The following is a 114,877-nucleotide window of genomic DNA, read 5'->3' as shown; positions in this document are numbered from 1 at the left end:
GCCGGGTAAGCCGTCATGCCGCCCGGCAAAAAAAACGGAGCAATGCGCTCCGTTTTTTTATGCCTGTCAGTTGGTGGCCGGGTATTCCTGAATCGTCACCTGCAGCGTCAGCTTCTTATCGTTACGCATGACTTCAACCGGGATGATAGAGCCAGGACGGATCTCCGCAACCTGATCCATGGTCTCCAGCGCCGATACCGCTGGTATGCCGTTGACCGACACGATGACATCATTAACCTGAATTCCCGCGTTAGCCGCCGGGCCGCCAGGCGACACTTCGTTGACCACGATGCCCTGAATCTGATCGATACCGCCGCCCTGCGAATGCATAGGCGCAATTTCACGACCGCCAATACCAATATAACCGCGGATCACACGGCCATCGCGGATCAGCTTATCCATGATCTTGGTCGCCAGCTGGAATGGAATGGCGAACCCAATCCCTTCCGGCGTCTCACCGTCATTGCTTTTATCGAACGAGAGGGTATTGATACCCATCAGTTCGCCCAGCGAGTTGACCAGCGCACCGCCGGAGTTACCGTGGTTGATGGACGCATCGGTTTGCAGGAAGTTCTGCCGTCCCGACGGGTTGAGGCCAATGCGACCGGTGGCGCTGATAATCCCCTGCGTGATCGTCTGGCCCAGGTTATAAGGGTTACCGATAGCCAGCACGACGTCGCCAATATGAGGGGTTCGTTTACGGTTAATAGGAATAACCGGTAAACCGCCCGTGGCGTTGATCTTCAAAACAGCCAGGTCGGTCAGGCTATCCGAGCCCACCAGCAGGGCCTCAAACACGCGGCCATCCTGCAGGGCAACGATGATCTGGTCGGCATCGTTAATCACGTGTTTGTTGGTAATGATGTAGCCGCGCTCGTCCATAATTACCCCGGAGCCGAGAGTGCGGATCTCCAGCTGGTTATGGGCTGAGCTATTGAGGCCACGGTTATAAACGTTAACCACGGCAGGCGCGGCACGGCGAACGGCCTGGTTGTAGGTCGCAGGCGTTTCATCCGCACTGTCGAACTGAGGCACCGACAGCTTATTGAACTGGCGTAAAGACGGCATGACGACCAGCAGCAGGCCGGCAACAATCAAACCGATGACAATTGAACGAAAGAGCTTTAAAAGCATGATGCGCGTGTCGTTAATAAAGGAACGATTTGCAGCATAACATGAGTTATCCGGACATCACACGCAGCGGTGATGTCCGGAATCGCAAATGCTTAGCGCAACAGAATATAGATAGACTCGTTGCCGCGCATAACCTGCAGGGCAATGACCGCCGGTTTGCTTTCCAGCACCTTGCGCAGTTCTGCGATGGATTGCACGCGATTGCGGTTCACGCCGATGATCACATCATCCTGATGCAATCCGGCCTGCGCGGCAGGGCTGCTCTTCTCGACGGTATCGACGCTAATCCCTTTCGTCCCGTCTTTCAGCTGCCCATCGCTCAGCGTTGCCCCTTGCAGCGCCGGGGCGATAAGCTCCGCGCTGGCAGAGGATGAGGTGCTCTTATCAAGCGTCACTTCGACATCCAGCGGCTTACCATCACGAATCAGGCCTAACTTCACTTTGGCACCCGGTTCGGTGGTGGCAATACGCGAGCGCAGTTCCGCAAAGCTGCTCAGCGGTTTATCGTTCAGGCTGACAATCACATCGCCCGACTTCACGCCAGCTTTTGCCGAGCCGGAGTTTGGCAGCACTTCACTGACAAACGCACCGCGCTGCACATTGATGTTGAACGCTTTCGCGATGTCAGCGCTCATCTCCATCCCTTTGATGCCCAACAGCCCGCGTTTGACCTCACCGAACTGAATGAGCTGCTGCGCCAGCGTTTTGGCCATATTGCTGGGGATAGCAAAACCGATGCCGATACTGCCGCCGCCCGGCGCCAGGATAGCGGTGTTAATCCCAATCAGCTCGCCGTTGAGATTGAGCAATGCCCCGCCGGAGTTCCCGCGGTTAATTGAGGCGTCGGTCTGGATAAAGTTTTCCAGGCCTTCCAGATTCAGACCGCTGCGACCCAGCGCCGAGATTATCCCGGAGGTAGCGGTTTGCCCTAAACCAAACGGATTCCCCACGGCGACGGCAAAATCACCAACACGCAGTTTATCGGAGTCCGCAATGGCAATTTGAGTCAGATTGCTCGGGTTTTGCACCTGCAGCAGTGCGATGTCGCTCTGGTCATCGCCGCCAATCAGTTTGGCCTCAAACTCACGCCCATCGTTGAGCTGTACGCTGATTTTATCGGCCTGACTGATAACATGATTGTTGGTCAGAATATAACCTTTGGCCGCATCAATAATGACGCCAGAACCCAGACCTTCAAAAGGCTGCGCCTGCTGGTCGGGCGACTCATCGCCAAAATATTTTTTCAGTTCTTCAGGTACGCGTTGATTTTGTAATGCCGTGCCTTCTACCTGCACGCTCACTACCGCAGGCAGAACTTTTTCCAGCATTGGCGCAAGGCTTGGAATTGCCGCCTGGCCGGGTACCTGGGAAGGCAGGGCGGCAGATGCAGGGAAGGACGCCGAGAGAGATAACCCGACACTTAACGCTATAGCGCTCAACAGCTGGTTTTTTTTCTTCATCGATGCTGACTCTCGTAACCTGGAATAAAGGAAAAACGGCCCTAAAACACGTTGATGTTATTGAATTTTAAACCGCTGAACAATGAAGTGCTTAATCAATAATAGCTGGGGTCATGAAGAAAGGACGGGCGCAATAGCAGCGCCCGTAAAATAAATTCAGGTTGTGCGATTAATCGCGTTTTGCACCGCCGCGCAGCAGGCCAGACGCGCCATCTGAATAGTCGCGTGGCATCTGAACAGGGGCCTGATCGTTACCGGCTTCAGAGTCGGCCAGACGGTTACGGAATGGATTGGATTCCGCGGTCATTTCTGGCAGCAGGCTGCTGGAGCTTTTTGCCATATGTTGATAGAGCTGACGATAGTCGGTCGCCATGTTGTCCAGCAGCTCGGCGCTACGGGCAAAGTGGCTGACCAGCTCTTCACGATACTCTTCCAGTTCGGCTTTGTTCTTTTCCAGTTCGTACTGCAGTGACTGCTGCTGACGCAATTTGCGATTACCGAAACGCATGGCCACAGCACCAATGACGATGCCGACGACTAAACCGATTAGCGCATATTCCCAGGTCATGAACTTCTCCCGTTGTCTTGTTGTTCCGTAGGGTGTTGGCTCGGCTCCTGCCTGTGCCTGATATTGCCACTATAACCGCTATTTCCGCAGAAGTGGAATCCTGACGTATCATCGCGTAGTGTAGAACGGCCTTTTTTTCATCAGTCACGTCTGCTGGTGAGTATTATTTGAAGGAATAACAATACGTTTATGCAAAACCTGTCCCCTGCATCGCGATACCAACTTGCCCTAAATGAGGGTACACATCAGCCGGATGACGTTCAGCGTGAAGCGGTGAATCGTCTGGATACGATTTATCAGGAGCTCACGGCAAAACCTGCAGAGGGTGAACAGAGCGGTGGGTTGAAGGCGGCTCTGGGGCGGTTGCTCGGAAAAAAAGAGCCACAGACTCATGCGCCGGTGCGCGGTTTGTATATGTGGGGCGGCGTCGGGCGCGGGAAAACCTGGCTGATGGACCTCTTTTATCTGAGCCTGCCGGGTACCCGTAAGCAGCGTCTGCATTTCCACCGCTTTATGCTGCGGGTTCACGAAGAGCTGACGGCACTGCAGGGCAAAAGCGATCCGCTGGAGATTGTGGCCGACAGGTTCAAGGCGGAAACGGACGTACTCTGTTTTGACGAGTTTTTTGTCTCCGATATTACCGACGCCATGCTGCTGGGTGGCCTGATGAAAGCGCTGTTCGCGCGCGGGATAACGCTGGTGGCGACCTCGAATATCCCGCCGGATGAGCTTTACCGCAATGGCCTGCAGCGCGCGCGTTTCCTGCCCGCTATTGATGCCATCAAACAGCACTGCGACATCATGAATGTTGATGCCGGGGTGGATTACCGCCTGCGTACCTTAACTCAGGCGCATCTGTGGCTCTCTCCCTTAAACGATGAGACCACGCAGCAGATGGATAAACTGTGGCTGGCGCTGGCGGGGGCAAAACGGGCTCATGCCCCTGAGCTCGAGATTAACCATCGCCCGCTGCAAACCCTGGGTGTCGAAAATCAAACCCTGGCCGTCTCCTTTGCAACGCTCTGTGTGGATGCCCGCAGCCAGCATGACTACATCGCGCTCTCGCGCCTGTTCCATACCGTGATGCTGCTCAACGTGCCGGTCATGACGCCGCTGATGGAAAGCGAAGCGCGCCGCTTCATTGCGCTGGTCGATGAGTTCTATGAGCGTCACGTGAAGCTTGTGGTCAGCGCCGAGGTACCTTTATATGAGGTGTATAAAGGCGAGCGGCTGAAGTTTGAGTTCCAGCGCTGTCTGTCGCGCCTGCAGGAGATGCAAAGCGAGGAGTATCTTAAGCTTCAGCATATGCCATAAATGCGACCTTCTCCCTGTGGGAGAGGGGCTGGGGGTGAGGGCGGCAGACCGCAAAAACCTTACCCCCGAAAAACCCGCCTCGAATCACATTTAAGGGTCGATCTTTGACCTCAACTTCTCTATAATCTTGCGACCCCACGTTACGAGAAGGTTTTTTTCCCGAAACTTTCTATGTGTCGGCATTAGCTATTCGAAGGGGTAGGTTTGCCGGACTTTGTCGTGTGAACCTCAACTGACTAAACGTTTGGGTGTTCACCAACGTGTAACTTATTATTTGGGTAAGCTTTTAATGAAAACTTTTACAGCTAAACCAGAAACCGTACAGCGCGACTGGTATGTTGTTGACGCGACCGGTAAAACTCTGGGCCGTCTGGCTACTGAACTGGCTCGTCGCCTGCGCGGTAAGCATAAAGCGGAATACACTCCGCACGTTGATACGGGTGATTACATCATCGTTCTGAACGCAGATAAAGTTGCTGTAACCGGCAACAAGCGTACAGACAAAATGTACTACCATCACACTGGCCACATCGGTGGTATCAAAGAAGCGACCTTTGAAGAGATGATTGCTCGCCGTCCTGAGCGTGTGATTGAAATCGCGGTTAAAGGCATGCTGCCAAAAGGCCCGCTGGGTCGTGCTATGTTCCGTAAACTGAAAGTTTACGCAGGTAACGAGCACAACCACGCGGCACAGCAACCGCAAGTTCTTGACATCTAATCGGGATTATAGGCAATGGCTGAAAATCAATACTACGGCACTGGTCGCCGCAAAAGTTCCGCAGCTCGCGTGTTCATCAAACCGGGCAGTGGTAAAATCGTAATCAACCAACGTTCTCTGGAACAGTACTTCGGTCGTGAAACTGCCCGCATGGTAGTTCGCCAGCCGCTGGAACTGGTTGATATGGTAGAAAAACTGGATCTGTACATCACCGTTAAAGGTGGTGGTATCTCCGGTCAGGCAGGTGCGATCCGTCACGGTATCACCCGCGCTCTGATGGAGTACGACGAATCCCTGCGTTCTGAACTGCGTAAAGCTGGCTTCGTTACTCGTGACGCTCGTCAGGTTGAACGTAAGAAAGTGGGTCTGCGTAAAGCACGTCGTCGTCCACAGTTCTCCAAACGTTAATCCTTTTCTGCTTACGCAGAAACGATTGGCGAAAAACCCGCTTCGGCGGGTTTTTTTTTATGGATAATGTGCAGGTTATCCACAGCATCACTGCATATATCTTCTCTTTTTCCACATTTCCAGAATCCCCTCACCACAAAGCCATCAAAATCTGGTAAACTATCATCCAATTTTCTGCCCAAATATCGGTGAATACTCGTTTTTTGTTCGATTCTTGAACAATGTGTTTTCTCTGGGATGGGCGATACAACATCTGGCTGGCCCTGTTTGGGCTGGTAGCAGTAAAAATTCTGAATATACCTGGAGGTTTTCATGGCTGTCGCTGCCAACAAACGTTCGGTAATGACGCTGTTTTCTGGTCCTACTGACATTTATAGCCATCAGGTTCGTATCGTGCTGGCCGAGAAGGGTGTCAGTTTTGAGATCGAGCATGTGGAAAAGGATAACCCGCCTCAGGATCTGATCGATCTCAACCCGAGCCAAAGCGTACCGACGCTGGTGGATCGCGAGCTGACCCTGTGGGAATCCCGTATCATTATGGAATATCTGGATGAGCGTTTCCCGCATCCACCACTGATGCCTGTTTACCCTGTTGCACGTGGTGAAAGCCGCCTGTACATGCAGCGTATCGAAAAAGACTGGTACACGCTGATGAACGTTATCGTCAACGGTTCCTCTTCTGAAGCAGACGCTGCACGTAAGCAACTGCGTGAAGAGCTGCTGGCGATTGCCCCTGTGTTTGGTCAGAAACCATTCTTCCTGAGCGATGAGTTCAGCCTGGTAGATTGCTACCTGGCGCCGTTGCTCTGGCGTCTGCCAACCCTGGGCGTAGAGTTCAGCGGTCCGGGCGCGAAAGAGCTGAAGGGCTACATGACTCGCGTATTTGAACGCGATTCTTTCCTGGCATCTTTAACTGAACCGGAACGTGAAATGCGTCTCGGCCGAGGCTAATGACTGTGGAAATGTCACAACTTACCCCACGCCGTCCGTATCTGCTGCGCGCCTTCTATGAATGGCTGCTGGATAACCAGCTCACGCCGCACCTGGTTGTGGATGTGACGTTGCCGGGCGTGCAGGTTCCTATGGAATATGCACGTGACGGGCAGATCGTACTGAACATCGCGCCGCGCGCGGTGGGTAACCTTGAACTGGCCAACGACGAAGTGCGCTTTAACGCGCGTTTCGGCGGTGTGCCGCGTCAGGTTTCTGTACCGCTGGCTGCGGTGCTGGCGATTTATGCGCGTGAAAACGGTGCAGGCACCATGTTTGAGCCGGAAGCGGCTTATGACGAGGATGTTGTCGGCCTCAATGACGAAAACGGCGCTTCGGAAAACGAAAGCGAAACGCTGATGTCGGTCATTGAGGGTGACAAGCCCGATCACAATGACGATCCTGATGACGATCCGCCGCCGCGCGGAGGCCGTCCGGCACTGCGCGTTGTGAAGTAGTAAAAGCATTTTTATCGACTATCCAGTTAGTTATTCAGACTAGCTGGATTTTTTATGTCTTTTTATGTCAAAACGTTTAATAAAGTAAATTATATACATCCCTTCTTTTTTGCCTGTCCCCACCGATCGGATAATTTCAAGCTATATCTCCGCTGAATATAATATGTCGTTTTAAAGCTATATACACTCTTATAAATAAATATCGCTTATTGATAACGTTATTCTAAATACATAAATTAATTTTTCTAAATTGCTTGTATTTATAAAGATTATATTATCTACGCATGCTCTCAAGCATGACGATAAACAGTATGGGATAAATTTATTTATCCCTGCTGTATTTAATATTGCAATTACTCATATGTTAAGGAATAACAAGTGAAAAAGGTTTTACTCGCTACTGCGCTCTCTCTCTGTGTGACATCCGCTTTTGCGGCTAACCCGACTGCCGTTCTGAAAGTCAAAGGTACGCTGACTAATTCAGCCTGTACGCCTCAGTTAAGCAACGGCGGAACGGTTGACTACGGCACAATTAGTTTGGGTGGTTTAAGCTCAACGGCAGTTAACCAGCTGGGCCAGAAAGACATCGATCTGACTATTACCTGCACCGCAGCAACAAAAGTGTCCTGGAATATGATTGACGATCGCGCTGATTCTAACGCGAAACTCACCGTTGAGAATGGCGTGTTTGGTGGTGGTTCTAATTCGTCTGAAAGCCAGACTTACGGTGTAGGTAAAACAACAGGTGCAACACCAGTGAACATCGGAACTTACTCGCTGTTCGTTAAAACTGACAGCGTGATGGCTGACGGCGCTAAAGTTGACCCAATTTACCAGCAGAATGCTACGGGTAACTGGTCGAAGAGCACCAACGGTACAACTCAGGGCGATAACTATCGTGATTTCACCGTTGCAACTGTTGGCACCCTGGCTCCACTGGCGTTCCAGACCGCAACCTTCCCACTGGTGACCTCTCTGGCGATCCAGGATACCACCACGCTGGCGATCACTGATGACACCCAGCTTGATGGTCAGGTGACTATCAGCCTGCGTTATCTGTAAGACTTTTAATCGAGTAAACGTAATTTAATTAACCGGAGAGTAAATGCGCTGCATTTACTCTCTTTTTAACGGCGCGATAAACATGGACTGTTCTGTTGTTGCTTTCAAGGAGATATTATTATGCATTGTTTAAAATCTACTTTATTTAACACGCTGATTACTGCCGCGTTATTATCTGCCAGTGTTGCTGTACATGCAGAAGGCATGGTGCCTGAAACCAGTCTGTTAATCATTGATGAAGCGACGCACAGTGGAACGATTAACGTCAAGAATACCGATTCGCATCCTTCACTTTTATATACAAATGTCGTTGACCTGCCGGACGATACCGGTCTTAAGCTTATTGCAACGCAGCCGGTAGTACGTCTTGAGCCAGGTCAGACGCAGCAGCTGCGCTTTATTCTTCAGAACAAACAGCCATTGGATGTAGAGCATTATAAACGCGTCACATTCGACGGTATTCCGCCTAAAAACGATGATAAAAAAATAAAGATTGGCATTAACATTCGCCAGGATATCCCCGTGCTTATTCGTCCGGCATCCCTGGGTGTGGTCACTGATGCCTGGAAGTTCCTGAAGTGGTCCTCAAACGGCACATCCGTCACCGTAAACAATCCCAGCAAATATGTGGTCCGTCTTGGGCAGAACGTGATGCTGCTGCCTTCAGGGGTGAGTGCCTCTCTGTCCAAAACCTACATTCTTCCTGGCGAAACGCTAACGGCTGATATGAGTAAGAAAGTCAGTGGTGACAGCAGCGTTAAGTTTTTCCCGGCCAGCCGCTATGGCGTTGAGGTCCCGAGCTTTACGTCGGAATTAAATTAATAAAATAGGGATATGACGGTGAGTAAACAAAGCCGCCTTGCACTTTGTGTCCGCGCCATTCTTTGCCGCACATTACCTCTGGTGTTACTTGATTCAACATCCGTACTGGCGAGGGAGGTCACCTTCGACACGGGGATAATGCAAACGCTGGGGTTGAATAAAGATCTCAACCATTACTTCGCAGAAGCACCGCGCTTTTTACCCGGAACCCACTCCGTTTCGGTGAAGGTCAACGGGAAAGAACGAGGAATGGCTGCAGTTCGTTTCAACAAAGACGGCATGCTTTGCTTTGATAACGATCTCATGGAGTTTGCTGGGCTGATGCCTGTGTCAATAAAGTCCGGTGAGGAGTGTCATGATATTCGGGATAACTATCCTAAAGCCGTCATCAACGCCTTGCCTAACCAGGAGGCCGTTGAACTCTATCTGCCAGCTGAAGCGGTGAACAGTCTGTCGTCGGATATCAAAAACTTCCAGCATGGCGGAACGGCGGCGCTGCTGAACTATTCATTGTTCAGCACCCATAACGACTATGGTGACAATGACAGCAGCCGCTACTCTCAGGCCAGCCTGGAAGCCGGATTCAACACGATGGACTGGGCATTGCGCAGCCGTTATATCCTGACGGATGACGACGGTAGCCGAAATGCCGAAAGCATTTACACCTATGCAGAGCATGTCTTTACCGCGCAAAAAATGACGATGCAGGTGGGTGAAATCAACGCCATGTCTAACGTGTTGAGCGGGGTGCCGATTACCGGCGTTCAGTTTATGCCGACCAGCGGTCTGGCGAGAGCAAGCTCTGGCGTGAGCGTTTCCGGTATTGCCCAGTCTTCCCAGGCACGTGTCGAAATCCGCCAGAACGGTCAACTGGTCTTCAGTACCCTTGTGCCAGCCGGCCCCTTCACGCTGGATGACGTGCCCGTGGTTCGCAACAATGTGGGTCTGGACGTCTCGGTGGTGGAATCCGACGGCGCAACTAACCGTTTCATCGTCCCGGCGTCTCAGGTAAGGGCGCGCAACCTTTCACGCCCGCAGGGTCTAACCCTTTCTGTAGGTCAGGTGCGCAGCATCGACAGCGACTATAACGATCCGCTGGTGATGAACATCTCTGACGGCTGGCGTGTCTCTCCGTGGATGAATCTCCTGGCTTCAGGTGCCGCTGCGGAAAACTATCAGGCGGCAGGCGGCAGGACAGAGTTCCTGGTAAGCGATGACTGGACCCTTTCAACGGGGGCGGCAGTCAGCAATGCGAGCTTTGGTGACAGCAGCAGCGGGGTAAAAACCGAGCTGCAAAGTGATTACATCCTGAACGAGTACGTCGGTCTTTCAGGCAGTGCGACGCATTACAGCGGAGAGTACCGCGAACTGGCTGATGCGATGGATGATGATTATCAGGGATACGACAACACCTATTCCGGCAACGTTCGCTTCTCCTCCCCTCTGGCGGGGGTGTTTAGCGCAGGGTTCAACTACAACCAGACCAGCGGTGACGGCGAAGATTCACGTTACCTCTTGCTGTCATGGGGCAAGACCTTTACGTACGCGTCAGTATCCATGAACTGGCAAAGTGCGGTCGGTAATGTCGATGACGATCAGGACAATGAGATGTTCTACGTCAACGTGAGCATCCCGCTCGGCGGCAGTCAGTCCATCAGTACCTATATGCGTAAACAGGGTGATAGCACCTCCTATGGCGCGTCTAACAGCGGCTCGCTGGGAGACAATACGAACTATTACATCTCAGCCGATCGCGATCAGGATTCGAAAGACAACAGCTTCAACGGCAACATCAACACTAACCTGCGCTATACGCAACTGAGCGTGGGGGGCGGAACCAGTGGGGATAATCAGCGGAACTACAATGCGACATTGTCGGGTGGCGTGGCCATGCATAAAGAGGGTGTGACTTTCTCGCCGTATACGATTCAGGACACCTTCGCGATTGCCAGACTGAGCGAGAAGAAGAGCGGCGTTGAAATCTCCACTCCGCAAGGTACCGTCTGGACCGATCCATGGGGCCAGGCCGTGGTACCTTCACTCAACGAATGGCATAACTCCCGCATAGAAATTGATGCTAATAAGCTGCCGCAGAGTATGACGCTGGCTAACGGCACGAAATATATTGCCGCAGGCCATGCCTCGGTCAGCGAGATTGATTTCAAAGTACTTAACAGCCGCCGCGTCATGCTAAGCGTTAAGCAGGCTGACGGTCAGCCCCTGAGTAAAGGGATCTCGATTGTTGATGAGAAAGGTAACTATATCGTGACCACGGTTGATGATGGCCACGTCTTTATTAACGATGCCGATCAGCTGAGCGCGCTCTACGCGCTAGACGGTGACAATAACCGACTGTGTAAGATTGATTACACCCTGGCTGATAAGCGTGACGAAAATGCCTTCTATGAAGAAGTGAACGGAGTCTGCCGATGAACAGTCGACACTTATCGGGCTTAGTGGCCTTGCTGATGCTCGGCGTGACAGGAATAACCCATGCTGAAGAGTGCCAGCTCAGTCTCTCACAGCCGGTGGTGGATTATCATGAGATGCGCCGGGATACGATCGAAACGACGCAGCAGGACTGGCATAAAATGGCCGATCGTGACATCACGGTAAATGTTTTTTGCCCTCAGTCTCAGCAGATGGCGGTGATACTGCGCGGTACAGCGGGAGATAAGGGGCGGTTTCTTTTTGGGCAGTCCGGCGGTGTCGCAGTCAAAATTGACAACATGACCGTCGATGGCAAAAGTTACACCGTGGGTAAAACGGTCGATCAGCTGAATTTTACGCCGGAAAACGGTACACCGACGCCGTTCTATCTGCGTAATAACGAGGCGGTGATTGCGCTTGAGAATAACCAGGTCCCTTCCGGCCAGCAGATGAGTTTCAACGTAACGCTCTCACCGGTTCTCAACGAAAGCGCGTTCAGCCATCTGACAGATCAAACTACGCTGGAAAGTGATTTGACCTGGAGCTTATTGACGAAGTAACCCTTCTTTTTGCGGCACCACAGAAAAGCGGAGCTGCAGGGGGAAAATCAAAGGCGGTTAACCGCATAAAAAAAGCCGGATGGTATTTGCCATCCGGCTTATTTCTTACACTTCCAGGTAGTTCAGAATACCGTCAGCGGCTTTACGGCCTTCGGCAATCGCGGTAACGACCAGGTCGGAACCGCGAACGATATCACCGCCAGCAAAGATTTTCGGGTTGCTGGTCTGGAACGCGTTTTCGTTGCCTTCCGGCGCAATAACACGACCCTGAGAGTCCAGCTCTACGCTGTGCTTCGCCAGCCACTCCATGCTGTGAGGACGGAAACCGAACGCCATTACTACGGCATCGGCCGGGATCACATGCTCGGAACCTGCCACGATCTCTGCGCGACGACGACCTTTCGCATCCGGCGCACCCATCTCAGTGCGCGCCATTTTCACGCCGCTCACTTTGCCGTTGGCATTCACTTCAATACCCAGAGGCTGGATGTTGAACTGGAATTCCACGCCCTCTTCACGCGCGTTTTTCACTTCGCGTTTAGAGCCCGGCATGTTCTCTTCGTCACGACGATAGGCGCAGATCACGTGTGCCGCATTCTGGCGAATGGAGGTACGCACGCAGTCCATCGCGGTATCACCCCCGCCCAGCACCACCACGCGTTTGCCTTCCATGCTGACATACGGCTCATCGGCGGTTTCGCCATAGCCCATGATCTGTTTGGTATTGGCAATCAGGAACGGCAGTGCGTCGAATACGCCCGGCGCATCTTCGTTCTCCAGACCACCGCGCATGGACTGATAGGTTCCCACGCCCAGGAAGACGGCGTCGTAATCCTTCAGCAGGTCGTCGAGCTGCACGTCGCGACCGACTTCCACGTTCAGTTTGAACTCAATGCCCATACCGGTGAAGATTTCACGGCGACGGGTCATGACCTCTTTTTCCAGCTTGAAGGCCGGAATACCGAAGGTCAGCAGACCGCCGATTTCCGGATGGCGGTCAAAGACCACGGCCTTCACGCCGTTACGGGTCAGAACGTCCGCACAGGCCAGGCCCGCCGGGCCCGCACCGATGATCGCCACACGCTTGTCGGTTTGCTTCACGCCGGTCATATCCGGACGCCAGCCCATTTCGAAGGCTTTATCGTTGATATAGCGTTCGATATTACCGATGGTCACCGCGCCAAATTCGTCGTTCAGCGTACAGGAACCTTCGCACAGACGGTCCTGAGGACACACGCGGCCGCACACTTCCGGCAGGGTGTTTGTCTGGTGAGACAGCTCGGCAGCTTCAAAAATACGTCCTTCGTTGGCCAGTTTCAGCCAGTTCGGGATGTAGTTATGGACCGGACATTTCCATTCGCAGTAAGGGTTACCGCAGGACAGGCAGCGGTCTGCCTGTGCTTTGGCCTGGCCTTCTGAAAACGGCTCATAGATTTCTACAAATTCAATTTTACGGATCTTCAGCGGTTTTTTTGGCGGATCAACACGCTGCAGGTCGATAAACTGGTATACGTTCTGGCTCATCTGAATTCCTTACTGCGCCTGCACACGCAGCTCTGCTGCGCTACGACTACGGTGACCCAACAGGGCTTTAACATCGCTGGACTTCGGTTTAACCAGCGCGAATTTCGCAGAGAACGCCGGCCAGTTGGCCAGGATCTCTTCGCCGCGCGAAGAACCGGTATGCTGCACGTGTTCGGTAATCAAACCGCGCAGGTGTTCTTCGTGGATAGCCAGCGTTTCAACGTCCAGCACTTCCACCAGTTCAGGGTTCACGCGTTTGCGGAACTCACCGTCTTCATCCAGGACGTAAGCAAAACCGCCCGTCATGCCTGCGCCAAAGTTCACGCCGGTTTTACCCAGGACGCACACAATCCCGCCCGTCATGTATTCACAACCGTTATCACCGATACCTTCAACCACGGTGATGGCACCGGAGTTACGTACGGCAAAACGTTCACCTGCACGACCCGCTGCAAACAGACGACCGCCGGTCGCGCCGTACAGACAGGTGTTACCGATGATGCTGGCATCGCAGCTACGGAAGGCTGAACCGACCGGCGGACGCACTGCCAGCAGACCACCCGCCATGCCTTTACCGACATAGTCGTTGGCATCACCAGTCAGATACAGTTCAACGCCGCCGGCGTTCCACACGCCGAAGCTCTGACCCGCGGTACCGCTGAAGTGCGCGGTAATCGGGTCGGCCGCCAGGCCCTGGTCACCGTGCGTTTGCGCGATGTAACCGGAAAGCGATGCACCGACAGAACGATCAGTGTTGCGAATATCAAACCAGAACGTTTTGCTCTGCTTGTCATCCACGTACGGCTTCGCTTGCTGCAGCAGCTGCGCGTTCAGCACGCCATTGTCGAACGGCGGGTTGTTCTCGGTGCAGTAGACCGCTTTGCCAGGATGTGGCTCGGCAGTTTCCAGCAACTTAGACAGCTCCAGCTTCTGCTGTTTGGCTGTGAAACCTTCCAGCTCTTTGAGCAGGTCGGTACGGCCAATCAGATCCACCAGGCGTTTCACGCCCAGCTGTGCCATCAGCTCACGGGTTTCGCGGGCGATGAAATCAAAGTAGTTCGTCACTTTGAACGGCAGGCCGTGGTAATGGTTCTTACGCAGCTTCTCGTCCTGGGTTGCAACACCGGTTGCACAGTTGTTCAGGTGGCAAATACGCAGGTATTTACAGCCGAGCGCGACCATAGGGCCCGTGCCGAAACCAAAGCTTTCCGCACCCAGAATCGCCGCCTTGATAATGTCGAGGCCGGTTTTCAGGCCGCCATCCACCTGCAGACGGATCTTATGACGCAGACCGTTAGCCACCAGCGCCTGCTGGGTTTCCACCAGGCCAAGCTCCCACGGACAGCCCGCGTATTTCACGGAGGAGAGTGGGCTTGCCCCGGTACCACCGTCATAACCGGCGATGGTGATCAGGTCCGCATAGGCTTTTGCCACACCGGTCGCGATGGTGCCAACGCCCGGTTCGGAAACCAGCTTCACGGATATCATCGCTTTCGGGTTGACCTGTTTCAGGTCGAAAATCAGCTGCGCCAGATCCTCGATAGAGTAAATATCGTGATGCGGTGGCGGAGAAATCAGCGTCACACCCGGTACGGAGTAGCGTAATTTGGCGATATACGGCGTGACTTTATCACCCGGTAACTGGCCGCCTTCGCCCGGTTTTGCACCCTGAGCGACTTTAATCTGAATCACGTCGGCGTTAACCAGATACGCTGGCGTGACGCCAAAGCGACCGGATGCAACCTGCTTGATACGTGAGACTTTGTTGGTGCCATAACGGGCAGGGTCTTCACCACCTTCACCGGAGTTTGAATTGCCGCCGATGCTGTTCATTGCTTCAGCCAGCGCTTCGTGAGCTTCCGGGCTGAGCGCACCGATGGACATTGCCGCGGTGTCAAAGCGTTTAAACAGTTCAGTGGCAGGCTCAACGTCGTCAATGCTGACGGCTTCATCACCCGGGTTCAGCGCCAGCAGGTCGCGCAGCGTCGCCGCCGGACGGCTGTTCACCAGTTCAGCATACTGCTGGTAATCGCTGTACTCGCCGCTCTGAACGGCCTGTTGCAGCGTACGCACCACGTCCGGGTTATAAGCGTGATATTCACCGCCGTGGACATACTTCAGCAGACCACCTTGATCCAGCGGCTTACGTGCCAGCCAGGCGCGTTTCGACAGGTTCATCAGATCCTGCTGGAAGTCAGCGAATCCGGCACCGCCGATACGGCTGATAACGCCCTGGAAGCAAAGTGTCGCCACGTCGTCATGCAGACCGACCGCTTCAAACAGCTTCGAGCAGCGGTAGGAGGCGATGGTCGAGATGCCCATTTTGGACATGATTTTGTACAGGCCTTTGTTGATGCCGTTACGGTAGTTCAGCATCACCGTGCGGTAATCTTTGTCGATAGCACGGGTATCCACGAGACGCGCCAGCGTTTCGTAGGCCAGGTACGGGTAAATAGCCGTCGCACCAAAGCCTAACAGCACGGCAAAGTGGTGCGGATCGCGGGCGCTGGCGGTTTCAACAATGATGTTGGCGTCGCAGCGCAGGCTCTTATCGACCAGACGCGTCTGGATAGCACCTACCGCCATGGGGGCCGGTACCGGCAGACGGTTTTTCGCAATATTGCGGTCAGAAAGCACCAGCAGAACGGTACCGTTACGCACCATCTGTTCCGCTTTGTCACACAGCGCATTCACCGTCTCTTCGAGGGTCGCTTCGGTCACGTCGAAAGTGATATCGAGCGTGTCGGCGCGGTAGTGATCCTCTTTCAGGGTGGTGAGCTGTTTGAAATCAGAGTACAGCAGGATCGGCGATTTAAAGGTCAGGCGGTGCGCCTGGCCTTCAGCTTCGCAGAAGACGTTCATCTCGCGACCAATGCTGGTGGCCAGTGACATCACGTGTGCTTCACGTAGCGGATCGATTGGCGGGTTGGTCACCTGCGCAAACTGCTGACGGAAGTAGTCATAAATGATGCGTGGCTGGCTGGAGAGCACGGCAAACGGGGTATCGTCACCCATGGAGCCGACCGCTTCCTGGCCATTTTCACCGAGTACGCGGATCACGGAATCCAGCTCTTCGGCGCTGTAGTTAAACTGTTTCTGGAAGCTGGCGAGCGTATCGTCGTCCAGCTCACGACTGCCCACTTCTTCATCCGGCAGATCTTCGAATGGCACCAGGCGACGAACGTTTTTCTCCATCCACTCTTTGTACGGATGGCGGCTCTTAAGATCGTTATCGGTTTCAGCAGAGTGCAGAATGCGCCCACCGCGGGTGTCGATAACCATCAGCTCGCCCGGGCCAACGCGGCCTTTCTCAACCACTTCGTCAGGCTGGTAATCCCAGATACCGACTTCAGAGGCGCAGGTGATGAGCTTATCTTTGGTGATGACGTAGCGTGCCGGACGCAGACCGTTACGGTCCAGGTTACAGGCAGCAAAGCGACCGTCGGACATAACGATGCCCGCCGGGCCATCCCACGGCTCCATGTGCATGGAGTTAAAGTCGAAGAACGCGCGCAGCTCTGGATCCATATCCGGGTTGTTTTGCCATGCCGGTGGCACGAGCAGACGCATGGCGCGCACGATATCCATACCGCCTGCCAGCAGCAGCTCCAGCATGTTATCCATGGAGCTGGAGTCAGAGCCGGTTTCGTTAACGAACGGCGCGGCATCGTGCAGGTCAGGGATCAGTGGCGTCTGGAACTTATAGGTACGAGCACGCGCCCACTGGCGGTTACCGGTAATGGTATTGATCTCGCCGTTGTGCGCCAGGTAGCGGAACGGCTGCGCCAGCGGCCAGCGAGGGACGGTGTTGGTGGAGAAGCGCTGGTGGAAGAGGCAGATGGCCGATTCCAGACGCAGGTCCGCCAGGTCCAGGTAGAAGCGCGGCAGGTCAGCCGGCATACACAGACCTTTATAGATGTTCACCAGGTTAGAGAGGCTACAGACGTAGAACTCCTTGTCGTCCTGGAGACGTTTTTCAATGCGACGACGGGCGATAAACAGACGGCGTTCCATATCACGCGGACGCCAGCCCGCAGGGGCATTAACAAAAATCTGTTCAATTCGAGGCAGCGAGGAGAGGGCGATTTCGCCGAGTACCCCTTCGTTGGTTGGCACATCGCGCCAGCCAACAATAGACAGGGTTTCACGTTGAAGTTCTTCTTCGACGATGCGGCGTGAGGCGGCAGCTTTTTCAGGATCCTGATTCAGGAACAGCATACCGACAGCGTAGTTTTTGGCTAAACGCCAGCCGCGCTCTTCCGCAACGATACGGAAGAAACGATCCGGTTTTTGCAGCAGCAGACCGCAACCGTCGCCGGTTTTACCATCAGCAAGGATGGCACCACGGTGCTGCATGCGGGCCAGTGCGTGAATAGCAGTACGCACTACCTTGTGGCTAGGTTCGCCTTCTATGTGGGCGATCAGGCCGAAACCACAGTTATCCTTCTCAAGGGATTTATCGTACAACATATCAGTGAACCTCCCCAGGCTCGTCGGGCTTCCCACTGAACCGTGGCGCACAGGCACAGAAAGAGCATGGCGACGGGGTTTGCGTTTCATACGCGTACCTCGCATTCGCCCTCTTTTTCATCCTTTCGCGCAGGTAAACAAGTTTGAGGACTTGCTTCAGAGGGAATCTCAATTACTGCATAAATATGATGAGCAGGCTGCTCATCCAGAAAGCTTCCAGCGGATTTCCAACTTATCGGGAATTGGTACACAGGTCAAATGGCAATCTTATTTATACAAAAATGTGCTAAAGAGCTCTTAACCATTTGTATATAAAAGAAATTCAACTCTATTTACAACGTTTGTAAGCTGTGGTGAGACGCAGCGGAGTGTGATCTGACTCACTATATGAAAGCGGTATTATCGATGTAGCGTGCTGAATAGCCGTTTTTTAGCAGAATAATTCTCTACGATGAAATGCAAACCCGCATAAAGTCACTGTTTTTCAGTGCTGACGCTATAAGTGAAAAAAACAATCAGAACATAAGGAAAAGTAATCACAACTGGCGTGAATGAAATTGCAGTAATCCTGAGTATTTATTCATAGAGATAAAGGCCGTCCAGGGCGATTGATCCAGGTCATCGCCGACAGAGGCTAAAAATGGCAGGCTTGTCCCCTTTCTTTGGGACGGTCTATCAGATTATGCAGTTACAGAAATTAGTCAATATGTTTGGTGGGGATCTTTTGCAGCGTTATGGGCAAAAGGTTCACAAGCTGACGCTGCATGGCGGTTTTAGCTGCCCGAACCGTGACGGGACGATCGGGCGCGGGGGCTGTACTTTCTGTAATGTGGCGTCTTTTGCTGACGAAGCGCAGCAGCATCGTTCTATCATCGAACAGCTGTCCCATCAGGCGAGTCTGGTCAACCGTGCGAAACAGTATCTGGCCTATTTCCAGGCCTACACCAGCACATGGGCGGAAGTACAGGTCTTGCGCTCCATGTATCAGCAGGCGGTAAGTCAGGCCAGTATCGTAGGGCTGTGTGTGGGCACCCGCCCGGACTGCGTGCCGGAAGCGGTACTGGACCTGCTCAGCGAGTACAAGGAACAAGGGTATGAGATCTGGCTGGAGCTGGGCCTGCAAAGTGCGCACGACAAAACTCTGCACCGCATCAACCGTGGACATGATTTCGCCTGTTACCAGCGCACCACACGTCTCGCGCGTGAGCGTGGGCTGAAGGTGTGCTCACACCTGATTGTCGGCCTGCCAGGCGAAGGGCAGCAGCACGGTCTTGAGACACTGGAAAAGGTGATCGAGACCGGTGTGGACGGAATTAAGCTGCATCCACTGCACATCGTGAAGGGCAGTATCATGGCCAAAGCCTGGGAAGCCGGGCGCTTAACCGGTATTGAGCTTGATGCGTATACGATGACGGCGGGGGAGATGATTCGGCACACCCCGCCGGAGATTGTCTACCACCGCATCTCCGCCAGCGCCCGCCGTCCAACGCTTCTTGCACCGCTCTGGTGTGAGAACCGCTGGACGGGGATGGTGGAAATCGACCGTTATCTGCAAGAGCACGGCGTACAGGGATCGGCGCTTGGTCGCCCCTGGGTTCCCCGCTTACCGGCGACGACCGCCTAACAGGCTCCCCAGCATGCCGCGTACAATCTGATTCGTGACCTGACGCGCTGCACTTTTCGCCATGGTCTGCACGACGCCATCGCGTTTGCCGCCGCGTGGTCCGGTTGTACCAAACAGGATATCCTTAAGCCCGCTCAGGATGCCGTCGTCAACGGCAACAGACTGGCCTTTGGCGGCAGGCGCGTCCTGGGATTCGGTGGTGGCCTGTACCCCTTTTTGCAGCATCTCGAATGCCGACTCGCGATCCACGTCGTCCTCATACTTACCATACAGCGGGGAGCGGTTAATCAGGCCGTTGCGTTCATCGTCCGTCACGGGCCCCATCCGGGAGCAAGGGGCAATCACCATTGCGCGCTCCACAACGGACGGGCTGCCTTTTGCATCCAGGAAAGAGATAAGCGCTTCACCGGTGCCCAACGCCTGGATGGCCGCTTCGGTATCAAATGCCGGGTTCGCTCGCATGGTTTGCGCGGCGGCTTTGACGGCCTTCTGATCTTTCGGTGTAAAGGCGCGCAGGGCATGCTGTACGCGGTTGCCAAGCTGTCCCAGCACGTTGTCAGGAATATCGGACGGGTTTTGCGAAACAAACCAGACGCCGACGCCTTTTGAGCGGATCAGGCGGATCACCTGTTCAATCTTATCCAGCAGAACCTGTGGCGCATCGTTAAACAGCAGGTGCGCTTCGTCGAAGAAGAAGACCAGCTTGGGTTTGTCGAGATCGCCGGCTTCAGGTAACTGCTCGTACAGTTCAGAGAGCATCCACAGCAGGCTGGCGGCGTAGAGCTTCGGCATCTGGTAAAGCTTCTCTGAGCTCAGAATATTGATGATGCCTTTCCCGTTGCTGTCGGTGCGCATCCAGTCCTTGATATCCAGCATCGGCTCGCCAAAGAAATGTTCGGCACCCTGTTGCTCCAGGGTCAGTAACCCGCGCTGGATGGCACCGACTGAGGCGCTGCTGATATTACCGTACTGGTTCTGGAACGATTTGGCGTTATCACCGATGTACTGGGTAATGGCCCGCAGATCTTTGAAATCAAGCAGCAGCAGACCCTGGTCGTCGGCAATACGGAAGATGATGTTCAGTACACCGGACTGCACGTCGTTGAGGTTGAGCAGACGAGCCAGCAGCAGCGGACCGAGATCGGAGACGGTTGCACGTACCGGGTGACCTTTCTCACCAAAGATATCCCATAACACGACCGGATTGTTGTGCGGTGTCCAGTCCGTGATGCCGATATTTTTGAGTCGGTCGAGCAGTTTTTCGGACGGAGTGCCTTCCTGAGCAACACCGGTTAAATCGCCTTTTACATCGGCCATAAAGACCGGTACGCCGATCTCTGAAAGCGACTCTGCCAGTTTCTGCAGGGTCACGGTTTTCCCCGTCCCGGTGGCCCCGGTGATGAGACCGTGACGGTTGGCCATCGCGGGCAGTAAAAACAGCTCTTTGTCCAGCGTGCGGGCAATTAACAATGGTGTACTCATAATGCGCTTCCTCTCTTAGTCCTCGGTCGAGTATAGGCAACCTGACGGCAAAATGGCTGAGTAAATTGCTGACTTTGCGGCGCATTATCCAGCGCGGACTATGCTTTTGCATACGGTTCACAAAATTTTGGAAAACTATGTCCAGATTCTTCTTTAACGATCGCAAACAGCTGGTCAATGACGCCATCGAAGGCATACTGATTTCGGCACCACACGCTAATCTCGTCAAACTTGATATCGACCCGGCCATTCGGGTGGTGGCGCGCAGCGACTGGGATAAAAGCCGGGTGGCGGTTATTTCAGGCGGTGGCTCTGGTCACGAACCTGCACACGCCGGGTTTGTCGGCAAAGGGATGCTCACGGCAGCGGTGTGCGGTGATCTTTTTGCTTCGCCGAGCGTTGATGCGGTGCTGAACGCTATTGTGGCGGTAACGGGCGATCGGGGTTGTCTGCTGATCGTGAAAAATTACACCGGCGACCGGCTTAATTTCGGCCTGGCGGCAGAAAAAGCCAAGCGTTATGGCCTGAAGGTCGAGATGGTCATTGTCGCCGATGATATTGCCCTGCCGGATAACAAGCAGCCGCGCGGTATCGCCGGTACGGCACTGGTTCATAAAATCGCGGGCTATGCGGCAGAGCACGGCAAATCACTGACCGAGGTGCGCGATATCGCGCAACAGGCTTGCGATAATCTCTGGAGCCTGGGCGTGGCAATGCAAACCTGTAACCTGCCGGGCAGTGATGATGAAGAGGGGCGGATCAGGCAGGGGCACGTGGAGCTGGGGCTCGGGATCCACGGCGAGCCTGGTGCCTCGGTTGTCGATACGCAAAACAGCAAAGCCATTATCGACACGCTGGTCGAGCCGCTCAAAGCGCAGGCCGGTAACGGGCGTTTTGCGGTGCTTATCAATAACCTCGGCGGCGTGTCGGCGCTGGAGATGGCGTTGCTCACCAAAGAGCTGGCCCACTCGGCGCTGAAAGAGAATATCGCTTATCTGATTGGTCCGGCACCGCTGGTGAGTGCCCTGGATATGAAAGGCTTTTCGCTGACGTTGCTGAAGCTTAACGATCTGTTCGAAAAAGCTCTCCATGAAGAGGTGGAGACGTTGGGCTGGCAGAAGCCGGTGGCGTTTGCGCCGCTGCGCGTGCAGGAACATAGCGCGATCCATGACCGCGTGGAATATACCGCCTCGGACAATCCACGGGTCGCAGAGATCGTCTCCACGGTCACGCAGACGCTGATCCAGCTGGAAAACCGCCTCAATGCGCTGGATGCCAAAGTGGGTGATGGCGATACGGGCTCTACCTTTGCGCAAGGGGCGCGGGATATTGCGCAGCGTCTGGAGAAGAAACAGCTTCCGCTAAATGATGTGTCGACGCTGTTGCTGCTGGTTGGCGAGCGGCTGGCAACGGTTATGGGGGGCTCAAGCGGTGTGCTGATGTCGATCTTCTTTACCGCTGCCGGGCAGACGTTGCACGACGGTCAGCCGTTGCCGGAAGCGCTCTTAAGCGGGCTGGCGCAGATGAAGCAGTATGGTGGGGCAGATCTTGGCGATCGCACCTTGATCGATGCCCTGCAACCGGCGCTGGAGGCATTGCAGAAAGGCGACCTTCAGGCTGCTGCGCAGGCTGCGAACGCGGGCGCTGAGGCGACAGCGAATATGGTGAAAGCGGGTGCCGGACGTTCGTCGTATGTCAACAAAGAGAACCTGGAGGGTGTGACCGACCCGGGGGCCGTGGCGGTGGCAGAGGTGTTCAAGGCAATGACCGCAGCAAAACGGTAGCGTTTTGAGTATTCCACCCTCTCCCGACGGGAGAGGGTGGAGATGCGTGCAATCAGGCCGCACGCACCCCGCGCGTTCACATCAAAAATCCGCTTTCAACACCACGCGATAACGGGCTTTACCGTCACGCACATGCTGGATAGCTTCGTTGATTTTAGACATCGGATACAGTTCGGTGGTGGGCGCCACTTTAGTGCGTCCGGCAAACTTCATCAGTTTGCGCAATTCGAACGGCGTACCGGTTGCGGAACCGGAGACGCTGCGATCCCCCCCGATCAGCGTAAACGCAGGCACCGGCAGCGGCTTCATCACCGCACCGACGGTGTGGAAGTTACCGCCGTGGGCCAGCGCTTCAAAGTACGGTTGCCAGTCGAGATCGACGTTAACGGTATTGATGATCAGATCAAACTGACCTGCCAGCGATTTGAGCGCTTGCGGATCGCGGCTGTTGACTACCTTATCCGCCCCCATCGCCAGCACTTCTTTCTCTTTGGCCGGGTTCGAGCTAAACGCCGTGACTTCACAGCCCATCGCGTGCAGCAGTTTAATTGCGATATGGCCCAGACCACCAATCCCGATGACACCCACACGGCTGGTGGCGGTGACATGATGCATCAGCAGCGGTTTGAATACGGTGATACCGCCGCACAGCAGCGGACCGGCAGATTCGATATCAATGCTGTCCGGCAGGGGAATAACCCATTGCCAGTCGGCACGCAGTTTATCGGCGAAACCGCCTTTGTTCAGAATGGTAGGGACTGCGCCTTCGAGGCAGTTGATTTGGTTACCGCTGATACAGGCATCGCAGTGACCACAGCTGCGCGCCGTCCAGCCAATACCCACGCGCTGGCCGACCTTCAGCCCTTTGTCCTGTGCGGCGCTACCGAGCGCCACAACGCGGCCAATGACTTCGTGGCCCGCAATCAGTGGATACTGTGAGAAGCCCCATTCATTGTCGATCATGGAGAGATCGGAGTGGCAGATCCCGCAGTAATCAACCTGCACTTCGACGTCTTCTGCTTTTAGGTCGCCCGCATCGTATTCGTACAGCTCAAGTTCTGCACCCGCCTGCGGTGCGGCGTAGCTTTTTATCTTCGACATCGTGTTTCCCCCGTTATGGTGTGAACTGAGAGTGTAGAGCATTCAGTTTACAGTCGCTTAACAGAAGAGGGCAGGAATGCCCTTTACAGAGTTTTCAGCATCCTGACTTCGCAATCGACGTGGCCGGTACAGCCCAGCGGCGCATCAATATGCGTAAAGCCCAGATGTTCATACAGGCCAATGGCCTCTTTGAGGAAGGCGGTTGTTTCCAGGTAACAGCGTTTAAAACCCTGAAAACGCGCATGTTCAAGGGCGATAAGCGCCAGCTTTTTCGCCAGCCCTTGCCCGCGTACCGACGGCAGAAAATACATTTTTTGCAGTTCGCAGATATCCGGCTCGCTGCAGCTTAAAGGCGCCACGCCACCGCCGCCCACCACCTGACCGTTCTGCTCAATAACCCAATAGGCGTAGCCCGGCTGGCTGTACAGCTGAAACAGCTCATCCAGATTCGGGTCGGCAACGGTATAGCCTTTGTCGGCGGTCAGGCCATACTCAGCGGAAACCGTTCGGATAACGGCGGCAATAGCCGGGTTGTCCTGCTCAGTGATCCGACGCATCGTCGTCGCGACGGGGGTAATCACGCTCATAGTCTTACTCATTACAAAAATTGACACACAACTGCTGTTAATAGCACCGCAGTAAAGGGAGCGCAAGCGAGGAGTTTTCAGGAAGGATACCCCTTACGCCCTGAAGCGTAAGGGGTAAAAGCATTACAGGGCTGCAATAACCGCCTGCTGCTCGATCAGTTTGGTCTTAGCATCGGCGAAGGCAACCAGACGCTCACGCTCTTTCGCGATAACCGCTTCCGGCGCGCGGGCAACAAAGCCTTCGTTCGCCAGTTTGCTTTCGATTTTGCCAATTTCCACATCGACCTTAGCCACTTCTTTTGCCAGACGAGCCAGCTCAGCGTCTTTGTCGATAAGACCTGCCATCGGGATCAGCAGCTCGGCGCCGTCGATGATTTTGGTCACGGATACCGGACCTTTGTCATCCGCAGGCAGCACGGTGATGCTTTCCAGACGCGCCATGGTTTTCAGGAAGGTGTTGTTCTCGGTGACACGGCGAACAGCAGCCTCACTGCAACCGCGCAGCAGCAGCTCCAGAGGTTTACCCGGGGCGATGTTCATTTCGGCACGGATATTACGTACCGCCACGATCGCCTGTTTCAGCCATTCGGTATCGGCTGACGCCGCTTCATCGACCTTCGCTGCATCGAATTCCGGGAACGGCTGCAGCATGATGGTGTCGGCGTTGATGCCGGCAATCACTTTCACACGCTGCCAGATGGTTTCGGTGATGAATGGAATAATCGGGTGCGCCAGACGCAGCAGACCTTCGAGAACGGTAATCAGCGTGTTGCGCGTACCGCGCAGTTCCGCTTCAGAACCGCCGTTCATTACCGGTTTTGCCAGCTCCAGGTACCAGTCACAGAACTGGTTCCAGGTGAATTCATACAGAATGCCCGCCGCGATATCGAAGCGGTAGCTGTCCAGCGCTTCGCGGAAGGCTTTCACCGTCTGGTTGAACTCTGCCAGGATCCAGCGATCGGCCAGAGACAGGGTCATCTCGCCGCCGTTGAAGCCGCAATCCTGATCTTCCGTGTTCATCAACACGAAGCGGCTGGCGTTCCACAGCTTGTTACAGAAGTTACGGTAACCTTCCAGACGCTTCATGTCCCAGTTGATGTCACGACCGGTTGAAGCCAGTGCCGCCAAAGTGAAACGCAGGGCGTCAGTACCGTGAGGTTCGATCCCATTCGGGAACTGTTTCTCAGTACGCTTGCGGATCTTCTCTGCCAGCTGCGGTTGCATCATGTTGCCGGTACGTTTTTCCAGCAGCTCTTCGAGGGAGATACCGTCAACCATGTCCAGTGGGTCGATAACGTTACCCTTGGACTTGGACATCTTCTGGCCTTCGTCGTCACGAATCAGACCGGTCATGTAGACGGTATGGAACGGAACCTGTGGCTTGCCGTTTTCATCTTTGATGAAGTGCATGGTCATCATGATCATGCGGGCGATCCAGAAGAAGATGATGTCGAAGCCGGACACCATCACGCTGGTTGGGTGGAACTGACGCAGCGCGTCGGTGTTCTCCGGCCAGCCCAGCGTGGAGAAGGTCCACAATGCGGAGGAGAACCAGGTGTCCAGTACGTCTTCGTCCTGACGCAGGGCGACATCGGCACTCAGGTTGTTTTCCTGACGAACTTCATCTTCGCTGCGGCCAACATAGACGTTGCCTTCACGGTCGTACCAGGCCGGGATACGGTGGCCCCACCACAGCTGACGGGAGATACACCAGTCCTGAATATCACGCATCCAGGAGAAGTACATGTTTTCATACTGCTTCGGCACGAACTGGATGTCGCCGTTCTCGACCGCTTCAACAGCCGGTTTCGCCAGCACGTCGGCGCGCACGTACCACTGGTCGGTCAGCATTGGCTCGATAACAACACCACCACGGTCACCGTACGGCACGGTCAGATCGTGAGGTTTGATCTCTTCCAGAAGGCCGAGTGCATCCACTGCAGCGACAATCGCTTTACGCGCGGCAAAACGTTCCATTTTCTGGAATTCAGCCGGAATGTCGCTGGAGTAAACGTCGGATTCGTTACCTTTGGTGTCATACACTTCCGCGCTTTCACGGATATCACCGTCGAACGTCAGAATGTTGATCATTGGCAGGGCGTGACGACGACCCACTTCGTAGTCGTTGAAGTCGTGTGCCGGGGTGATTTTCACACAGCCGGTGCCTTTTTCCATGTCGGCGTGTTCATCGCCCACAACGGGAATGCGGCGGTTAACCAGCGGCAGCACCACGAATTTGCCAATCAGATCTTTATAACGCGGATCTTCCGGGTTAACGGCCACGCCGGTATCGCCCAGCAGGGTTTCCGGACGGGTGGTCGCTACCACCAGGTAATCTTTACCATCTGCCGTTTTAGCGCCGTCGGCCAGTGGATAGCGGATATGCCACATGGAGCCTTTAGACTCACGGTTTTCCACTTCCAGGTCGGAGATAGCGGTGCGCAGTTTAGGGTCCCAGTTTACCAGGCGCTTGCCACGGTAAATCAGATCTTCTTTGTACAGACGGACAAACACTTCTTTAACGGCGTTGGAAAGACCTTCGTCCATGGTGAAGCGCTCGCGCTCCCAGTCCACGGAGTTGCCAAGACGGCGCATCTGACGGGTGATGGTACCGCCGGATTCTGCTTTCCACTGCCAGATTTTATCGATGAACGCGTCGCGACCGTAGTCGTGGCGGGTTTTACCTTCTTCAGCGGCAATTTTACGCTCAACCACCATCTGGGTCGCGATACCCGCGTGGTCAGTCCCCGCCTGCCACAGGGTGTTTTTGCCCTGCATGCGCTGGTAGCGGATCATGGTATCCATGATGGTCTGCTGGAAGGCATGACCCATATGCAAACTGCCGGTGACGTTCGGCGGTGGGATCATGATGCAGAAGGACTCTTTGCTTTCATCGCCGTTAGGCTTGAAATAGCCCTGCTGTTCCCAGTGCTCGTAAAGCGGCTGTTCGATATCGCGTGGGTTATATGTCTTTTCCATTATTTCCAGGTTGCCGTATTCAGGTTAAAACCAGCCAGGCGGTACGCTTTATAGCGTTCGCGCGCCAGTTGTTTCAAAGATTCTTCGTAAGGGACAAAGTCTACCACTTCTGTGAAAGCGGTGGCAAAATCTGCAAAATCTATCCGCAGGCTAATCAGAATATCGCGCGCGCTGCTGTTGCGCTTTTGCGGCCAGGCAATCTCTACCGGTGCGCCGCCACGAGGGCCTTCGCCAGACAGATTATGCGGAACAAAACTCTCCGGCGGGCGTGCCCAGAGTGCTTCGTCAAGGCGGATGGCCTGCTGCTCATCTTCGCAGGCAATCAAAACGCGTTTACCTGCGCGCCAACGTTCTGCGGCAATTTCACACACCAGCTGTTCAACTGCGCTGAGGCCGTCCTGATGGGTGTCGTTGTCCAGAAGGTAGAACGTTGCATTCTTCATATATGGGGCTTCTTGTTGTGGATTTAAATGCAAGGCCGGGCTGACCCGGCCTACAAACGGCATCTTTCCGTAGGCCCGGTAAGCGTAGCGCTACCGGGCATCTGACGGCAATTACTCTTCGCCGTTAAAACCCGCACGATTGAGCAGGAACTGCGACAGTAACGCGACCGGACGACCGGTTGCGCCTTTGGCCTTACCGGAACGCCAGGCGGTACCTGCGATATCCAGATGCGCCCAGTTGTACTTACGGGTAAAGCGCGCCAGGAAGCAGCCCGCAGTAATTGCCCCGCCAGGACGACCGCCGATGTTCGCCATATCGGCGAAATTAGACTCCAGCTGTTCCTGGTACTCGTCACCCAGCGGCAGACGCCATGCGCGGTCACCGGCCTGTTCGGACGCGCCAATCAGCTCGTGCGCCAGAGGATTGTGGTTCGACATCAGCCCGGTGATGTGATGACCCAGCGCAATCACACAGGCACCGGTCAGCGTGGCCACGTCAATGACCGCTTCAGGCTCGAAGCGCTCAACGTAGGTCAGCACGTCGCACAGCACCAGACGGCCTTCGGCGTCGGTGTTCAGCACTTCAACGGTCTGGCCGGACATGGTCGTCAGAACGTCACCCGGACGGTACGCACGACCGCCAGGCATGTTTTCACAGCCCGCCAGCACGCCAATGACGTTTATCGGCAGCTGAAGTTCCGCCACCATACGCATCACGCCATACACTGCTGCTGCACCACACATGTCGTACTTCATCTCGTCCATGCCTTCGGCAGGCTTGATGGAGATACCGCCGGAATCGAAGGTCAGACCCTTACCAACCAGCACAATCGGACGCGCATCTTCAGACGGGTTACCTTTGTACTCGATAACCGACATCAGCGACTCATTCTGGGAGCCGTTGCCGACTGCCAGATAGGAGTGCATTCCCAGCTCTTTCATCTGCTGTTCGCCGATGACGCGGGTGATGACATTCTTACTGTAGGCGTCAGCCAGCTGACGTGCCTGAGAGGCCAGATAGGCTGCGTTACAGATGTTAGGCGGCATATTGCCCAGATCTTTTGCGGCTTTAATCCCGGCAGCAATCGCCAGACCGTGCTGGATAGCGCGTTCACCGCTGGTCAGCTCGCGACGGGTCGGTACGTTAAAGACCATCTTACGCAGCGGACGACGTGGCTCGCTTTTGTTGGTTTTCAGCTGGTCGAAGCTGTACAGGCTCTCTTTTGCCGTTTCGACCGCCTGACGCACTTTCCAGTAGGTGTTACGGCCTTTGACGTGCAGCTCGGTCAGGAAGCAAACGGCTTCCATTGAGCCGGTATCATTCAGCGTATTAATCGTTTTCTGAATAACCTGCTTATACTGACGTTCATCCAGCTCGCGCTCTTTACCGCAGCCAATCAGCAGAATACGTTCGGACAGTACGTTTGGAACATGGTGCAGTAACAGCGTCTGCCCAGGTTTGCCTTCCAGTTCGCCACGGCGCAGCAGGGCGCTGATGTAGCCATCACTGATCTTATCGAGTTGCTCGGCGATCGGGGAGAGTCGGCGTGGTTCAAAGACGCCCACAACGATGCAGGCACTCCGCTGTTTCTCCGGGCTACCGCTTTTTACACTGAACTCCATGCACTACGCTCCTGAATCTTAAAGACAACAGCGGCTGCTACAGATAGAATTGAAACCTTTCGTAACTCATGTCCGCTGTTGTGGTGACTTCGTGTTAATCTTACGTTACTACGGTTTCGACACGTCAGAAAAAGTCCTGAAGCGTGAATCCGCCGGATGTTTTAATCTTAGCGATGATTTCGACGACTCAAGAGAATAAATGACGTTTAAGCCATGAAACAAGCGATTTTCCAGCAAAGAGACGGGTTTTTACGGGCGTATTTAAAGTGATAATCATAAGATATCTGGTGCGGGAGACGCTCAAAAGCCAGCTGGCGATCCTCTTCATCCTGCTGCTGATTTTTTTCTGTCAGAAGCTGGTCAGGATCCTCGGTGCGGCCGTTGACGGCGAAATTCCTACGAATCTGGTGCTTTCCCTGCTTGGTTTAGGGATCCCGGAAATGGCGCAGCTTATCCTGCCGCTAAGTCTTTTCCTCGGTCTGCTCATGACGCTCGGCAAGCTTTATACCGAGAGTGAAATCACCGTGATGCACGCCTGCGGCTTGAGTAAAGCCGTACTGGTGAAAGCCGCTATGGTTCTGGCGCTTTTCACAGGTATCGTTGCGGCGGTGAATGTGATGTGGGCGGGCCCAACGTCTTCCCGTCACCAGGATGAAGTGCTGGCAGAAGCCAAAGCAAACCCGGGTATGGCCGCACTGGCGCAGGGCCAGTTCCAGCAGGCGACGGACGGGAATTCTGTTCTATTTATCGAAAGCGTGGATGGTAGCCGCTTTAACGATGTGTTCCTTGCTCAGCTCCGCACCAAAGGGAATGCCCGTCCTTCCGTCGTGGTGGCCGATTCGGGTCAACTGTCACAGCGTAAAGATGGCTCTCAGGTAGTGACGCTGAATAAAGGCACGCGCTTCGAAGGCACTGCGATGCTGCGCGATTTCCGCATCACCGATTTCCAGAACTACCAGGCCATTATTGGTCACCAGACCGTGGCGCTCGATCCAAGTGATACCGAGCAAATGGATATGCGTACCCTGTTCAATACGGACAACAACCGTGCGCGTGCCGAACTGCACTGGCGTATCACGCTAGTATTCGCCGTATTTATGATGGCTCTGATGGTCGTTCCGCTGAGTGTGGTTAACCCACGTCAGGGACGCGTGCTGTCAATGTTGCCAGCCATGCTGCTGTACCTGGTGTTCTTCCTGTTGCAGACCTCAATTAAGTCTAACGGTGGTAAGGGTAAAATTGACCCGTTCGTCTGGACCTGGGTAGTCAATGGTCTGTATCTGCTGCTGGCGGTGGGACTCAACCTGTGGGATACGGTGCCTGTGCGCCGCATTCGTGCCCGCTTCTCGCGTAAAGGAGCCCTCTAATGCAGGCGTTTGGCGTTCTTGACCGCTATATCGGTAAAACTATTTTTTCCACCATCATGATGACGTTGTTCATGCTGGTGTCGCTCTCCGGCATTATCAAATTTGTCGATCAGTTGAAAAAAGCCGGGCAGGGGAGCTATGACGCGCTGGGTGCGGGCATGTATACCCTGCTCAGCGTGCCAAAAGATGTGCAGATCTTCTTCCCGATGGCGGCCCTGCTGGGTGCGTTGTTGGGCTTAGGGATGCTGGCACAGCGCAGTGAACTGGTTGTTATGCAGGCTTCGGGCTTCACCCGTATGCAGGTTGCGCTGTCGGTGATGAAAACCGCGATCCCGCTGGTGCTGTTGACCATGGCAATTGGCGAGTGGGTGGCACCGCAGGGTGAGCAGATGGCGCGTAACTATCGTGCGCAGGCGATGTACGGTGGCTCATTGCTCTCAACGCAGCAAGGGTTGTGGGCAAAAGATGGTGACAGCTTCGTCTATATCGAACGTGTGAAGGGCGATGACGAACTGGGAGGCGTGAGTATTTACACCTTCAATGACGATCGTCGTTTGCTCTCCGTGCGTCACGCCTCTTCGGCCAAGTTTGACGCCGAGCATAAGCAGTGGCGGTTGTCGCAGGTGGATGAGTCAGACCTGACCGATCCAAAACAGATCTCCGGCTCTCAGACGGTGTCGGGCATGTGGAAAACCAAACTCACGCCGGACAAACTCGGCGTGGTGGCGCTGGATCCTGACGCTCTCTCCATCAGTGGTTTGCACAACTACGTGAAATACCTGAAGTCGAGCGGACAGGACGCCGGACGTTATCAGCTCAACATGTGGAGCAAAATCTTCCAGCCGTTGTCCGTGGCGGTGATGATGCTGATGGCCCTGTCGTTTATCTTTGGCCCGTTGCGTAGCGTGCCGATGGGCGTGCGCGTGGTGACCGGGATCAGCTTCGGCTTTGTATTCTACGTTCTCGATCAGATCTTCGGCCCGCTGACGCTGGTTTATGGCATTCCGCCTGTTATCGGCGCGCTGCTGCCGAGCGCCAGCTTCTTCCTGATCAGCCTCTGGCTGATGCTGAAACGCTCCTGACAGACCTCTCCTCGCTTCCGGAGAACCGGAAGCGAGGCTAATCTCCTGTTTCACCCCGCACTTTTTCTCACAACCTTCAACGCCCCGCCGCGAATTTGAGTATTATTGAGCGATAAAGTCGTGAAGGGATCCTCTATGAAGCAAATTCGAATGCTGGCCCAGTACTACGTCGATCTGATGATGAAGCTTGGGCTGGTGCGTTTCTCCATGCTGCTGGCACTGGCGCTGGTCGTTCTGGCCATTGTCGTGCAGATGGCCGTAACCATGGTTCTGCACGGTCAGGTCGAGAGTATCGACGTGATCCGCTCTATCTTCTTTGGCTTGCTGATTACACCCTGGGCGGTCTATTTCCTCTCCGTGGTGGTTGAACAACTGGAGGAGTCCCGTCAGCGCCTGTCAAAACTGGTCGATAAACTGGAAGAGATGCGCGATCGCGATCTGAAGCTCAACGTTCAGCTAAAGGATAATATCGCCCAACTGAACCAGGAGATTTCGGATCGTGAGAAGGCGGAGGCTGAGCGCCAGGCGACGCTGGAGCAGCTGAAAATCGAAATGAAAGAGCGCGAGGTGACGCAGATCCAGCTTGAGCAGCAATCCTCTTTCCTGCGCTCGTTCCTTGATGCATCGCCGGATCTGGTTTTCTACCGTAATGAAGATAAAGAGTTTTCCGGCTGTAACCGGGCGATGGAACTGCTGACCGGGAAGAGCGAGAAGCAGCTGATTCACCTGAAGCCGCAGGACGTATACTCCGAAGAGGCGGCCGCCAAAGTGATGGAGACGGACGAAAAAGTGTTCCGTCATAACGTCTCACTGACCTATGAACAGTGGCTGGATTACCCCGACGGGCGCAAAGCCTGCTTTGAGATCCGTAAGGTGCCGTACTACGACCGCGTGGGGAAACGCCACGGTCTGATGGGGTTTGGCCGTGATATCACCGAACGTAAGCGCTATCAGGATGCCCTTGAACGTGCCAGCCGCGATAAAACCACCTTCATCTCCACCATCAGCCATGAACTGCGTACGCCGCTTAACGGAATTGTCGGCCTGAGCCGCATTCTGCTGGACACCGATCTCACCGCAGAACAGGAAAAATACCTCAAAACCATCCATGTCTCAGCGGTCACGCTGGGGAATATCTTCAACGATATTATCGATATGGATAAGATGGAACGCCGCAAAGTGCAGCTTGATAACCAGCCGGTTGATTTCACCGGTTTCCTGGCCGATCTGGAAAACCTGTCGGGTTTGCAGGCGCAACAGAAGGGGCTGAGCTTTGTCATGGATCCCACGCTGCCGCTGCCGCACAAGGTGGTTACCGACGGCACGCGTCTGCGCCAGATCCTGTGGAACCTTATCAGCAATGCGGTCAAATTTACCCAGAAGGGGCAGGTCTCGGTACGTATTCGCTATGACCAGGGCGACATGCTGCACTTTGAGGTGGAAGATTCCGGCATTGGGATTCCGCAGGAAGAGCAGGACAAAATCTTTGCGATGTACTATCAGGTGAAGGACAGCAACGGCGGCAAGCCCGCGACCGGCACAGGAATTGGTCTGGCGGTGTCTAAACGCCTTGCGAAGAGCATGGGCGGTGATATTACCGTCGCCAGCCATCCGGGCAAAGGCTCAACCTTCACGTTGACGGTGCACGCGCCGGCGGTGGCGGAAGAGGTGGAAGATACCTTCGAAAACGACGATATGCCGCTGCCTGCGCTGCATGTCCTGCTGGTGGAAGATATTGAGCTTAACGTAATTGTCGCACGCTCTGTCCTGGAAAAACTGGGCAACAGCGTGGATGTGGCGATGACCGGTAAAGCCGCGCTGGAGATGTTTAAGCCGGGTGAATATGATCTCGTTCTGCTGGATATTCAGTTGCCGGACATGACCGGGCTGGATATTTCCCGTGAACTGACGAGCCAGTACGCTGCCGACGAACTGCCGCCGCTGGTGGCGTTGACGGCGAACGTGCTGAAAGATAAAAAAGAGTACCTCGATGCCGGTATGGATGATGTACTTAGCAAGCCGCTGGCGGTGCCTGCCCTGACCGCCATGATCAAGAAGTTCTGGGATACCCATGATGAAGAGGAGAACACCATGACGTCTGTGGATAGCGCGAAAGCCCAAACGATACTCGATACCGCGATGCTGGAGCAGTACATCGATCTGGTTGGTCCAAAACTGATTACCGACGGTCTGGCAGTATTTGAAAAAATGATGCCGGGCTATCTGAGCGTGCTGGAGTCAAATCTGACAGCGCGGGATCAGAAAGGCATTGTGGAAGAAGGGCATAAAATCAAAGGTGCGGCCGGCTCGGTCGGCTTACGTCACCTGCAGCAGCTGGGACAACAGATTCAGTCACCTGATTTACCTGCCTGGGAAGATAACGTAGGTGATTGGGTTGAAGAGATGAAACAAGAATGGCAGAACGATGTGGCGGTGCTTAAAGCCTGGGTGGACGCCAGAAAAAAATGACCCCGGCTTAACCGGGGTGCGCGAATACTGCGCCAACACCAGGGAAATTGTGGCTGCGCCTGTTTTTTTGTGTTGTTTTCGTATGGACGCCGCCTGAAAATTTAGGCCGCACGCAAATAAGATAGCAAATCTTAAATGGTTTGTTACAGGAATCAGTGAAATGTGTGAAGCATAGCGTTTTAATCAAAATTAATTATGTGCTTCAGCGAGTTGCAGAGAAGGATCGTCATGATGAAAAAGATTGGTGTCGTACTGAGCGGATGTGGCGTTTACGATGGTTCTGAGATACACGAAGCCGTCATCACATTGCTGGCCCTGGCAAGAGAGGGGGCTGAAGTCATTTGCTTCGCGCCAGACAAAAATCAGGCTGATGTCATTAATCATCTGACCGGGGAGCCGATGGCGGAAACTCGTAACGTCCTGATTGAAGCCGCGCGTATTGCGCGTGGCGAAATTCATCCTCTGATTCAGGCGGACGCGGCAGAGCTTGATGCGTTAATTGTGCCGGGCGGGTTTGGGGCGGCTAAAAACCTCAGCACGTTTGCCACGCAAGGCGCCGGGTGTCAGGTTGATCCGCATTTAAAAGCGTTATCACAGGCCATGCATGCGGCGGGTAAACCGCAGGGCTTTATCTGCATCGCTCCGGCCATGCTTCCGACAATTTTTGATTTCCCGCTGCGCCTGACCATCGGGACCGATATTGATACAGCGGAAATCATCGAGGAGATGGGAGGCGAGCACATCCCTTGTCCGGTGGATGACATTGTGGTGGATGAAGACAATAAAATCGTCACCACACCTGCGTATATGCTGGCGCAGACTATCGCGGAAGCCGCTTCAGGCATTGAAAAGCTGGTGGCCAGAGTGCTGGTGCTGACTGAATGAGGCGTCAATTCGCCGCAGGCGCCTGGGTAAAACGTATTCTTTGGCGTACCGTGCTGGTGCTGGCGGTGTTCTGGGGCGGCGGACTGGCATTATTCAGCATTCTGCCGGTTCCGTTTTCTGCCGTGATGGTTGAGCGTCAGCTGAGCGCGTGGTTCACCGGTGACTTCAGCTATGTTGCCCACTCTGACTGGGTGAGCACAGATGAAATCTCCGCGTGGATGGGGCTGGCGGTGATAGCGGCGGAGGATCAGAAATTCCCGGAGCACTGGGGGTTTGACGTGGCGGCAATCGAGAAAGCGCTTGCCCATAACGAACGCCATGAAAACCGCGTGCGCGGCGCATCGACGCTGTCACAACAGACGGCCAAAAACCTTTTTTTGTGGGATGGCCGCAGCTGGGTGCGAAAAGGGCTGGAAGCCGGATTGACCCTGGGGATGGAAACGGTCTGGAGCAAGAAACGTATTCTGACGGTCTATCTGAACATTGCCGAGTTTGGTGATGGCGTGTTTGGTGTCGAAGCCGCCTCGCAGCGATATTTCAATAAACCTGCCAGCCGGCTGAGCCTCTCTGAAGCTGCGCTGTTGGCCGCGGTCTTGCCTAACCCAATTCGCTTTAAGGCCAATGCACCCTCAGGCTATGTGCGAAACCGACAGGCGTGGATCATGCGCCAGATGCGGCAGCTGGGAGGGGAAGGGTTTATGGCGAGAAATAAATTGATGTAAGGCGGGTAAGCGTAGCGCTACCCGCCATGAAAGAGGCGTTAGTCTTCGTCAAACCCGGCGTTAAACAGCGCAATCACCGCCGCCAGCGCTTCCTCTTCCTGTGGACCGGTAGCTTCTACTTCAATCTGGCGGCCTTTGGCGGAGTCCAGCATCAGCAGCGCAATCACGCTGTTCGCTTCCGCCTCGGTACCTTCATCGTTACGCAGCAGAACTTCTGCATCGAAACCCTGCATCAACTCAAACAGTTTCATCGCCGGACGTGCATGCATGCCCAGCTTATTGGTGATCTCAACGGTTTGTTTTACGGTCATGTTTTACGTTTTTCCAGCGTGCGATGTCGGGACTGAACGTTCTTTCCGCGTGAGCGGAAATAGTCGGCCAGCTGTTCGGCGATATAGACCGAACGATGTTTACCGCCGGTACAGCCAATCGCCACGGTCAGGTAGCTACGATTGTTTGTCTCCAGCATAGGTAACCATAGCTCAAGGTAGCTTCGCGTCTGGTAGATAAAATTGTGAACTTCTGTGTGTCTGTCGAGGAAGGCCGCGACGGGCTTATCGAGACCGGTCATTGGACGCAGCTTCGGATCCCAGTGCGGGTTCGGCAGGAAGCGCACGTCGAAAACATAATCCGCATCGATAGGAATACCGTGCTTAAAGCCGAATGACTCGAACACCATCGTCAGTTCACGCTCGCGTTTGCCCAGTAAACGGGTACGCAGCATTTCCGCCAGCTCATGCACGGACATTTCGGATGTATCGACAATCAGGTCAGCACGGGAACGCAGCGGTTCCAGCAGATCGCTCTCTTCGTCGATAGCACTTTCCAGTGAGAGGTTCTTGCTGGAAAGCGGGTGCAAACGACGGGTATCGCTGTAGCGACGGATCAGAGTATTGCGGTCTGCATCGAGGAACAGCAGCTGAGGCGAGAATGAATCAGGCAGGTTGCTCATTGCCTGTTCAAAAATTTCTGGCGATTCAGGCATGTTACGAACGTCGATACTGACGGCGGCAGAGATTTGCCTCTCCGCAAGTGTGCGTGCCAGGTCTGGCAACAGCACGACCGGCAGGTTATCTACGCAGTAAAACCCCATGTCTTCCAGCGCGCGCAGGGCCACGGATTTCCCGGACCCTGAACGGCCACTGACAATCATCAGCACCATGTTCCGTTTCTCCTCAGGACAACAGATGTGAAGGCCATCTCCTGGTTATGCATCATCCTGATTGCCTTCTGCTTCAGTGATAATTTGATATAGCTCTTCATCACTTTGGGCTGCGCGCAGTCGACGGCAAATGGTTTTATCGGCCAGGCGTTTTGCGACCAGCGAAAGCGTATGCAAATGGGTTTTCGTCTGGTCGGCAGGCACCAGCAGCGCGAAGAGGAGATCGACGGGCTGATTATCGATGGCATCGAAGGCGATAGGCGTCTCCAGCTGCACAAACACACCGACGGCACGCAGGGTGTCCTCTTCCAGTTTGCCGTGCGGGATCGCGATGCCGTTGCCGATGCCGGTACTGCCCATTTTTTCACGGGTCAGGATCGCTTCGAACACGACCTGCGGCGGCAGGCCCAGCTGTTTTGCGGCCAGTTCACTGATGATCTCCAGCGCACGTTTTTTGCTCTGGCAGTGAACAGCACTGCGCGTACATTCCTGGTTAAGGACATTGCTCAGTTGAAGAGCGGAATCGTTGTTCATCATAATTTCACCTAAGCGCTAACTGTACAAACGGCCTGTTGTGTTTCACAACAGGCCTTCCTGCACCCGTTAACTGCCCGGACAATTAGTGTTGTTTCAGTTTGTCTTTATGTTTATTGAGCTGTCGTGCAAGCTTATCAATCAAGCCGTCGATAGCAGCGTACATGTCTTGCCCTTCCGCACTGGCATGGAGCTCACCCCCGTTGACATGCAGGGTCGCATCCGAGATATGAGTCACTTTCTCCACTTTCAATACAACATAGACCTGGTTGATCCTTTCGAAATACTGCTCGAGTTTCGCGAATTTAGCATTCACAAAATCACGTAAAGCCTCAGTAATCTCGACGTTATGTCCTGTGATATTGAGCTGCATAGTGTCTTCCTTATCGGTTGTGTCAGACCAGCTGTTTACGCTGGTTAGACGGCGGAATGGATAAAGACTCTCGATACTTCGCAACAGTTCGGCGTGCCACCATAATACCCTGGTCGGACAGTATGGTGGTTAACTTACTGTCGCTCAGTGGCTTCGCGGGGTTCTCCGCGGCGATCAACTTCTTCACCAGGGCGCGAATGGCCGTTGACGACGCTTCACCGCCGCCCTCGGTATTCACATGGCTGGAGAAGAAATACTTAAGCTCAAAAATACCGCGTGGACTGTGCAGATACTTCTGCGTGGTCACGCGGGAAATGGTTGATTCATGCATCTCGACGGCCTGGGCGATATCCGCCAGCACCATCGGTTTCATATACTCTTCGCCCTGCTCAAAGAACGCCTGCTGCTGTTCGACAATACAGCGGCTTACGCGGAGCAGCGTATCATTTCGGCTCTCCAGACTTTTGATCAACCATCGCGCTTCCTGCAAATTGCTACGAATGTATTGATTATCGGAGTCGTTACGCACGCTGGTGCACATGGAGGCATACTGCTGGTTGATTTGCAGGCGAGGAATGCTGTCTGAGTTCAGTTCAACGACCCAGCGGTCATTGTGTTTTCTGACCAGCACATCCGGGATGACGTACTCGGGTTCGCTGGTCTGAATGGACTGACCGGGGCGCGGATCGAGGGACTGAATCAGATTGACCGCCTCTTTCAGCACCTCTTCTTTCAGGCGCGTGACGCGCATCAGGCTGCGGAAATCGTGATTGGCCAGAAGATCCAGATGGTCGCTGATGATCAAGCGGGCTTCATCAAGCCATGGTGTCTCTTTGCTGAACTGAGAAAGCTGGATAAGCAGGCAGTCGCGCAGATCTTTTGCGGCCACCCCAACCGGATCGAAACGCTGAATGCGCTTCAGAACGGCTTCTATCTCCTCGAGTTCAATCTCTTCGTCACCCATGCTTTCCAGAATTTCGTCCAGCGTGACGGTCAGATAACCAGTGTCATCCACGGCATCGACAATGGATGTCGCTATCGCGCGGTCAGTATCGGAGAAGGGGGTAAGTTCCACCTGCCACATCAGGTAATCCTGCAGTGACTGGGTAGTTTCACCCTGATAAACCGGTAGCTCATCGTCCTGGTAGTCTGCACGCGTACCGGAAGGGGTTCCGGCGGTGTAGATTTCATCCCAGCTGGCATCCAGCGGAAGCTCGTCCGGCATCTCTTTTTGTTCGAGCGCATCGGCGGTGTCGAGTGCTTCAGTATCCTGCGACTGCTGGGTATCTACCTCTTCATGAAGATCGGCTTGCTCCAGCAACGGATTGCTATCCAGCGCTTGCTGGAGCTCCTGCTGGAGTTCTAAGGTGGACAGTTGCAACAGGCGAATCGCCTGCTGTAGCTGCGGCGTCATCGCCAGTTGTTGGCTGAGCCGTAATTGCAAACCTTGCTTCATGTTCAGAGCATTTTTCTCCGGTTCGGCGTTACATTACCTCTACCCTATCAGAGTCTGAAGTCTTCCCCAAGGTAGACACGCTTAACATGATCATCTTCGAGGATCTGCTGCGGCGTACCGTGGGCGATCAGATTGCCCTGGCTCACGATGTATGCGCGTTCGCACACGGCCAGCGTTTCACGGACGTTATGGTCAGTGATCAGTACGCCAAGCCCGCTGTCGCGCAGATGCTCAATGATACGTTTAATGTCGATAACGGAGATGGGGTCAACGCCTGCAAACGGTTCATCCAGAAGGATAAATTTCGGGTTTGCAGCCAGCGCACGCGCAATCTCAACGCGACGGCGTTCACCGCCGGACAGCGCCTGACCGAGGCTGTCGCGCAGATGTTCGATATGGAACTCTTCCATCAGCTCGTTAGCCCGGTCCTGACGCTGTTCGCTGGTCAGATCGTCACGAATTTGCAGGACGGCCATCAGGTTATCAAAGACGCTCAGGCGGCGGAAAATGGAGGCTTCCTGCGGCAGATAGCCGATACCGCGACGCGCACGCGCATGCAGCGGCAGAAGACTGATATCTTCATCATCAATGACGATGTTGCCCGCATCGCGCGACACAATGCCAACGACCATGTAGAAGGTTGTGGTCTTGCCCGCACCGTTAGGGCCAAGCAGGCCTACAATTTCGCCGGAGTTGACGGTCAGACTGACATCTTCTACGACACGGCGGCCCTTATATGCCTTCGCGAGATTTTTTGCAGTTAATGTTGCCATAACGAATTAGTTACTCTTCTTCTGTGCCGGGGCCTGACCCTTACCTTTGTCCTGCAGCTGCGACGGAACCAGCACGGTGGTTACGCGTTTGCCTTTCTCGCTGGAGGCCTGCATTTTTTGCTCTTTCACCAGATAGGTGATCTGGTCGCCGGTGATGTTGCTGTCCAGCTGTTCCAGATAAGCGTTACCGGTCAGGATGACCAGGTCCTTCGCCAGCTCATAGTGCATATGTGTGGCGCGGCCTTTCACGGGTTTGCCGTTATCCTGCATCTGGTAGAAGGTTGCCGGGTTGCCATAGCCATCAATGATCTCTTTGCCTTGCTCGCCACCGGGACGGGTGACGACCACTTTGTCGGCGTTGATTTTAATGGTGCCCTGGGTCATGACGACGTTACCGGTAAAGGTAACGACATTGCCTTGCATATCAAGCGACTGCGTGTCGGACTCGATATGGATAGGCTGGTCAGTATCGCCCGTTACAGCAAGCGCGGGAAGACTGGTCGCCAGCATCGCACTGGCGATAATTACTTTAAGGCTGAGTTTGTTTGTTTTGAATTTCATAGGAGGTTCTAACCTTTTCAATCAGCTCGGCGTTTTTGCTGCGTAAGTTCCCGCGCATTCTTAAACCGCTGGAATTAAATGTTGTGCCATACAGTGTGACCAGATCCTGCGACGTCACGTCCTGGGTCACGAGGTTGATCTGTGCATTATCCGTCGTGATTTTGCGCAGTTGTGAGTCAGCGGTCAGGGCGTTGACTTCAACGTGGCCATACAGATAAAGCATACGGTCATTCGTCAGTTTTGCCCGGTCAGATTTAATCGACCACGTCGGCACTTTGTCTTTATCAAACGTGGTCATGACAGGCTGGGTAAACCACGAAATACCGTCATCTGAAAAATATTCAACATGCTGGGCAATCAGGCGATAGTTCAGCGCACCTTCCGGGCTGTAGACCACGGTGTCACTGTGATCGCTTTTATAGGTTGGCTCGCTCGTATTGACCACTTCCGTCTGCGTATCGTCGCGATCGGCAAGGTTCACGCCAATCAATACCAGTGCGACAAGCGAAAGCAGAATGATAACCCAACGTCTGGTTTTACTCATATCGATTGCCCTTTGGCCTCATCAAGCTTGCCCTGCGCCAGCAAAAGCAGATCGCAGACTTCACGTACGGCACCACGGCCACCGTTGATATGGGTGACATAGTCAGCGCGCGGGATCAGCAGCGGATGCGCATCGGCCACGGCGATACTCAGACCGACTTCAGCCATCACCGGCCAGTCAATCAGATCGTCCCCGACATAGGCCACGTTTTCCGGCGCGACGGCCAGTTTACCCAGTAAATCGTTGAACGCCGCCATCTTATCGGACTGACCCTGATACAGATGGGTAATGCCTAACGTTTCACAACGGTCTTCTACCAGTTTAGCTTTCCGACCGGTGATGATGGCAACGTCGATGCCTGATGTGAGCGCACAACGAATACCGTAGCCATCGCGAACGTTAAACGCTTTCAACTCTTCACCATTATTGCCCATGTAAATCAGGCCATCAGAGAGTACCCCATCCACATCCAGGATGAGCAGGCGAATGTTTTCCGCCTTTGTCATCATATGGGTACTGACCGGACCATAACAGGTTGCAAGGGATGCACCCGCATTACTCATTGTCTTATCCTTCATTACACTACGCCTGCGCGCAGCAGATCATGCATATGTACCACACCCAGCAACTGGTCGCCATCGGCAACCATCACTGAGGTGATATGACGGGACTGCATCAGGTTCAGCACATCCACCGCCAGCGTACCCGGACGAACACGGATACCGCCGGACGTCATCACATCAGCGATGCCCAGCGTGCGAACATCAACACCCATGTCGAACACGCGGCGCAGGTCGCCATCGGTGAAGATCCCCTGGATCTTCATCAGGTCGTCGCACACAACCGTCATACCCAGATTCTTGCGGGTGATCTCCAGCAGCGCATCGCGCAGGGAGGCCTCTTTACTGACGTGAGGGATCTCATCGCCAGTGTGCATAATATCGTTAACCCGAAGCAGAAGCTTACGCCCGAGCGCGCCGCCTGGGTGGGAAAGCGCGAAATCTTCCGGGGTAAAACCGCGGGCTTCCAGCAACGCAACGGCAAGCGCATCGCCCATGACCAGCGCAGCGGTCGTACTGGACGTTGGAGCAAGACCCAGCGGGCAGGCTTCTTTAGGCACTTTCACGCACAGATGAATATCTGCCGCGCGCGCCATGCTACTTTCCGGGCGGCTGGTCATGCAAATAAGCGGAACCCGCAGCCGCTTCAGCACGGGGATCAGCGCCAGGATCTCATTAGACTCACCGGAGTTCGACAGTGCGATGACGATATCCTGCGGCGTTACCATGCCCAGATCGCCGTGCGCGGCTTCCCCCGGGTGTACAAAGAAGGAAGAGGTTCCGGTGCTGGCAAACGTTGCCGCCATTTTGCGCCCAATGTGACCGGACTTGCCCATGCCCATCACCACGACTTTACCGGCACAGTAGAACATCTTCTCACATGCCAGACTAAAATCCTGATTAATGTACTGATCTAACTGCGCCAGACCTTCACGTTCAATCTCCAGAACCTCTTTGCCTGCTTTCTGAAAGTCAAAACCCGGCTGCAATTCTATTTGCGACATAATGCGTTTCCGTTTACCCAGAGAGAAGAGGCGAAAGCCAGTACAGCATCGCCATCCATACGATAAATCCACCCGTCAGCAGCGCCCCTGCGCCTTTGCCGATCTGTCGTTGCCGCCGCCAGCAGAGCAGGGCAAAAATGACGCTGACCAGCAACATCACCCCGTAATCGCGTGAGAATGCCAGGGGGTTAAAAGGCCCGGGCGTTATCAGGGCCGGCAGGCCCATCACGATGGCGATATTAAAAATGTTTGAACCGATAATATTGCCTATGGCAATGTCATCTTCACCTTTACGTGCCCCTGCGATAGCGGTGGCCAGTTCTGGCAGACTGGTGCCAATGGCAATGACCGTCAGGCCAATGGTGAGCTCACTCATGGCGAAATAGTTCGCCAGCACCGTGGCGTTATCGACGACCATGCGCGTGGCCATCGGCATGATGATCAGCGCGACGCCGAGCCACAGCAGCGCTACAGGCAGCGTGCCTTCACGCGGGAGTTCGGCGACCTGCTCTCGCGTCAGGCTATCCTGGCCCTGTTTTTCTGCCAGACGGGCGATTTTAACACTATACAGCAGCCAGATAACGGCCAGCGCCAGCAAGAAAATGCCGTCACCGTAGCTCAGTACGCCATCATAAAATACGCACCCTGCCAGCAGGCTTACGATTAACATTAGCGGCAATTCACGGCGCAGAACATCAGAATGCACGCGAAATGGATGGAGCAGGGCCGCCAGGCCAAGGATCAGTAAGATATTGACGATGTTGGAACCAATCGCGGTGCCGACGGCAAGGTCTAACTGACCGTGCAGTGATGCCGTGACAGAGACGATGATTTCAGGAAGCGAGGTTCCGACACTGACCACGGTCATCCCGATGACGACAGGCGGTACGCCAGTCAGGCGGCACAGGATAGATGCAGCAAATACCAAACGGTCAGCACTGTAGACCACCAAAAGTAAACCAATTATTAACAGTGCTGTTGCTAAAAGCATCAAAAGTCCTTTCTTCAGGTATACTCGTCGGTCCATCGCGCAGGAATGGAATGGCAGGACTGCATACAGTCTGAGGCGTAACGAATTCCTAATTTTGACTTTATGCGCCGGAAAAGTAAAACAAATGCCAGCTTTCGCTAACCTCAACGGCTAATATTCTGTAAAAATGCTGAGTTTAGGGCTGATTCAGTCTGCATGCTTAACGTGAGCAGGGTAAGAAAGGAACCATAAATGAGCCAAACTATGGCGAATTTAGTTGATGTCCGGGGTGTGAGTTTTTCTCGCGCCAACAGATTGATATTCGATGATATTTCGTTGACCGTACCGCGTGGCAAGATCACTGCCATCATGGGGCCGTCCGGGATCGGTAAAACGACCCTGCTGCGCCTTATTGGTGGCCAGATCCCACCCGATAGCGGTGAAATCCTCTTTGACGGCGAAAACATCCCGGAGATGTCACGATCGCGCCTGTATACTGTTCGTAAACGCATGAGTATGCTTTTCCAGTCGGGAGCGTTGTTCACGGACATGAACGTCTTTGATAACGTGGCCTATCCGCTGCGCGAACACACCAGTCTGCCGCCAGAGCTGCTGAAAAGTACGGTGATGATGAAGCTTGAGGCCGTGGGGCTGCGAGGGGCTGCAAAACTGATGCCCTCAGAGCTGTCCGGCGGTATGGCACGCCGCGCCGCGCTGGCACGCGCCATCGCCTTAGAACCCGATTTAATCATGTTTGACGAACCGTTCGTCGGGCAGGACCCTATCACGATGGGCGTGCTGGTGAAGCTCATCTCTGAACTGAACAGCGCGCTCGGTGTAACCTGTATAGTGGTTTCTCACGATGTACCGGAAGTGCTGAGCATCGCCGACTATGCCTACATTGTGGCAGACAAAAGGATCGTCGCGCATGGCAGCGCTCAGGCGTTGCAGGAAAACTGCGATCCGCGTGTACGGCAGTTCCTCGACGGCATTGCGGATGGGCCTGTACCGTTCCGCTACCCGGCGGGCGACTATCGTGACGATTTACTGGGAATAGGGAGTTAAGCCACTGATGCTGTTAAATGCATTGGCCGCTCTTGGACACCGTGGCATAAAAACCATCAGGACGTTCGGGCGTGCCGGATTGATGTTGTTCAACGCGCTGGTCGGCAAGCCGGAATTTCGTAAGCATGCACCGCTACTGGTGCGGCAGCTCTATAATGTCGGCGTGCTGTCGATGCTCATCATCATTGTCTCCGGTCTGTTTATCGGCATGGTGCTGGGGCTGCAGGGCTACCTGGTTCTGACGACCTACAGCGCCGAAACCAGCCTCGGCATGCTGGTGGCGCTGTCGCTGCTGCGTGAACTGGGGCCGGTGGTGGCGGCGCTGTTGTTCGCCGGGCGTGCAGGGTCAGCATTGACCGCTGAAATTGGCCTGATGCGTGCGACCGAGCAGCTTTCCAGCATGGAGATGATGGCGGTCGACCCGCTGCGTCGCGTGATCTCGCCACGCTTCTGGGCGGGGGTGATTTCCTTACCGCTCCTGACGATCCTCTTTGTCGCCGTGGGTATCTGGGGCGGTTCGCTGGTTGGCGTTCACTGGAAGGGCATCGATGCTGGCTTCTTCTGGTCGGCCATGCAGGACGCCATCGATCTGCGAATGGATCTGGTTAACTGTCTGATTAAAAGCGTGGTATTTGCCATTACGGTCACCTGGATCGCCTTGTTCAATGGCTATGATGCGATCCCGACCTCGGCGGGCATCAGCCGTGCAACTACACGTACTGTCGTACATTCGTCGCTGGCCGTACTGGGTCTGGATTTTGTGCTCACCGCACTGATGTTTGGGAATTGAGTTCATGCAAACGAGAAAAAATGAAATTTGGGTCGGCGTGTTCCTGTTACTGGCGTTGCTGGCCGCGCTGTTTATCTGCCTGAGAGCGGCGGATATCACGTCTGTGCGCACCGAGCCGACTTATCGCATTTATGCGACCTTTGATAACATCGGCGGGCTGAAGGCGCGCTCGCCGGTACGTATAGGCGGGGTGGTCATCGGGCGCGTCTCTGACATTACGCTTGATGAGAAAACCTATCTGCCGCGCGTGTCGATGGATATTGAAGAGCGTTACAACCATATCCCGGACACCAGCTCGCTTTCTATCCGCACGTCCGGCCTGCTGGGTGAGCAATATCTGGCGCTTAACGTCGGTTTTGAAGACCCGGAGCTGGGAACGACTATCCTTAAAGACGGTAGCGTAATCCAGGATACGAAGTCCGCGATGGTGCTGGAGGATATGATTGGTCAGTTCCTTTATAACAGTAAAGGAGATGATAAGAAGTCCGACGCTGCCCCTGCGCAGAGCGAAGATCCTGCCAGTGTCGCACCGACACCAGGCACGACGAATTAATTTCAGGAGAAGTCATTCATGTTTAAACGACTGTTAATGGTTGCCATGCTGGTCATTGCCCCTCTCACCGCGGCGCATGCTGCGGATCAGAGTAACCCGTACAAACTGATGGATGAGGCTGCGAAGAAGACCTTCGACCGGCTTAAAAACGAACAGCCGAAAATTCGTTCCAATCCTGATTATCTGCGCGACGTGGTTGATCAAGAGCTGCTGCCGTACGTGCAGATCAAATATGCGGGTGCGCTGGTGCTGGGCCGTTATTACAAAGACGCGACCCCGGCGCAGCGCGACGCCTATTTTGCCGCGTTCCGTGAATACCTGAAACAGGCTTACGGTCAGGCACTGGCGATGTATCACGGTCAGACCTATCAGATTGCGCCAGAGCAGCCGCTGGGCGACGCGACTATCATTCCTATCCGCGTCACGATTATCGATCCTAACGGCCGTCCGCCAGTACGCCTGGACTTCCAGTGGCGTAAAAACAGCCAGACCGGTCACTGGCAGGCCTATGACATGATTGCGGAAGGGGTGAGCATGATCACCACTAAACAGAACGAGTGGAGTGACCTGCTGCGCACCAAAGGCATTGATGGCCTGACCGCACAGCTGCAGTCTATCTCGCGTCAGAAAATCTCTCTGGACGAGAAGAAGTAATGTCGGATCAACTGAGCTGGTCGCGTGAGGGTGAGACGTTGAAGCTGACGGGTGAACTCGACCAGGATCTGCTGAACCCGCTCTGGGACAAACGTTTTGAAGCGATGCAGGGCGTGACGGTTATCGATCTGAGCGGCATTTCACGGGTGGACACGGCAGGTGTCGCGCTGCTGGCCCATCTTGTTGCCGTGGGGAAAAAGCAGGGGACAAGCGTTACGCTGCACGCGGCGAGCGATAACGTGGTCACCCTGGCCCAGCTCTATAATCTCCCTCAGGACGTACTGCCTCGTTAATATTTTCAGTGCGTTACTTCTGAAAGCCCTGACAGATTCATCGTCGGGGCTTTTTGCTTGTTTAAGACGACGCCACTTTGCTCTAAGATGTTGGGCTTGTTTTCATTATCAGATGATTAAGAACCCATGGAAAATCATGAAATCCAGACAGTGCTGATGAATGCACTCTCCCTTCAGGAAGCCCACGTCACTGGCGATGGCAGTCACTTCCAGGTTATTGCTGTGGGTGAGATGTTCGACGGTATGAGCCGTGTGAAGAAACAGCAGGCTGTATACGCGCCGCTGATGGAATACATTGCGGATAACCGCATCCACGCCCTGTCGATTAAAGCGTTCACCCCTCAAGAGTGGGCACGCGATCGCAAACTAAACGGTTTTTGAGTTGTGGGCGACACGCCCGCAGCACGGTTGAATTTATAAGAGAGCACACAATGGATAAATTTCGTGTACAGGGGCCAACGCGTCTCCAGGGCGAAGTCACAATTTCTGGCGCAAAAAATGCCGCGCTGCCCATCCTCTTTGCTGCGCTGCTCGCGGAAGAGCCGGTAGAAATTCAGAACGTACCGAAGCTGAAAGATATTGACACCACCATGAAGTTGCTCAGCCAGCTGGGCACCAAAGTTGAGCGTAACGGTTCCGTCTGGATCGACGCCAGCAACGTAAACAACTTTTCCGCACCTTACGATCTGGTGAAAACCATGCGTGCATCCATCTGGGCGCTTGGCCCGCTGGTGGCACGTTTTGGTCAGGGTCAGGTTTCCCTGCCGGGTGGCTGCGCAATCGGTGCACGTCCGGTTGACCTGCACATCTTTGGCCTGGAGAAACTGGGCGCCGAGATCAAACTCGAAGAAGGTTATGTTAAAGCGTCTGTGAATGGCCGCCTGAAAGGCGCGCACATTGTCATGGACAAAGTGAGCGTTGGTGCCACCGTCACCATCATGTCTGCGGCAACGCTGGCAGAAGGTACTACCATCATCGAAAACGCCGCGCGTGAACCGGAGATTGTGGATACCGCGAACTTCCTCGTGGCGCTGGGTGCGAAGATCACCGGCCAGGGCACCGACCGTATCACCATCGAAGGCGTTGAGCGTCTGGGTGGCGGCGTGTACCGCGTTCTGCCAGACCGTATCGAAACCGGGACGTTCCTGGTTGCTGCCGCGATTTCAGGCGGGAAAATTACCTGTCGCAACGCGCAGCCAGATACCCTGGATGCGGTGCTGGCGAAACTGCGTGACGCAGGCGCTGATATCGAAATCGGTGAAGACTGGATCAGCCTGGACATGCACGGCAACCGTCCAAAAGCGGTAAACGTGCGTACAGCTCCGCATCCTGCTTTCCCGACCGATATGCAGGCGCAGTTCACCCTGTTAAACCTGGTGGCGGAAGGGACGGGGTTCATTACCGAGACCATCTTTGAAAACCGCTTTATGCACGTACCGGAACTGATCCGTATGGGCGCACATGCTGAGATCGAGAGTAATACCGTGATTTGCCACGGCGTTGAGAAACTGTCTGGTGCTCAGGTGATGGCAACCGATCTGCGTGCATCTGCAAGCCTGGTGCTGGCGGGTTGTATTGCGGAAGGGACGACGGTCGTTGATCGTATTTATCACATCGATCGTGGCTATGAACGTATCGAAGATAAACTGCGCGCGCTGGGTGCGAATATCGAGCGTGTGAAGGGCGAGTAATCGTTCCGGCAGCCCCCTGCCAGAAATGACCGGGGGGTTGCTGTTCCTGTCAAAAAAACCGCTATTCCTGCGGGTCTTTCTTCACTTTCCTCTGGCGGATCATGCGCGATCTGTCGATAAATTCATGGGTAATGGGATCGTGGTAACGCGAAGGCCAGATCACCCACGGATGCGTATCCAGCGCCGTCGCAATGATCAATTCTCCCTTCGGCCAGGGGCGCGTCAGGGCATTTGCCAGGGTTGAAGAACTCAGGCCATGGCGGCGAGATTCCGCAGCCAGTGATGTGCCTTTTTTGCGCAGTGCCGCAATGATATCTGCTGTGTGCCAGTCGATAAATTTCGTGTCCATAACGCTGTCCTTAAGTTCGGATTCACTTACGCCATTTCGTCTGAAACGACTGGCCTTACTATACCCATTTCAATTTCTTGTTCTAAAAAGTTCGCGTTACTGGTAGGGATATTCAGAATAAGGCATGGCTTTATTCATGCGGTCTGTAAACCGGTGCGTTTACGTGAAAGAGGAATATACAGGTGTGTACTGGAATCTCCCCGCGAGGGCCGCGGGGAGGGGAGAGCAGGATTAACGGTCGCGCTGAACGGCGATATGGGCAAGACCAATGAGCGCATCGCGCCATGGGCTGTCCGGGATAACCTGAAGTGCGGCGATGGCTTTATCCGCCTCTTCTTCGGCACGCTGACGCGTCCAGTCCAGCGAACCGCAAATGGCCATTGTTTCCAGCACGGGTTCCAGAAGATGACGACCATTTCCCTGCTCGATCGCTTCACGGATCATTTTCGCCTGGTCGGCTGACCCGTTGCGCATCGCATGGAGTAGCGGCAGCGTCGGTTTGCCTTCGTTCAGGTCATCACCCACGTTTTTGCCGAGCGTTTCGCCGTCTGCACTGTAATCCAGCAAATCATCAATCAGCTGGAATGCGGTACCCAGATAACGGCCATAGTCCTGCAGCCCTTTTTCCTGGGCTTCGCTACAGCCAGCCAGAATGCCGGAACACTGTGCAGCCGCTTCAAACAGGCGCGCAGTTTTGCTGTAAATCACGCGCATGTAGTTTTCTTCGGTGATGTCAGGGTCGTTGACGTTCATCAGCTGAAGCACTTCGCCTTCAGCAATCACATTAACGGCTTCAGACATGACCTCCAGCACTTTCAGCGAACCCAGGCTGGTCATCATCTGGAAGGCACGGGTATAGATAAAATCCCCCACCAGGACGCTGGCAGCATTGCCAAAGGCGGCGTTGGCGGTGGCTTTACCCCGGCGCATGTCTGATTCATCCACAACATCATCATGAAGAAGCGTCGCAGTGTGAATAAATTCGATCAGTGCCGCGATCGTGACGTGAGCATTTCCCTGATAGCCGACGGCTCGGGCAGCCAGGATGGCAATCATCGGGCGAATGCGTTTACCGCCGCCGCTGACGATGTAATAGCCCAACTGATTGATCAGCTGAACGTCAGAATTGAGTTGCTCCAGGATTGCTGCATTCACACCCGCCATATCTTGCGCGGTTAACTCGTTGATTTTTTCTAAATTCATCGCAAAAGCCGGGCTTTTTATCCTGTTTATCCCATCTTCAATGGGGTAACGAAGGGTTAGGTTTATCAATAGTAGTGCTGATTGTACTGAAAAAACGGCTCAGATAAACGTTACCTTACGCGTTGTGTTTTTTTTCTTCATGTATTGATGGTAGCACTTGTCAAAGGCTCGCGTTTTGCGTAATATTCGCGCCCTATTGTGAATATTTATAGCGCACTCTGATTCATACGAGGATGTGCGCGGAAGCGGAGTTTATATGTACGCGGTTTTCCAAAGTGGTGGTAAACAACACCGAGTAAGCGAAGGTCAGACCGTTCGCCTGGAAAAGCTGGACATCGCAACTGGCGAATCTGTTGAGTTCGCAGAAGTTCTGATGATCGCAAACGGTGAAGAAGTCAAAATCGGCGTTCCTTTCGTTGATGGCGGCGTTATCAAAGCTGAAGTTGTTGCTCACGGTCGTGGCGAGAAAGTTAAAATCGTTAAGTTTCGTCGTCGTAAACACTACCGTAAGCAGCAGGGCCACCGTCAGTGGTTCACTGATGTGAAAATTACTGGCATCAGCGCCTAAGACCTGAGGAGAGATTTAAATGGCACATAAAAAGGCTGGCGGCTCCACACGTAACGGTCGCGATTCAGAAGCTAAACGCCTGGGCGTTAAGCGTTTCGGTGGCGAATCCGTTCTGGCGGGTAGCATCATTGTTCGTCAACGTGGCACCAAATTCCACGCTGGCAACAACGTAGGTTGCGGTCGTGACCACACTCTGTTTGCTAAAGCAGACGGTAAAGTGAAATTTGAAGTTAAAGGCCCGAACAACCGTAAATACATCAGCATCGTTGCTGAGTAAGGTTTTCTCGGTCCGGTAACGGATTAAAGCCCCGCAACCTGTTGCGGGGCTTTTTACATTGGAAACCCGGTAATTTTTTCTGTAGGGAAAACGGGCATGAAGCAGCAGGCCGGCATTGGTATTCTTTTGGCGCTCACGACCGCAATGTGCTGGGGTGCGCTGCCGATTGCAATGAAGCAGGTACTGGAAGTGATGGAGCCGCCAACGGTGGTATTTTATCGCTTTCTGATGGCAAGCATCGGCCTTGGGGCCATCCTCGCGATCAAAGGTAAGCTTCCGCCGTTGCGTATCTTCCGTAAACCGCGCTGGTTGGTGTTGCTGGCTATCGCGACGGGTGGCCTGTTCGGTAACTTCATACTGTTCAGTTCTTCCCTGCAGTATCTTAGCCCCACGGCGTCGCAGGTGATTGGTCAGCTTTCACCGGTCGGCATGATGGTCGCCAGCGTCTTTATCCTCAAGGAGAAGATGCGTGGCACGCAAATTATCGGGGCGAGCATGTTGCTCTGTGGTCTGGTGATGTTCTTCAACACCAGTCTGATAGAGATTTTTACCCGACTGACGGATTACACCTGGGGTGTGATCTTCGGAGTGGGAGCAGCAACGGTTTGGGTGAGTTATGGCGTCGCGCAAAAGGTGTTATTGCGTCGTTTGGCCTCACAGCAGATCCTCTTTTTGCTGTACACTTTGTGTACAATAGCATTATTGCCGTTAGCAAAACCGGGTGTGATTACCCAGCTTAGCGACTGGCAACTGGCGTGCCTCATTTTTTGTGGGCTGAACACGCTGGTCGGTTATGGCGCGCTGGCCGAAGCGATGGCGCGCTGGCAGGCAGCACAGGTGAGCGCACTCATTACGCTTACCCCGCTGTTTACGCTGTTATTTTCAGATTTGTTATCAATGGCCTGGCCCGATGTCTTCGTCAGACCGATGCTCAACATGTTGGGCTATCTCGGTGCGTTTGTCGTGGTTGCGGGCGCGATGTATTCCGCCATTGGTCATCGTCTTTGGGGGCGTTGGCGCAAAAATGAAGCGGTCGTAGTAGTCCCCCGCTCAGGCGAATGAGTTACGGAGAGTAAAATGAAGTTTGTTGATGAAGCGACAATCCTGGTCGTGGCAGGTGATGGCGGCAATGGTTGCGTGAGCTTCCGCCGTGAGAAATATATTCCACGTGGCGGTCCTGACGGCGGTGACGGCGGGGACGGCGGTGATGTGTGGCTGGAGGCGGATGAGAACCTCAACACGCTGATCGACTACCGTTTCGAAAAATCCTTCCGCGCTGAGCGTGGTCAGAACGGTCAAAGCCGTGACTGTACGGGCAAACGCGGTAAAGACGTGACCATTAAGGTTCCGGTCGGTACGCGTGTGATTGACCAGGGGACGGGCGAAACCATGGGCGATATGACCAAACACGGTCAGCGTCTGATGGTGGCGAAAGGCGGCTGGCACGGTCTGGGTAACAGCCGTTTCAAATCGTCCGTAAACCGTACCCCGCGTCAGAAAACGATGGGTACGCCGGGCGACAAGCGCGATCTGCAGCTGGAGCTGATGCTTCTGGCCGATGTCGGGATGCTGGGTATGCCAAACGCCGGTAAATCGACGTTTATTCGTGCGGTCTCTGCAGCCAAGCCAAAAGTGGCGGATTATCCGTTTACCACGCTGGTACCAAGCCTGGGCGTTGTCCGTATGGATAACGAGAAGAGCTTTGTGGTTGCTGATATCCCGGGTCTGATTGAAGGTGCTGCAGAAGGTGCCGGTCTGGGTATCCGCTTCCTGAAACACCTTGAGCGCTGCCGCGTACTGCTGCATCTCATCGATATCGATCCAATCGACGGTTCCGATCCGGTAGAAAATGCCCGCATCATTATCGGCGAGCTGGAAAAATACAGCGAAAAACTGGCGAACAAGCCACGCTGGCTGGTCTTTAACAAGATCGATCTGATGGATAAAGCCGAAGCGGAAGCGAAAGCGAAAGCCATTGCTGAAGCGATGGGCTGGGAAGATAAATACTACCTGATCTCCGCGGCAAGCCAGGTTGGCGTGAAAGATCTGTGCTGGGATGTGATGACCTTTATCATCGAGAACCCGGTTGTTCAGGCTGAAGAAGCGAAACAGCCAGAAAAAGTCGAATTCATGTGGGATGACTACCACCGCCAACAGCTCGAAGAGCTGGAAGTGGAAGAGGAAGAAGACTGGGACGACGACTGGGATGAAGACGACGAAGAAGGTGTCGAGTTCATCTACAAGCACTAATCGCAGTTTAAAGCCCCCGGAAGGGGGCTTTTTTATTGCAGGCTGGACGGCAGCCAGCAGCTGGCGATTAAGCCGCCCTCAGCACCATTCTCCAGCGTCAGCTTGCCGTGGTGGAGCTGCACGATACGTTGCACAATGCTCAGCCCCAGGCCACTACCACCGTAGCGCTGGTCAAGACGACGGAACGGTTCAGTAATCGACTGGCGGTGCGCTTCATCTATCCCCGGCCCCTGATCGATAACGCTGACCTCTGTTCCCCCGTCAACGTCGGCCAGAGTCACGCGAATCGTTGTGCCTGACGGACTGTAGCGCCCGGCGTTCTCAAGCAGATTGCGCAGCATCAAACGCAGAAGCACCGCATCACCCTGCACCGTGAGCGGACTTTTGTCCGGCCATATCACTGTATGCTCTTTGGCTTCATGTCCAAGACCGAGCGGCATGATGATATCGTCTGTCCAGTTGACGGTTTCATAGTGACCGCTCGCCATCGCCTGTCCGGCACGGGACAACATCAGCAGTTGCTCAACCGTGTGCATCAGCTGATCGATACGGGTAATTAACGTCGTGGCCTGTGGAGAGCCAGACTGTGCCATCAGTTCCAGATGCAGTCTGATCCCCGCAAGCGGCGTTCGCAGCTCGTGAGCGGCGTCCGCGGTGAAGAGACGTTCCTGTTGAATGGTGTGATCCAAACGGGCGAGGAGCTGGTTGAGCGAGGTTGTGACGGCACCAATTTCTTCCATGTCGGAATAGACAGGGAGCGGGGTTAAGTTATCCGCCGAGCGGTTCGCCAGGCTGACGCGCAGTTGATTCAGCGGCCGGGTTATCCAGGTGACCGCCCAAAATGAGAAGCACAGCGTAAAACCGACCATCACCAGAGAGGGAACCAGCAGCGAGGCAATCGCTTCACGGATTTCTTTCTCGACATGATTATTGCGCGATTTCGCCGAGAGCGTTTCGTTGACCAGAAAACCAATCTGTTCACGGCTTTCATGCCAGAGCCAGATCACGCTTATCAGCTGGAAAAATAACAGAATGACCGCCAGCAGAACCATTAATCGCCGACGCATGCTGTTCATTTATGGCTCTCCAGACGATAGCCTACGCCACGGACAGTTTTAATCCGGTCTTTACCCAGTTTGCGACGCAGATTGTGAATATGCACTTCGAGGGTATTTGAGCCGGGATCGTCCTGCCAGGAATAAATGTCCTGCTGCAGGGTTTCGCGGTGTACCGTTTGTCCGCTGCGCATAATCAGGCGCGTCAGCAGCGCGAACTCTTTAGGGGTTACTTCAACCGGCAGGGACTGGCACAGCACCTGCTGGGTTTGCAGATTCAGCGTAATATCGCCGTCGGTCAGTAAGTTATCGCTGTGTCCCTGATAACGACGAATCAACGCCCTTACCCGCGCCTGAAGCTCCGCAAGGGCAAACGGTTTCACCAGGTAATCATCAGCGCCAGAATCGAGGCCGTTGATACGATCTTCAATGGCATCCCGTGCCGTCAGGATCAATACTGGATTGGCGATACCCCGGCGGCGCCACTGGCTTAGCTGCGTAGCGCCGTCTTTATCCGGTAAGCCTAAATCGAGGATCACCAGACTGTATTCGCCGCTCTGGATCAGGGCATCCGCCTCAGCCGCCGTGGCGGCGCAGTCGAGGGCATATCCTTCATTGGCCAGCGCCAGAGCCAGCCCTTCCTGCAATAACAGATCGTCTTCAACTATGAGTAGTTTCATCGCTAGTTATTCTGGTAGATGTCCTTATAAAGCCTGCTTTCGAAGCGAACCAGTGGAATACGACGATTACGCTGGTCGGTCGGTTCGACGGCATAGCCGGAAAGATACTGCACGAATGCCATGCGTTGCCCGCTGGCGGTAGTGATGAAGCCTGCAAGGTTATAAACCCCCTGCAGTGAACCTGTCTTGGCTGAAACTTTTCCATCCACCCCGGCCGCATGAAGGCCGGCACGGTACTGAAGTGAACCGTCATGCCCGGCAAGTGGCAGCATCGAAATAAAGTTTAGCTCAGTGTCATGTTGTGCAATGTACTGAAGTACTTGCATCATCGTTGCCGGGGAGATCAAATTATGCCGCGATAACCCGGAGCCATCGACGGCAATGGTGTTGCCAAGATCGATCCCCGCCTGTTGGCGCAGGATCTGACGTACGGCGTCGGAACCCGCACGCCAGGTTCCTGGCACGCCGAAACGCGCGTGACCAATCATGCGGAACACCGTGTCAGCAATCATGTTGTCAGACTTTTTCAGCATAATCCGTAGCAAATCGTGCAGCGGCGCAGATTGTTTGCTGGCGATGACCGTACCGGGTTGATTAACCTGCGTCTGGCGCAGCAGGGTACCGGAATAGGTTATTCCCGCCTGCTTCAGTTCATCCTTGAGAATGGCACCCGCATAGCTTGCGCCATCCTGTATCGCAAAGGCCAGCGGCAATGGGTCGGCGCGCTGTGTCAGGCACCCGGTCAGCGTGAAGCGGTTAAGATCGCCTGGCACCACGTCCAGCTCGCAATACTGCGCATCCGGGGAGCCTTTTGCGAGGGTACGAACCTGGCTGAACATCGTCACCGGGTAGTAAGACGCCACGCGAATAAACGCTACGTCATCCGGTTTTGGCGCGCTGTAAAGTGAAATGGAGAAGCAGTTACGATCCACAATCGCGGCGGCTGGCGGAGCGCTAAAGCACTGCGTCATGTCGTTCCACGGCCATCCTGGTGCTTTATCGTGGCTGGCAAAAATAGAGGTGTCGATTAACACATTGCCATCAATCTTCTGCACGCCAGATTTTTTCAGCGACGCGACCATGTTGCGGATATCCTGGCGTTTAAACGTAGGATCTCCCCCGAAACGGGCGATAAGATCGCCTTTCAGTTCGCCACCCTCGATGTTGCCTTTGGTCTCGAGCGTGGTGGTAAAACGGAAGTCAGGCCCAAGCTGAAGCAGGGCGGCGAGTGCGGTGATCACCTTCTGGGTACTGGCAGGCAGCGCCATCTGTTGACTGTGATAGTCAATCTCTGGCGACTGCGCCCCGACCTTCTGCACCATCAAGGCAAGGTTGGCACCTGCGGGTAGCTGATTAATGTACTCATCAACATTCGCGGCCTGAACGCTGAACGCTATACTGGTAGTCAATCCGATGATAAATCTGGAAAATCGCATAATCTCGCGCTAACAACCCGAAAACAAACCGTCATACTACGGTGCATAGCACTGCAAAGTAAACGATGACCCATAGTGAACTTCGCGGTAAAATGCGTATCAAATTGAAAATTGTTGCTGACCTGGGGCTTCGCTCCCGGGTCGGTTTTCTTTTTGCTTCTGGCCCGCTCATGGGGGCCGGGGCAGGGAACACTGCTCCCAACAGGAATGTTTAAGAGGTATAACAAATGCAAGCTATTCCGATGACCTTACGTGGTGCCGAAAAACTGCGCGAAGAGCTGGATTTTCTGAAATCCGTTCGTCGCCCTGAAATCATCGCCGCTATCGCGGATGCGCGTGAGCATGGCGACCTGAAAGAGAATGCTGAATACCACGCGGCGCGTGAGCAGCAGGGCTTCTGTGAAGGGCGTATTAAAGATATCGAAGCAAAACTGTCCAATGCGCAGGTTATCGATATCACCAAAATGCCTAACAATGGCCGCGTCATTTTTGGTTCAACCGTTACCGTGCTGAACCTGGACAATGACGAAGAGCAGACTTATCGCATCGTGGGTGATGATGAAGCGGACTTTAAACAGAATCTGATTTCGGTGAACTCCCCGATTGCTCGCGGCCTGATTGGCAAAGAGCAGGATGATGTTGTCACTATCCGCACCCCAGGTGGCGAAGTGGAATACGAAATTATTAAGGTTGAATACCTGTAATTCGCATCTCGACTAAGATGTTGATACATTGTAAAGAAAAGAAAAAGGCCGCATAGCGGCCTTTTATCAACTCAAGGAGCGTGGCATTTTGCTCACCTGCTGACAGAAATCCCTCGTTTTACACAGAAAATGTGTTCGATTCAGGATATCCTTAGCGTGGCAGCGAGATTTTACGCTCTTTAGATGGGCGATAGAGCACCAGCGTTTTACCGATGACCTGTACATTACAGGCACCCGTTTCACGCACGATGGCTTCCACGATCAGGTTTTTAGTGTCTCGGTCTTCAGAGGCGATTTTCACCTTGATCAGCTCGTGGTGTTCCAGCGCTTGTTCAATCTCGGCAAGCACCCCTTCGGTCAAACCATTGTTGCCAAGCATGACTACAGGCTTGAGCGGATGTGCCAGACCTTTAAGGTGCTGTTTTTGTTTAGTACTCAGATTCATCGTATATTTTTGCTTACGTTGGGATTGAAAACGGTTCATTCTACCGCCATCTCCCTTATATCGCCAAATAGCTGCGTAGAAATTTACGTCACAGGCAAGTAACGATGAACCAGGACGGAAATGTTAAATGACAGGTAAAAAGCGTTCTGCCAGCTCCAGCCGCTGGCTTCAGGAACACTTTAGCGATAAATATGTTCAACAGGCACAGAAAAAGGGGTTGCGTTCCCGTGCCTGGTTTAAACTTGATGAAATACAGCAAAGTGACAAACTTTTTAAGCCGGGAATGACGGTTGTCGATCTCGGTGCAGCACCTGGCGGATGGTCCCAGTATGCGGTTACGCAGATCGGCGGAACGGGCCGAATCATCGCATGCGACCTTTTACCAATGGATCCCATCGTCGGTGTCGACTTCCTTCAGGGCGACTTTCGTGATGAATTAGTGCTGAAAGCGCTACTTGAGCGTGTAGGTGATAGTAAGGTCCAGGTTGTCATGTCAGATATGGCACCAAATATGTGTGGAACACCGGCGGTGGATATCCCCCGCGCCATGTATTTGGTGGAGCTAGCGTTAGAAATGTGTCGTGATGTACTAGCGCCTGGTGGTAGTTTTGTTGTGAAGGTGTTTCAGGGCGAAGGTTTCGAGGAGTATCTTAAGGAAATTCGCTCCCTGTTTGCGAAGGTTAAAGTTCGTAAGCCGGACTCTTCCCGGGCCCGTTCCCGAGAAGTGTATATTGTAGCGACCGGGCGAAAATGATAACCCGCGTCTTTCAGACGAAAGTTTGAATGACACGGGATATAGAGTATCCTGACGCTGTTTTTAACACAGTTGTAATATGAGGTTAATCCCTTGAGTGACATGGCGAAAAACCTAATACTCTGGCTGGTCATTGCCGTTGTGCTGATGTCAGTATTCCAGAGCTTTGGGCCCAGCGAGTCGAATGGCCGCAAGGTGGATTATTCTACCTTCCTGCAGGAGGTCAATCAGGACCAGGTTCGCGAAGCGCGTATCAACGGACGTGAGATCAACGTTACCAAGAAAGATAGTAACCGTTACACGACTTACATCCCGGTGAACGATCCTAAGCTGCTTGATAACCTTCTGACCAAAAACGTCAAGGTGGTAGGTGAGCCGCCAGAAGAACCAAGCCTGCTGGCTTCTATCTTCATCTCCTGGTTCCCGATGCTGCTTCTTATTGGCGTCTGGATCTTCTTTATGCGCCAGATGCAGGGCGGCGGTGGCAAAGGTGCCATGTCGTTCGGTAAGAGCAAGGCGCGTATGCTAACGGAAGATCAGATCAAGACCACGTTTGCCGACGTTGCAGGTTGCGACGAAGCAAAAGAAGAAGTGGGCGAACTGGTTGAATACCTGCGCGAGCCGAGCCGTTTCCAGAAACTGGGCGGTAAGATCCCGAAAGGCGTTCTGATGGTGGGGCCTCCGGGTACCGGTAAAACCCTGCTGGCGAAAGCCATCGCGGGTGAAGCGAAGGTGCCGTTCTTTACTATTTCAGGTTCTGACTTCGTTGAAATGTTCGTGGGTGTTGGTGCATCTCGTGTGCGTGACATGTTCGAGCAGGCCAAGAAGGCAGCACCGTGCATTATCTTCATCGATGAAATCGACGCCGTAGGCCGCCAGCGTGGCGCAGGCCTGGGCGGTGGTCACGATGAACGTGAACAGACGCTGAACCAGATGCTGGTTGAGATGGATGGCTTCGAAGGTAACGAAGGTATTATCGTTATCGCGGCGACTAACCGTCCGGACGTTCTTGACCCTGCGCTGCTGCGTCCAGGCCGCTTCGACCGTCAGGTTGTGGTTGGTCTGCCGGATGTACGTGGTCGTGAACAGATTCTGAAAGTTCACATGCGTCGCGTACCGCTGGCACCTGATGTCGACGCGGCAATCATCGCGCGTGGTACGCCGGGCTTCTCCGGTGCTGACCTGGCAAACCTGGTCAACGAAGCTGCACTGTTTGCTGCTCGCGGTAACAAACGCGTTGTGTCGATGGTGGAGTTCGAGAAAGCGAAAGACAAAATCATGATGGGTGCGGAACGTCGCTCCATGGTGATGACGGAAGCGCAGAAAGAGTCCACGGCTTACCACGAAGCCGGTCACGCGATTATCGGTCGCCTGGTGCCGGAACACGATCCGGTGCATAAAGTGACGATTATTCCGCGCGGTCGTGCGCTGGGTGTGACGTTCTTCCTGCCGGAAGGCGATGCCATCAGCGCCAGTCGTCAGAAACTGGAAAGTCAGATTTCAACCCTTTACGGCGGTCGTCTGGCAGAAGAGATTATTTACGGTGCGGAACATGTTTCGACCGGTGCGTCCAACGACATTAAAGTCGCGACCAACCTGGCGCGTAACATGGTGACCCAATGGGGCTTCTCCGAGAAGCTGGGTCCCCTGCTGTATGCGGAAGAAGAAGGCGAAGTGTTCCTGGGCCGCTCCGTGGCGAAAGCGAAACACATGTCCGATGAAACCGCACGTATCATTGACCAGGAAGTGAAGCTGCTGATCGAGCGTAACTACAATCGCGCCCGTCAGATCCTGAACGATAACCTGGACATTCTGCATTCGATGAAAGATGCGCTCATGAAATATGAAACCATCGATGCTCCGCAGATTGACGACTTGATGGCTCGCCGCGAAGTGCGTCCGCCAGCGGGTTGGGAAGACCCAGGCGCTTCCAACAATTCTGACAACAATGGCACACCGCGTGCGCCGCGTCCGGTCGATGAACCGCGTACGCCGAACCCGGGCAACACCATGTCAGAACAGTTGGGCGACAAGTAAGTCACTGCTGTTGAAGTCTATGTTTGCACCTCAAACCCTGGAGCTTGCTCCGGGGTTTTTCTTTTCTGTAAAACCATATTGATACCAGGGATTTGACCATGAAACTATTCGCCCAGGACTCACATCTCGATCTCTCACATCCGCATGTGATGGGTATCCTGAATGTCACGCCTGACTCCTTCTCTGACGGCGGCACGCATAACACGCTTATCGAGGCTGTGAAGCACGCAAATTTGATGATTAACGCGGGCGCCACCATCATTGACGTAGGTGGGGAATCGACGCGCCCGGGGGCGGCAGACGTTTCGGTGGAAGAAGAACTGGCGCGCGTGGTGCCTGTGGTTGAAGCTATCGCACAGCGGTTCGAAGTGTGGATCTCCGTCGATACGTCTAAACCTGAAGTGATCCGTGAAGTCGCGAGAGTGGGTGCTCACATCATCAATGATATTCGCTCGCTGACGGAGCCTGGCGCACTGGAGGCGGCCGCGGAGACCGGGCTACCGGTTTGCCTGATGCACATGCAAGGACAGCCGAAAACCATGCAGGAAGCGCCAAAGTATGACGATGTTTATGCCGACGTAAATCGCTTCTTTATTGAGCATATTGCACGTTGTGAACGTGCGGGTATCGCAAAAGAGAAATTGCTGCTCGACCCGGGGTTCGGTTTCGGTAAAAATCTCTCTCACAATTATGAGCTGCTTGCGCGCTTATCGGAATTCCATCATTTCGACCTGCCATTGCTGGTTGGTATGTCGAGAAAGTCGATGATTGGTCAGTTACTGAATGTAGGGCCGAGCGAACGTCTGAGCGGAAGTCTGGCCTGCGCTGTAATTGCGGCGATGCAGGGCGTGCACATTATTCGTGTCCATGACGTTAAAGAAACAGTAGAAGCCATGCGTGTAGTGGAAGCTACACTGGCAGCGAAGGAAAACAAACGCTATGAGTAATCGTAAATATTTTGGTACCGATGGTATTCGTGGGCGCGTGGGTGATGCGCCAATCACCCCTGATTTTGTACTGAAACTGGGCTGGGCGGCGGGTAAAGTCCTTGCACGTCATGGCTCTCGTAAAATCATCATTGGTAAAGATACCCGTATCTCCGGGTATATGCTGGAGTCAGCGCTGGAGGCCGGTCTGGCTGCCGCGGGGCTTTCCGCTTCCTTCACTGGCCCAATGCCAACGCCTGCTGTGGCATATCTGACGCGTACTTTCCGTGCTGAAGCAGGGATTGTAATTTCGGCCTCGCATAACCCGTTTTATGACAACGGCATTAAATTCTTCTCCATCGACGGCACTAAGCTGCCGGATGAAGTGGAAGAGGCGATCGAAGCGGAGATGGAAAAAGAGATTACCTGTGTCGACTCCGCCGAGCTGGGTAAAGCGAATCGCATTGTCGATGCTGCGGGTCGTTACATCGAATTCTGCAAAGGTACTTTCCCGAACGAACTGAGCCTGGCCCATCTTAAAATTGTGGTGGACTGCGCCAACGGTGCGACCTATCACATTGCGCCGAATGTTTTCCGCGAACTGGGTGCGAACGTGATTACCATCGGCTGTGAGCCTGATGGCCTGAATATTAACGAACAGGTGGGTGCGACTGACGTTCGTGCTCTGCAGGCGCGCGTTCTGGCGGAAAAAGCCGATCTGGGCATCGCACTGGATGGCGACGGCGATCGCGTGATCATGGTCGATCACGAAGGTAATAAGGTCGACGGCGACCAGATCCTCTATATCATTGCGCGTGAAGGTCTGCGTCAGGGCCAGTTGCGCGGTGGTGCAGTAGGCACGCTGATGAGCAACATGGGTCTGGAGCTGGCACTGAAACAGCTGGGTATTCCGTTTGTCCGTGCAAAAGTGGGCGACCGCTATGTGCTGGAAAAACTGCAGGAAAAAGGCTGGCGCATCGGGGCTGAAAACTCAGGCCACGTGATCCTGCTGGATAAAACCACTACCGGAGACGGTATCGTCGCTGCGCTGCAGGTTGTTGCCGCCATGGCGCGCAACCATATGAGCCTGCACGATCTCTGCAGCGGCATGAAAATGTTCCCGCAGATCCTGGTGAATGTGCGTTTCACCGCCGGTAAAGGCGACCCGCTGGAAAATGAAAATGTGAAAGCGGTGATGGCTGACGTTGAAGCCGCGCTGGGCAACCGTGGGCGTGTTCTGCTGCGTAAGTCTGGAACCGAACCGCTGATCCGCGTAATGGTGGAAGGCGAAGACGAGGCGCAGGTGAATGAATTTGCGCACCGTATTGCGGATGCCGTAAAAGCTGCATAGTTTTTCACGTTAAGTGATTAAAAAGGCGGCGCTTGCCGCCTTTGTTGTGAGCAATTGATGGCTTTTTGCTGTTTTTTTCCGCAGTTGATACAATGCGTCAAAATTGCCCTTGCGAAGCACATTCGCTTTGGTTAGTATTCACACCCGCTTCAGTGGGAAACAAAAATCCTGCTAATTGGTCGAAGCATTGGTATGCGGCAAATCCGCAAGGAACAGGTTGATTATGTACGAAGCTCTTTTAGTTATTTTCCTTATTGTAGCCATCGCTCTCGTAGCGCTGATCATGCTGCAGCAAGGTAAAGGCGCTGATATGGGAGCCTCCTTCGGAGCAGGCGCTTCCGGTACGCTGTTCGGTTCAAGTGGTTCTGCGAACTTCATGACCCGCACAACGGCGATTCTGGCTACGCTGTTCTTCATCATCAGTCTGGCGCTTGGCAATATCAACAGCAACAAGACCAGCAAAGGAAGCGAGTGGGAAAATCTGAGCGCGCCAGCGAAAACTGAGCAGACTCAGCCAGCTGCACCGGCTAAGCCGACCAGCGATATCCCGCACTAAGTATTCAGTACCGAGGTGGTGGAATTGGTAGACACGCTACCTTGAGGTGGTAGTGCCCTAACGGGCTTGTGGGTTCGAGTCCCATCCTCGGTACCAATATTCCAGAAGAAAGACGTCGAAAGACGTCTTTTTTTTCGTCTGTAGATTTCGTCTGTAGAAGGAGCGTTTTCGTCGGCAGGTACGTTCGTGCCAGCGGGACCGGTTCTGCAGCGATCGTAAAAAAGGCGCCCACTGGGCGCCTTTTGCATTTCTGCGTAAGCCTTACTTCTTAACGCTGTGCTCCAGGTTTTCAACCTGCGGCAGGCCATTACCGGCGCTTGCGGAGAGCAGGCCATTCTCAACGTAGTTGAACAGCTTCTCACGGGTATCGGTGATGTCCAGGTTACGCATGGTCAGCTGGCCAATACGATCGTCCGGAGAGAACACGGATTCACCTTTCTCCATGGTCAGACGCTCTGCTTTATAAGTCAGGTTGTCGGACACGGTGTTCAGAATCGAGTAGTCATTCCCGCGACGCAGCTCCAGCGTCACTTCGCCGGTGATCGCGCTTGCCACCCAACGTTGCAGTGCATCACGCAGCATCAGGGCCTGTGGGTCGAACCAACGGCCCTGGTACAGCAGTTTACCCAGCTGACGACCATGAGAGTGATACTGCTCGATGGTATCTTCGTTGTGAATACCGGTCAGCAGACGCTCATAAGCGATGTGCAGCAGCGCCATCCCAGGGGCTTCATAGATGCCACGGCTTTTTGCTTCGATAATACGGTTTTCAATTTGATCGCTCATGCCCAGACCGTGACGGCCACCGATACGGTTAGCTTCCAGCATCAGTTCCACATCGTCAGAGAAGGTCTTGCCGTTCAGGGCAACCGGATGGCCGCGCTCGAAACGCACGGTAACTTCTTCCGCCTGGATTTTGACGTTTTCGTCCCAGAACCTCACTCCCATGATCGGGTTAACGATCTTCACGCTGGAGTTCAGGAATTCCAGGTCCTTCGCTTCGTGCGTCGCACCCAGCATATTGGAATCGGTAGAGTAGGCTTTCTCAACGGACATCTTATAGTCGAAGCCGCAGGCGATCATAAACTCGGACATTTCATGACGTCCGCCCAGCTCGTCGATAAAGTCGGTATCGAGCCAGGGTTTATAAATCTGCAGCTCGGCGTTGGTCAGCAGGCCATAACGATAGAAACGTTCGATATCGTTTCCTTTATACGTACTGCCATCACCCCAGATGTTTACGCCATCTTCTTTCATGGCGGCAACCAGCATGGTACCGGTCACTGCACGGCCCAGCGGGGTGGTATTGAAATAGGTCAGGCCGCCGGTAGTATTATGGAAAGCACCACACTGAATAGCAGCAATACCTTCAGCGACCAATTGCTTACGGCAGTCAATCAGGCGCGCGTTCTCTGCGCCATACTCTTTAGCGCGACGAGGGATTGCATCATAATCGTCCTCATCCGGCTGACCCAGGTTCGCAGTATATGCATACGGAACCGCTCCCTTCTGGCGCATCCACAGCAGTGCAGCGCTGGTATCCAGGCCGCCTGAAAAAGCGATGCCAATACGTTGTCCTACCGGAAGATGCTTGAGAATCGTCGTCATAAAATAAAACCCTGCTTGATTGACTGATTAAGAGACCGCTTTCGCTCTCGATGCATGTTTATGCAAAATAAGTGAGTATTCATTTAATCATCTTTTGTCGATGACCGGAAGAGACTCGTGCGTTTTTTGTAAAATTTTCCCTTTGTTTGACCTGGCGGAAACTGGCTTGACAGGTGGGGTTCACTATCAATATACTAAACGCCGATTTTACGTCCCGTCTTCGGTACCAAATCCCAGCATTATTTGCAAATTCTCTCCAAAACGCGTAGAATTTGCCACGTTTCAGGCGCGGGGTGGAGCAGCCTGGTAGCTCGTCGGGCTCATAACCCGAAGGTCGTCGGTTCAAATCCGGCCCCCGCAACCACTTTCCCATAAAGTTCTTTTTCAAATATACTGTGAAGACTTAGAGCCTTCGTAGCTGGATTTGAAAAAATTCTTTCGGAGAGTGCTCCAGGCCGCAGTTGCGGCTATAGGGTTCAGTTATCTAAAGCCCCGATTTATCGGGGTTTTTTGTTATCTGACTACAGAATAACTGGGCTTTACGCCCTTTTTTTATGTCTTGGGGGTGGGCTTGTCCACATTAGAGCAAAAATTAACAGAGATGATTACTGCACCGGTCGAAGCACTGGGCTACGAACTGGTCGGCATCGAATTCGTTCGCGGCCGTACATCGACGCTGCGCATCTATATTGATAGTGAAGATGGCATCAATGTTGATGATTGTGCTGATGTTAGCCACCAGGTGAGTGCGGTTCTTGATGTTGAAGACCCGATTACCGTTGCGTACAACCTGGAAGTTTCCTCACCCGGCCTCGATCGCCCGATGTTCACGGCCGAGCACTATGTGCGCTTTACCGGTGAAGAAGTGGCTCTCGTTCTGCGTATGGCCGTACAGAACCGCCGTAAATGGCAGGGAATTATCAAAGCCGTTGATGGTGAAATGATCACGGTTACAGTCGAAGGCAAAGATGAAGTGTTCGCGCTGAGTAATATCCAGAAGGCGAACCTGGTTCCCCACTTTTAACAGTCTGGATTGAGGTGAAAAGCCCGCGATGAACAAAGAAATTTTGGCTGTTGTTGAAGCCGTCTCCAACGAGAAATCACTGCCGCGTGAGAAGATTTTCGAAGCGCTGGAAAGTGCACTGGCTACAGCAACCAAGAAAAAATACGAACAAGAGATCGATGTTCGCGTAGAAATCGATCGTAAAAGCGGTGACTTCGATACATTCCGTCGTTGGGTAATCGTTGAAGAGGTGACCCAGCCGACGAAAGAGATCACCCTGGAAGCGGCGCGTTTTGAAGACGAAAGCCTTAACGTGGGTGACTATGTTGAAGATCAGATTGAATCTGTCACCTTCGACCGTATCACCACGCAAACCGCAAAACAGGTTATCGTCCAGAAAGTCCGTGAAGCTGAGCGCGCGCTGGTTGTCGATCAGTTCCGCGATCAGGAAGGTGAGATCATTACCGGCGTGGTGAAGAAAGTAAACCGCGACAACATCTCTCTGGAAATCAAATCTGAAGGGCTGCCAGGTAACGCTGAAGCCGTTATCCTGCGTGAAGACATGCTGCCGCGTGAAAACTTCCGCCCGGGTGACCGTATTCGTGGCGTTCTGTATGCCGTACGCCCTGAAGCGCGTGGTGCACAGCTGTTTGTGACCCGTTCCAAGCCAGAGATGCTGATTGAACTGTTCCGTATCGAAGTACCGGAAATCGGCGAAGAAGTTATCGAGATTAAAGCGGCTGCCCGCGACCCGGGTTCACGCGCGAAAATCGCGGTGAAAACCAACGACAAGCGTATCGACCCGGTCGGTGCTTGCGTAGGTATGCGCGGTGCGCGTGTTCAGGCGGTTTCTACCGAACTGGGCGGCGAGCGTATCGATATCGTCCTGTGGGACGACAACCCGGCGCAATTCGTGATTAACGCAATGGCTCCGGCGGATGTGGCGTCTATCGTTGTTGACGAAGACAAACACACCATGGATATCGCTGTTGAAGCGGGCAACCTGGCGCAGGCAATCGGCCGTAACGGTCAGAACGTACGCCTGGCGTCACAGCTGAGCGGCTGGGAACTCAACGTAATGACCGTTGATGACCTGCAGGCTAAGCATCAGGCTGAAGCCCATGCGGCGATCGATACCTTCACGAAATACCTGGATATTGACGAAGATTTCGCCACTGTTCTGGTTGAAGAAGGTTTCTCTACCCTTGAAGAACTGGCCTATGTGCCAATGAAAGAGCTGCTGGAAATCGACGGTCTTGATGAAGCCACCGTTGAAGCCCTGCGTGAACGCGCTAAAAACGCACTGACCACCCTGGCACTGGCTCAGGAAGAAAGCCTTGGCGATAAGAAGCCGGCTGATGACCTGCTGAATCTGGAAGGTCTTGATCGTGCGATTGCGTTCAAGCTGGCTGCCCGTGGTGTTTGTACGCTGGAAGATCTCGCTGAGCAAGGCGTTGATGACCTGGCCGATATCGAAGGTTTAACCGACGAGAAAGCCGGCGAACTCATCATGGCCGCACGTAATATTTGCTGGTTCGGCGACGAAGCGTAATAAACTGTAGCAGGAAGGAACAGCATGACTGATGTAACTGTAAAATCGCTGGCTGCCGAGATTCAGACCTCCGTGGACCGCCTGGTACAGCAATTTGCTGATGCAGGGATCCCGAAGTCCGCTGATGACTCGGTGAACGCGCAAGAAAAACAAACCTTGTTAGCGCACCTGAACCGTGAACACGGTTCGACGCCTGACAAGCTGACGCTGCAGCGCAAAACGCGTAGCACGTTGAATATCCCCGGTACCGGTGGTAAAAGCAAATCGGTACAAATTGAAGTCCGCAAGACACGCACCTTTGTAAAACGTGATCCGCAAGAGGCAGAACGCCTTGCTGCGGAAGAGCAGGCACAGCGTGAAGCGGAAGAACAAGCTCAGCGTGAGGCAGAAGCGACTGCCAAACGTGAAGCAGAATTAAAAGCTGAACGTGAGGCCGCAGAAAAAGCGAAACGCGACGCAAGTGATAAAGTGAAGCGTGAAGCTGCGGAAAAAGACAAAGTGAGCAATCAACAGACCGACGAAATGACAAAAACCGCCCAGGCTGAAAAAGCCCGCCGTGAAAATGAAGCTGCCGAGCTGAAGCGTAAAGCGGAAGAAGAAGCCCGCCGCAAGCTTGAAGAAGAAGCTCGCCGTGTAGCTGAAGAAGCGCGCCGTATGGCTGAAGAAAACGAGAAGAACGGTGTGAACCCTGCTGAAGCGTCTGAAGACACCAGCGATTATCACGTCACCACTTCTCAGCATGCGCGCCAGGCAGAAGACGATAACGACCGTGAAGTTGAAGGCGGTCGTGGCCGTACTCGCAGCACCAAAGCTGCTCGCCCAGCCAAAAAAGGCAACAAGCACGCTGAATCTAAAGCTGACCGTGAAGAAGCACGTGCAGCGATCCGCGGTGGTAAAGGCGGCAAGCGTAAAGGTTCCGCACTGCAGCAGGGCTTCCAGAAGCCAGCTCAGGCTGTTAACCGTGACGTAGTGATTGGTGAAACCATCACCGTTGGCGATCTGGCCAACAAAATGGCGGTTAAAGGTTCTCAGGTCATCAAAGCGATGATGAAACTGGGCGCAATGGCCACCATCAACCAGGTTATCGACCAGGAAACTGCGCAACTGGTAGCCGAAGAGATGGGCCACAAAGTTATCCTGCGTCGTGAAAACGAGCTGGAAGAAGCAGTAATGAGCGACCGTGACACCGGTGCAGCGGCAGAACCGCGCGCGCCTGTAGTGACCATCATGGGTCACGTTGACCACGGTAAAACCTCTCTGCTCGACTACATTCGTTCGACGAAAGTGGCCTCCGGTGAAGCGGGTGGTATTACCCAGCACATCGGTGCGTACCACGTAGAAACCGACAACGGCATGATCACCTTCCTGGATACCCCGGGCCACGCAGCGTTTACCTCTATGCGTGCTCGTGGTGCTCAGGCAACGGATATCGTTGTACTGGTTGTTGCTGCAGATGACGGCGTGATGCCACAGACCATTGAAGCTATTCAGCACGCGAAAGCGGCGCAGGTGCCTCTGGTGGTTGCAGTGAACAAGATCGATAAGCCAGAAGCTGACATGGATCGCGTTAAAAACGAACTCTCCCAGTACGGTGTTATGCCGGAAGAGTGGGGCGGTGAAGCGCAGTTTATCCCAGTATCTGCGAAAGCCGGTACCGGTATCGACGACCTGCTGAACGCTATCCTGCTGCAGGCTGAAGTTCTGGAGCTGAAAGCGGTTCGTAAAGGTATGGCGAGCGGCGCGGTTATCGAATCCTTCCTGGATAAAGGTCGTGGTCCGGTTGCAACCGTTCTGGTTCGTGAAGGTACCCTGCATAAAGGCGATATCGTCCTGTGTGGTTTCGAATACGGTCGTGTTCGTGCGATGCGTAACGAACTGGGCCAGGAAGTTCTGGAAGCAGGTCCGTCCATTCCAGTGGAAATCCTGGGCCTGTCCGGTGTGCCGGCTGCGGGTGATGAAGTGACCGTCGTACGTGACGAGAAGAAAGCGCGCGAAGTTGCACTGTATCGTCAGGGCAAATTCCGTGAAGTTAAACTGGCTCGTCAGCAGAAATCTAAACTCGAGAACATGTTTGCGAACATGACCGAAGGCGAAGTTCACGAAGTGAACATCGTTCTGAAAGCCGACGTTCAGGGTTCTGTGGAAGCGATCTCCGACTCCTTACTGAAACTGTCTACTGACGAAGTTAAAGTGAAGATCATCGGTTCTGGCGTAGGGGGTATCACCGAAACCGACGCCACCCTGGCTGCTGCATCCAATGCAATCCTGGTCGGCTTCAACGTACGTGCTGACGCGTCTGCACGTAAAGTGATTGATGCTGAAAGTCTGGATCTGCGTTACTACTCCGTCATCTATAACCTGATCGACGAAGTGAAAGCAGCGATGAGCGGCATGCTGTCTCCAGAGCTGAAACAGCAGATCATCGGTCTGGCTGAAGTGCGTGACGTGTTCAAATCACCGAAATTTGGTGCGATCGCGGGCTGTATGGTTACCGAAGGTATCATCAAACGTCACAACCCAATCCGCGTACTGCGTGACAACGTGGTTATCTACGAAGGCGAGCTGGAATCCCTGCGCCGCTTCAAAGATGACGTTAACGAAGTCCGTAACGGCATGGAATGTGGTATCGGCGTGAAGAACTACAACGACGTTCGCGTTGGCGACATGATCGAAGTGTTCGAGATCATCGAAATTCAGCGTACGATTGCTTAATCATCGATGCAGGCCGGGTAAGCAAAGCGCCACCCGGTAATAATTTTAAAAGGGGCTTTTTGCCCCTTTTTTGTCTGGAGAATTTATTATGGCGAAAGAATTTGGTCGCCCGCAGCGCGTAGCGCAAGAAATGCAGAAAGAGATCGCCCTCATCCTGCAACGTGAAATTAAAGATCCACGCGTGGGTGTGATGACCACCGTGTCCGGCGTGGAAATGTCCCGCGACCTGGCGTATGCCAAAGTGTTCGTGACCTTCCTGAACGATCAGGACGAAGCCGCGGTAAAAAACGGCATTAAAGCGCTGCAGGAAGCCTCTGGCTACATCCGCTCTCTGCTCGGCAAAGCGATGCGTCTGCGTATCGTGCCTGAGCTGACCTTCTTCTACGACAACTCTCTGGTCGAAGGTATGCGCATGTCGAACCTGGTGACCAGCGTGGTGAAACATGACGACGAACGTCGTGTTAACCCAACGGACGACAGCAAGGAGGACTAATGAGTCGTCCTCGTCGTCGCGGTCGCGACGTGCATGGTGTGCTGCTGCTGGATAAACCCCAGGGCGCTTCCAGCAACGACGTGCTGCAAAAAGTTAAGCGTATTTTTAACGCCAACCGTGCGGGCCACACGGGCGCGCTCGATCCGCTGGCGACCGGCATGTTGCCGATTTGCCTGGGGGAAGCGACAAAGTTTTCCCAGTACCTACTGGACTCCGATAAGCGCTATCGGGTCATCGCCCGATTAGGCCAGCGCACGGACACCTCCGATGCCGATGGTCAGGTGGTAGAAGAGCGTCCGGTGACCTTCAGCGCAGAGCAACTTGATGCCGCGCTGGAAAGTTTCCGTGGCGACACGCTGCAGGTACCGTCAATGTATTCGGCGCTGAAGTACCAGGGTAAGAAACTGTACGAATATGCACGCCAGGGCATTGACGTTCCTCGCGAACCCCGTCCGATTACCGTGTACGAACTGCTCTTTATTCGTCACGAAGGCGATGAGCTGGAGCTGGAAGTTCACTGTTCGAAAGGCACCTATATTCGTACCATCATTGACGACCTGGGTGAAAAGCTGGGTTGCGGTGCGCACGTGATTTACCTGCGTCGCCTGGCTGTCAGCACGTACCCGGTTGAGCGAATGGTGACCCTTGAACATCTGCGCGAGTTGGTTGAGCAGGCGGAAGCGCAGGAGATTGCGCCGGCCGATTTGCTCGATCCGCTGCTGATGCCAATGGACAGCCCGGCAGCCGATTTCCCGGTTGTTAATCTTCCTTTAACATCCTCCGTTTACTTTAAGAACGGAAACCCGGTTCGTACCACCAGTGCTCCTTCTGAAGGTCTGGTACGCGTGACCGAGGGGGATGAAGGTAAGTTTATCGGCATGGGTGAAATGGATGGCGAAGGCCGCGTCGCGCCGCGTCGCCTGGTCGTTGAGTATCCGGTTGAAGCCTGATAGCGATAACGGCTCGCCTTGCGATAAGCAGGGGAGACGAGTAGAATATCGCGGCTTAACGTTCGGCAAATTGTTTAACATATTGCGGGACGTATACTGGGATTGCTGAATTAGAGATCGGCATCCTTACATTCTTTATATTCTGGAGTTTGAAAATGTCTCTAAGCGTTGAAGCTAAAGCTAAAATCGTTTCTGAGTTTGGTCGTGGTACTAACGACAGCGGTTCTACCGAAGTTCAGGTTGCACTGCTGACTGCACAGATTAACCACCTGCAGGGTCACTTTGCAGAGCACAAAAAAGATCACCACAGCCGTCGTGGTCTGCTGCGTATGGTTTCTCAGCGTCGTAAACTGCTCGACTACCTGAAACGTAAAGATGTTGCACGTTACTCCGCGCTGATCGAGCGTCTGGGTCTGCGTCGCTAAGTCTTGCGAGTTTCAGAAAAGGGGGCCTGATGGCCCCTTTTTTCAACCAGACGGCAGCAATTCACTGGAAACTATTGTATTGTTGCTATAAATGATCTTCATTGCAGAGGTTCGCGCGGCTAATGAGAGGCTTCACCCATGGGGGTGTTGGTTGTCATTAGTCGCGAGGATGCGAAGAAGGTCGGGTTAAATCGTCAGCACACCGGTGGTGTGCTGTCATACATTTAAGAAAGGACAGAACTTTGCTGAATCCGATCGTTCGTAAATTCCAGTATGGTCAACACACCGTCACGCTGGAAACCGGCATGATGGCACGTCAGGCTACTGCTGCCGTTATGGTAAGCATGGATGACACTGCGGTATTCGTAACCGTAGTTGGCCAGAAAAAAGCAAAACCAGGTCAGGACTTCTTCCCACTGACCGTTAACTACCAGGAGCGTACCTACGCTGCCGGTAAAATTCCGGGTGGCTTCTTCCGTCGTGAAGGCCGTCCAAGCGAAGGCGAAACCCTGATTGCGCGTCTGATTGACCGCCCGGTTCGTCCGCTGTTCCCGGAAGGCTTCGTGAACGAAGTGCAGGTTATCGCGACCGTTGTTTCCGTTAACCCACAGGTTAACCCGGATATCGTTGCGATGATCGGTGCTTCCGCGGCCCTGTCACTGTCTGGTATTCCATTCAATGGCCCAATCGGTGCTGCACGCGTTGGTTACATCAACGACCAGTACGTGCTGAACCCAACGCAGGAAGAGCTGAAAGAAAGTAAGCTGGACCTGGTTGTTGCTGGTACTGAAGCGGCTGTGCTGATGGTTGAATCCGAAGCGGAACTGCTGAGCGAAGACCAGATGCTGGGCGCGGTGGTCTTTGGCCACGATCAGCAGCAGATCGTTATTCAGAACATCAACGATCTGGTTAAAGAAGCGGGCAAACCACGTTGGGACTGGCAGCCTGAAGCCGTCAACGACGCGCTGAATGCACGCGTTGCTGCGCTGGCTGAATCTCGTCTGAGCGATGCTTATCGCATCACCGACAAACAGGAGCGTTATGCTCAGGTTGACGTGATCAAAGACGAAACTATCGCAACGCTGATTGCTGAAGACGAAACGCTGGATGCTAACGAGCTGAGCGAAATTCTGCACGCTATCGAGAAAAACGTGGTTCGTAGCCGCGTCCTGGCGGGTGAGCCGCGTATCGATGGCCGCGAAAAAGACATGATCCGTGGTCTGGACGTGCGTACTGGCGTTCTGCCACGTACTCACGGTTCTGCACTGTTCACCCGTGGCGAAACGCAGGCGCTGGTTACCGCGACCCTGGGGACAGCACGTGACGCGCAGAACATCGACGAACTGATGGGCGAGCGTACTGACAGCTTCCTGTTCCACTACAACTTCCCTCCATACTCCGTAGGTGAAACCGGTATGGTGGGTTCGCCTAAGCGTCGTGAAATTGGTCACGGTCGTCTGGCGAAGCGTGGTGTGCTGGCAGTGATGCCGGATGCTGACAAATTCCCGTACACCGTTCGTGTGGTTTCTGAAATCACCGAATCTAACGGTTCTTCTTCCATGGCTTCCGTGTGTGGCGCATCTCTGGCGCTGATGGATGCAGGCGTGCCAATCAAAGCCGCCGTTGCGGGTATCGCAATGGGCCTGGTGAAAGAGGGCGAGAACTTTGTTGTTCTGTCTGACATTCTGGGCGACGAAGACCACCTGGGCGATATGGACTTCAAAGTTGCGGGTTCCCGCGACGGTATCTCTGCGCTGCAGATGGATATCAAAATTGAAGGTATCACCAAAGAGATCATGCAGGTTGCGCTGAACCAGGCTAAAGGTGCTCGTCTGCACATCCTGGGCGTGATGGAACAGGCGATCAACGCGCCACGTGGCGACATTTCTCAGTTCGCTCCGCGTATCCACACCATCAAGATCAATCCAGACAAGATCAAAGATGTTATCGGTAAGGGCGGTTCCGTTATCCGTGCTCTGACCGAAGAGACTGGCACCACTATCGAAATCGAAGATGACGGTACGGTGAAAATTGCAGCGACCGACGGCGAGAAAGCGAAATTCGCTATTCGTCGCATCGAAGAAATTACTGCAGAAATCGAAGTGGGCCGTATCTACAATGGTAAAGTGACCCGTATCGTTGACTTTGGCGCGTTTGTTGCCATCGGTGGCGGTAAAGAAGGTCTGGTTCACATCTCTCAAATCGCTGACAAGCGCGTTGAGAAAGTGACCGATTACCTGCAGATGGGTCAGGAAGTCCCGGTTAAAGTTCTGGAAGTTGACCGCCAGGGCCGTATCCGTCTGAGCATTAAAGAAGCAACCGAGCAGTCTCAGCCGGCTGCTGCGCCAGAAGCATCGGCGGCAGAACAGCAAGGCGAGTAAGTTGCATTTGCCCTCCGCTTCGGCGGAGGGCCTATTATCAGGCAGGACGCCTTGTTAAGCCGCCGGGGGACAGGACGTTCATCCAATAGTTGTCTTCGGGAGTGGGAAATGAAGCCTTTTTTGCGCTGGTGTTTCGTTGCGACAGCTTTAACGCTGGCAGGATGCAGCAACTCTGCCTGGCGTAAGAGCGAAGTCCTCGCAGTGCCATTGCAACCGACTTTGCAGCAGGAAGTGATTCTGGCACGCATGGAACAAATTCTTGCCAGTCGGGCTTTAACCGATGACGAACGCGCACAGCTTTTATATGAGCGCGGAGTGTTGTATGATAGTCTCGGTCTGAGGGCATTAGCGCGGAATGATTTCTCACAAGCGCTGGCAATCCGACCTGATATGCCTGAAGTATTCAATTACTTAGGCATTTATTTAACGCAGGCAGGCAATTTTGATGCTGCCTATGAAGCGTTTGATTCTGTACTTGAGCTTGATCCAACTTACAACTACGCGCACTTGAATCGCGGTATCGCCCTGTATTACGGCGGTCGTGATAAGTTAGCGCAAGATGATCTGCTGGCGTTTTATCAAGACGATCCTAATGATCCTTTCCGCAGTCTGTGGTTATACATCGTTGAGCAGAAGCTCGATGAGAAGCAGGCAAAAGAAGCACTGAAACAGCGCTTCGATAAATCGGACAAGGAACAGTGGGGATGGAACATTGTCGAGTTCTACCTGGGCAACATTAGCGAAGCAACGCTGATGGAACGCCTCAAGGCGGACGCAACGGATAACACCTCGCTCGCTGAGCATCTCAGTGAAACCAACTTCTATTTAGGTAAGTACTACCTAAGTCTGGGGGATAAGGACAGCGCTACGGCACTGTTCAAATTAGCGGTTGCTAACAACGTACACAACTTCGTTGAGCACCGTTATGCATTGTTGGAATTATCGCTCTTGGGCCAGGAGCAAGACGACCTGGCAGAATCGGACCAGCAATAGCTGACGACATAAACATCAGCCCGTAATCTTTTGATTGCCATCACCTTAACTGGTGAGGGCGTTGTTGTTCGTCAATACATCTACTTTGAGCCGGTTCACACTTTTCAATGAAAATTGCTAATCATTTTCACGATGAGCTAAGTAGACTGGCCGCCATTGACATTGAGGCACTCGTACTACATGGCTGAATTCGAAACCACTTTTGCAGATCTGGGCCTGAAGGCTCCTATCCTTGAAGCCCTTACCGATCTGGGTTACGAAAAACCATCTCCGATCCAGGCAGAATGTATCCCACATCTGTTGTCTGGTCGTGACGTGCTGGGCATGGCCCAGACTGGTAGCGGCAAAACCGCAGCGTTCTCGCTGCCGCTGCTGCACAACATCGATCCGGAACTGCGTGCACCGCAGATCCTCGTCCTGGCTCCAACCCGTGAACTGGCTGTTCAGGTTGCAGAAGCTATGACTGATTTCTCTAAACATATGCGCGGCGTAAACGTTGTGGCCCTGTACGGTGGCCAGCGTTATGACGTGCAGTTACGTGCCCTGCGCCAGGGTCCACAGATTGTTGTCGGTACGCCGGGCCGTCTGCTGGATCACCTGAAGCGCGGTACCCTTGACCTCTCTAAACTGAGCGGTCTGGTACTGGATGAAGCAGATGAAATGCTGCGTATGGGCTTCATCGAAGACGTAGAAACAATTATGGCGCAGATCCCGGAAGGTCATCAGACCGCTCTGTTCTCTGCAACCATGCCAGAAGCGATTCGTCGCATTACCCGCCGCTTCATGAAAGAGCCGCAGGAAGTGCGCATTCAGTCCAGCGTGACTACTCGCCCGGACATCAGCCAGAGCTACTGGTCTGTATACGGTATGCGTAAAAACGAAGCGCTGGTTCGTTTCCTGGAAGCGGAAGATTTTGATGCGGCGATTATCTTCGTTCGTACCAAAAACGCGACCCTGGAAGTGGCTGAAGCGCTGGAGCGTAGCGGCTACAACAGCGCAGCGCTGAACGGTGACATGAACCAGGCTCTGCGTGAGCAGACGCTGGAGCGCCTGAAAGACGGTCGTCTGGATATCCTGATTGCAACCGACGTGGCAGCACGTGGTCTGGACGTTGAGCGTATCAGCCTGGTAGTTAACTACGATATTCCAATGGACTCCGAGTCCTACGTTCACCGTATCGGTCGTACCGGTCGTGCGGGTCGTGCAGGTCGTGCGCTGCTGTTCGTTGAGAACCGCGAGCGTCGTCTGCTGCGTAACATTGAACGCACCATGAAGCTGACCATTCCAGAAGCGGAACTGCCAAATGCAGAACTGCTGGGCAAACGCCGTCTGGAAAAATTCGCCGCGAAAGTCCAGCAGCAGCTGGAAAGCAGCGACCTGGACCAGTATCGTGCGCTGCTGGCACAGATTCAGCCTACCGCTGAAGGCGAAGAGCTGGATATGGAAACGCTGGCCGCAGCACTGCTGAAAATGGCACAGGGCGAACGTACCCTGATCGTGCCACCAGATGCACCGATGCGTCCTAAGCGTGAGTTCCGTGATCGTGACGAGCGTTTCGAACGTCGTGGCGACCGTAACGATCGTGGTCCACGTGCTGACCGTCCAGAGCGCAGTGGCGAAGAGCGTCCACGTCGTGAGCGTCGTGACGCTGGCGAAATGGAACTGTACCGCATTGAAGTGGGCCGTGATGATGGTGTTGAAGTTCGTCATATCGTTGGCGCGATCGCTAACGAAGGCGACATCAGCAGCCGTTACATCGGTAACATCAAGCTGTTCGCATCTCACTCTACCATCGAGCTGCCAAAAGGCATGCCGGGCGAAGTACTGCAGCACTTTACTCGCACCCGCATCCTGAACAAGCCGATGAACATGCAGCTGATGGGCGATGCCCAGCCACGTACTGACCGTGGTGGCGAACGTCGTGGCGGTGGTCGTGGTTTCGGTGGCGAACGTCGTGAAGGCGGTCGTAGCGAAGGCAACCGCGCTGGCGCAGGCGAAGGTCGTCGTTTCTCTGGCGAGCGTCGCGAAAGCCGCGGCCCACGTCGTGAAGAAGGTACCGCTCGTCGTCGTTTCGGTGACGCGTAAGTCTTTCGTTTCTGACGTAAAGTAATCTATACAGCCCCGATAAACACTGTCGGGGCTTTTTTTATTCCTTTTGTACTCTTGTACTGGTACAGTGCTGCGCATTAACATGCATAACCGCATTATTGACTGGAGAAAAGGCTGTATGGCGACACTTACCACCACCCAAACGTCACCTTCGCTGCTTGGCGGCGTGGTGATCATCGGCGGAACCATCATTGGTGCCGGGATGTTCTCCCTGCCTGTGGTTATGTCCGGTGCGTGGTTCTTCTGGTCGCTGGCGGCACTGGTGTTTACCTGGTTCTGTATGCTTCATTCCGGGCTGATGATCCTCGAAGCCAACCTGAACTACCGCATTGGCTCCAGCTTCGACACCATCACTAAAGACCTGTTAGGCAAAGGCTGGAACCTGGTAAACGGCCTCTCCATTGCCTTTGTGCTCTACATCCTGACTTACGCGTACATCTCAGCGAGCGGCTCCATTCTGCATCATACATTCTCGGAGTTGTCGCTGAACGTGCCGGCAAGAGTGGCGGGCTTGTGCTTCGCGCTGGGCGTCGCGTTTATCGTCTGGATGAGCACCAAAGCGGTGAGCCGCATGACGGCGATTGTGCTGGGCGCGAAGGTGATCACCTTCTTTCTGACCTTCGGCAGCCTGCTTGGGCACGTTACGCCGGCCACGCTGTTCAACGTGGCGGAGGCGAATACCACTTACACGCCGTACCTGCTGATGACCCTGCCGTTCTGTCTGGCATCGTTTGGTTACCACGGTAACGTGCCGAGCCTGATGAAGTATTACGGTAAAGATCCACGCACGATTGTGAAGTGCCTGATCTACGGCACGCTGCTGGCACTGGCGCTGTACGTGATTTGGCTGCTGGGGACGATGGGCAATATCCCGCGTCCTGAATTTATCGGCATTGCGCAGAAGGGCGGTAACATTGATGTGCTGGTACAGGCGTTGAGCGGCGTACTGAACAGCCGCAGTCTGGATCTGCTGCTGGTGGTGTTCTCTAACTTTGCCGTCGCGAGCTCTTTCCTCGGCGTGACGCTGGGCCTGTTTGACTACCTGGCCGATCTGTTTGGTTTTGATGATTCTGCTATGGGGCGCTTTAAAACCGCGCTGCTGACTTTCCTGCCACCGATTGTTGGCGGTCTGCTGTGGCCGAATGGTTTCCTCTATGCCATCGGCTATGCCGGGCTGGCGGCGACCATCTGGGCGGCGATTGTGCCTGCGCTGCTGGCACGCAAATCACGTAAACGCTTCGGCAGCCCGAAATTCCGCGTCTGGGGCGGAAAGCCGATGATTGCGCTGATTCTGGTGTTCGGTATTGGCAACGCGCTGGTGCATGTCCTGTCGAGTTTTAACCTGCTGCCGGTGTATCAGTAACACCACCTGTCACCCTCTCCCGACGGGAGAGGGGAACAAACCGCGCTAACCTGATACTTCCTCTTTCACCTGCATCGCCAGGTCAAACGAATGCAAGCGTGCCTGATGATCGAAAATCTGGCCGTTAACCATAATTTCATCCGCCTGCGTCTCACGCAGCACCGCCTCCAGCCCGTGACGCACTTTTGCCTTATCCCCCACCAGCGACATGCTCAGCGCCTGCTGAACGCCATACTGTTCGGATGCCGACCACAGCTGATGCATATTCTCCACCGGCGGCGGCAGCTGGCCGGTCTCACCGCGACGCAACTTCACAAAAGCCTGTTGCATGGAGGTGAACAGGAATTCCGCATCGCGATTGCTGTCGGCGGCAACGATGTTGATGCACACCATCGCATACGGTTTTTCCAGACGCTCTGAAGGTTTGAAGTTTGTGCGATAGAGGTGAAGCGCCTGATGGAGCATATCTGGCGCGAAGTGTGAGGCAAAGGCGAACGGCAGCCCCAGCTGCGCGGCAAGCTGCGCGCTGTACAGGCTTGAGCCCAACAGCCACACCGGGATTTTCTCACCGTAGCCTGGCACCGGGCGCACGTGCGGGTTAGGGTCACGCGCGTCAAACCAGTCCACCAGTTCAGCCACATCGCGCGGGAAGTTATCGATGTCGCCGCTCATATGGCGACGCAGGGCGCGCATGGTCGGCTGGTCGCTGCCCGGCGCACGGCCAAGACCCAGGTCGATACGGCCAGGATAGAGGGTATTCAGCGTACCAAACTGCTCGGCAATCACCAGCGGGGCATGGTTCGGCAACATCACGCCACCGGAGCCAAGGTGCAGCGTGGTGGTGTTCGCCGCCAGGTAACCAATCAGCACGGAGGTCGCGGCACTGGCGATACCAACCATATTGTGGTGCTCAGCCAGCCAGTAACGGTGATAACCGCGTTTTTCTGCCAGGCGAGCGAGATCGAGAGAGTGGGTAAAGGCTTCTCGTGCTGAGGAGCCTTGAGGGATCGGCGCCAGATCCAGCACCGAAAACGGAATGGTTTTATCAGTCATAACAGCTCACTTTGTCGACGGTGAATCTTTTAATAGTGCATTAAAATTTAATAACCGTTGTTAACAAAGTGAGCTTTTACATTTCTTCTTCAGCCCTGTAACACCAGCCCGGGGAGGCGTTTCCAGTAGCCGTTACAGTCGCTGTTAGCGGTTAACGGCAGCGGAGCATCACCGTTTTCATTGGCGCGGAAGGCATCCAGCATGGCGAATACGCCCGTATCCACCGGTGACAGGCGCACCATGTCGACCAGACCGTTCATCGACGCCAGTTCATTGCCGAGGTTATACACATAGCCGCTCATGGTCTGGATACCGTTCAGGACGAACACCTGCTGATTTTCCTGCGACAGCATGCTGCGCCCGTTCGGGTACTTGATGCAGCAGGTTTCACACTCGTCTTTCGGGCGGTCTTCAGAGCGGGCGGTGAAACAGCGGGCAGAATAGGCCAGCGGCAGATGACCATAGCTCAGCACTTCCACCTCGAACTGATTGCGAATGCCCAGCGTTTCGCACTGGTTGAGCAGGTTAGCCAGCCAGTCGCGCGAGAGTTCGACCGGCATGCACCAGCGCGTCATCCCCTGTTTAAGCAGCAGGCGCAGCGTCACGGCGTTATAGCAGTTCAGCGCATGGCCTGCGACAAACGGCAGTCTGCGTTCGGCGCACATGTTCACTACGCCCAGATCGCTGGCTTCCAGCAGGAATTCACCGTTCTCTACGTAGCGTTTGAGTTCACCCAGTTCGGAGGAGGCCTGGACGAGGGCGAGCGTTGAGAGCACCACCTGTTTACCGCTTGCGGCGAGGCTTTTCGCCATATCCAGCCAGTCGCCCACTTTGGTGGCGCGGCGCTTGCTGCATACCGCTTCACCGAGGTAAATCACATCTGCGCTGCTGGTTGCGGCCTGGTGGTAAAAATCTTCCAGCGTCTCTTTTGGCCAGTAGTAGAGCACCGGCCCTAATGAATATTTCATGATTATCTCACTGCCATTTACGGTGATACGCGCCAAGCGTGGTTTGTGTACCCTCGGACATCGCACCGAGTGTCTCCATCCACGCCGGTTGCGGTGCGTAGTTCTGCGGGTCTGCCATGCAGCGATCGATAGCCTGGCGCCAGACTTTCGCCACCTGGCTGACGTACGCCGGGCTGCGCTGGCGGCCCTCAATTTTCACCGAGGCGATATTGGCGGCCAGCAGTTCTGGCAGCAGTTCCAGCGTATTAAGGCTGGTTGGCTCTTCCAGTGCGTGGTAACGCTCGCCGTCTACCAGATAGCGGCCTTTGCACAGCGTCGGGTAACCGGCATTTTCGCCGTCCTGATAGCGGTCAATCAGCACGTCGTTCAGGCGCGATTCGAGCCCCTGCGGCGTCTGTTGCCAGCGAACAAAGCGGGCGGGTGAGCAGGCCCCAACGGTATTGGGGGACTCGCCGGTTAAATAGGAAGAGAGATAGCAACGGCCTTCGGCCATGATACACAGGCTGCCAAAGGCAAAAACTTCCAGTGGTACTGGCGTGACGCGCGCGAGTTGCTTAACCTGATGAATAGAGAGCACGCGTGGCAGCACCACGCGGGCAACATCAAAGTGACGATGATAAAAACGCACCGCCTCTTCGTTAGTGGCAGATGCCTGAACGGAGACGTGACGCTCAATATGGGGATAGCGTTCTGCCGCATACTCAAGCATAGCGAGGTCGGCGAGGATCAGCGCATCGGCACCCAGCTGTGCTGCCATATCCACCGCGCGTTGCCAGCGGGCGTAGCCATCAGGATGGGCGAAGGTATTGATGGCGATATGCAGTTTGCGGCGGTGCTGGTGGACGAAGGTAACGGCTTCCTGAAGCTTTTTCTCCGTAAAGTTGAGGCCAGCAAAATGGCGGGCGTTGGTATCATCTTTCAGCCCGATATAGACCGCATCGGCCCCATTTTCGATGGCCGCCTTAAGCGCCGGAAGATTTCCGGCTGGGCAGAGCAGCTCCATAATTTATCCTGATGTAGTCGATCGCAAATTTGTTAACGAGCTGGGATTTTAATTAACCCATACGCGACAATTTTTGATTTAAGGCAGCTAATGGCGTATTGATGGCACCAATAATGAGGTACACCTGACGACAGTTTGTTGATTTACGCCGCTATGTTGTGCTTCGGATATGGCAAAATAGCAGGACTATAGCTATCAGGGAGTAAAGCTCGTGCTGGATAAACTGCGTTCACGTCTCGTACAATTTGGTCCATCAATGCTGAGCGTGCCGGTAAAACTGGCCCCGTTCGCGCTTAAACGCCAGGTGCTGGAGCAGGTGCTGAGCTGGCAATTCCGCCAGGCACTGCAGGACGGTGAGCTGGCGTTCCTGGAAGGGCGCTGGTTAAGCATTGACGTCCACGATATCGGGCTGCGCTGGTTTACCTCTGTTGAGAATGACCAACTGATCGTCCGTGAGTCCGCCGACGCGGATGTGAGCTTTAGCGCCAGCGCCAGCGATCTGCTGATGATCGCCGCGCGTAAGCAGGATCCGGACACACTCTTCTTCCAGCGCCGCCTGGTTATCGAAGGCGATACGGAACTTGGTCTGTACGTGAAGAATTTAATGGATGCCATTGAGCTGGAGCAGATGCCGAAAGCGCTGCGTGTGATGTTGATGCAAATGGCAGATTTCGTTGAGGCGGGGCTGAAAACCCCGCCGGAAAGTAAACACACTTCAGTAGGTGAGCCATGCTGATTCGAGTCGAAATTGGGATTGATGCACCGGGAATCGATGCGTTGTTACGCCGCTCTTTTGCGCGGGATGACGAAGCGCAACTGGTCCACGATCTCCGCGAAGACGGCCTGATTACGCTGGGGCTGGTTGCCACCGATGACGAAGGTCAGGTGGTGGGCTATGTTGCCTTCAGCCCGGTTACCGTTCAGGGCGAAGAGTTACAGTGGGTAGGAATGGCACCGCTGGCGGTTGATGAGCACTACCGCGGCCAGGGGCTGGCGCGCCAGCTGGTTTACGAAGGACTGGACTCGCTCAACGAATTTGGCTATGCCGCCGTGGTGACGCTGGGGGATGCTACGTTCTATGGCCGTTTAGGCTTTGAACCGGCAGCGCATTACGATCTCCGCTGCCGCTGGCCGGGAACGGAATCCGCCTTCCAGGTGCACCGTCTGGCGGATGACGCGCTTAACGGCGTGAACGGTCTGGTTGAGTATCACGACCATTTCAATCGCTTTTAATCAGGCTCTCGCGAAGCGCCTCAAAGGAGCCGTCTCCGGTGACGAGGCGCTCTTTCTGACGCTTCGTCAGTTGCTTAATGCGGTATTCCATTCTGAGCGCCAGCGATCTGTCGCCAACGGGCGCTGAAAAGGCGAGCTGTAATTCCCCTTTCCCCCGCAGCGCTTTGGCACCTTTCCCCGTTTGATGTTGCAGAAAACGCCGCGCCACATCGGTAGTGATCCCGGTGTACAGGGCGTTATCGGCGGTACGAACAAGATAGAGAAACCAGCACACGGTAAACAGATTCAGTATGTTAAGGTGAACGCACCTTAGCATGAGAGAGAGCGAAAATGGAAACTCTGACCACCATTAACCGCTGGCTGGCAAAACAGCATGTCGTCACCTGGTGCGTGTATGACGAAGGTGAAATGTGGTGTGCAAACGCGTTTTATTACTACGATCCCGAGCGTGTCACCTTTTATGTCCTGAGCGAGGATAAAACCCGTCATGCGCAAATGTCGGGTCCCCAGGCGAAGGTGGCGGGTACGGTGAACGGCCAGCCTAAAACGGTCGCGCTGATTCGTGGCCTGCAGTTTAAAGGGGAGATCCGCCGCCTGGACGGAGAAGAGAGCGACGCGCAGCGAAAACGCTACACGCGCCGCTTTCCGGTTGCCATTGCGCTAAAAGCTCCGGTGTGGGAAATCCGCCTTGATGAGCTGAAATTTACCGACAACACCCTGGGCTTTGGCACAAAGCTTCACTGGCTACGCGCCGAGCAGGCGTAGCGCTTCACGGTTAAACGCGGGCAGATCGTCCGGGGTCCTGCTGGTGATCAGCTGATCTTTGTCGTTCACAACTTCCTGATCGTAAAACTCAGCCCCCGCATTTTTCAAATCGATAACGATCGGTTTTACGGCCGTGAGTTTACGCCCGCGCACGACATCTGCGCTGATGAGCAGCTGCGGACCGTGGCAGATGGCAAAGACCGGTTTGCCCGTCGAGACAAAGTCTCGCGTGAAGGTCACGAACCGTTCATCCCCACGCAGGGAATCCGGTGAATGACCGCCGGGTAACAGCAGGGCATCGAAATCTGACGGGCTGACGTTATCGATGGTTTCATCGATGGTCACGCTGGCTTCGCCCTTATGGCCTTTCACCGTTTTACCCGCCTCTTTCTCAATGGTGATGACCTCATGTCCTGCCTTGCGAAATGCCTCGGCTGGCGAGGTGAATTCTGAATCTTCAAACTCGTCGGTGATCAAGACTGCGATTTTCTTGCCCATGCTTCCTCCGTTGTTTTGGCTTCAGACAGATTTTTCTCCGCTTGTGGTAAATACTTACCTGTAACAGACTTCTAAGTGTGGTCGACGACGCTGAGTTCGCAAACGGACAATTCTGTAAAGGGGAGATGAGATGAGTCAGGTACTGATTACCGGCGCGACCGGGCTGGTGGGCGGACATCTGCTGCGGCTGCTGCTTCAGGAGCACCGGGTTAACTATATTGCCGCCCCGACGCGTCGGCCTCTCGCGGATATCTCCGGCGTCTTTAACCCCCACGACCCGCAGCTTACCGATGCACTGGCGCAGGTACAGGATCCTGTGGATATCGCCTTTTGCTGCCTCGGAACAACGCTGCGTGAAGCGGGCAGTAAAGAGGCGTTTGTGCATGCGGACTACACGCTGGTGGTCGATACGGCGCTGACGGCTAAAAAGCTGGGGGCCACACATTTTGTGGTGATCAGTTCGCTCGGTGCCAATGCCGGGTCACCTTTTTTCTACAACAAGGTGAAGGGCAAAATGGAAGAGGCGCTGATTGCCCAGAAGTGGGAGCAACTGACCATTGTTCGCCCCTCCATGCTGCTCGGGCACCGGGATGAACGCCGTTTTAACGAATCGTTTTTCGCGCCTCTGTTCCGCATCCTGCCGGGTAACTGGAAATCCATTGAGGCAGCGGACGTGGCGCGTGCGATGCTAAAAGAAGGGCTCTCGCCATCGCAGGAGGGCGTGAATATCATCCCGTCGGCAAAACTGCGTGAAATCGCACAGGGCGAGGCGTAAACTCCCCCGGCTAATAACCTACTACTCTCCGGGGAATGCTATGACTGGTCAGTCTTCATCTCAGGCGGCTTCACCTGTTCAATGGTGGAAGCCCGCGCTCTTCTTTCTCGTGGTCATCATCGGCCTCTGGTATGTGAAATGGCAGCCGTACTACGGTAAAGCCTTCACGGCCGCCGAAACGCACAGTATCGGAAAATCTATTCTCGCTCAGGCTGATTCCAGCCCGCTTCAGGCGGCGTGGGATTACGCCATGGTCTATTTCCTTGCCGTCTGGAAAGCCGCGGTACTGGGCGTCCTGCTGGGCTCGCTGATTCAGGTGCTTATCCCGCGTCACTGGCTGGTGAAAACCCTCGGTCAGCCCCGCTTTCAGGGCACGCTGCTGGGGACGATTTTCTCCCTGCCGGGCATGATGTGCTCGTGCTGTGCAGCGCCTGTGGCCGCCGGGATGCGTCGTCAGCGCGTCTCAATGGGCGGTGCGCTTGCTTTCTGGATGGGGAACCCGTTGTTAAACCCGGCGACGCTGGTGTTTATGGGCTTTGTGCTGGGCTGGCATTTCGCCTTTATTCGTCTGGTGGCCGGTCTGCTGACGGTGCTGGTTGTGGCGACCCTGGTGCAACATCTGGTGAAAGACAAAACCGTAGCGCCTGCGTCAGTTGACGTGGATATCAGCGAACCGCAGGGCGGCTTCTTCGCGCGCTGGGGCAGGGCGCTGTGGCAACTTTTCTGGAGCACCATCCCGGTCTATATCCTGGCGGTTCTGGTGCTGGGCGCGGCGCGCGTCTGGCTGTTCCCGCATGCGGATGGGGCTATCGACAACACGCTGCTGTGGGTCGTTGCAATGGCGGTTGCCGGTTGCCTGTTCGTGATCCCAACGGCCGCTGAAATTCCCATTGTTCAGACCATGATGCTGGCCGGGATGGGCACCGCGCCTGCACTGGCGCTGCTGATTACCTTGCCTGCAATCAGCCTGCCGTCGCTTGTCATGTTGCGTAAGTCATTCCCGGCGAAAGCGCTGTGGCTGACCGCGGGGCTGGTGGCGCTGAGCGGGGTGATGGTAGGAAGTATTGCACTGGTATAAAAAAAGCCCGGTAGCGTTACCGCTTACCGGGCTTTCTGTCAGACGTTCTGGTTACTTGATGTAGGTAAAGGCAGTGGTGACGTGTTTCACGCCGCTCACCCGGCTGGCGATATCGGCCGCCGCTTTCCCTTCACGGTCGGTGACCAGACCCAGCAGGAACACTTCGCCGTTTTCCGTTGTCACTTTCACGTTTGAGGATTTCACCTGGTCCGAGCCCAGCAGCTGGGAGCGAACTTTGGTGGTGATCCAGGTATCAGACGACGCGGTACCCAGGCTGATTGGCTGCCCCTGACGGATTTCATTGAAGACTTCCGTGGTGCCCTCAACGCCCATTGCGATCTGTTTTGCGCGGCTGGAGAGTTCGGTATTCGGCGACTGGCCCGTCAGCAACACTTTACCCTGATAGGCCGTGACGTTGATACGCGCTTCTTTCTTGATTTGTTCGTCTTTCGACAGCGCACTGTTGACGCGCAGCTCCAGCGTACCGTCATCGACCTGTGTCCCTACGGAACGCGGGTCGGTTGCCGCTTTAGTACCAACCGCGGCGGTACCCACGACAGCCGCAGCGATACATCCCTGAAGCAGTAATGCAGACATAAGGACTGCGAGGGTCGATAAAGCCTTCATAAGAACTCCTTAATCATCCTGGTGAGGGAAAAGCGTGTTATCGATCAAATCGCATAAGCAGTTCACCGTGAGCATATGCATCTCCTGAATGCGCGCGCTACGGTGAGAGGGAATGCGGATTTCCACATCCTGCGGCCCAAGCAAACCCGCCAGCTCACCACCGTCATAGCCTGTTAAGGCAACGATAGTCATGTCGCGGGTGACGGCGGCTTCAACGGCTTTGACAATGTCCCGGCTGTTGCCGCGCGTGGAGATTGCCAGCAGAACATCTCCGGCATGACCCAGGGCTCGCACCTGCTTTGCGTAAATCTCATCATGCAGACGATCGTTAGCAATCGCTGTTAAGACCACATTATCGGTATTAAGTGCAATGGCGGGTAAACTCGGTCGTTCTGTTTCAAAACGATTGATCATGCTGGCAGCAAAATGCTGTGCGTTGGCGGCTGAAGTGCCATTGCCACAACAGAGGATTTTGTTGCCGTTGAGCAGGGATTGCACCAGCGTCATGGCGGCACGAGAGATAGCGTCCGGAAGGGCTTCCGCCGCTGCAATCTGAGTCTGGATGCTTTCAGTGAAGCACACTTTAATTCTTTCGAGCACGTTATCCCTTTTAAATCTTAATTATGCGTCTTCGCCAAAAGCGTTTTTCAGCCATTCGATCGCATTGCCGGTGAAGGCTACCACATCGAACCGGCAATCCACAGTATCAAAACTCCCATTATGGCGGGCAAGCCACAAGTGGGCAGTCTGTAATAATTTATGTTGTTTGGCGAGCGTCACGCTGGCGGCAGCGCCGCCAAAACGGGAAGACTGTCGGTAGCGAACTTCTACAAACACGATGACCTCACCGTCTTTCATGATGAGGTCGATTTCGCCGCCACGTCCGCGAACGTTAGCGGCGATAAAGTGCAGTCCTTTGCCTTCAAGCCAGCGACGCGCTTTTAATTCCCACGCGTCACCGGTCTCTTTACGGCTTAACTGGCCGGGACGATTTGCCCCTGCTGGTATTTTAGCCATGATAACTTCCTGTTAATCACACAATCCTGAGTGGCCGTCAGATCGCCGGTATTGCCGTTAAGCTCAAAGCCCGGCACCTGACGCATCTGGGTAAAGTGGTTCGCCAGCGCCCAGGCATCGACACCCATGGCATACAGACGTGCCAGAGAGTAGTCGTTGCGGACGGTGCTCAGCGCCTGCTGCATCAGTGCCGGGTTACTGCCTGCGAGCATGGGAATTTCGCTGTACTGCAGGCCGTCCATCTCCAGACGGAAATCCGGGCCGGCGGTACCTTGCGCGCTGCGTGAACTGGCGTACAGCGTTGCGCCGCTCTGGCTGCCGTTACGCATTGCAATCATCGGTTTGATGAAGGCGATTTCCTGCGGGGTAGCAACGATATACGCTGCATCCACTTTACCGCCACCGCTGATCTGCGCGTCGGTAGGTGGCGCAGGGATCGACAGACCGCCAATGGTCACACTCTGCTGCTGCGGCAGGCTTGCGCTGACCGGGCTGCCGTTGAGGGCAATGCCCGCTCCGCCATTGACGCCCGCGCGCAGTTCAGACGCGGAGCCGAATTTCTGCTGCAGCACAATACCGCCGCCCAACTTCTGCCACTCATCGGCAAAAGCATTAGCAACCCGATCCCCCAGCGTACTGCGTGGGATGAGCAACAGCGGAGCCTGTTTACCCTGCTCGTGAATATGACGCGCCGCATCGCGGGCTTCATCTTCCGGCGACAGCGCGAAGTAGCAAATATTGGCACGGTTCTGAACCTGCTCTGGCTGGTTGAGTGCCAGCACGTTCAGCGTGGTATTGCTCTTCATCAACTCTTCGACATTGTTTTTCAGCAGCGGGCCGACAACGATGCTCGCACCATCCTGTTGAACCTGCGCCAGTACCTGGTCAAGCGGCTTCGAACTGGTGTCGTAGATTTTCAGCTCAGCACCCGGGTTCGCGCTGGTGGTGGCCACCGACGGTGTTTGCGCGACAGGTTGTGCCGTTTGTTCTGCGGGCTGGGCAGGCTGAACGTTCTGCGGTTGAGGTTGTTCAGACGCGGTGTCAGTCGCCGGGGCTTCTTGAGTTTCAGCCGGCGCCGGCGTGGCGGGCGGTGCAGGCTGAACGTTCTGCGGTTGAGGTTGTTCAGAAGCGGTGTCAGTCGCCGGAGCTGCTTGCGTTTCAGCCGGCGCTGGCGTTGCCGTCGTAGGGGCCGTTACCGGGTTCTGCATCGTCCCCTGTGCCGGCGTCTGCACGGTGGTCAGGTCACTGGTTTCAGCGGCGGAAGGGCTGACCACGTCGTTCACGTTTGCCGCCTGTGCTGCCTGGGTCGGCACGGCGCTGCCCGTCACTGGCGTCGTGCCGTTTTTCGCGGCTTCAAAACCCTGTTGAATAGTGCGACCGAATACCGCCGCCTGACCGTTTAAGGGCAGAAGGAGTGCAATCTTGCTGGTCGAGGCCGGCTTAAAGTTCTGCACGTTTACCAGCTGCGTCGGCAGCATTTTCGCGCCCGGATTCTGCGGGTAGCGGGTCTGCCAGTCAGTGATACCGGCTTTCAGCATCTTCGGATCGTTGCGGTTGTTAAACCACATCTGCTGCAGATCCAGCCAGCCCTGCAGGACGTTTTCATCTGCATTGATCACCAGTGCACGCGCCTGCTCCTGCGTCATAGAGGCCAGCGCCTGCCACGTGGCATCGATATTTTTCTGCTTATCAGCACCGCCGAGCAGAGGCTCCTGGGCGATCAGCGCACGGAGCAGCGTCAGGGAAGGGCGGCCCTGTTCAGCGGTAATGCCCGCCTGCCAGAAGCGAGCCTGCTGATTTTTGTCCAGCGCGCTCACGTCGATATCCCCAAGGATCTTTTTCGCGGCATCGTAATCTTTCAGCGCGACTTTCAGCTCGGCAGAGAGCAGGCTCTGCTCACGACGCTGAACATCATTCAGATCTTTTGGCAACTGGTTGAACAATTCGGCAGCCTGCTGGGTTTTACCCTCTTTCAGCAGTGCACGAATGGCGAGTAATTGCCAGTTGGTCTTGGTATCATTTGAACTCTGCGACATTTGTTGCAGATAAAAGCCAGAGTCAGCCTGAGCAGAACCCTGCAAATGGGCGGTGCTCTGGTCGGGTGCCTGGGTGCCACAGCCTGCAAAGATCAGGGCTGCCAGCAGGAGTGGCACGCTGCGCGTGGCTTTTTTTCGAAGAAACGTTAACGGTACCATACTGTATCCAGTGATTTTTTTTACGCAATGCTCAATATTAAATCGGCAATACGGACGAAACAATGAAACAACACGAAACGGCAGATAATTCTCAAGGCCAGCTCTATATTGTACCTACTCCTATCGGGAATTTATCTGATATTACCCAACGTGCGCTTACCGTATTGCAGGCTGTTGATTTAATTGCCGCTGAAGATACCCGACACACAGGCTTACTGCTCCAGCACTTCGCCATTAGCGCGCGTTTGTTCGCGTTACACGATCACAATGAGCAACAAAAAGCCGAAACGCTGGTGGCGAAGCTGAAAGAGGGGCAGAACATTGCCCTGGTCTCCGATGCGGGTACGCCGCTGATTAACGACCCCGGCTACCATCTGGTGCGTACCTGCCGTGAAGCCGGGATCCGCGTGGTGCCGTTGCCTGGCCCATGTGCGGCTATCGCGGCGCTGAGCGCTGCGGGTCTGCCTTCCGACCGCTTCTGCTATGAAGGTTTCCTGCCTGCCAAATCCAAAGGCCGACGCGACGTGTTAAAAGCGCTGGAAGCTGAACCGCGCACCCTGATTTTCTACGAATCTACGCATCGCCTGCTGGAAAGCCTGGAAGATATGGTGACCGTCTGGGGGGAAGCCCGCTACGTGGTGCTGGCACGCGAGCTGACCAAAACCTGGGAAACCATTCACGGCGCACCGGTAGGAGAACTGCTGGCGTGGGTGAAGGAAGACGAAAACCGCCGCAAGGGCGAGATGGTGCTGATTGTCGAAGGACATAAGGCGCAGGAGGACGCATTGCCTGCCGATGCGCTTCGTACACTTGCGCTGCTGCAGGCTGAACTGCCGCTCAAGAAAGCGGCTGCGCTGGCGGCAGAGATCCACGGCGTGAAGAAAAACGCACTGTATAAGTATGCGCTGGAGCAGCAGGGGTAATATAGCGGCCCGGCAATCACGCCGGGCCAGTTTATTTTACTTCGCGGGAATGGCCTCGTACACCAGCGTTTCCAGCGGCTGCAGCGTAATCACCACGGCCTTTTGATACTCCCCTGGTACGCTTGTGTTACTGCCGTACACGGCGTTCAGACTGAACTGCGCCATGCCCCCTGTTGGGATTTCAAAGTCTTTTGCCAAATCCAGATAATAACTTTGCGGTTTATCCGACGGGTTTCGCAAGCCCAGAATGGCTTTGTCTTTGCTCCACGAGGCCCAGCCGTAAACCTCAAGCGCCGTCGGGTCGCCACCGATCCAATGCGTATCCACCAGCACGCTGGCGTTATTTCGCGCCCATTTTGCTGCCTGCGCCAGGGTGTCCCATTTCACCTTATTCAGCATTGATGGCGTGATATATAACTCCTGCAGTTGCGTCCCTGTGGCGAAGTAGCTCCAGACCTGATCGGCAAAATCGCTGTCCGTTTGCACCTTCTCCAGTCCGTAATAGGCATTTTCCGCGCTGACTATCCCGTGGTACATCAGCGAGTTCAGCGGGAACAGTGGGCCTTTACGCACAATAGAGCGGTATGTTTCAGCATCGCGGTAGGTCATCCACTGCTGTACCGGCGTGCCGGGGCCGTAAAGGTTGATATCATCCCCCTGACGCCAGATGGAGTCGGCATAGAACAGCCAGGACGGGCTGGCGTCGGTACCCGTTGTCAGGTTGATAAACAGATTGGGGTTTGCGCTGCGCATGTTATGCAGCAGGGCGATAGACGCATCAAAATCGGACGCGAACTGGCTACCAGTAATATGCGAGTTGGCGTTGCCCATCCCGTCGAGCTTAAACGAGGTGATATGTTCGTTTTTAATCAGCTTGATGATCTGCTCATTGAAGTTTTTGAAGTAGCGCGGGCCCGAGAGAGCCAGCTTTCCGTCTACCGTTTCGAAGCCGTATTCTTTGGCGTGGGAGACACGAATATCGCGCGGCTTATTATAACCTCCCCACGGTGAGAGCCACAGCCCGACGGAGCTGTGCAGACTGTCTGCTTTTTCCCTGACCTTACCAAAGCCGTGGCTGAAGGCCGGGCCAAACAGCCAGCGTCCGGTACGATCGTCCCAGCCATCGTCCAGCAGGAACGCATCCAGCGCCACGCCGCGTCCGGTGATAAATTCTTTATTCCACTCATCCATCCGCCCCAGCACATCCTGTTCGGTGTAGGGGTTAAAGAAGCCGATATCCATCCAGCTGTTGTAGTGCAGATAGGGTTTGTACGCCCGTGGGCGCACGGCGTCGATAAACTGGTTTACGCTACGGCGCAGCTGGCTGGTTTCCGGGAACGTGCCAAAGTAGGTGGTAAAGCTGACCGGTGCGTCAGGCTGAACCGGCGTTTTCAGCTCCACGTTCAGATTGGTCGTCGCTTCATAGGCATACGTATTAACGATTGGCTTATCCGGCAGGATAAAGAACGAATCAGCAATAATGGGCGAGCTGTTGATGGCGCCATCAACGTACGGTGCCTGAGACTGTTTTTTCGTCGGGAAGAAGGTGATTTTCGCCACCTCTCGCGGCTCGCTGACGGCCGCAATGGTGTAATCAATACTGGCATATTTTCCCTTCACCAGATTCAGCTTCACCGTCACGTTAAAATCCGGACGGGTGAAATCAATGACAATCGCGTTGTCCTGTTTTTCTACATGCTTAATTGTAAAATCTGCGGTGTGAATTTTGGTTTCATCCGGCAGGGTCAGAAAGAACAGCTCCTGCGGCGTAAGCGGATGGTTAGCCGTTTTGTCTTTCACTACCACCGTTGAACTGGCGTCATCAAACGAGAGGGCAATAGAGTCGTTATCGAGCGCGTATTGCGCTGCCGCCGCGCCATGAGAAACACACAAGGCAAGCATCGAGAGTGTAAGCACTTTTTTCATCAGGGTAAGATCCTTATTAGTAATGCTTCAGCATTCGGGTGATGGACTGCTCCAGCCAGTAGCGCTGGGTGCCGAAATTAATGCGCAGGTAGTGTTCGCCGTTTTGGACGTAGTGGCTGCCATCTTCGAGGACGACGCCAGCCTGATGGGCGAAATGTCGGGTCAATTCAGTGGCGCTACGTTCATCTGCGCTGACGTCAACCCAGGCCAGATACGATGATTCCGGGTTCATCATTTTCCAGGCCGGGAAGTGGGTCTGGATGGCCTCTGCCAGATAGCCAGCGTTACGGCGCAGATAACCGTTCAGCGCGTCGAGCCACGGCAAACCATGCTGGTAGGCAAGAATAATTCCCCATATCCCGAATATATTGGGTGAGGTGATGGCGTTCTTCTCAAGCTGGTGGCGAAAGCGCTGGCGCAGGGTGGCATCCGGAATGATGGCGTAGGAGGTTTTCAGCCCGCCAAGGTTGAACGCTTTATTCGGGGAGGTCAGCAGGATCAGATTGTCCTGCGCCGCGCAGCCGGATGCCAGACAGCTGACGAAATGACCGTCCAGAATATGTTCAGCGTGGACCTCATCAACCACCAGAAGGGTGCCGTAGCGTTGACAGAGGTCTGACACCTGGCGTATCTCATCGGCGTGCCAGATCCTGCCGGAAGGGTTATGCGGCGAGCAGAAGAACCACAGTTTTGGACGGTATGTTCTGAGCTGTTCTTCCACCAGATTTAAATCAAGCTGGTAGCGATTTTCCCTCACGCACAGTGGGTTTGCCAGTATCGCTACCCCCTGACGCTGGGCGGCCATGGCAAACGGATCGTACACCGGTGTGTTCATCATCACCGTGTCGCCAGGTTTACAAAACGCCTGAACCGTATAATGCAGCGTGGAGACGGTACCGTACGTCAGCGTGATCCACGATTTATCGACGTCAACCTGATGTCGTTCGCGCTGAAAGGCGATAACCGCATCGTAAAATTCGTCAAAGCACCAGGTGTAGCCAAAGGTGCCATGCTCCACGATGCGCTGGAAACCTTCTGTCACGGCAGGTGGGGAGGTGAAATCCATATCGGCAATCCACAGCGGGATAAAGCCTTCAGGCACATCACCAAAGCGCGAGCGGACAAAGGCGTGATCCCATTTTCGACACCGGTCGCTTTTACGCTCAATGATTTCGTCAAAATTAAACACCACACCCCCCTGTTAAATTAAGGCTTCAATGCCGGTTTTTACGCTTTGCACCTGCGGGCCGATGATCACCTGGACGCTGTGCGCATCCAGCACCACAACCGACAATGCACCGGCCTCTTTTAACGCCTGCTGGTCGATGAGACTCATGTCTTTCACCACCAGACGCAGCCGGGTAATGCAATTATCAAGCGACTCGATGTTCTCTTTACCGCCGAGCGCACGCAGGATAAGCCCATGATCGTATTTCGATTTTCCGCGTGCCCGGGTATTGGCCTCGACGGCCTGCTGTGCACCCTGGGTGTCCACTTCACGGCCCGGCGTTTTAATATCGTGTTTGAGGATGTACCAGCGGAAGACGAAGAAGTAGAGGGCAAACCAGGCAATGCCTACCGGGAATACCAGATACCATTTGGTCGACATCCCTTGCATGACCCCGAAGATAAGCAGGTCCAGAATGCCGCCGTCGGTGTTGCCGATGGTCACCCCCAGCAGAGCCATGACCATCAGGGCCAGGCCCGACATCACAATATGGAAGGCGTAAAGGGCAGGAGCGATAAACAGGAACAGGAATTCAATTGGCTCGGAGATCCCGGTGACGACGGAGACCAGCACGCCGGAGAGCAGCAGGCCTTTAATCACCGGGCGGTTTTCCGGGCGGGCCGTGCGATAGATGGCGTATGCCACCGCCGGTAAGCCGAAGATAAAGGTCGGCATAAAGCCCTGCGACAGGAACGCGGTAACGTGCGGGCTGAACGGCAGACCCGCTTTCAGTTCGGCGTAGAAAATGTTCAGCGCCCCGGCGACTTCATGACCATTGACCATTTCAATACCGCCCGCGGGCGTGAAGCGCACCATCGCCAGCAAAATATGGTGCAGGCCAAAGGGTTTAAGCAGTAGTACCCCCACGCCGTAGAGGAACGGGCCGAACACGCTGGTGCTCTGGATAATATGGCCAATCCCGGTAATGCCCAGCGCAACATACTCCCACAGTAGGGGAATAAACAGCCCTACCAGTGAGAGGGTGAGGGCGGTGATAATTGGCACAAAACGAATGCCGCTAAAGAAGGCGAACGCGTCGTGTAAAACGGTATCCTGAAAACGCTCGTGCAGGAAAAAGGTAATGACCCCAACCACGATACCGCCCAGCACACCCATCTCCAGGGTTTGAATGCCCAGTACCATCGATTGCCCGACTTGTCTCATGGAGGCGGCATCGGCAAGCTGGTGGGTCGCAATCAGGTAATAATTGATGCTCATGTTCATCAGCATATAGCCAACAAACCCGGCAAAAGCGCCCACTGCTTTGTTGCGTCTGGCCAGCCCCATTGGGATCGCCATGGCAAACATGAGGGGAAGATAGGTAAAGGCGAAGCCGCCGACCATGGCAATAAAGCCAAAGGTGAGCTGAGTTAATTCGCCGCCCAGAAAGGGGAAACTTTTGAGGGTGGAGGGGCTGGTAACAGAACTACCGATACCCAGCAATAACCCCATAAAGGCCAGAAGGGAGACCGGGAACATAAAGGTCTTTCCCAGGCTTTGAAAAAACTCCCACGCTTTCGATTTAAACGACTTTTCCTGTGTCATGTAGGGACTCCTCGGAATTATTTATCGTAATGGAAGGCGCTGTCTGGCTTAAGGACGCGCCTTCATATTTGCGAGGCTTATAGTTATTTTTGAGTTACTGATGTTCTATGCGATGAGATCAGGCTTCCGCCGGGAGCAGCAATCGGTTCGCCGAGCCGCACACGGTGATTTTGCTTCTGACCACGTCTTTCATGGCATCCATACCAACCCGCATGTAGAAACGTGGATCGTTGCCCTGCGGGTTCTCGGCAAACCAGGCCTTAACGGCGCCAGAGAACGCAATTTTTAGCTCGGTTGCCACGTTCACTTTGCAAACGCCCAACTCTATGGTGCGGCGAACATCGTCATCCGGCACATCACTCGCCCCGTGCAGCACCAGCGGTACGCTCACCACGTCGCGGATTTCAGCCAGCCGTCGGAAGTCGATTTTTGGCCGTTTGGTATAAAGACCGTGAGCGGTTCCGATGGCCACGGCCAGGCTGTCGACGCCGGTCAGCGCAACGAAGCGTTTCGCTTCCTGCGGGTCGGTCAGAAACGCGCTTTCAGCGTCCACGCTCATGTCATCTTCCACGCCGCCCAGGCGGCCCAGTTCGGCTTCAACGCTGCAATCGTTGAGGTGGCAGAAGTCGACCACTGATTTCACCAGCTTTACGTTTTGCTCAAACGGATAGTGGCTGCCGTCGATCATCGCGCTGCGCACGCCCGCGTTAACTTTGCGACGAATGTCGTCGAGCGATTCGTGATGATCGAGATGCAGCGCCAGCGGCATGTCGTAAGTGGTGGAGTACGCGCTGCACAGGGCGTAGATCTCTTCCAGGGCAATGTGCTTAAAGGTGCCCGGCGTGCCCGCGAGGATCACCGGCGATCGCATTTCACTACACACTTCGAGGATCGCCTGGATCGTCTCCGCGTTATGGATGTTGAACGCCGGTACGGCGTAGCCTTTCGCCTGGGCGTCCAGTAGAAGATATTTTGTCGAAATAATACTCATGATCGGATCCTCTTAAGCCTGCCACGGATGAATAACGACGCCCTGCACGACACGGTTAACCGTGCCGCTGGCGGACGGTGTATCCGGGGTATTGCCCACACGAAGTGACTGAGACAGGGCAAAGACCTGGGCGTACATCAGGAAGCAGAAGGCCTGCTCCATATCGATAAACGTGCGGGCAGGGGGCAGCAGGATATGCGGGCCAGCCTCAACGACCGGATCGGTTTCGGCGGCAATGGCCACCACGCGCATGGCCTGACGATCGCGGCGCAGCTCAGCAAGCAGATCCAGATCGTACAGCCGCGTATACGGATGGCTGGAGACAAACACCACCACCAGCGTTTCGCGATCCACCAGCGATTTAGGACCATGGCGGAAACCGGTTGGGGAATCGTAGAACGCCGCCAGCTTGCCTGCCGTCAGCTCCAGCACCTTCAGCGCCGATTCACGAGCGGCCCCCTGCAGACCCCCGCTTCCCAGATAGACGATCCTTTTCCACGGATCGTTGCCAAAGACGCTCTGGCTGAAATCGCCCAGTGACGTGAGGATCGTCTGGCAGCGATCGGCCACATCGCGGAAGGTATGGCTGTTGATCGTCTCCGGGGCGAAGACTGCCAGGCAGCTTGCCATCATGGTAGTAATGCTGCTGGTCATCGCGAACCCGCGATCGTGTGTTTCGGCAGGCATCAGCAGCGCATACGCGTTATCGCTGTTTACCGCAGTCTGATAAAGGCTTCCCGCCTCATTACAGGTGATCGACAGGTGGTAGCACTCCGGCACACACTGGTTTGCCAGTTCAACGGCGGCTACGCTTTCCGGACTATTGCCGGAGCGGGCAAACGACACCAGCAGCAGCGGGTGTGCGGCGTTCAGGTAGTCCATCGGATTCGTGACCAGATCGGTCGTCGGTACGGCGGTAATGTTTTTCCCGGTGTGGCTGGCGAGCCAGGGCGAAATGATGTCGCCGATAAAGGCCGAGGTGCCTGCCCCCGTCAACACGATCCGCAGCTCGCGCTTGCGCAGCAGCGGCGTCAGGAAGTTATCGATCGACGCGTGCAGGTTATCGATATTGTTGAGTGAGCGGATCCAGCTGGCAGGTTGCTGGCGGATCTCTTCTTCGGTCCATGTGCCGGTGGTGGCGGTAGTGTTGGTTTCTGACATAACTCAGTCCTTAGTCGTGTGAATTCCACATCAGACGCTGGCAAACGTGTCGCTATCTTTCGTTTCGTTTCACTTGTTCACTTAAGCAGTTAAATAAAATCTATAGAAAAGAAATCGAAAGTTCAATGGAAGAAAAGAAATAAAACGAAAAGTGTGATCGGCAAAGAAAAGGCAATGATTAAGGAAAGGAAAAGAAAGACCTTGCGATCGCTTGCCGCAAGGCCCAATAACGGGACAATGAAAGGTCTAAAGGGGGAGAGCCAAACCCTGGATCCAGATCTGCTGAAGGTATAAGCCTTCATCCAGTGCAATCATATTGGCACGCTTGCCCGGTTTTAATGAACCGAGCTGGTGATCAATACCCAGCAAGCGGGCAGGGTGCAGCGAGGCCATATGGATCGCATCCGCTGGCGTTATTCCCGCCTGCGCCACCATATTGCGCACGGCGGCATCGAGAGACAGCGTACTGCCTGCAAGCCCACCGGAAGCGGTGCGTACCACCCCACCGTGCATGTTGACCTCTTCGCCACACAGCCTGTAACGTCCGTCGGTCATCCCTGCTGCCTGCATGGCATCGGTAATCAGAACGATCCGCTCTTTGGCACAGCAGGCGCACAGCCGCAAAGCGCCCGGGTGAACGTGATGCCCGTCGGCAATCAGTTCCAGCCATGCCCGCGGGTCCGTCAAGCCTGCACCGACCATACCGGGTTCACGATGATGGAGCCCGGTCATGCCGTTATAACAGTGCACCAGCCCATCAGCGCCCGCCTCGAAAGCGGCAAGCGTTTGATCGTACGTCGCGGCGCTGTGGCCGAGCATGACCCGTATCCCACGCTGCTTAAGGTGGCGAATGGCCTGCAACGCACCGGGTTTCTCCGGTGCCAGAGCGACAACCCTGAGGGTGTGTTGCGATACTTCAATCAGCGAGTCCAGTTCGCTGACATCCAGCTCACGAAACAGCGCAGGCGGATGTGCCCCTTTGTTCTGTGGCGTAAAATAGGGACCTTCAAGATAGCTGCCCAGTATCTGCGCGCCGGGCCCCCCGGACATACAGCGCCGGGCGATGCGTGCGAGCGCCCGGTGGACAGTCTCCAGCGGTGCGGTGACGGTCGTCGGTAAAAAAGCCCCTGTGCCTTCACGCGCTTTATGCATCGCCAGCGTGTCCAGCACCTCTGGGGCATCATCCATCACGTCCACACCCGCGCCACCGTGAACGTGGGTATCGATATACGCCGGGCAAAGCTGGTCGGCATCCCGGGCATGCACGCCAGCTGGGATCGGCTCGATGGCGGTGATAATTCCGCTCTCCATGCGTAGCTGGTGATCCTCCAGCCAGCCCTGCTCGGTCAGCAGACGACGCGCGCGCAGCACCTGACTCATATCCCTTCCTCAGCGGGGGCTTCCTCACGACAGCGCCCCAGCTCATCCACCAGGCTGGTCAGGCCGCGATGCCCGCATTCCAGGGCCTGCAGACGAAAGGCTTCGCTGCTTAACCCGTCGCGCTCCAGCACCATCTCAAGCAACAGCTGCAGGTTCGTACCGGTAATCACTTCGCTGCCGGGTCTTTTCATGGCGAGTGTTGATGCCACCCGGAACGGCGTCCCCCCGAGCAGATCGGTGAGAAACACAATATCGTGCTGCCCGTCCAGTTCACTGACTGCCTGTTCAAGCTGCGCGGTCAGCCGCGCGGTGGTGGAGCTTTCAGGAAAATCGATGGCGATAAACTGCGGCTGCTCGCCGAGGATTTGTTTCATCGCCTGTTCAAGCCCGCTGGCAAACCCGCCGTGACCCGTCAAAATAATGCCTAACATTGCGACCTCTTTGCTTTACAGGAAGTGACAGAACTTACCGACAACCCCCAGCACAACGGTGATACCGATCAGGCGCAGTGGGGTCCAGCCGCGACGAACCAGCCAGAACATGGTCAGGGTATAGACCAGCGGCAGGAAAGCGGGCATCAGTTTGTCGATAACGTCGGCTTGCAGCTTGACCACCGCATCCCCGGCCTTGATTTCAAGCGTGGTGTTGAGACGTACGTAGGTTGCCACCAGCGCGCCAATGACCGTCATCCCCACGATGGAAGCCGCGTGACCGACCTTTTTGGTATTGGCTTTAATCAGCGGGATGGCTGCCACACCCATCCGGTAGGCGTAATGTGCCAGGCCAAAACGCAGGCCAAGATGCACTACGTTAAACAGCACAATAAAGACCACCGCACCCAGTATGGAGCCTTGCAGGGCAAGGCTTGCGCCGATCCCGCCGCAAATTGGCAATAGCGTAAGCCAGAACATGGCATCGCCAATGCCGCCAAGCGGTGCCCCCACGGCGATCTTGGTGCTCTGGATACTGTTGACATCCTGCTTGGAGCGCTCCATCGCCAGGATGATGCCAATGACAAATGTCACCAGAAATGGATGCGTATTGAAGAAGCCCATATGGCCTTTCATGGCGCGGGCCAGATCCCGCTTGTTGGTATGGATCTTTTTCAGCGCGGGCAGGAGGCCATACAGCCAGCCGGAAGCCTGCATACGTTCATAGTTAAACGAGGCCTGCAGCAGCATCGAACGCCAGGCGACACGGTTAATATCCTTTTTCGTCAGCTCGGCACCAATATGTTGATCTTCATAGACGTTTTCATTCACGCCCGTGAGCAGCGTCTCTTCGTGGTCAGAAACGCCAGGCAGCGTAGTTTGATTAGATGCCATCTTCGAATTCCTCTTTCTGGGCTGCAGGTGTCGCCGGTTCAGGCGATTTACGCATCAGGTCAATCAGCGCCATTGCCAGCGCAGCCGCGGCAATCGCCAGCACCGGCAGTTTCAACCAGGCTGCGGCAACAAAGCCGATGATAAAGTAAGGGATATAGACGTTTTTCATCATGATTTTCAGCAATACGGCGAAGCCAATCGCGGGCATGATGCCGCCGGCGACGCCGAGGCCGTCAATCAGACGTTCCGGCAGCACATCAATGGCGGTTTTCGCGTGTTCAGCGCCAAAGTAGATCGGCAGGAAGGCACACAGAAAATAGAAGATACCGAGCGCCAGCAGTGCCAGATAGTTGACTCTTTCGATGCCGTTCGTGTCCGCATTGGCTGCCATGCGGTCACAGCGTGACATCACCCCGGACATGACGGAGAACAGGAAAGTGATCCCCATCTGTACCGCAACCGCAAACGGGACGGCGACCCCAACGGCGACATCCGGCTTCACACCGGTGCTGATCGCAAACGTGGTGCCGACAATCGTGCCGATAATGACGTTTGGCGGTTGCGCGCCGGCCAGCGGAGCCAGCCCCATCCAGACCAGCTCCAGCGTACCGCCCGTTAAAATACCGGTGTGCAGATCGCCCAGAATGAGGCCAACCAGCGGCCCGAGCACCACCGGGCGGTGCATGTGTGTTAACCCGTTAAACATATCCAGGCCCGCGATAAAGGCGAGAATGCCCAGCGCGAATGCCTGCAAGAGACTAATTTCCATTGTGAATCCCTCAGAGCAGTTTAAAGAGATCCAAAGCAGTCTCAGTCGGAACACCCTGAACGAAGCATTCCACTCCGGCGGCTTTCAGGCCGTTAAATGCGGCGATATCGTTCGCATCGACAGAGACCGTTTTGGCAATTTGTTTTTTGCCACTGGCGTAATGCAGGTTTCCTACGTTGATACGGGTGATGGGCACGCCGCCTTCGACCAGCGTCAGAAAATCCGCGGGTGATTTGCAGACCAGCAGAATTTTCTGGCGCTCGGCAGCGCGATGAATGTTGTCGATCACTTTTTGCAGCGACCAGAAACGCACGGCGATCCCTTCTGCGAGCACCATCTCCATCAGGTTTTGTTGAACCGGATCCTCAGTGACTTCATCATTAGCGACCAGCACCAGGTTGGCCCCCGCAAACCCAACCCATTGCACACCTACCTGACCGTGGATCAGGCGTTCATCGATGCGGCATAAGACAATGTTTGGCATAGCGCTTTCCTCTTTTTAATTATGCGTTTTGAGTCGTTACGCCTTCGCAGGCGGCATGGTACTGCTGGAGTATGTCCTGAATGTGGTCGAGGATGAGGTCCCGTGGTGTCGACTTGAGAGCACCCTCGCGAACTTTGCTGTACTGCAACGGCAGGTACTGGCTGATCAGCGGCAGCGGGATCGGTTCGTCTGCCAGGTTGCGTACCAGTCGCGCAAAGGCTTCGTCGATCTGGCTGTCCGGCCAGTAATAGCGCACCCGATCGGAGTAGCTATACCCGCGTGCCAGGCGTCGCGCATTGCCATCACCGTGATAATGGCTTTGCCAGTATTCGGGGCGATCGAGCATCACGTTTTCCAGGACATGACGCAGGCCCGAACAGGCTTTTGCAGGCAGCAACTCTTCTTCAATGGCGGCCAGCGAGAACAACGCTTCACGCAGGGCAAAGGTCAGTGCCGGGCCAACTTTGAGGATGGCGAAGTGATCTTTCACCAGCTGGCGCAGCGCCTGCGGTGTCTGGTAGTCGGTAGAGTGCGCTTCAAATATCAGCGTGTCGTAAGCTTCAACCATATGACTCAGGGCGACGGCGTTTTGCGGTTGATAGTCACACACATGTGCGTGGTCAAACTCAACGCCAGGCTGAACCACCAGGCCAATAATGCGTGGCCAGATGTCGCTTAACCCTTCTTTCTCGAACGCGTGGCGGTGAGCTTCAAGGGTGGCACGCGCGGCTTCAGGGGTCGTGACGGCAAGCTCGGTGAGCGTTTCATGCGCGCCGCCCGGAACCGGCACTTCCGTACCGATGACATAGACCAGGTCAGCGACATCAGCGTGCGCCAGGCTGGTTTTCTCCGCAATTTTCGCCAGGCGTGCCGCGCGTTCGGCAACGATGGCGTCGGTTAACGGAACCGGATCGTCTTCACAGGACATGCTGCAGTCGAGGTGGATCTTTTTAAACCCGGCAGCGACATAGCTTCTGATCAGATCTTCGGCATTCGCCATCGCCTGCCGGGCAGGCAGGTTTTGCCAGCGGTTTGGCCCTAAATGATCGCCGCCGAGGATCAGTTGCGATGTCGGGAAACCAAGGGATTCCGCCAGCTTACAGACGAACCCGTGAAAATCGGCGGGCGTCATACCGGTGTAACCGCCAAATTGATCCACCTGATTAGAGGTGGCTTCAATCAGCAGCGGCGTGTGATGCAGTTGGGCGTAACGAATTGCGGCTTCAAGTACCAGTGGATGTGCGGAACAAACGGCATAAATCCCGTTCGCATTCCCCCGTTTATGTTGTTCCACCATTTCTGTCAGATGTTTCACTTTCCTCTCCATTTCGGATGGTGATGGTTTTCATCTTTCGTTTTGTTTCATTTAATCCTGCATCATGGTGGTATAAAAATAAAACGAAAGATAATGGTTTTCCGATCTGTTTCACAAAAGAAACATAATGAAAGGTTTCAGCGACGAGAGAGTGCGCTGACTGGAAGCAGGCAGGGCTTGCATTCCCATAAAAGAAAGGCGTTAATAGACAAAACGAAATGAAACGAAAGACCATTTATTAAGGAGCTCGCATGAGCAGCACCGATTCATCCGCGGAGAAGCGCGTCACCGGCACCAGTGAAAGGCGAGAGCAGATCATTCAGCGGTTGCGGGCACAGGGAAGCGTGCAGGTTAACGATCTTTCTCATTTATATGGCGTTTCCACGGTGACGATCCGTAACGACCTGGCGTTTCTTGAGAAGCAGGGCATTGCCGTTCGAGCTTATGGCGGAGCGCTGATTTGTGAAGGCAATGCGCCTGGCACTGAACCCTCCGTGGAGGACAAAAGTTCGCTCAATACTGCAGTTAAGCGCAGTATCGCGCAGGCGGCCGCCGCGCTGGTGAAGCCGGGTCATCGCATCATTCTGGATTCCGGAACCACGACGTTTGAAATCGCCCGTATGCTGCGTCAGCACACGGATGTGATTGCCATGACCAACGGAATGAACGTGGCGAATGCATTACTGGAAGCGGAAGGGGTGGAGCTGCTGATGACCGGTGGGCACTTGCGCCGCCAGTCGCAATCCTTTTACGGCGATCAGGCTGAGCAGTCCTTACAGAATTACCACTTTGATCTGCTTTTTCTGGGGGTCGACGCCATCGACCTCGATCGCGGCGTCAGTACCCACAATGAAGATGAAGCCCGACTGAACCGGCGGATGTGCGAGGTGGCAGAGCGTATTATCGTGGTCACTGACTCCAGCAAATTTAACCGTTCGAGCCTGCATAAAATCATCGATACCCAGAGAATCGATATGATTATCGTCGATGAAGGGATTCCGCCTGAGAGCCTGGAAGGGCTGCGTAAGAGCGGGATAGATGTGGTGTTGGTGAAGGGATAAGTTGCCCCCTCTCTTCGGGAGAGGGGGAGAACGGTCACGTCACCGGTGCCGGGTTAAACACCGCCAGCTGGTTATGTAATCCCCATTGATCGGAGAACGTCTTCTTACGGCCGCTTGCCACGTCCAGAATGAAGTGGAACAGCTTCCAGCCGACATCCTCGATACTCTCTTCGCCAGTGGCAATGGTGCCCGCGTTGATGTCCATTAGGTCATACCAGCGGTTTGCCAGCTCGGTACGGGTGGCCATTTTAATCACCGGTACCGCCATCAGCCCGTACGGCGTGCCGCGCCCGGTGGTAAATACCTGCACCGTAATGCCGGATGCCACCTGCTGTGTGCCACAGACGAAGTCGCTGGCAGGGGTCGCGGCGTAAATCAGGCCGCGTCTGGTGGGGCGCTGGCCCGGGGAGAGCACTTCAACAATGGCGCTCTGGCCGGATTTGGCAATCGAGCCGAGGGCTTTTTCCACCACGTTCGCCAGACCGCCTTTTTTATTGCCCGGAGAGGGGTTGGCGCTGCGATCGGTTTGTCCCATGTCGAGATAGTTATCGTACCAGGCCATCTCCTCAAGCAGGCGTTTGCCCACCTCTTCATTGATGGCGCGTGGGGTGAGCAGATGGATGGCATCACGCACTTCGGTCACTTCGGAGAACATCACCGTGGCGCCACAGCGGACAAACAGATCCGAGGCATAACCCACCGCCGGGTTCGCCGTGACGCCTGAAAACGCATCGCTGCCGCCGCACTGAGTGCCTATCACCAGCTCTGACGCCGGGCAGGTCTCGCGCTGGCGCTGGTTCAGTTTTTCCAGATGGCGCTCCGCCACCTGAAGGATATCGTCAACCATTGAACGGAATCCGACGTGATGCGCATCCTGCAAACGAACAATGCTGGCCTCGTCGACCGGAATGGCATTCACATCTTCGGTGCCCTGCAAAAGACGCTCTGGCTGCAGCTTTTCGCAACCCAGACCAATGACCATCACTTCGCCACCGAAATTCGGGTTCAGGGCGATATTATGGATGGTACGAATCGGTACCACGGCCGCCGGAGCATTGATGGCCACGCCGCAGCCGTACAAATGGTTCAGACCTACCACGCCGTCGACATTCGGGTATTTCGGCAGCAGGTCGCGCTCAATGATTTTCACCACGTAATCCACCACGCCTGCCACGCAGTGCACGCTGGTGGTGATACCGAGCAGATTCTTGGTGCCTACGCTGCCGTCCGCATTCCTGTACCCTTCGAATGTGTACCCTTCAAGCGGGGGCAGTGGCTCAGGAACCCGGGTGGCCAGGGGGAGCGTGTTCAGCGGCGGCGCTTCGGGTAGCTCAACCAGCGACTCCTCGATCCAGCTCCCCTGAGGAATGGCGCGAACCGCATACCCGATAACTTCGCCATACCGCACGATTTCACCGTGGGCCGGGATATCCACCAGAGCGACTTTATGCCCCTGCGGAATATGTTCAGTCAGCTCCAGCCCATCCGGGAAACGGGTGCCCGCTTTTAGACCGTTGTCGTTAACAATTATCGCCACATTATCCGTGTCGTGAACTTTGATATAGAACGCCGTCGGCGACGCTTGTCGAATTTCAATGTCGGCCATTGTTCAATATTCTCCAGCAAAATGTCTGATAGTAAATGCAGCCAGGGGATGTTTATTTTCTTATCGCAGAAATAAAGACGCGGCTTGAGTCAATAAAGAATGTCAGGAGACGAGATATCAAAATGTGATCCCGATCGCTCCTTAAACCCGGCGCAGATGCCACCCGGCCAGCAATGCCTGATTCTGTGCATCAGCGCCCATCGCGTTGTGCATATGCTCAAAATATTATCAAAACACGCCGCAATGCTTGAGCATTAAAACAATGTGCTGTCATGACGTGAGGATTATACTGAATGACGATTTTATAACGCCTAAATTAAGTCAGGAAATAAATATAACGCTGACGCTGCGTCTGAAAATATAAATATGAACCTGAATAAGACTGCGGAATTAAAAAGGTAAACGTGATGAATAATGATATCTTCCCGAATAAGTTTAAAGCGGCCCTCGCGGCGCACCAGATCCAGATTGGCTGCTGGTCCGCGCTGGCAAGCCCCATCAGCACCGAAGTACTGGGCCTGGCCGGTTTCGACTGGCTGGTGCTGGACGGCGAACATGCGCCGAACGATATCAGCACCTTTATTCCGCAGTTAATGGCGCTCAAAGGGAGCCATAGCGCGCCAGTGGTTCGCGTCCCGACCAACGAGCCGGTAATCATCAAACGTCTGCTGGATATTGGGTTCTACAACTTCCTGATCCCGTTTGTGGAAACGGAAGAGGAGGCGGTGCAGGCCGTGGCGTCAACACGTTATCCGCCGGAAGGGATCCGCGGGGTCTCCGTTTCCCATCGCGCCAACATGTTTGGCACCGTCCCGGACTACTTCACACAGTCCAACAGCAACATCACCATCCTGGTACAGATTGAGAGCCAGCAGGGGGTCGATAACGTCGACGCTATCGCTGCCACCGACGGTGTGGATGGCATCTTCGTTGGCCCAAGCGATCTTGCTGCGGCATTCGGCCATCTGGGCAATGCGGGTCATCCGGAGGTGCAGCGCGCTATTCAGCACATCTTTGCCCGTGCCAACGCGTACGGCAAACCGTGCGGCATTTTGGCGCCGGTTGAGGCTGATGCCCGTCGCTATCTGGAGTGGGGAGCGACCTTCGTTGCCGTCGGTAGCGACCTCGGCGTATTCCGCTCGGCCACGCAGAAGTTAGCGGACGCCTTTAAAAAATAACCATCATTGAGGAAACGAATTATGACGCTGAAAGTGGGTTTTATTGGCCTTGGGATCATGGGTAAACCCATGAGTAAAAACCTCATCAAAGCAGGTTACTCCCTGGTGGTTGCAGACCATAATCCGCAAGCCGTGGCCGAGGTGATTGCCGCAGGCGCAGAAACCGCAGCAAACGCCAAAGCGATTGCTGAGCAGTGCGATGTCATTATCACCATGCTGCCAAACTCCCCGCATGTGAAAGAGGTGGCCCTGGGGGAGAACGGCATCATTGACGGTGCCAAACCCGGCCTGGTGGTGATTGACATGAGTTCTATCGCGCCGCTGGCAAGCCGTGAAATCAGTGAGGCGCTAAACGCGAAGGGCGTCGATATGCTGGATGCCCCGGTCAGCGGCGGAGAGCCCAAAGCCATCGACGGCACCCTGTCGGTGATGGTTGGCGGCGACAAAGCTGTTTTCGACAAATACTACGACCTGATGAAAGCCATGGCGGGATCCGTGGTGCATACCGGCGATATCGGGGCGGGTAACGTCACCAAGCTGGCAAACCAGGTGATTGTGGCGCTGAACATTGCCGCAATGTCGGAAGCGCTGACGCTGGCCACCAAAGCGGGTGTTAACCCTGATCTGGTGTATCAGGCGATCCGTGGCGGCCTGGCGGGCAGCACCGTGCTGGATGCCAAAGCGCCCATGGTGATGGATCGTAACTTCAAGCCCGGTTTTAGAATCGACCTGCACATTAAAGATCTGGCGAATGCCCTGGATACCTCCCACGGCGTGGGCGCGCAGCTGCCGCTGACCGCCGCCGTCATGGAGATGATGCAGGCCCTGCGCGCGGATGGTCTGGGCACTGCCGACCACAGCGCGATTGCGTGCTACTACGAAAAACTGGCGAAGGTGGAAGTCTCTCGCTAATAAAAACGGACGCGGGAACGCGTCCGCTATTTTTGCCGAGTGCGGTAACAGGCGACAACTATGAAAATCGTAATCGCGCCAGATTCCTGGAAAGAAAGCCTTTCTGCCTCCGGGGTTGCTCAGGCGATTGAAAAAGGATTTCGGGAAATTTTCCCCGACGCACTTTATGTTTCGGTGCCGGTTGCTGACGGCGGGGAAGGTACGGTTGACGCGTTGATCGCCGCCACCCAGGGCACAGAGCAGCATGCTAGGGTCACGGGCCCGTTGGGTGAACAGGTTAACGCCCGCTGGGGTATGTCCGGCGATGGCAGCACGGCATTTATTGAGATGGCCGCCGCCAGCGGTCTGGCACTGGTCCCGGCCACCCAACGTAACCCGCTCGTCACCACGTCCCGGGGTACCGGGGAGCTTATTCTCAGCGCGCTGGATAAAGGTGCCCGACATATCATTATCGGCATTGGCGGCAGTGCCACCAACGACGGCGGCGCCGGAATGATGCAGGCGCTGGGGGCCACGCTCCGCGATGCCAACGGTACTGAAATGGGTTATGGCGGCGGCAGCCTGATGGCGCTCAACAGCGTCGATCTCTCCGGCCTCGACGCCAGGCTAAAAGATTGCACAATCCACGTCGCATGCGACGTCACGAATCCGCTGGTTGGCGAGAGAGGCGCTTCCCGTATCTTTGGCCCGCAAAAAGGGGCGACAGAGGAGATGATCCTCACTCTCGACGCTAACCTCAGCCATTATGCCGATGTGATAAAAAAATCTCTGCGAATTGACGTGAAACAGGTTCCCGGTGCGGGTGCCGCGGGGGGCATGGGGGCGGCGCTGATGGCCTTCCTCGGCGCGGAACTGAAGAGCGGTATTGAGATTGTCACCCAGGCACTTAACCTCGAAGAACATATTCACGACTGCACGCTGGTACTGACGGGCGAAGGGCGCATTGACAGCCAGAGCATTCAGGGCAAAGTGCCCGTCGGTATCGCCCGTATCGCCAAAAAATACCATAAGCCGGTGATCGGCATTGCCGGCAGTCTGACCCGGGATGTGGGGGTCGTGCATCAGTATGGCATCGACGCGGTGTTCAGCGTGCTGAGCCGCGTCGAGTCGCTGGAAGAGGCTTACCGTGGGGCGTTTGACAATATTTACCGCGCCTCGCGCAATATCGCCGCCACTTTGCAGATAGGGATGCACGCCCAAGGGTGACAGCGGGGCACAAACCCTCTATACTGCGCGCCGAAGCTGACCAGACAGTCGCCGCTTCGTCGTCGTCCCCTTTCGGGGGGAGACGGGCGGAGGGGAGGAAAGTCCGGGCTCCATAGGGCAGGGTGCCAGGTAACGCCTGGGGGGGAAACCCACGACCAGTGCAACAGAGAGCAAACCGCCGATGGCCCGCGCAAGCGGGATCAGGTAAGGGTGAAAGGGTGCGGTAAGAGCGCACCGCGCGGCTGGCAACAGTCCGTGGCACGGTAAACTCCACCCGGAGCAAGGCCAAATAGGGGTTCACATGGTACGGCCCGTACTGAACCCGGGTAGGCTGCTTGAGCCAGTGAGCGATTGCTGGCCTAGATGAATGACTGTCCACGACAGAACCCGGCTTATCGGTCAGCTTCAACTTTTTACAAAACCCCGCTTCGGCGGGGTTTTTGCTATCAGCGCTAAATGAGATGAATGACTGTCCACTCCACTTTCTATGAAAGAACGCGGCTTATCGGTCAGCTTCAACTTTTTACAAAACCCCGCTTCGGCGGGGTTTTTGCTATTTGCACTAAATGAGATGAATGACTGTCCACTCCGATTTCTATAAAAGAACGCGGCTTATCGGTCAGCTTCAACTTTTTACACAACCCCGCTTCGGCGGGGTTTTTGCTATCTGCGCTAAATGAGATGAATGACTGTCCACTCCGATTTCTAAGAAAGAACGCGGCTTATCGGCCAGCTTCAACTTTTTACACAACCCCGCTTCGGCGGGGTTTTTCTTTTATCGGCCTTAGAAATTGCAAGCAAGGGCCACCCGATGCATCGCTCAAACGACATCAATTATCATATTTGCGACATTAAGCACATTTCACTGCTTTCACCCCTTCAGCCTCTTTTTCACATCTGCTGGCGATCGTAATCACAAAATTTCGCGCTAAATAATCCTGATTCTGCAGTATTGTTAATTTGTTATGAATGTTGCTTTTATGATCGTGAATGTTTTCTTATTTGATATATGTATATTGAATTCAAAAACATTTAGCTCATGAATGTGTGATGCATTCCACTGTTTCCCGAAAGTCAGCAAAATCACCCCAGACAAATTTGATAAATTGAAAGAATGTTTTAAACGAATTACGGTTATTTATTAATCTTTAATTGCCTGAAAGATAGTCTTTATCGATTTTTTTAACGCCGAAAAATTTACCTGTGTTATCGCCATAAAATAAATTTATTACTGCTCTTTTTGTTGATCAATATCAGCGTTATGGCTTATTTATTTTAATGTAACTTATTGATAGTAAGGTGTTTTAAAGGGTTGTCGTTATGCTGATTAAGGGTGTGAAAAAGCAAATTGTGAGTAACAGCACATACCCCCGTCAGCCATATTGAGTAGAATCCACCCCGTCATAGGGAAATAAGCGCAGAATATTATGAACACTATTATTCTACCGAAAACACAGCACCTCGTGGTATTTCAGGAAGTCATTAAAAGTGGCTCCATTGGTTCTGCTGCAAGACAACTGGGCCTGACGCAACCTGCCGTCAGCAAAATTATCAGCGATATCGAATCTTACTTCGGCGTTGAAGTCATGGTGCGCAAAAACACCGGCGTTAAACTAACTGCGGCAGGCCAGGTATTACTCTCGTACTCTGAGTCGATCACCCGTGAGATGAAAAACATGGTGAGCGAGATTAACAGCCTCAGTTTCAGTACCGTCATGGATGTCTCATTTGGTTACCCGTCGCTCATTGGCTTCACCTTCCTGTCCGAAATGATCAAAAAATTCAAGGAAGTGTTCCCGAAAGCGCGTGTCTCGATGTACGAAGCTCAGCTGTCCTCTTTCCTGCCGGCCATTCGCGACGGTCGGCTGGATTTTGCCATCGGCACCTTAAGTGATGAAATGCTGCTGCAGGATCTTCATGTCGAGCCGCTGTTTGAGTCTGAGTTTGTCCTGGTGGCCAACAAATCACGAACGTGCACCGGCTCGACTACACTGGCATCACTCACGGATGAACAGTGGGTGATGCCGCAAACCGATATGGGCTACTACAAAGAACTTCTGACCACCCTGCAAGACAATCACATCAGCATTGAAAACATCGTCCAGACCGATTCCGTCGTGACCATTTATAACCTTGTCCTGAATGCCGATTACCTGACGGTTATTCCCCGCGACATGATTGCGCCATTCGGTTCCGACCAGTTTATTGTACTGCCGGTGGAAGATGAATTACCCATAGCGCGTTATGCCGCGGTGTGGTCAAAAAATTACAGAATTAAGAAATCGGCGTCAGTATTAGTCGAACTGGCAAAACAATACGCGTCACTGACCAGTGAAAGACGACGATGATTAAATAACCCTCTGATAACGCGTTAACCTTTTTAAAAACACCCAGAGCTTATTTTATCCGTGCTCTGATACCCTGACTTTGCCTGAAGAAAATGAATTATTATAACGAGGATATTATGCATATTACCTACGATCTCCCGGTGACCATTGAAGATATTCAGGACGCCAGAAAACGACTGGCAGGCAAAATATATAAAACCGGCATGCCGCGCTCAAATTATCTCAGCGAACGCTGTAAAGGTGAGATATTCCTGAAGTTTGAAAATATGCAGCGTACTGGCTCCTTCAAGATCCGCGGTGCGTTTAATAAATTAAGTTCGCTGACCGAAGCTGAAAAACGTAAAGGTGTCGTTGCCTGTTCTGCAGGCAACCACGCGCAGGGCGTGTCGCTCTCCTGTGCAATGCTCGGTATCGACGGCAAAGTGGTCATGCCGATGGGCGCGCCGAAATCTAAAGTCGCCGCCACCCGTGACTACTCGGCTGAAGTGGTGCTGCACGGCGAAAACTTCAACGACACCATCGCCAAAGTCAGCGAAATCGTGGAGTTGGAAGGGCGCATTTTTATCCCGCCGTATGACGATCCGAAAGTGATTGCCGGCCAGGGCACCATTGGCCTGGAAATTCTCGAAGATTTGTATGATGTGGATAACGTGATTGTACCCATCGGCGGTGGCGGTTTAATTGCCGGGATTGCAACGGCCATTAAATCCATTAACCCGACCATTAATATTATCGGCGTGCAGTCTGAAAACGTACATGGAATGGCCGCATCGTATCAGGCAGGAGAAATCATTAACCACCGCGTTACCGGTACATTAGCCGACGGATGTGATGTGTCTCGCCCGGGTAAATTAACCTTCGAGATTGTTCGTGAATTAGTCGATGACATTGTGCTGGTCAGCGAAGACGATATTCGTAACAGCATGATTGCCCTCATTCAGCGAAATAAAGTGGTTACAGAAGGTGCTGGCGCACTGGCCTGTGCGGCGTTATTAAGCGGCAAGCTTGATCACTATATTCAGGGTCGTAAAACCGTCTGCATTATTTCCGGCGGCAATATCGATCTCTCCCGCGTATCCCAAATTACCGGCTTCGTTGACGCATAAAGGATGACCTATGAGCAACACAGAAAGCATTATCGTTGGCCAGACAAAAACGTCCTCCTGGCGTAAGTCTGATACCACCTGGACGCTTGGCCTGTTTGGAACCGCCATTGGCGCAGGTGTGCTGTTCTTCCCGATTCGCGCAGGCTTCGGCGGCTTGATTCCTATCCTGCTGATGCTGGTTCTCGCTTTCCCGATTGCGTTTTATTGCCACCGGGCGCTGGCGCGCCTGTGTCTGTCCGGCAGTAACGTATCTGGCAACATCACCGAAACGGTGGAAGAGCATTTTGGTAAGACCGGTGGGGTGGTGATCACGTTCCTCTACTTCTTCGCCATTTGCCCGCTGCTGTGGATTTACGGCGTCACCATTACGAACACCTTTATGACCTTCTGGGAAAACCAGCTCCAGCTGCCCGCGCTTAACCGCGGCGTGGTGGCGCTGTTCCTGCTGCTGCTGATGGCCTTTGTTATCTGGTTTGGTAAAGACCTGATGGTGAAGGTGATGAGCTTCCTGGTGTTCCCGTTTATCGCCAGCCTGGTGCTGATTTCCCTGTCGTTGATCCCTTACTGGAACTCGTCGGTGATTGACCAGGTCAATCTGAGCGATATCGCGTTTACCGGGCATGACGGCATTCTGGTGACGGTCTGGCTGGGGATCTCCATCATGGTCTTCTCCTTCAACTTCTCGCCCATCGTCTCCTCGTTTGTGGTCTCTAAACGTGAAGAGTACGAACCCGAGTTCGGTAAAGCGTTTACCGAGCAGAAATGTTCCAAAATCATCGGTCGCGCCAGCTTGCTGATGGTCGCGGTGGTGATGTTCTTCGCCTTTAGCTGCCTGTTCACGCTCTCGCCGCAGAACATGGCCGATGCCAAAGCGCAGAATATTCCCGTGCTCTCTTACCTGGCGAACCACTTTGCGACCATGTCAGGCACTAAATCAACGTTTGCCACGGTGCTGGAATACGGTGCCTCCATCATTGCGCTGGTCGCTATCTTCAAATCTTTCTTCGGCCACTATCTGGGCACGCTGGAAGGGCTGAACGGCCTGATCCTGAAGTTCGGTTATAAGGGCGATAAGAAGAAAGTCTCCGTAGGCAAACTGAACACCATCAGCATGGTATTCATCATGGGGTCGACCTGGGTCGTTGCCTATGCTAACCCGAACATTCTCGACCTTATCGAAGCCATGGGGGCGCCAATCATCGCCTCTCTGCTGTGCCTGTTGCCGATGTATGCCATTCGTAAAGCGCCGGCAATGGCGAAATATAAGGGCAGACCCGAGAACATCTTCGTCACGGTTGTGGGCCTGCTGACCATCCTGAACATCGTCTACAAACTGTTCTAAACCCTGGCTCAGGAAGAGCGGAGTAACACCATGATTGAGTTTCCGGTTGTATTGGTTATTAACTGCGGATCGTCCTCTGTTAAGTTTTCAGTACTCGATGCCAGTAGCTGTGATGCCCTGATGACGGGCATTGCAGACGGGATTAACACTGAAAAAGCCTTTATTTCCGTGAACGGGGGTGAGCCAGCCAGACTGGCTCACCATGACTACGAAGGGGCGCTGGCAGCCATCGCCCTGGAGCTGGAGAAGCGTGACCTGATGAGCAGCGTGGCCCTGATTGGCCATCGTATTGCGCACGGCGGCGACCTCTTCAGCGAGTCGACCCTTATCACGGAACAGGTTATTGAGCAGATCCGCCAGGTTTCCTCGCTGGCGCCGCTGCATAACTACGCCAACTTAAGCGGCGTCGAGGCAGCCGAACGCCTGTTTCCGGGCATACAGCAGGTGGCGGTGTTTGACACCAGCTTCCACCAGACGCTGGCCCCGCAGGCCTATCTGTACGGGCTGCCGTATCGCTATTTTGAAGAGCTTGGCGTGCGGCGCTATGGCTTCCACGGTACGTCCCACCGCTACGTTGCCGGGCAGGCGCATGCCTTGCTCGGGATTTCGCCTGAGGACAGCGGGCTGGTG

The 114,877-nt window shown here is 54.5% G+C and carries 109 protein-coding genes, 2 tRNA genes and 1 other RNA gene (1 of these 112 running past the window's edge); 61 read left to right on the top strand and 51 right to left on the bottom strand.

All coding sequences use genetic code 11. The features are described 5' to 3' along the window. Nucleotides 1–66: 66 nt before the first annotated feature. From degS to zapG, 3 genes are all read right to left on the bottom strand, one after another. Entirely contained in the window at nt 67–1,134 is a 1,068-nt protein-coding gene (degS, locus tag HV242_RS20905) for an outer membrane-stress sensor serine endopeptidase DegS (RefSeq protein WP_025202907.1), read from the bottom strand. Nucleotides 1,135–1,226: 92 nt separating this feature from the next. Continuing rightward, the gene (gene degQ, locus HV242_RS20900) at nt 1,227–2,594 is read right to left on the bottom strand and encodes a serine endoprotease DegQ (RefSeq protein WP_014171844.1); all 1,368 of its coding nucleotides are present in this window, start codon (nt 2,592–2,594) and stop codon (nt 1,227–1,229) included. 169 nt (nt 2,595–2,763) lie between these two features. Then, nucleotides 2,764–3,162 carry a Z-ring associated protein ZapG gene (zapG, locus tag HV242_RS20895; RefSeq protein ID WP_014171843.1) on the bottom strand — a complete coding sequence of 133 codons (399 nt, stop codon included), beginning with the start codon at nt 3,160–3,162 and terminating at the stop codon, nt 2,764–2,766. Between the two features lie 189 nt (nt 3,163–3,351). Here zapG and zapE point away from each other — a divergent pair, with 189 nt between their 5' ends. The 3 genes from zapE (at nt 3,352) to rpsI (ending at nt 5,602) form a co-directional block, all read left to right on the top strand. Next, the gene (gene zapE, locus HV242_RS20890; RefSeq protein WP_040018734.1) at nt 3,352–4,476 is read left to right on the top strand and encodes a cell division protein ZapE; all 1,125 of its coding nucleotides are present in this window, start codon (nt 3,352–3,354) and stop codon (nt 4,474–4,476) included. Between the two features lie 289 nt (nt 4,477–4,765). Next, nucleotides 4,766–5,194 (top strand): 50S ribosomal protein L13, encoded by a 429-nt coding sequence (gene rplM, locus HV242_RS20885; RefSeq protein WP_003860434.1) that lies wholly within the window; start codon nt 4,766–4,768, stop codon nt 5,192–5,194. Nucleotides 5,195–5,209: 15 nt separating this feature from the next. Beyond that, nucleotides 5,210–5,602, top strand: coding sequence for a 30S ribosomal protein S9 (gene rpsI / locus HV242_RS20880; protein ID WP_003860436.1), 393 nt, complete (start codon nt 5,210–5,212; stop codon nt 5,600–5,602). A gap of 11 nt (nt 5,603–5,613) precedes the next feature. Here the strand turns inward: rpsI and HV242_RS20875 are convergent, their stop codons facing one another. After that, nucleotides 5,614–5,916, bottom strand: coding sequence for a hypothetical protein (locus HV242_RS20875; protein WP_136342246.1), 303 nt, complete (start codon nt 5,914–5,916; stop codon nt 5,614–5,616). On the opposite strand from HV242_RS20875, the gene sspA reads away from it, so the two are divergent. The 6 genes from sspA (at nt 5,915) to HV242_RS20845 (ending at nt 11,924) form a co-directional block, all read left to right on the top strand. After that, nucleotides 5,915–6,553 carry a stringent starvation protein SspA gene (gene sspA / locus HV242_RS20870; RefSeq protein WP_014071978.1) on the top strand — a complete coding sequence of 213 codons (639 nt, stop codon included), beginning with the start codon at nt 5,915–5,917 and terminating at the stop codon, nt 6,551–6,553. The two genes, HV242_RS20875 and sspA, sit on opposite strands and share 2 nt — an antisense overlap. Nucleotides 6,554–6,558: 5 nt before the next feature. Then, nucleotides 6,559–7,050: a ClpXP protease specificity-enhancing factor gene (gene sspB, locus HV242_RS20865; RefSeq protein WP_025202910.1), complete on the top strand. Its 492-nt coding sequence runs from the start codon at nt 6,559–6,561 to the stop codon at nt 7,048–7,050. A 378-nt stretch (nt 7,051–7,428) separates the two neighbouring features. Further along, nucleotides 7,429–8,112 carry a DUF1120 domain-containing protein gene (locus HV242_RS20860; RefSeq protein WP_014171839.1) on the top strand — a complete coding sequence of 228 codons (684 nt, stop codon included), beginning with the start codon at nt 7,429–7,431 and terminating at the stop codon, nt 8,110–8,112. 120 nt (nt 8,113–8,232) lie between these two features. Then, nucleotides 8,233–8,934, top strand: a complete 702-nt coding sequence (locus HV242_RS20855; protein ID WP_050737336.1) for a fimbria/pilus chaperone family protein — start codon at nt 8,233–8,235, stop codon at nt 8,932–8,934. Nucleotides 8,935–8,946: 12 nt separating this feature from the next. Next, nucleotides 8,947–11,367 carry a fimbrial biogenesis usher protein gene (locus tag HV242_RS20850; protein ID WP_063858575.1) on the top strand — a complete coding sequence of 807 codons (2,421 nt, stop codon included), beginning with the start codon at nt 8,947–8,949 and terminating at the stop codon, nt 11,365–11,367. Continuing rightward, complete coding sequence (locus tag HV242_RS20845; protein ID WP_032680188.1) at nt 11,364–11,924, top strand: DUF1120 domain-containing protein; 561 nt, start codon at nt 11,364–11,366, stop codon at nt 11,922–11,924. Before HV242_RS20850 ends, HV242_RS20845 begins: the two co-directional genes overlap by 4 nt. 105 nt (nt 11,925–12,029) lie before the next feature. Here the strand turns inward: HV242_RS20845 and HV242_RS20840 are convergent, their stop codons facing one another. Both HV242_RS20840 and gltB read right to left on the bottom strand, forming a co-directional pair. Then, the gene (locus HV242_RS20840; RefSeq protein ID WP_014171835.1) at nt 12,030–13,448 is read right to left on the bottom strand and encodes a glutamate synthase small subunit; all 1,419 of its coding nucleotides are present in this window, start codon (nt 13,446–13,448) and stop codon (nt 12,030–12,032) included. A 9-nt stretch (nt 13,449–13,457) separates the two neighbouring features. Beyond that, entirely contained in the window at nt 13,458–17,918 is a 4,461-nt protein-coding gene (gene gltB, locus HV242_RS20835; RefSeq protein ID WP_032679060.1) for a glutamate synthase large subunit, read from the bottom strand. A 682-nt stretch (nt 17,919–18,600) separates the two neighbouring features. Between gltB and HV242_RS20830 the strand changes: the two genes are divergently transcribed. Beyond that, nucleotides 18,601–19,542 (top strand): TIGR01212 family radical SAM protein, encoded by a 942-nt coding sequence (locus HV242_RS20830; protein ID WP_104440412.1) that lies wholly within the window; start codon nt 18,601–18,603, stop codon nt 19,540–19,542. Here the strand turns inward: HV242_RS20830 and HV242_RS20825 are convergent. After that, entirely contained in the window at nt 19,522–21,024 is a 1,503-nt protein-coding gene (locus HV242_RS20825; RefSeq protein WP_044866503.1) for a helicase HerA-like C-terminal domain-containing protein, read from the bottom strand. The two genes, HV242_RS20830 and HV242_RS20825, sit on opposite strands and share 21 nt — an antisense overlap. A gap of 137 nt (nt 21,025–21,161) precedes the next feature. Here HV242_RS20825 and HV242_RS20820 point away from each other — a divergent pair, with 137 nt between their 5' ends. Continuing rightward, nucleotides 21,162–22,808: a dihydroxyacetone kinase subunit DhaK gene (locus HV242_RS20820; protein WP_050737333.1), complete on the top strand. Its 1,647-nt coding sequence runs from the start codon at nt 21,162–21,164 to the stop codon at nt 22,806–22,808. An 81-nt stretch (nt 22,809–22,889) separates the two neighbouring features. Here HV242_RS20820 and ahr read toward each other — a convergent pair whose 3' ends face one another. From ahr to pepA, 5 genes are all read right to left on the bottom strand, one after another. Beyond that, on the bottom strand, nt 22,890–23,909 hold the full coding sequence (gene ahr, locus HV242_RS20815; RefSeq protein ID WP_020883520.1) for an NADPH-dependent aldehyde reductase Ahr: 1,020 nt from the start codon (nt 23,907–23,909) through the stop codon (nt 22,890–22,892). A gap of 83 nt (nt 23,910–23,992) precedes the next feature. Further along, the gene (locus HV242_RS20810; protein WP_044868046.1) at nt 23,993–24,496 is read right to left on the bottom strand and encodes a GNAT family N-acetyltransferase; all 504 of its coding nucleotides are present in this window, start codon (nt 24,494–24,496) and stop codon (nt 23,993–23,995) included. Between the two features lie 123 nt (nt 24,497–24,619). Next, entirely contained in the window at nt 24,620–27,475 is a 2,856-nt protein-coding gene (locus HV242_RS20805) for a valine--tRNA ligase (RefSeq protein ID WP_014171828.1), read from the bottom strand. Then, the gene (gene holC, locus HV242_RS20800) at nt 27,475–27,918 is read right to left on the bottom strand and encodes a DNA polymerase III subunit chi (protein ID WP_008502815.1); all 444 of its coding nucleotides are present in this window, start codon (nt 27,916–27,918) and stop codon (nt 27,475–27,477) included. Before holC ends, HV242_RS20805 begins: the two co-directional genes overlap by 1 nt. A gap of 111 nt (nt 27,919–28,029) precedes the next feature. Beyond that, entirely contained in the window at nt 28,030–29,541 is a 1,512-nt protein-coding gene (pepA, locus tag HV242_RS20795) for a leucyl aminopeptidase (protein ID WP_014171826.1), read from the bottom strand. Nucleotides 29,542–29,807: 266 nt separating this feature from the next. On the opposite strand from pepA, the gene lptF reads away from it, so the two are divergent. The 5 genes from lptF (at nt 29,808) to mtgA (ending at nt 36,066) form a co-directional block, all read left to right on the top strand. Next, nucleotides 29,808–30,908, top strand: a complete 1,101-nt coding sequence (gene lptF / locus HV242_RS20790) for an LPS export ABC transporter permease LptF (protein WP_014171825.1) — start codon at nt 29,808–29,810, stop codon at nt 30,906–30,908. Continuing rightward, nucleotides 30,908–31,990 (top strand): LPS export ABC transporter permease LptG, encoded by a 1,083-nt coding sequence (gene lptG, locus HV242_RS20785; RefSeq protein WP_020883523.1) that lies wholly within the window; start codon nt 30,908–30,910, stop codon nt 31,988–31,990. Before lptF ends, lptG begins: the two co-directional genes overlap by 1 nt. Nucleotides 31,991–32,125: 135 nt before the next feature. Further along, nucleotides 32,126–34,459, top strand: a complete 2,334-nt coding sequence (arcB, locus tag HV242_RS20780; RefSeq protein WP_032679053.1) for an aerobic respiration two-component sensor histidine kinase ArcB — start codon at nt 32,126–32,128, stop codon at nt 34,457–34,459. A gap of 231 nt (nt 34,460–34,690) precedes the next feature. Next, on the top strand, nt 34,691–35,344 hold the full coding sequence (gene elbB, locus HV242_RS20775) for an isoprenoid biosynthesis glyoxalase ElbB (RefSeq protein WP_032670144.1): 654 nt from the start codon (nt 34,691–34,693) through the stop codon (nt 35,342–35,344). Further along, on the top strand, nt 35,341–36,066 hold the full coding sequence (gene mtgA, locus HV242_RS20770; protein ID WP_032680193.1) for a monofunctional biosynthetic peptidoglycan transglycosylase: 726 nt from the start codon (nt 35,341–35,343) through the stop codon (nt 36,064–36,066). Before elbB ends, mtgA begins: the two co-directional genes overlap by 4 nt. Before the next feature lie 38 nt (nt 36,067–36,104). Here mtgA and npr read toward each other — a convergent pair whose 3' ends face one another. The 11 genes from npr to HV242_RS20715 form a co-directional block, all read right to left on the bottom strand. Continuing rightward, complete coding sequence (gene npr, locus HV242_RS20765) at nt 36,105–36,377, bottom strand: PTS phosphocarrier protein NPr (RefSeq protein WP_003861872.1); 273 nt, start codon at nt 36,375–36,377, stop codon at nt 36,105–36,107. Then, the gene (gene rapZ, locus HV242_RS20760) at nt 36,374–37,228 is read right to left on the bottom strand and encodes an RNase adapter RapZ (RefSeq protein ID WP_014171820.1); all 855 of its coding nucleotides are present in this window, start codon (nt 37,226–37,228) and stop codon (nt 36,374–36,376) included. Before rapZ ends, npr begins: the two co-directional genes overlap by 4 nt. Nucleotides 37,229–37,273: 45 nt before the next feature. Beyond that, nucleotides 37,274–37,765: a PTS IIA-like nitrogen regulatory protein PtsN gene (gene ptsN / locus HV242_RS20755; RefSeq protein ID WP_014171819.1), complete on the bottom strand. Its 492-nt coding sequence runs from the start codon at nt 37,763–37,765 to the stop codon at nt 37,274–37,276. An 82-nt stretch (nt 37,766–37,847) separates the two neighbouring features. Then, nucleotides 37,848–38,135, bottom strand: a complete 288-nt coding sequence (gene hpf / locus HV242_RS20750; RefSeq protein ID WP_014171818.1) for a ribosome hibernation promoting factor — start codon at nt 38,133–38,135, stop codon at nt 37,848–37,850. A 22-nt stretch (nt 38,136–38,157) separates the two neighbouring features. Beyond that, a complete protein-coding gene (gene rpoN, locus HV242_RS20745) occupies nt 38,158–39,591 on the bottom strand; it encodes an RNA polymerase factor sigma-54 (protein ID WP_014171817.1) in 1,434 nt (477 codons plus the stop codon). Between the two features lie 47 nt (nt 39,592–39,638). Next, nucleotides 39,639–40,364: an LPS export ABC transporter ATP-binding protein gene (gene lptB, locus HV242_RS20740; RefSeq protein WP_014171816.1), complete on the bottom strand. Its 726-nt coding sequence runs from the start codon at nt 40,362–40,364 to the stop codon at nt 39,639–39,641. 6 nt (nt 40,365–40,370) lie between these two features. Next, nucleotides 40,371–40,925, bottom strand: coding sequence for a lipopolysaccharide ABC transporter substrate-binding protein LptA (gene lptA, locus HV242_RS20735; RefSeq protein ID WP_020883526.1), 555 nt, complete (start codon nt 40,923–40,925; stop codon nt 40,371–40,373). After that, nucleotides 40,894–41,469: an LPS export ABC transporter periplasmic protein LptC gene (lptC, locus tag HV242_RS20730; RefSeq protein ID WP_014171814.1), complete on the bottom strand. Its 576-nt coding sequence runs from the start codon at nt 41,467–41,469 to the stop codon at nt 40,894–40,896. The genes lptA and lptC overlap by 32 nt, the downstream gene beginning before the upstream one ends. Beyond that, nucleotides 41,466–42,032, bottom strand: coding sequence for a 3-deoxy-manno-octulosonate-8-phosphatase KdsC (gene kdsC, locus HV242_RS20725; protein WP_032680194.1), 567 nt, complete (start codon nt 42,030–42,032; stop codon nt 41,466–41,468). The genes lptC and kdsC overlap by 4 nt, the downstream gene beginning before the upstream one ends. Before the next feature lie 14 nt (nt 42,033–42,046). Then, complete coding sequence (gene kdsD, locus HV242_RS20720; RefSeq protein WP_020883527.1) at nt 42,047–43,033, bottom strand: arabinose-5-phosphate isomerase KdsD; 987 nt, start codon at nt 43,031–43,033, stop codon at nt 42,047–42,049. 13 nt (nt 43,034–43,046) lie between these two features. Then, complete coding sequence (locus HV242_RS20715; protein WP_020883528.1) at nt 43,047–44,024, bottom strand: calcium/sodium antiporter; 978 nt, start codon at nt 44,022–44,024, stop codon at nt 43,047–43,049. A gap of 231 nt (nt 44,025–44,255) precedes the next feature. On the opposite strand from HV242_RS20715, the gene mlaF reads away from it, so the two are divergent. The 7 genes from mlaF to murA all read left to right on the top strand — a co-directional run bounded on the left by mlaF (nt 44,256) and on the right by murA (nt 49,049). Next, nucleotides 44,256–45,068: a phospholipid ABC transporter ATP-binding protein MlaF gene (gene mlaF / locus HV242_RS20710; RefSeq protein WP_020883529.1), complete on the top strand. Its 813-nt coding sequence runs from the start codon at nt 44,256–44,258 to the stop codon at nt 45,066–45,068. Between the two features lie 7 nt (nt 45,069–45,075). After that, a complete protein-coding gene (mlaE, locus tag HV242_RS20705; RefSeq protein WP_010436044.1) occupies nt 45,076–45,858 on the top strand; it encodes a lipid asymmetry maintenance ABC transporter permease subunit MlaE in 783 nt (260 codons plus the stop codon). Between the two features lie 4 nt (nt 45,859–45,862). After that, a complete protein-coding gene (gene mlaD / locus HV242_RS20700; RefSeq protein WP_025202923.1) occupies nt 45,863–46,411 on the top strand; it encodes an outer membrane lipid asymmetry maintenance protein MlaD in 549 nt (182 codons plus the stop codon). Nucleotides 46,412–46,429: 18 nt separating this feature from the next. Then, nucleotides 46,430–47,065: a phospholipid-binding protein MlaC gene (gene mlaC, locus HV242_RS20695; protein WP_014171807.1), complete on the top strand. Its 636-nt coding sequence runs from the start codon at nt 46,430–46,432 to the stop codon at nt 47,063–47,065. Continuing rightward, nucleotides 47,065–47,358 (top strand): lipid asymmetry maintenance protein MlaB, encoded by a 294-nt coding sequence (mlaB, locus tag HV242_RS20690; RefSeq protein ID WP_014171806.1) that lies wholly within the window; start codon nt 47,065–47,067, stop codon nt 47,356–47,358. Before mlaC ends, mlaB begins: the two co-directional genes overlap by 1 nt. Nucleotides 47,359–47,484: 126 nt before the next feature. Continuing rightward, nucleotides 47,485–47,739 (top strand): BolA family iron metabolism protein IbaG, encoded by a 255-nt coding sequence (gene ibaG, locus HV242_RS20685; protein WP_008501458.1) that lies wholly within the window; start codon nt 47,485–47,487, stop codon nt 47,737–47,739. Nucleotides 47,740–47,789: 50 nt separating this feature from the next. Continuing rightward, nucleotides 47,790–49,049 carry a UDP-N-acetylglucosamine 1-carboxyvinyltransferase gene (gene murA, locus HV242_RS20680; RefSeq protein WP_020883531.1) on the top strand — a complete coding sequence of 420 codons (1,260 nt, stop codon included), beginning with the start codon at nt 47,790–47,792 and terminating at the stop codon, nt 49,047–49,049. A 61-nt stretch (nt 49,050–49,110) separates the two neighbouring features. On the opposite strand, the gene sfsB is transcribed toward murA, so the two are convergent. Together sfsB and ispB are read right to left on the bottom strand one after the other, a co-directional pair. Further along, nucleotides 49,111–49,398 carry a DNA-binding transcriptional regulator SfsB gene (sfsB, locus tag HV242_RS20675; protein WP_014171802.1) on the bottom strand — a complete coding sequence of 96 codons (288 nt, stop codon included), beginning with the start codon at nt 49,396–49,398 and terminating at the stop codon, nt 49,111–49,113. 231 nt (nt 49,399–49,629) lie between these two features. Further along, nucleotides 49,630–50,601 (bottom strand): octaprenyl diphosphate synthase, encoded by a 972-nt coding sequence (gene ispB, locus HV242_RS20670; RefSeq protein WP_020883532.1) that lies wholly within the window; start codon nt 50,599–50,601, stop codon nt 49,630–49,632. 256 nt (nt 50,602–50,857) lie between these two features. On the opposite strand from ispB, the gene rplU reads away from it, so the two are divergent. From rplU to cgtA, 4 genes are all read left to right on the top strand, one after another. Next, nucleotides 50,858–51,169, top strand: a complete 312-nt coding sequence (rplU, locus tag HV242_RS20665) for a 50S ribosomal protein L21 (protein WP_003025032.1) — start codon at nt 50,858–50,860, stop codon at nt 51,167–51,169. 19 nt (nt 51,170–51,188) lie between these two features. Continuing rightward, nucleotides 51,189–51,446 carry a 50S ribosomal protein L27 gene (gene rpmA, locus HV242_RS20660; RefSeq protein ID WP_004385076.1) on the top strand — a complete coding sequence of 86 codons (258 nt, stop codon included), beginning with the start codon at nt 51,189–51,191 and terminating at the stop codon, nt 51,444–51,446. A 96-nt stretch (nt 51,447–51,542) separates the two neighbouring features. Next, the gene (locus HV242_RS20655; protein ID WP_014171799.1) at nt 51,543–52,508 is read left to right on the top strand and encodes a DMT family transporter; all 966 of its coding nucleotides are present in this window, start codon (nt 51,543–51,545) and stop codon (nt 52,506–52,508) included. A gap of 15 nt (nt 52,509–52,523) precedes the next feature. Next, the gene (gene cgtA / locus HV242_RS20650; protein ID WP_014171797.1) at nt 52,524–53,696 is read left to right on the top strand and encodes an Obg family GTPase CgtA; all 1,173 of its coding nucleotides are present in this window, start codon (nt 52,524–52,526) and stop codon (nt 53,694–53,696) included. A gap of 32 nt (nt 53,697–53,728) precedes the next feature. On the opposite strand, the gene pmrB is transcribed toward cgtA, so the two are convergent. Genes pmrB through dacB form a run of 3 tightly spaced genes read right to left on the bottom strand, consistent with a single transcriptional unit; the run spans nt 53,729 to nt 56,867 of the window. Further along, complete coding sequence (gene pmrB / locus HV242_RS20645; RefSeq protein WP_044865853.1) at nt 53,729–54,772, bottom strand: two-component system sensor histidine kinase PmrB; 1,044 nt, start codon at nt 54,770–54,772, stop codon at nt 53,729–53,731. Then, the gene (pmrA, locus tag HV242_RS20640) at nt 54,769–55,431 is read right to left on the bottom strand and encodes a two-component system response regulator PmrA (RefSeq protein ID WP_047956161.1); all 663 of its coding nucleotides are present in this window, start codon (nt 55,429–55,431) and stop codon (nt 54,769–54,771) included. Before pmrA ends, pmrB begins: the two co-directional genes overlap by 4 nt. Nucleotides 55,432–55,433: 2 nt before the next feature. Then, nucleotides 55,434–56,867 (bottom strand): serine-type D-Ala-D-Ala carboxypeptidase, encoded by a 1,434-nt coding sequence (gene dacB / locus HV242_RS20635; protein WP_050737332.1) that lies wholly within the window; start codon nt 56,865–56,867, stop codon nt 55,434–55,436. A gap of 227 nt (nt 56,868–57,094) precedes the next feature. Between dacB and greA the strand changes: the two genes are divergently transcribed. After that, nucleotides 57,095–57,571, top strand: a complete 477-nt coding sequence (greA, locus tag HV242_RS20630) for a transcription elongation factor GreA (RefSeq protein ID WP_014171793.1) — start codon at nt 57,095–57,097, stop codon at nt 57,569–57,571. Nucleotides 57,572–57,722: 151 nt separating this feature from the next. Here the strand turns inward: greA and yhbY are convergent, their stop codons facing one another. Next, nucleotides 57,723–58,016, bottom strand: coding sequence for a ribosome assembly RNA-binding protein YhbY (gene yhbY / locus HV242_RS20625; protein WP_003861814.1), 294 nt, complete (start codon nt 58,014–58,016; stop codon nt 57,723–57,725). A 127-nt stretch (nt 58,017–58,143) separates the two neighbouring features. On the opposite strand from yhbY, the gene rlmE reads away from it, so the two are divergent. The 6 genes from rlmE (at nt 58,144) to HV242_RS20595 (ending at nt 63,736) form a co-directional block, all read left to right on the top strand. Then, complete coding sequence (rlmE, locus tag HV242_RS20620) at nt 58,144–58,770, top strand: 23S rRNA (uridine(2552)-2'-O)-methyltransferase RlmE (RefSeq protein ID WP_014171792.1); 627 nt, start codon at nt 58,144–58,146, stop codon at nt 58,768–58,770. Between the two features lie 102 nt (nt 58,771–58,872). Continuing rightward, on the top strand, nt 58,873–60,807 hold the full coding sequence (ftsH, locus tag HV242_RS20615; protein WP_025202925.1) for an ATP-dependent zinc metalloprotease FtsH: 1,935 nt from the start codon (nt 58,873–58,875) through the stop codon (nt 60,805–60,807). A 98-nt stretch (nt 60,808–60,905) separates the two neighbouring features. After that, entirely contained in the window at nt 60,906–61,754 is an 849-nt protein-coding gene (folP, locus tag HV242_RS20610; protein ID WP_050737331.1) for a dihydropteroate synthase, read from the top strand. After that, on the top strand, nt 61,747–63,084 hold the full coding sequence (gene glmM, locus HV242_RS20605; RefSeq protein WP_014171789.1) for a phosphoglucosamine mutase: 1,338 nt from the start codon (nt 61,747–61,749) through the stop codon (nt 63,082–63,084). The genes folP and glmM overlap by 8 nt, the downstream gene beginning before the upstream one ends. 223 nt (nt 63,085–63,307) lie before the next feature. Further along, nucleotides 63,308–63,640: a preprotein translocase subunit SecG gene (secG, locus tag HV242_RS20600; RefSeq protein WP_020883537.1), complete on the top strand. Its 333-nt coding sequence runs from the start codon at nt 63,308–63,310 to the stop codon at nt 63,638–63,640. 9 nt (nt 63,641–63,649) lie between these two features. Beyond that, nucleotides 63,650–63,736 (top strand) — tRNA-Leu (locus tag HV242_RS20595). Between the two features lie 165 nt (nt 63,737–63,901). Here HV242_RS20595 and argG read toward each other — a convergent pair. Next, nucleotides 63,902–65,248 (bottom strand): argininosuccinate synthase, encoded by a 1,347-nt coding sequence (gene argG / locus HV242_RS20590; RefSeq protein ID WP_050737330.1) that lies wholly within the window; start codon nt 65,246–65,248, stop codon nt 63,902–63,904. A gap of 287 nt (nt 65,249–65,535) precedes the next feature. Here argG and HV242_RS20585 point away from each other — a divergent pair. The 12 genes from HV242_RS20585 to mtr all read left to right on the top strand — a co-directional run bounded on the left by HV242_RS20585 (nt 65,536) and on the right by mtr (nt 79,229). Then, nucleotides 65,536–65,612, top strand: a tRNA-Met gene (locus HV242_RS20585). A gap of 207 nt (nt 65,613–65,819) precedes the next feature. After that, nucleotides 65,820–66,272 (top strand): ribosome maturation factor RimP, encoded by a 453-nt coding sequence (rimP, locus tag HV242_RS20580; RefSeq protein ID WP_014833432.1) that lies wholly within the window; start codon nt 65,820–65,822, stop codon nt 66,270–66,272. A gap of 28 nt (nt 66,273–66,300) precedes the next feature. Next, complete coding sequence (nusA, locus tag HV242_RS20575) at nt 66,301–67,803, top strand: transcription termination factor NusA (RefSeq protein WP_014171785.1); 1,503 nt, start codon at nt 66,301–66,303, stop codon at nt 67,801–67,803. Between the two features lie 24 nt (nt 67,804–67,827). Beyond that, nucleotides 67,828–70,515 carry a translation initiation factor IF-2 gene (infB, locus tag HV242_RS20570; RefSeq protein WP_014171784.1) on the top strand — a complete coding sequence of 896 codons (2,688 nt, stop codon included), beginning with the start codon at nt 67,828–67,830 and terminating at the stop codon, nt 70,513–70,515. A gap of 88 nt (nt 70,516–70,603) precedes the next feature. Further along, nucleotides 70,604–71,008 (top strand): 30S ribosome-binding factor RbfA, encoded by a 405-nt coding sequence (gene rbfA, locus HV242_RS20565; RefSeq protein WP_014171783.1) that lies wholly within the window; start codon nt 70,604–70,606, stop codon nt 71,006–71,008. After that, nucleotides 71,008–71,958: a tRNA pseudouridine(55) synthase TruB gene (gene truB, locus HV242_RS20560; RefSeq protein ID WP_014171782.1), complete on the top strand. Its 951-nt coding sequence runs from the start codon at nt 71,008–71,010 to the stop codon at nt 71,956–71,958. The genes rbfA and truB overlap by 1 nt, the downstream gene beginning before the upstream one ends. A gap of 155 nt (nt 71,959–72,113) precedes the next feature. Then, the gene (rpsO, locus tag HV242_RS20555; RefSeq protein WP_013098914.1) at nt 72,114–72,383 is read left to right on the top strand and encodes a 30S ribosomal protein S15; all 270 of its coding nucleotides are present in this window, start codon (nt 72,114–72,116) and stop codon (nt 72,381–72,383) included. Between the two features lie 242 nt (nt 72,384–72,625). Continuing rightward, nucleotides 72,626–74,764, top strand: coding sequence for a polyribonucleotide nucleotidyltransferase (pnp, locus tag HV242_RS20550; RefSeq protein ID WP_014171780.1), 2,139 nt, complete (start codon nt 72,626–72,628; stop codon nt 74,762–74,764). 108 nt (nt 74,765–74,872) lie between these two features. Next, nucleotides 74,873–75,757 (top strand): lipoprotein NlpI, encoded by an 885-nt coding sequence (nlpI, locus tag HV242_RS20545; protein ID WP_013098912.1) that lies wholly within the window; start codon nt 74,873–74,875, stop codon nt 75,755–75,757. Nucleotides 75,758–75,864: 107 nt separating this feature from the next. After that, nucleotides 75,865–75,945: a protein YrbN gene (yrbN, locus tag HV242_RS24580; protein WP_100122156.1), complete on the top strand. Its 81-nt coding sequence runs from the start codon at nt 75,865–75,867 to the stop codon at nt 75,943–75,945. Continuing rightward, nucleotides 75,938–77,842 carry a DEAD/DEAH family ATP-dependent RNA helicase gene (locus HV242_RS20535; RefSeq protein WP_020883539.1) on the top strand — a complete coding sequence of 635 codons (1,905 nt, stop codon included), beginning with the start codon at nt 75,938–75,940 and terminating at the stop codon, nt 77,840–77,842. The genes yrbN and HV242_RS20535 overlap by 8 nt, the downstream gene beginning before the upstream one ends. A gap of 142 nt (nt 77,843–77,984) precedes the next feature. Next, on the top strand, nt 77,985–79,229 hold the full coding sequence (gene mtr, locus HV242_RS20530) for a tryptophan permease (RefSeq protein ID WP_047956256.1): 1,245 nt from the start codon (nt 77,985–77,987) through the stop codon (nt 79,227–79,229). Nucleotides 79,230–79,274: 45 nt separating this feature from the next. Here mtr and HV242_RS20525 read toward each other — a convergent pair whose 3' ends face one another. The 3 genes from HV242_RS20525 to ubiU all read right to left on the bottom strand — a co-directional run bounded on the left by HV242_RS20525 (nt 79,275) and on the right by ubiU (nt 82,253). After that, nucleotides 79,275–80,282 (bottom strand): luciferase-like monooxygenase, encoded by a 1,008-nt coding sequence (locus tag HV242_RS20525; protein WP_032679044.1) that lies wholly within the window; start codon nt 80,280–80,282, stop codon nt 79,275–79,277. Between the two features lie 89 nt (nt 80,283–80,371). Then, nucleotides 80,372–81,250, bottom strand: coding sequence for a U32 family peptidase (locus HV242_RS20520; RefSeq protein WP_050737329.1), 879 nt, complete (start codon nt 81,248–81,250; stop codon nt 80,372–80,374). A gap of 7 nt (nt 81,251–81,257) precedes the next feature. Continuing rightward, nucleotides 81,258–82,253 (bottom strand): ubiquinone anaerobic biosynthesis protein UbiU, encoded by a 996-nt coding sequence (ubiU, locus tag HV242_RS20515; RefSeq protein ID WP_020883543.1) that lies wholly within the window; start codon nt 82,251–82,253, stop codon nt 81,258–81,260. Between the two features lie 211 nt (nt 82,254–82,464). Here ubiU and ubiT point away from each other — a divergent pair, with 211 nt between their 5' ends. Both ubiT and HV242_RS20505 read left to right on the top strand, forming a co-directional pair. Then, nucleotides 82,465–82,989, top strand: coding sequence for a ubiquinone anaerobic biosynthesis accessory factor UbiT (gene ubiT, locus HV242_RS20510; RefSeq protein ID WP_020883544.1), 525 nt, complete (start codon nt 82,465–82,467; stop codon nt 82,987–82,989). Next, nucleotides 82,983–83,486: a GNAT family N-acetyltransferase gene (locus HV242_RS20505; RefSeq protein ID WP_020883545.1), complete on the top strand. Its 504-nt coding sequence runs from the start codon at nt 82,983–82,985 to the stop codon at nt 83,484–83,486. Before ubiT ends, HV242_RS20505 begins: the two co-directional genes overlap by 7 nt. On the opposite strand, the gene HV242_RS20500 is transcribed toward HV242_RS20505, so the two are convergent. Next, entirely contained in the window at nt 83,473–83,802 is a 330-nt protein-coding gene (locus HV242_RS20500) for a GIY-YIG nuclease family protein (protein ID WP_014171769.1), read from the bottom strand. The genes HV242_RS20505 and HV242_RS20500 overlap by 14 nt on opposite strands. Before the next feature lie 14 nt (nt 83,803–83,816). On the opposite strand from HV242_RS20500, the gene HV242_RS20495 reads away from it, so the two are divergent. Continuing rightward, nucleotides 83,817–84,251: a YhbP family protein gene (locus HV242_RS20495; protein WP_050737328.1), complete on the top strand. Its 435-nt coding sequence runs from the start codon at nt 83,817–83,819 to the stop codon at nt 84,249–84,251. Here HV242_RS20495 and HV242_RS20490 read toward each other — a convergent pair. Next, nucleotides 84,231–84,749 (bottom strand): type 1 glutamine amidotransferase domain-containing protein, encoded by a 519-nt coding sequence (locus tag HV242_RS20490; protein WP_014171767.1) that lies wholly within the window; start codon nt 84,747–84,749, stop codon nt 84,231–84,233. The genes HV242_RS20495 and HV242_RS20490 overlap by 21 nt on opposite strands. Before the next feature lie 130 nt (nt 84,750–84,879). On the opposite strand from HV242_RS20490, the gene HV242_RS20485 reads away from it, so the two are divergent. Both HV242_RS20485 and HV242_RS20480 read left to right on the top strand, forming a co-directional pair. Further along, complete coding sequence (locus tag HV242_RS20485; protein ID WP_020883547.1) at nt 84,880–85,524, top strand: NAD(P)H-binding protein; 645 nt, start codon at nt 84,880–84,882, stop codon at nt 85,522–85,524. A gap of 40 nt (nt 85,525–85,564) precedes the next feature. Beyond that, nucleotides 85,565–86,602 carry a permease gene (locus HV242_RS20480; protein WP_032680201.1) on the top strand — a complete coding sequence of 346 codons (1,038 nt, stop codon included), beginning with the start codon at nt 85,565–85,567 and terminating at the stop codon, nt 86,600–86,602. A 51-nt stretch (nt 86,603–86,653) separates the two neighbouring features. Here HV242_RS20480 and dolP read toward each other — a convergent pair whose 3' ends face one another. Genes dolP through HV242_RS20460 form a run of 4 tightly spaced genes read right to left on the bottom strand, consistent with a single transcriptional unit; the run spans nt 86,654 to nt 90,441 of the window. After that, a complete protein-coding gene (gene dolP, locus HV242_RS20475; RefSeq protein ID WP_014171764.1) occupies nt 86,654–87,229 on the bottom strand; it encodes a division/outer membrane stress-associated lipid-binding lipoprotein in 576 nt (191 codons plus the stop codon). 9 nt (nt 87,230–87,238) lie between these two features. Beyond that, the gene (gene diaA / locus HV242_RS20470; RefSeq protein WP_003861754.1) at nt 87,239–87,829 is read right to left on the bottom strand and encodes a DnaA initiator-associating protein DiaA; all 591 of its coding nucleotides are present in this window, start codon (nt 87,827–87,829) and stop codon (nt 87,239–87,241) included. Nucleotides 87,830–87,850: 21 nt separating this feature from the next. Continuing rightward, nucleotides 87,851–88,246, bottom strand: a complete 396-nt coding sequence (locus tag HV242_RS20465) for a YraN family protein (protein ID WP_050737327.1) — start codon at nt 88,244–88,246, stop codon at nt 87,851–87,853. Beyond that, nucleotides 88,204–90,441, bottom strand: a complete 2,238-nt coding sequence (locus HV242_RS20460; protein WP_050737326.1) for a penicillin-binding protein activator — start codon at nt 90,439–90,441, stop codon at nt 88,204–88,206. Before HV242_RS20460 ends, HV242_RS20465 begins: the two co-directional genes overlap by 43 nt. A gap of 62 nt (nt 90,442–90,503) precedes the next feature. Here HV242_RS20460 and rsmI point away from each other — a divergent pair, with 62 nt between their 5' ends. After that, on the top strand, nt 90,504–91,364 hold the full coding sequence (gene rsmI / locus HV242_RS20455; protein WP_014171761.1) for a 16S rRNA (cytidine(1402)-2'-O)-methyltransferase: 861 nt from the start codon (nt 90,504–90,506) through the stop codon (nt 91,362–91,364). Between the two features lie 36 nt (nt 91,365–91,400). Here rsmI and HV242_RS20450 read toward each other — a convergent pair whose 3' ends face one another. From HV242_RS20450 to kbaZ, 11 genes are all read right to left on the bottom strand, one after another. Continuing rightward, a complete protein-coding gene (locus HV242_RS20450; RefSeq protein ID WP_050737325.1) occupies nt 91,401–93,290 on the bottom strand; it encodes an alpha-galactosidase in 1,890 nt (629 codons plus the stop codon). Between the two features lie 16 nt (nt 93,291–93,306). Then, on the bottom strand, nt 93,307–94,479 hold the full coding sequence (locus HV242_RS20445) for a MalY/PatB family protein (RefSeq protein ID WP_050737324.1): 1,173 nt from the start codon (nt 94,477–94,479) through the stop codon (nt 93,307–93,309). A 12-nt stretch (nt 94,480–94,491) separates the two neighbouring features. After that, complete coding sequence (malX, locus tag HV242_RS20440; RefSeq protein ID WP_020883553.1) at nt 94,492–96,063, bottom strand: maltose/glucose-specific PTS transporter subunit IIBC; 1,572 nt, start codon at nt 96,061–96,063, stop codon at nt 94,492–94,494. A gap of 118 nt (nt 96,064–96,181) precedes the next feature. Beyond that, nucleotides 96,182–97,054: a tagatose-bisphosphate aldolase subunit KbaY gene (gene kbaY / locus HV242_RS20435; protein ID WP_014171757.1), complete on the bottom strand. Its 873-nt coding sequence runs from the start codon at nt 97,052–97,054 to the stop codon at nt 96,182–96,184. 12 nt (nt 97,055–97,066) lie between these two features. Further along, on the bottom strand, nt 97,067–98,215 hold the full coding sequence (locus HV242_RS20430; RefSeq protein WP_050737323.1) for an SIS domain-containing protein: 1,149 nt from the start codon (nt 98,213–98,215) through the stop codon (nt 97,067–97,069). Between the two features lie 246 nt (nt 98,216–98,461). Next, nucleotides 98,462–99,595 carry an N-acetylglucosamine-6-phosphate deacetylase gene (gene nagA, locus HV242_RS20425; protein WP_050737322.1) on the bottom strand — a complete coding sequence of 378 codons (1,134 nt, stop codon included), beginning with the start codon at nt 99,593–99,595 and terminating at the stop codon, nt 98,462–98,464. Next, nucleotides 99,592–100,026 (bottom strand): PTS galactosamine/N-acetylgalactosamine transporter subunit IIA, encoded by a 435-nt coding sequence (gene agaF, locus HV242_RS20420; RefSeq protein WP_020883557.1) that lies wholly within the window; start codon nt 100,024–100,026, stop codon nt 99,592–99,594. Before agaF ends, nagA begins: the two co-directional genes overlap by 4 nt. Before the next feature lie 15 nt (nt 100,027–100,041). Next, nucleotides 100,042–100,920: a PTS N-acetylgalactosamine transporter subunit IID gene (agaE, locus tag HV242_RS20415; RefSeq protein ID WP_025202940.1), complete on the bottom strand. Its 879-nt coding sequence runs from the start codon at nt 100,918–100,920 to the stop codon at nt 100,042–100,044. Then, nucleotides 100,910–101,689, bottom strand: coding sequence for a PTS N-acetylgalactosamine transporter subunit IIC (agaW, locus tag HV242_RS20410; protein ID WP_020883559.1), 780 nt, complete (start codon nt 101,687–101,689; stop codon nt 100,910–100,912). The genes agaE and agaW overlap by 11 nt, the downstream gene beginning before the upstream one ends. A 10-nt stretch (nt 101,690–101,699) precedes the next feature. Further along, the gene (agaV, locus tag HV242_RS20405) at nt 101,700–102,173 is read right to left on the bottom strand and encodes a PTS N-acetylgalactosamine transporter subunit IIB (RefSeq protein ID WP_181616866.1); all 474 of its coding nucleotides are present in this window, start codon (nt 102,171–102,173) and stop codon (nt 101,700–101,702) included. A gap of 19 nt (nt 102,174–102,192) precedes the next feature. Then, entirely contained in the window at nt 102,193–103,488 is a 1,296-nt protein-coding gene (gene kbaZ, locus HV242_RS20400; protein WP_020883560.1) for a tagatose-bisphosphate aldolase subunit KbaZ, read from the bottom strand. A 251-nt stretch (nt 103,489–103,739) separates the two neighbouring features. Between kbaZ and HV242_RS20395 the strand changes: the two genes are divergently transcribed. Continuing rightward, nucleotides 103,740–104,549 (top strand): DeoR family transcriptional regulator, encoded by an 810-nt coding sequence (locus tag HV242_RS20395; protein WP_020883561.1) that lies wholly within the window; start codon nt 103,740–103,742, stop codon nt 104,547–104,549. Nucleotides 104,550–104,583: 34 nt separating this feature from the next. Here HV242_RS20395 and garD read toward each other — a convergent pair whose 3' ends face one another. After that, nucleotides 104,584–106,155, bottom strand: coding sequence for a galactarate dehydratase (gene garD / locus HV242_RS20390; RefSeq protein ID WP_014171748.1), 1,572 nt, complete (start codon nt 106,153–106,155; stop codon nt 104,584–104,586). A 407-nt stretch (nt 106,156–106,562) separates the two neighbouring features. On the opposite strand from garD, the gene garL reads away from it, so the two are divergent. The 8 genes from garL to tdcD form a co-directional block, all read left to right on the top strand. Continuing rightward, entirely contained in the window at nt 106,563–107,333 is a 771-nt protein-coding gene (gene garL, locus HV242_RS20385; RefSeq protein WP_050737321.1) for a 2-dehydro-3-deoxyglucarate aldolase, read from the top strand. A gap of 21 nt (nt 107,334–107,354) precedes the next feature. Then, nucleotides 107,355–108,245, top strand: a complete 891-nt coding sequence (garR, locus tag HV242_RS20380; protein ID WP_020883565.1) for a 2-hydroxy-3-oxopropionate reductase — start codon at nt 107,355–107,357, stop codon at nt 108,243–108,245. Nucleotides 108,246–108,305: 60 nt separating this feature from the next. Next, a complete protein-coding gene (gene garK / locus HV242_RS20375; RefSeq protein ID WP_050737320.1) occupies nt 108,306–109,451 on the top strand; it encodes a glycerate 2-kinase in 1,146 nt (381 codons plus the stop codon). Nucleotides 109,452–109,483: 32 nt separating this feature from the next. Then, nucleotides 109,484–109,862: RNase P RNA component class A (gene rnpB, locus HV242_RS20370), an RNA gene on the top strand. 1,016 nt (nt 109,863–110,878) lie between these two features. Further along, nucleotides 110,879–111,799: a transcriptional regulator TdcA gene (tdcA, locus tag HV242_RS20365; RefSeq protein ID WP_014171743.1), complete on the top strand. Its 921-nt coding sequence runs from the start codon at nt 110,879–110,881 to the stop codon at nt 111,797–111,799. A gap of 116 nt (nt 111,800–111,915) precedes the next feature. Then, complete coding sequence (gene tdcB, locus HV242_RS20360; RefSeq protein WP_032679736.1) at nt 111,916–112,905, top strand: bifunctional threonine ammonia-lyase/L-serine ammonia-lyase TdcB; 990 nt, start codon at nt 111,916–111,918, stop codon at nt 112,903–112,905. 10 nt (nt 112,906–112,915) lie between these two features. Beyond that, a complete protein-coding gene (gene tdcC, locus HV242_RS20355) occupies nt 112,916–114,247 on the top strand; it encodes a threonine/serine transporter TdcC (RefSeq protein ID WP_014171741.1) in 1,332 nt (443 codons plus the stop codon). A 30-nt stretch (nt 114,248–114,277) separates the two neighbouring features. Continuing rightward, on the top strand, nt 114,278–114,877 hold the 5' portion of the coding sequence (tdcD, locus tag HV242_RS20350; RefSeq protein WP_181616865.1) for a propionate kinase. It continues 609 nt past the right edge of the window; the window shows 600 of its 1,209 coding nt (coding positions 1–600); its start codon is at nt 114,278–114,280; its stop codon lies off the right edge, out of view.

This window comes from Enterobacter sp. RHBSTW-00593 (genome assembly GCF_013784105.1).
GTDB lineage: Bacteria > Pseudomonadota > Gammaproteobacteria > Enterobacterales > Enterobacteriaceae > Enterobacter > Enterobacter ludwigii.
This window is presented reverse-complemented; position numbering and strand designations above follow the sequence as displayed.

Bases quoted from the DNA above. Each gene is read 5' to 3' on its own strand.
- kdsD (WP_020883527.1), bottom strand. From the start codon at position 43,033: ATGTCGCAAATAGAATTGCAGCCGGGTTTTGACTTTCAGAAAGCAGGC.
- nlpI (WP_013098912.1), top strand. From the start codon at position 74,873: ATGAAGCCTTTTTTGCGCTGGTGTTTCGTTGCGACAGCTTTAACGCTG.
- secG (WP_020883537.1), top strand. From the start codon at position 63,308: ATGTACGAAGCTCTTTTAGTTATTTTCCTTATTGTAGCCATCGCTCTC.
- rpsO (WP_013098914.1), top strand. From the start codon at position 72,114: ATGTCTCTAAGCGTTGAAGCTAAAGCTAAAATCGTTTCTGAGTTTGGT.
- gltB (WP_032679060.1), bottom strand. From the start codon at position 17,918: ATGTTGTACGATAAATCCCTTGAGAAGGATAACTGTGGTTTCGGCCTG.
- tdcA (WP_014171743.1), top strand. From the start codon at position 110,879: ATGAACACTATTATTCTACCGAAAACACAGCACCTCGTGGTATTTCAG.
- lptA (WP_020883526.1), bottom strand. From the start codon at position 40,925: ATGAAATTCAAAACAAACAAACTCAGCCTTAAAGTAATTATCGCCAGT.
- murA (WP_020883531.1), top strand. From the start codon at position 47,790: ATGGATAAATTTCGTGTACAGGGGCCAACGCGTCTCCAGGGCGAAGTC.
- HV242_RS20485 (WP_020883547.1), top strand. From the start codon at position 84,880: ATGAGTCAGGTACTGATTACCGGCGCGACCGGGCTGGTGGGCGGACAT.
- mlaE (WP_010436044.1), top strand. From the start codon at position 45,076: ATGCTGTTAAATGCATTGGCCGCTCTTGGACACCGTGGCATAAAAACC.
- arcB (WP_032679053.1), top strand. From the start codon at position 32,126: ATGAAGCAAATTCGAATGCTGGCCCAGTACTACGTCGATCTGATGATG.
- garR (WP_020883565.1), top strand. From the start codon at position 107,355: ATGACGCTGAAAGTGGGTTTTATTGGCCTTGGGATCATGGGTAAACCC.
- zapG (WP_014171843.1), bottom strand. From the start codon at position 3,162: ATGACCTGGGAATATGCGCTAATCGGTTTAGTCGTCGGCATCGTCATT.
- HV242_RS20460 (WP_050737326.1), bottom strand. From the start codon at position 90,441: ATGGTACCGTTAACGTTTCTTCGAAAAAAAGCCACGCGCAGCGTGCCA.
- lptC (WP_014171814.1), bottom strand. From the start codon at position 41,469: ATGAGTAAAACCAGACGTTGGGTTATCATTCTGCTTTCGCTTGTCGCA.
- greA (WP_014171793.1), top strand. From the start codon at position 57,095: ATGCAAGCTATTCCGATGACCTTACGTGGTGCCGAAAAACTGCGCGAA.
- npr (WP_003861872.1), bottom strand. From the start codon at position 36,377: ATGACCGTAAAACAAACCGTTGAGATCACCAATAAGCTGGGCATGCAT.
- ubiU (WP_020883543.1), bottom strand. From the start codon at position 82,253: ATGGAGCTGCTCTGCCCAGCCGGAAATCTTCCGGCGCTTAAGGCGGCC.
- sspA (WP_014071978.1), top strand. From the start codon at position 5,915: ATGGCTGTCGCTGCCAACAAACGTTCGGTAATGACGCTGTTTTCTGGT.
- HV242_RS20855 (WP_050737336.1), top strand. From the start codon at position 8,233: ATGCATTGTTTAAAATCTACTTTATTTAACACGCTGATTACTGCCGCG.
- HV242_RS20840 (WP_014171835.1), bottom strand. From the start codon at position 13,448: ATGAGCCAGAACGTATACCAGTTTATCGACCTGCAGCGTGTTGATCCG.
- agaF (WP_020883557.1), bottom strand. From the start codon at position 100,026: ATGTTAGGCATTATTTTGACGGGTCACGGCGGGTTTGCCAGCGGGCTT.
- pmrA (WP_047956161.1), bottom strand. From the start codon at position 55,431: ATGAAACTACTCATAGTTGAAGACGATCTGTTATTGCAGGAAGGGCTG.
- rbfA (WP_014171783.1), top strand. From the start codon at position 70,604: ATGGCGAAAGAATTTGGTCGCCCGCAGCGCGTAGCGCAAGAAATGCAG.
- agaE (WP_025202940.1), bottom strand. From the start codon at position 100,920: ATGGCATCTAATCAAACTACGCTGCCTGGCGTTTCTGACCACGAAGAG.
- rpsI (WP_003860436.1), top strand. From the start codon at position 5,210: ATGGCTGAAAATCAATACTACGGCACTGGTCGCCGCAAAAGTTCCGCA.
- HV242_RS20810 (WP_044868046.1), bottom strand. From the start codon at position 24,496: ATGAGCGTGATTACCCCCGTCGCGACGACGATGCGTCGGATCACTGAG.
- yrbN (WP_100122156.1), top strand. From the start codon at position 75,865: ATGAAAATTGCTAATCATTTTCACGATGAGCTAAGTAGACTGGCCGCC.
- tdcB (WP_032679736.1), top strand. From the start codon at position 111,916: ATGCATATTACCTACGATCTCCCGGTGACCATTGAAGATATTCAGGAC.
- mlaF (WP_020883529.1), top strand. From the start codon at position 44,256: ATGAGCCAAACTATGGCGAATTTAGTTGATGTCCGGGGTGTGAGTTTT.
- rplU (WP_003025032.1), top strand. From the start codon at position 50,858: ATGTACGCGGTTTTCCAAAGTGGTGGTAAACAACACCGAGTAAGCGAA.
- infB (WP_014171784.1), top strand. From the start codon at position 67,828: ATGACTGATGTAACTGTAAAATCGCTGGCTGCCGAGATTCAGACCTCC.
- HV242_RS20845 (WP_032680188.1), top strand. From the start codon at position 11,364: ATGAACAGTCGACACTTATCGGGCTTAGTGGCCTTGCTGATGCTCGGC.
- dolP (WP_014171764.1), bottom strand. From the start codon at position 87,229: ATGAAGGCTTTATCGACCCTCGCAGTCCTTATGTCTGCATTACTGCTT.
- HV242_RS20490 (WP_014171767.1), bottom strand. From the start codon at position 84,749: ATGGGCAAGAAAATCGCAGTCTTGATCACCGACGAGTTTGAAGATTCA.
- glmM (WP_014171789.1), top strand. From the start codon at position 61,747: ATGAGTAATCGTAAATATTTTGGTACCGATGGTATTCGTGGGCGCGTG.
- HV242_RS20850 (WP_063858575.1), top strand. From the start codon at position 8,947: ATGACGGTGAGTAAACAAAGCCGCCTTGCACTTTGTGTCCGCGCCATT.
- holC (WP_008502815.1), bottom strand. From the start codon at position 27,918: ATGAAGAATGCAACGTTCTACCTTCTGGACAACGACACCCATCAGGAC.
- argG (WP_050737330.1), bottom strand. From the start codon at position 65,248: ATGACGACGATTCTCAAGCATCTTCCGGTAGGACAACGTATTGGCATC.
- garL (WP_050737321.1), top strand. From the start codon at position 106,563: ATGAATAATGATATCTTCCCGAATAAGTTTAAAGCGGCCCTCGCGGCG.
- mlaB (WP_014171806.1), top strand. From the start codon at position 47,065: ATGTCGGATCAACTGAGCTGGTCGCGTGAGGGTGAGACGTTGAAGCTG.
- HV242_RS20830 (WP_104440412.1), top strand. From the start codon at position 18,601: ATGCAGTTACAGAAATTAGTCAATATGTTTGGTGGGGATCTTTTGCAG.
- kbaY (WP_014171757.1), bottom strand. From the start codon at position 97,054: ATGAGTATTATTTCGACAAAATATCTTCTACTGGACGCCCAGGCGAAA.
- HV242_RS20820 (WP_050737333.1), top strand. From the start codon at position 21,162: ATGTCCAGATTCTTCTTTAACGATCGCAAACAGCTGGTCAATGACGCC.
- HV242_RS20825 (WP_044866503.1), bottom strand. From the start codon at position 21,024: ATGAGTACACCATTGTTAATTGCCCGCACGCTGGACAAAGAGCTGTTT.
- HV242_RS20450 (WP_050737325.1), bottom strand. From the start codon at position 93,290: ATGAAAAAAGTGCTTACACTCTCGATGCTTGCCTTGTGTGTTTCTCAT.
- zapE (WP_040018734.1), top strand. From the start codon at position 3,352: ATGCAAAACCTGTCCCCTGCATCGCGATACCAACTTGCCCTAAATGAG.
- HV242_RS20715 (WP_020883528.1), bottom strand. From the start codon at position 44,024: ATGCTTTTAGCAACAGCACTGTTAATAATTGGTTTACTTTTGGTGGTC.
- HV242_RS20535 (WP_020883539.1), top strand. From the start codon at position 75,938: ATGGCTGAATTCGAAACCACTTTTGCAGATCTGGGCCTGAAGGCTCCT.
- agaW (WP_020883559.1), bottom strand. From the start codon at position 101,689: ATGGAAATTAGTCTCTTGCAGGCATTCGCGCTGGGCATTCTCGCCTTT.
- malX (WP_020883553.1), bottom strand. From the start codon at position 96,063: ATGACACAGGAAAAGTCGTTTAAATCGAAAGCGTGGGAGTTTTTTCAA.
- HV242_RS20500 (WP_014171769.1), bottom strand. From the start codon at position 83,802: ATGCTAAGGTGCGTTCACCTTAACATACTGAATCTGTTTACCGTGTGC.
- rpoN (WP_014171817.1), bottom strand. From the start codon at position 39,591: ATGAAGCAAGGTTTGCAATTACGGCTCAGCCAACAACTGGCGATGACG.
- kdsC (WP_032680194.1), bottom strand. From the start codon at position 42,032: ATGAGTAATGCGGGTGCATCCCTTGCAACCTGTTATGGTCCGGTCAGT.
- mlaC (WP_014171807.1), top strand. From the start codon at position 46,430: ATGTTTAAACGACTGTTAATGGTTGCCATGCTGGTCATTGCCCCTCTC.
- ibaG (WP_008501458.1), top strand. From the start codon at position 47,485: ATGGAAAATCATGAAATCCAGACAGTGCTGATGAATGCACTCTCCCTT.
- hpf (WP_014171818.1), bottom strand. From the start codon at position 38,135: ATGCAGCTCAATATCACAGGACATAACGTCGAGATTACTGAGGCTTTA.
- cgtA (WP_014171797.1), top strand. From the start codon at position 52,524: ATGAAGTTTGTTGATGAAGCGACAATCCTGGTCGTGGCAGGTGATGGC.
- nagA (WP_050737322.1), bottom strand. From the start codon at position 99,595: ATGAGTCAGGTGCTGCGCGCGCGTCGTCTGCTGACCGAGCAGGGCTGG.
- HV242_RS20395 (WP_020883561.1), top strand. From the start codon at position 103,740: ATGAGCAGCACCGATTCATCCGCGGAGAAGCGCGTCACCGGCACCAGT.
- rapZ (WP_014171820.1), bottom strand. From the start codon at position 37,228: ATGGTGCTGATGATTGTCAGTGGCCGTTCAGGGTCCGGGAAATCCGTG.
- garK (WP_050737320.1), top strand. From the start codon at position 108,306: ATGAAAATCGTAATCGCGCCAGATTCCTGGAAAGAAAGCCTTTCTGCC.
- sfsB (WP_014171802.1), bottom strand. From the start codon at position 49,398: ATGGACACGAAATTTATCGACTGGCACACAGCAGATATCATTGCGGCA.
- dacB (WP_050737332.1), bottom strand. From the start codon at position 56,867: ATGCGATTTTCCAGATTTATCATCGGATTGACTACCAGTATAGCGTTC.
- rlmE (WP_014171792.1), top strand. From the start codon at position 58,144: ATGACAGGTAAAAAGCGTTCTGCCAGCTCCAGCCGCTGGCTTCAGGAA.
- folP (WP_050737331.1), top strand. From the start codon at position 60,906: ATGAAACTATTCGCCCAGGACTCACATCTCGATCTCTCACATCCGCAT.
- HV242_RS20480 (WP_032680201.1), top strand. From the start codon at position 85,565: ATGACTGGTCAGTCTTCATCTCAGGCGGCTTCACCTGTTCAATGGTGG.
- HV242_RS20525 (WP_032679044.1), bottom strand. From the start codon at position 80,282: ATGACTGATAAAACCATTCCGTTTTCGGTGCTGGATCTGGCGCCGATC.
- ftsH (WP_025202925.1), top strand. From the start codon at position 58,873: ATGGCGAAAAACCTAATACTCTGGCTGGTCATTGCCGTTGTGCTGATG.
- rsmI (WP_014171761.1), top strand. From the start codon at position 90,504: ATGAAACAACACGAAACGGCAGATAATTCTCAAGGCCAGCTCTATATT.
- pmrB (WP_044865853.1), bottom strand. From the start codon at position 54,772: ATGAACAGCATGCGTCGGCGATTAATGGTTCTGCTGGCGGTCATTCTG.
- HV242_RS20520 (WP_050737329.1), bottom strand. From the start codon at position 81,250: ATGAAATATTCATTAGGGCCGGTGCTCTACTACTGGCCAAAAGAGACG.
- HV242_RS20430 (WP_050737323.1), bottom strand. From the start codon at position 98,215: ATGTCAGAAACCAACACTACCGCCACCACCGGCACATGGACCGAAGAA.
- HV242_RS20655 (WP_014171799.1), top strand. From the start codon at position 51,543: ATGAAGCAGCAGGCCGGCATTGGTATTCTTTTGGCGCTCACGACCGCA.
- truB (WP_014171782.1), top strand. From the start codon at position 71,008: ATGAGTCGTCCTCGTCGTCGCGGTCGCGACGTGCATGGTGTGCTGCTG.
- elbB (WP_032670144.1), top strand. From the start codon at position 34,691: ATGAAAAAGATTGGTGTCGTACTGAGCGGATGTGGCGTTTACGATGGT.
- mlaD (WP_025202923.1), top strand. From the start codon at position 45,863: ATGCAAACGAGAAAAAATGAAATTTGGGTCGGCGTGTTCCTGTTACTG.
- garD (WP_014171748.1), bottom strand. From the start codon at position 106,155: ATGGCCGACATTGAAATTCGACAAGCGTCGCCGACGGCGTTCTATATC.
- degS (WP_025202907.1), bottom strand. From the start codon at position 1,134: ATGCTTTTAAAGCTCTTTCGTTCAATTGTCATCGGTTTGATTGTTGCC.
- rpmA (WP_004385076.1), top strand. From the start codon at position 51,189: ATGGCACATAAAAAGGCTGGCGGCTCCACACGTAACGGTCGCGATTCA.
- rplM (WP_003860434.1), top strand. From the start codon at position 4,766: ATGAAAACTTTTACAGCTAAACCAGAAACCGTACAGCGCGACTGGTAT.
- degQ (WP_014171844.1), bottom strand. From the start codon at position 2,594: ATGAAGAAAAAAAACCAGCTGTTGAGCGCTATAGCGTTAAGTGTCGGG.
- nusA (WP_014171785.1), top strand. From the start codon at position 66,301: ATGAACAAAGAAATTTTGGCTGTTGTTGAAGCCGTCTCCAACGAGAAA.
- lptG (WP_020883523.1), top strand. From the start codon at position 30,908: ATGCAGGCGTTTGGCGTTCTTGACCGCTATATCGGTAAAACTATTTTT.
- HV242_RS20495 (WP_050737328.1), top strand. From the start codon at position 83,817: ATGGAAACTCTGACCACCATTAACCGCTGGCTGGCAAAACAGCATGTC.
- ahr (WP_020883520.1), bottom strand. From the start codon at position 23,909: ATGTCGAAGATAAAAAGCTACGCCGCACCGCAGGCGGGTGCAGAACTT.
- pepA (WP_014171826.1), bottom strand. From the start codon at position 29,541: ATGGAGTTCAGTGTAAAAAGCGGTAGCCCGGAGAAACAGCGGAGTGCC.
- tdcC (WP_014171741.1), top strand. From the start codon at position 112,916: ATGAGCAACACAGAAAGCATTATCGTTGGCCAGACAAAAACGTCCTCC.
- ptsN (WP_014171819.1), bottom strand. From the start codon at position 37,765: ATGATGAACAACGATTCCGCTCTTCAACTGAGCAATGTCCTTAACCAG.
- yhbY (WP_003861814.1), bottom strand. From the start codon at position 58,016: ATGAATCTGAGTACTAAACAAAAACAGCACCTTAAAGGTCTGGCACAT.
- HV242_RS20805 (WP_014171828.1), bottom strand. From the start codon at position 27,475: ATGGAAAAGACATATAACCCACGCGATATCGAACAGCCGCTTTACGAG.
- HV242_RS20875 (WP_136342246.1), bottom strand. From the start codon at position 5,916: ATGAAAACCTCCAGGTATATTCAGAATTTTTACTGCTACCAGCCCAAA.
- ispB (WP_020883532.1), bottom strand. From the start codon at position 50,601: ATGAATTTAGAAAAAATCAACGAGTTAACCGCGCAAGATATGGCGGGT.
- mtgA (WP_032680193.1), top strand. From the start codon at position 35,341: ATGAGGCGTCAATTCGCCGCAGGCGCCTGGGTAAAACGTATTCTTTGG.
- lptB (WP_014171816.1), bottom strand. From the start codon at position 40,364: ATGGCAACATTAACTGCAAAAAATCTCGCGAAGGCATATAAGGGCCGC.
- HV242_RS20505 (WP_020883545.1), top strand. From the start codon at position 82,983: ATGCTGATTCGAGTCGAAATTGGGATTGATGCACCGGGAATCGATGCG.
- HV242_RS20465 (WP_050737327.1), bottom strand. From the start codon at position 88,246: ATGGCTAAAATACCAGCAGGGGCAAATCGTCCCGGCCAGTTAAGCCGT.
- agaV (WP_181616866.1), bottom strand. From the start codon at position 102,173: ATGCCAAACATTGTCTTATGCCGCATCGATGAACGCCTGATCCACGGT.
- mtr (WP_047956256.1), top strand. From the start codon at position 77,985: ATGGCGACACTTACCACCACCCAAACGTCACCTTCGCTGCTTGGCGGC.